Genomic DNA, 111,200 nt, shown 5'->3' on the forward strand with positions numbered 1-111,200 from the left:
ACCCGATCCTGCCCCGCATCCGTCCCACCATCGCCGCTCTCGCTCCGTACCGCCAGGGCAAGCAGGCCGGGCCCGACGCGTACAAGCTGTCGAGCAACGAGAACCCCTTCGAGCCGCTGCCGTCGGTCCTCGACGCGCTCCAGTACACCACGCCGATCAACCGCTACCCCGACGCCACCGCCGGACGCCTGCGCGAGCGCCTCGGCATCCGCTTCAGCGTCGACCCGAACCAGGTCCACGTCGCCGCCGGAAGCGTCTCGATCCTGCACCAGCTCATCCTCGCCACGGCATCCGTCGGCGATGAGGTCATCTACGCGTGGCGCTCCTTCGAGGCCTACCCGAGCCTTCCTCTGGTCGCGGGGGCGACCGGCGTCCAGGTCCCGCTGACCGCCGACTTCCGCCACGACCTCGACGCGATGGCGGATGCCGTCACCGACCGCACCCGCGCGATCATCCTCTGCACGCCGAACAACCCGACGGGGCCGATCATCACGAGCGACGAGTTCGCGAACTTCGTGGCCCGCGTCCCCGGAGACGTCCTCATCGTCCTCGACGAGGCGTACGCGGAGTTCGTCACCGCCCCCGGCGCGGTCGACGGACTCGCCGAGCGCGTCTTCGAGCGGCACCCCAACGTCGTCGTGCTGCGCACCTTCTCCAAGGCGTACGGTCTCGCGGGGCTGCGCATCGGCTACGCGATCGGCAACGAGAAGGTGCTCGACGCCGCGCGCAGCACCGGCATCCCCCTCTCCGTGACCTCCGCGGCCGAGAACGCCGCCATCGCCAGCCTCGACGCCGAGTCCGAGCTCCTCGCCCGCGTCGCCGAGATCGTCGAACGCCGCACGCGCCTCGTCGAGCGTCTCCGCGCCCAGGGGTGGGACGTGCCAGACGCACAGGGCAACTTCGTCTGGCTGCCGACGGGCGAGCGGACGGATGCCGTGGCCGCGCTCTTCCTCCAGAACGATCTCGTCGTCCGGCCCTTCGCCGGCGACGGCATCCGCATCTCCGTGGGCGAGGACGCGTCCGTCGCCCGCGTGCTCGACGTCGCCGCGACAGCCCTCTGACCGGGGATTCTTCGGGTTCCCGACAGATACAAGGGCGTCCTAGGTATGCGTGCCGGGGCATGCGGGCGCGGGTAGCGTAAGAGCCGTGACTACCTCCGAGACCCCCCTCGTGCGCGTCCTCGACGCGACCGGACGGTTCGCCCCGTCGGATGCCGCCGAGCGCTACCTCCCGCTGATCGAGAAGATCAGCGATGCGGAGCTCGAGCAGTTCTACCGTGACATGGTCGTCATCCGGGCCATCGACACCCAGGCGACGAACCTGCAGCGTCAGGGCCAGCTGGCGCTGTGGCCGCCGAGCCGCGGTCAGGAGGCGGCCCAGGTCGGCTCCGGTCGCGCCGCCCGCGCGCAGGACACGATCTTCCCGTCGTACCGCGAGCACGCCGTGACCCGCATCCGCGGCGTCGATCCCGTCGACATCATCAAGCTCATGCGCGGCGTCTCGCACGGCGGCTGGGACCCGAGCGACCCGAAGAACGGCAACACCCGGCTCTACACCCTCGTGCTCGGCTCGCAGGTGCTGCACGCCGCAGGCTACGCGATGGGCCTCTCCTTCGACGGCCGCACCGGCACGGGAGACCCCGAGCGCGACGAAGCGGTCATCGTCTACTACGGCGACGGCGCATCCAGCCAGGGCGATGTGCACGAGGCCATGGTCTTCGCCGCCAGCTACCAGGCCCCGACGGTGTTCTTCCTGCAGAACAACCACTGGGCGATCTCGGTGCCGGTGTCGACCCAGTCGCGGGTGCCGCTCGTCGAGCGCAGCGCCGGCTACGGCATCCCCAGCGTCCGCGTCGACGGCAACGACGTCCTCGCCAGCTACGCCGTCTCGCGCGTGGCCCTCGACGAGGCGCGCGCCGGCGGCGGCCCCCGCGCGATCGAGGCCGTGACCTACCGGCTCGGCGCGCACACCACCAGCGACGACCCCACGAAATACCGCGGCTCCGAAGAGGAGCAGTCGTGGGCCGAGCGCGACCCGATCGTGCGGATGCGCGCGTTCCTGGAGAACCGCGGCGCCTCGGCGGAGTTCTTCGCCGACGTGGACGCCGAGGGCGCCGACGCCGCGGAGGACCTCAGGGCGCGCACCGTGGAGCTGGGCGCGCCCAGCGCCGACAAGATCTTCGACCACGTCTACAGCGAGCCGCATCCGCTGATCGCCGAGCAGAAGGCGTGGCGCGCCAGGTATGAGGCGTCGTTCGACGGGGGCGACGCGTGACCGCGGCGTTCTCGGCATCCGAATCTCGGACGGATGCCGCATTCTCGGACGATCCGTGCCGCAGTATCCGATATTCCTGCAATCGTCCGAATTCCGTGAAGGGGCACCAGGCATGACTCTCGAGACGATGCCGTTCAGCAAGGCCCTGAACGCAGGGCTCCGCGCGGCCATGGAGAACGACGACCGGGTCCTGCTCATGGGCGAGGACATCGGCAAGCTCGGCGGTGTCTTCCGCGTGACGGAGCACCTGCAGCGCGACTTCGGCGACCGCCGCGTGCTCGACACCCCGCTCGCCGAGTCGGGGATCGTCGGCACCGCGATCGGACTCGCCATGACCGGGTTCCGGCCCGTCATCGAGATCCAGTTCGACGGCTTCGTGTTCCCGGCGTTCGATCAGATCACCACGCAGCTCGCGAAGCTCACGAACCGGCACGAGGGCAGGCTCTCGCTCCCGATCGTGATCCGCATCCCCTACGGCGGGCACATCGGCGCGGTCGAGCACCACCAGGAGAGCCCGGAGGCGTACTTCGCGCACACCCCGGGTCTGCGCGTGGTGTCGCCGTCGACGCCGAACGACGCGTACTGGATGATCCAGGAGGCGATCGCCTCGAACGACCCCGTGATCTTCATGGAGCCGAAGAGCCGCTACTGGACCAAGGGCGAGGTGGAGCTCGACGCGTCCGCGGCGCCGCTGCACTCGTCGCGCGTCGTGCGCACCGGCACCGACGTCACGCTCGTCGGCCACGGCGCCATGGTCACGACCCTGTTGCAGGCCGCCGCGCTCGCCGAGGCCGAGGGCACCAGCTGCGAGGTCGTCGACGTGCGCTCGCTGTCGCCCATCGACTACGAGCCGATCCTCGACTCCGTGCGCAAGACCGGCCGCATGGTCTACGCCCAGGAGGCGCAGGGCTTCACGAGTCTCGGCAGCGAGGTCGCCGCGACCGTGATGGAGCGGGCGTTCTACGCGCTGGAGGCTCCCGTGCTGCGGGTTTCGGGCTACGACACCCCGTTCCCCCCGGCGAAGCTCGAGGGTGCGTACCTCCCGGATGCCGACCGCATCCTCGAGGCCGTCGACCGTTCGCTGGCCTACTGACAGTCGTTTCATGTTCACAACTCCTCAGAGAACGCCGCATACCGGCTCCGGACTCGTGATTCCGGCCGCTTCCCGTGCGTTCTTGCGGAGTTGTGAACGCCATGCGCGAGAGGATCAACCATGAGCACGCAGAACTTCACCCTCCCCGACGTCGGCGAAGGCCTCACCGAGGCCGAGATCGTCGCCTGGAAGGTCGCCCCCGGCGACGCCGTCGCGATCAACGACGTCATCTGCGAGATCGAGACGGCCAAGTCGCTCGTCGAGCTCCCGTCCCCGCACGCGGGGGTCGTCGGCGAGCTGCTCGTCGCCGAGGGGACGACGGTCGAGGTCGGCACCCCGATCATCAGCTTCGTGACGGATGCCGCACCCGCTGCGCCCGCGGCCCCTGCCGCTCCGGCAGCTGAGGAGGGCGGCGGCTCCGTGCTCGTCGGCTACGGCTCAGGCGGCGGCGCCACGTCGCGCCGCAAGCGTCCGGCCGAGCGTCCGGTGCGGTCGTCGGTCGGCGTGATCGCGAAGCCGCCGATCCGCAAGCTCGCCCGCGACCTCGGCGTCGACCTCACGACGGTCACCCCGACGGGGGCCGACGGCGAGGTCACCCGCGACGACGTGATGAAGCACGCCTCGCAGGCGAGCGTGTTCCGCAACATCGAGACGCCCGAGTGGGGCGCCGTCCGTGAGGAGACCGTGCCCGCCCCGCAGAGCGCACCGGTGGGCCTCGCCCGAGGTCTCGCTCCGGCTCCGGCATCCGCTCCGCACGTCGACGAGCCGGGTCGCACCGAGTCCATCCCGGTCAAGGGCGTCCGCAAGGCGACCTCCTCGGCCATGGTGCAGAGCGCCTACTCGGCCCCGCACGTGACGGTGTGGAAGGAGATCGACGCGAGCCGCACGATGGAGCTCGTCAAGCGGCTCAAGGCCTCGCCGGACTACGCCGACATCCGCGTCTCGCCGCTGCTCATCATGGCGCGCGCCGTGATCTGGGCGGCCCGCCGCACCCCGATGGTGAACGCGGCGTGGGTCGAGACCGAGAACGGCGCCGAGATCGTCGTGCGCCACTACGTGAACCTCGGCATCGCCGCGGCCACCCCGCGTGGACTCCTCGTGCCGAACATCAAGGATGCGCAGGACCTCGGCATGAAGGACCTCGCCCGTGCCCTGAACCGCCTCACCCTCACCGCGCGCGAGGGCAAGACCAGCCCCGCCGACCAGCAGGGCGGCACCATCACGATCACCAACATCGGCGTGTTCGGGATGGATGCCGGCACCCCGATCATCAACCCCGGCGAAGCCGGCATCGTCGCCATGGGCACGATCAGCCAGAAGCCGTGGGTCGTCGACGGCGAGGTGCGCCCCCGCTGGGTCACCACGGTCGCCGGGTCCTTCGACCACCGCGTGATCGACGGCGACGGCATGAGCCGCTTCATCGCCGACGTGGCGAGCGTGCTGGAGGAGCCCGCGCTGCTTGTCGACTGAGGTCGGCCGCTCAGGTCGGACGCCCCCGTCGCCCGGAGAACGGAGACCGACCTGCCGATCTCCGGCGTGTCGCGGCGTGCAACGCCGGGGCCGATCGAGTTCGTCTCTGTTTTCCCACCGCGCCCCGCGCCCGGGATGCCGGATGCCGGGGCTACCCGCGCGCCAGCCGCCGCTCCGCCAACAGCGGCACGGCGCGCTCCCGCGCCGCACGCCGCGCGGTCGCCACGGCGCCGAGCGAGACCACCTCGGCCCCGAGCGACGAGGCGAGCAGTTCGGGGGCGGGGAGGTGCAACTGTGACGGCAGCACGGCGCGGGCGGCGGCCAGCACGGGCTCGATGCTCTCGGCCACGGCGCCGCAGATGATGACGCGGGCGGGGTCGTACATGCTGCCGAGCACGCCGACGATGCGGGCGACGGTCTCGCCCAGCTGGCCGGCGATGAGCAGGGCATCGGCGTCGCCCGCGGCGGCGAGGGTCAGGACGAGGCGCGGGTCGATCCGCTCGGCGTCGGCGAGCCGGCCGATCGGGGAACCTGCGTCGACCTCTCCGGTGTCCACGGCGGCGAGCAGCTGATGGTGCAGCGCCGGCCCGAGGCCGAACGCCGAGCCGACCCCGATGATGTGATCGAACACGACGCCCTCGCCGACGCCGCCGTGGGCGCCGTGCAGCAGGTGGCCGTCGACCACAACGCCGCCGCCGAAGCGCTCACCGGCGAGCAGGGCGACGTAGTCCCGGCATCCGATCGCCGCGCCCTGCGCGCCCTCGGCGACGGCGGCGAGCAGGGCGTCGTTCTTGATCTCGACGACCGGCGCCCAGTCGCGCAGCGCTGCGGCGAGCCCCGGGTTCGTGCGCTCCCAGAACCCCTCCGGATGCGGGGGTGAGATGCCGTCTCGGGTGACAGGGGCGGCGACGCCCACGCAGATCGCGAGGAGATCGTCGCGGGTGCGACCGGCTTCGGAGAGGGCGTCCTGGAGCCGTTCGAGGATGATCGCCAGACGCTCCTCCGGCGTCTCCTCCGGGTCGACGTCGGTGCGGTGCTGCACGAGCGTCGTCTGCAGCGGGTCGGCGACGGTGACGGCGAGGTGCGTGTCTCCCGCGTCGATGCCCACGACGACGCCCAGGTCGGGCATCAGGGCGAAGCGCCGCGCCGGCCGCCCTGCGCGGTAGGCGCCGGCCGCACGGGCGTTCGGGAGCTCGCGCAGGATCTGCCCGCTGACCAGGGTGTCCACGGCGTCGATCGCGGTGGATCGGGTGAGCGAGGTGGCCGCCATGACCTCGGTCGCGGTGAACTCGCCGGCGGTCCAGGCGAAGTCGAGGACGGCCCCGACGCTCGCGCGTCCGGTGCCCAGATCTGCAGAAACTTCTGTCACGGCTCTTGACCTGCCCTCTTCTCCAATGAGAGAGTACCGTCCGACGAAGTAAATTCGCTCACTAGATTTAGTCTACGGATCTACCAATCGGAAGGACGACGGTGTCTGTGAAACCCCAACGACTCGCGGCCGGTGCGACCGCGCTGATCATGATCGGCGCCGCAGTCACGGGCTGCGCCGCGGGAGACGGTCGCGAGACCATCCGCTTCACCTTCAGCAAACGTGAAGCGATCGAGTTCATGACGAACCTCGTGGCCGAGTACAACGCATCGCAGAGCGACGTGCGCGTCGAGATCGACACCTCGGGCGTCGACGTGGTCTCGGCCAGCTTCGTGCGCGGCAACCCGCCCGACATCATGCTCGCCAACTACAACTTCGAGATCGCCCGGTTCGTGCAGCGCTGCGCGCTCACCGATCTCGGAGACACGGATGCCGCGGCATCCGTCCGCGACGACCTCCAGCCCCTCATGGACCAGTACGGCTCGTGCGCCGGACGCACCAGCGCCCTGCCGTACTCGGTGATGGCGGCATCCGTCATCTACAACAAGGAGATCTTCGCCGCCCAGGGCATCGAGGTCCCGCAGACCTGGGACGAGCTCATCGCGGCATGCGACCAGCTCAAGGCCGCGGGCATCACCCCGTTCTACGCGACCTTCAAGGACGACTGGACCGTCGGGCAGGGCTGGTATGACTACTCCCTCGGCGGCTCGATCGACGTGATCGACTTCTTCGACGGCATGAACGCCGAGGGCGCCGACGTCGGACCCGACTCGACCGTGTCGTTCCAGAACGACTTCGCCGAGCCGATGGACAGGATGCTCCAGCTGACGAAGGACTACGTCAACGAGGACGCACCCAGCCGCGGCTACGGCGACGGCAACCTCGCCTTCTCGAAGGGCGAGGCCGCGATGTACCTGCAGGGTCCGTGGGCGTTCAGCGAGATCGCGAAGACGGCCCCCGACCTGCAGCTGGGCACGTTCCCGCTGCCGATGACCGACGACCCCGACGATCTCGCTGTGCGCGTCAACATGGACCTCGCCGCCATGATCCCCGAGGGGTCGCGGCACCAGGAGGCCGCACGCGACTTCCTGGAGTTCCTGTACGAGCCGCAGAACATCGAGGCCTACAACGAGTCCCAGCTCGGCTTCACGCCGACCGAGGATGCTCCGGCACCGAGCGATCCGCGCATCGCCGGGATGATCGACTACTACGACGACGGCCGGATCTACCAGGGTCCGTCGGTGCTCGTCCCGAAGACGATCCCCGTCTTCAACTACGCCCAGGCGATGGTGCTCGGCGCAGACCCGAACACGACACTCCGCACGATGGATGCCGACTGGGCGCGCGTCGCCTTCCGCGCACCGGTCGTGAAGACCGAGACAGAGGAGTCCGGCGAATGAGCACCACGACCACGATCGTCACCTCGGGCGACCGCACCGTACGGCGCAGCTCGCGCCGCGTCGAGCCGATCTACTACCTGTTCCTGCTGCCGACGCTGCTGCTGTTCACGCTCGCGATCACGCTGCCCGGGGTCATCGGCATCTTCTTCAGCTTCACCGACTCGATCGGCATCGGCGACTGGAGCTTCAACGGGCTCACGAACTACATCGCCGTCTTCAGCGACCCGGCGATCCTGCAGAGCTATCTGTTCACGTTCGGCTTCTCGATCGCGACGGTCATCGTCGTCAACATCGTGGCGTTCCTGCTCGCGGTGGGGCTGACATCCCGCATCCGCTTTAAGACGGGGCTGCGCACGGTGTTCGTGATCCCGATGGTGATCTCGGGCATCATCATCGCCTACGTCTTCAACTTCCTGTTCTCGAACTCGCTCCCTGCGGCCGGTGCGGCCACCGGCATCCCGTGGCTGGAGACGAGCCTGCTCGCCAACCCCGACCTCGCCTGGGTGGCCATCGTGATCGTGACCGCGTGGCAGGCGGTCCCCGGCACCCTGCTGATCTACATCGCCGGTCTCCTGTCGGTGCCGGGCGAGGTCTACGAGGCCGCGTCGATCGACGGCGCCAACAAGACCCAGCAGCTCACCCGCATCACCGTGCCGCTCGTGGCGGGGTACGTGGTGATCAACATCATCCTCGGATTCAAGGGCTTCCTGAACGCCTACGACATCATCGTCGGCCTCACCAACGGCGGCCCAGGCACCTCCACCCGCAGCGTCGCCATGACGATCATCGCGGGCTTCAACGGCGGCGACTACGCCTACCAGATGGCCAACGCGACCATCTTCTTCATCGTCGCCATCCTCATCTCCCTGCTCCAGCTCTCGATGACCCGCGGAAGGAACGCACTCTGATGTCGACGCAGACACTCGCCACCGTCACCGCCTCCGGCCGCAAACCCCGCATCAGGATGGAGAGGGTCAACTGGTCGGGAACGATCATCCTGATCCTGTGCGCGGTCACCGTGCTCCTGCCGCTGTACGTGACCATCTCGATGGCGTTCAAGACGACCTCCCAGGCCGTCGACGGCAACGCCTTCTCCCTGCCGGCGCCCTTCAGCATCGAAGGGTTCGTCGCCGCCTGGAACCTCACGAAGTTCCCCGTCGGCGCCGGCATCTCGCTGCTCGTCACCGCCGGCACCGTCGTCGCGACCATCCTCCTCGCCGCGCTCGCCTCCTACGCGATCGTGCGCAACTGGGATCGGAAGCTCTTCCGGTACTCGTTCTTCTACCTGCTCGCGGCGATGTTCATCCCGTTCCCCGTCGTGGCCCTCCCGCAGATCCAGCTCACCGGACGCGTGGGGCTCGACAACCCGTTCGGCGTGATCATCCTCGCCACGATGTTCCAGCTCAGCTTCAGCGTGCTGCTGTTCACGGCGTTCCTGCGGTCGATCCCCATGGAGCTCGAGGAGAGCGCCCGCATCGACGGCGCGACGACGTGGCAGACGTTCTGGAAGCTGATCTTCCCGCTGCTCGCGCCGATGAGCGCCACGGTCGGCATCTTCGCCTTCCTGTACGCCTGGAACGACTTCATGATGCCGTCGCTGATCATCTCCGATCCCGCACTGCAGACCCTTCCGGTGCGGCAGAACCTGTTCCAGACTCAGTTCAGCAACAACTACAACGTGTCCTTCGCCTCGTACCTGATGGCGATGGCCCCGGCGATCCTCGCCTACCTGTTCACGCAGCGCTTCGTCATGGAGGGCGTGACCCAGGGCGCCGTCAAGGGCTGAGCCGCACACCCGCAGAACCACCCACAAGAAAGAAGGAGCACGACCCCTCATGACCGACGCTCTCCTCGTCGAGACCCGCACCGCCGACACCGCCGCATGGTGGCGTCAGGCCGCCGTCTACCAGATCTACCCGCGGAGCTTCGCCGATGCGAACGGAGACGGCCTGGGCGACATCCCCGGCATCCTCTCTCGCGTCGACTACCTCGAGAAGCTCGGCATCGATGCCGTGTGGCTCAGCCCGTTCTACCCCTCGGCTCTCGCCGACGGCGGCTACGACGTGGCCGACTACCGCGACGTCGACCCCCGTCTCGGCACGCTCGAGGACTTCGACGCCATGGTGGCAGTCCTCCACGCCCGTGGCATCAGGGTCGTCGTCGACATCGTTCCCAACCACACATCCGACCTGCACGAGTGGTTCCAGGAGGCGCTCGCCGCAGGGCGCGGCTCCGCCGCCCGTGAGCGCTTCATCTTCCGCGAGGGGAAGGGCGAGAACGGCGAGCTTCCTCCGACCGACTGGGTGTCGGTGTTCGGCGGCTCCGCCTGGGAGCGGGTCGAGGACGGACAGTGGTACTTCCACAACTTCGCCGTCGAGCAGCCCGACCTCAACTGGGACAACCCCGAGGTGCGCGAGGACTTCCTGACGACGCTGCGCTTCTGGTCGGACCGCGGGGTCGACGGCTTCCGCATCGACGTCGCCCACATGCTCACGAAGGATCTCAGCGAGCCCCTGCCCAGCCGTGCAGAGCTCGACGCGATCCCGCGGGACGGCAACCACCCGCTGATCGACCGTGACGACGTGCACGAGATCTACGCCGAGTGGCGCCGCGTGTTCGACGAGTACGACCCGCCGCGCACGGCCGTCGCCGAGGCGTGGGTGTCGACGCCGGAGCGCCGCGCGAAGTACGCCTCCGCCGAGGGGCTGGGGCAGGCGTTCAACTTCGACCTGCTCGTCGCCGACTTCGACGCGGAAGAGTTCCGCACGATCATCGCCGACAACCTCGCGCAGTCGGACACGACGGGATCCTCGACGACCTGGGTGCTCTCCAACCACGACGTCACCCGTCATGCGACGCGCTACGGCCTGCCGGCGCTGAACGGACGACACGTCAAGCAGGGCACCGAATGGGTCGCCGCCGGGGGTCCGGACGAGGGCATCGACCGCGAGCAGGGACTCCGCCGCGCGCACGCCGCGACCCTGCTGCTGCTGGGCCTGCCCGGCAGCACGTACCTGTACCAGGGCGAGGAGCTCGGCCTCCAGGAGGTCGCCGAGATCACACCGGAGGAGCGTCAGGACCCGACGTTCTTCCGGGGCGGCGAGTTCGACGGACTGGGCCGTGACGGATGCCGCGTGCCGCTGCCGTGGACGGCATCCGGACCCTCCTTCGGATTCGGGGCCGTCGAGGCGCACCTGCCCCAGCCGGCGTGGTTCGCCGCGTTCGCCGCAGACGTCGAGGCTGCGGATCCCTCGTCGACGCTGTCGCTGTACCGCGAGGCGCTGCGCCTGCGTCGGGTGCTGCAGGCCGACGAGAGCCTGCAGTGGATCGAGACCGGCCGTGCCGACGTGCTGCGCTTCGCCCGCCCGAACGGCTGGCAGGTCGTGACGAACTTCGGCACGGAGCCGTTCGACCTCGGGGCGGATGCCACCGACGTCGTGCTGGGCGCCGTCGACGGCGGTGCGGTGCCTGGCGAGTCCACGGTGTGGATCGCCCCTGCGGGCCTCATCGGCTGACGCCCGCCCACTGTACGCCCCACGGGCCCGCCGGTCGTCGAGATCGGCGGGCCCGTGGGGCCCCGCGGGGCCAGGTGGCGCCGGTTCACACCACCGCGGTGTTCGGCAGCGAGCTCACGGTCGGCGTGACGTACGCGCGGCGTCGGGCGGAGATGTCGGTGGGGCGGGCGCTCCGCGGCACCGTGTGGTCGACGGCGATCACCTCGAACTCCTGGATCTGCGCGGGCCGTACGGGCGTGAGGTGGATCATGCAGATCAGCTCGCCCCGGATGCCGGGGAGGGACCAGGTGACGTCGGCCGGTGTGGCGGAGGACAGGATCTCGGGCGCATCGGATCCCTCGCGGAGTCCGCCGACCTGGGCGATGAGCTCGTCGATCGCCGCTCTGCGCTGGGCGAGCGGGCGGTCGAAGTCGATGTTGTCGGCGAAGAGCTCGGCGGCGGCGTCGTCGTCCCACGAGCGGACCAGCCCGTCGGCCGCGGCCATCAGTCGACGCGTCTCCGGCCACAGCCGGACCACCCGCGCCGGGGTGGCGTTGGCGGAGAGCGTGCGGAGCAGCGCATCCTCGGACAGCCCGACCGGGTTGCCGCGGTGGCTGTTGGTGAGCACGATCACCCCGGTGCCGGAGGAGGCGTGCCACACGATGTTCAGGATGAACCCCGGGAGCCCGCCGCTGTGCGACACGATCGACCCGCGGTGCAGGTCGTGGCGCACGAAGAGGCCGAGCGCGTAGCCTCCCGCCACGAACTTCCAGGTCCCCTCGGGGCGTGCCTGCAGCGACGGGATGTCGACCTGATGGATGCGCTGCAGCTCGCGCCGCGTCGCCCTGGCGACGATCGCGTCATCGCCGCCCGGACGGGTCGCCGCCGCGAGGAATCCGACCCAGATGCCGAGGTCGTTGATCGTGGAGTGCATGCCGCCGGCGGCGGCCATCGCATCGGAGACCTGGGGAGGGAAGGCCACCCAGTTCCCCTCGGCATCCAGCGAGTAGCCGACCGCGCGATGGAACCCGCCGTCGGGTGCGCGGTTGTCGAACCAGGTGCGGGTCATTCCGAGCGGGCGCAGGACCTCCTCCGTGACCCAGTCCTCCACGCGCATGCCGACGGCCTTGGCGACCGCGAGACCTGCCATCGTGAAGCCGATGTTCGAGTACTCGAAGACCGTTCCGGGGTGGTTGCTGTAGGCGAGACCCGGTCTGATCCGATCCACGAGCTCGGCCTCGCTCAGGCCGAGGAACGGATCGACCCAGGAGTTGTCCTCGGTGAGGCCGCCGCTCATGCTGAGCAGCTGCCGCAGGGTCGGTGCGGCGGCGGGCTCGTCGCCGACGGTGCCGTGCCACTCGGGGAAGAAGTCCGTGATCGGCGCCTCGATGTCGAGAAGACCGCGGTCCCTGGCCAGCAGCGCCCCCAGGGCGACGAAGCTCTTCGTGATCGACGCGATCGGGAACACGGTGTCGGCATCTGGCGCCCTGTCGTCGGCGTCGACGGCGCCGAATCCTCGGCTGTGCTCGAGTCCGTCCGGGCCGACGAGCCCGTACACGAGCCCCCGGGCCTGACCCGCCGCGGTGTACTGCCCGAAGAAGGCGTCGAGCTGATCGACGAGGGGGACGGCCAAGGTTTCATTGGACATGGGGCTCCTTCGGTCTGTTCGTCCAGGCTCCCGTGCCGCGGCGCGCGAAACAATGTCCCGGACGACCGAGAATCGATGTCGGCGTGTGCACCACGACGAAGATTTGATAATGGTTCTCATTAGTGTTTAGAGTGGGAGCATGCACAAGCCCCTCGCCGCTCTCGCCCTCGTCTCCGTCGCCGCTCTCGCGCTCTCGGGCTGCGCAGGGTCGACCTCGGGGGCTTCGCCCACGGGGGGAGCGGATGCCGGCGGCATCCGCGTCGTCGCATCGACCAACGTGTACGGATCCATCGCCGCGGAGATCGGTGGCGACCGGGTCGACGTCACCTCGATCATCGACAACGCCGCGCAGGACCCGCACTCCTACGAGGCCACGGCCCGTGACCGCCTCGCCGTGCAGAAGGCCGACCTCGTGATCGAGAACGGCGGAGGCTACGACGCGTTCGTCGACACGCTGCTCGAGGACGCCAAGGATCCGGCCGTCGTCACCGCGGTGGAGTACTCGCACGACTACCCCGGCAACGAGGGGCACGACGCGGATGCCGAAGACCACGCCCACGACCACGGCGATGAGGCCGACGGCCACGCCGGACACGACCACATCGAGGGCTTCAACGAGCACGTCTGGTTCGACCCGCACACCATGACCCACGTCGTGGAGGCCATCGCCGAGGAGCTCGCCGAGCTCGACCCCGATGGCAAGAGCGACTTCGAGGCCAACGCCGCGAAGATCACCGCCGAGCTAGAGGGCTTCGAGGGCGACCTGGAGACGCTGAAGACCGAGGCTGCAGGAGCAGAGGTCTTCATGACCGAGCCGCTGCCCGGCTACCTCGTCGAGGCCGCGGGTCTCACGGACGCGACCCCCGACGGGTTCGCCGAGTCGGTCGAGGAGGGCACCGACGTCGCACCGGCCACCCTGCTCAAGGCGCTCGACGTGATCAAGGGCGGCTCGGTGCGCGCCCTGCTCGTGAACGCGCAGACCGGAGGCTCCGAGACGCAGCGCGTCGAAGACGCGGCGAAGGAGGCGGGCGTGCCCGTCGTGTCCTTCTCGGAGCTGCTGCAGGACGGATCGTCGTACGCTGAGTGGATGCGTGACGCGATCAAGAACCTCGCCGCCGCCGTCACCCCGTGAGCGGTGCCGGGGAGGGCGTCGCCGCGCCCGTGCTGGAGATCAGCGGCGCCGCTCTCCACCGCGGAGACCGAGAGCTGTGGTCGGGGCTCGACCTCACGGTGAGCCCCGGCGAGTTCATCGCGGTGCTGGGGCCCTCCGGCTCGGGCAAGACCACGCTGCTGCGCAGCATCCTCGGTCTGCAGCCGCTGTCGGGCGGGACGATCACCGTGGCAGGAGAGCCCGTTCGTCGAGGGAACCCGCGCATCGGGTACATCCCGCAGCAGCGGTCCATCCCCGCGGACACCAGCATGCGGGCCCGCGACCTCGTCGCCCTCGGCGTGCAGGGCAGCCGCTTCGGGCTACCGCTGCCGCACCGCGGAGACCGGGCGAAAGTCGACCGCCTCCTGGAGTCGGTCGGCGCGGCGCACTACGCCGAGCGCCGGGTCGGACTCCTGTCGGGGGGAGAGCAGCAGCGGCTCCGCGTCGGTCAGGCGCTGGCCGACGAGCCCTCGCTGCTGCTGTGCGACGAGCCGCTCTCCGCCCTCGACCTCGCGAACCAGGTCGCGGTGACCGACATCATCGACCGCCAGCGACGCGACCGCGAGGCCGCCGTCCTGTTCGTCACGCACGACATCAACCCGATCCTCGGCAGGGTCGACCGCATCCTCTACATCGCCGGTGGACGCTTCGTGCTCGGCACCCCCGACGAGGTGCTGCAGACGAGGGTCCTCACCGATCTCTACGGCACCCCGGTGTTCGTGCTCAGGGCCGGCGACCGGCTGGTGGTCGTCGGGGTCCCTGACGTCGAGCCGCACCACGCGCACGACGAGGAGGGCGCCGCATGAACTGGGGTGACGTCTTCTCCTTCCAGGACTACGGCGAGCTCGTCGCCCTCCTCGCGAACTCGATCATCGCCGGCGCCGTTCTCGGCATCGTCGGCGGCCTGATCGGCGTGTTCGTGATGCAGCGCGACCTCGCCTTCGCCGTCCACGGAGTGAGCGAGCTCTCGTTCGCCGGCGCCGCCGCGGCCCTGCTGTTCGGCGGGAGCGTGGTGGCCGGATCCCTCGGCGGGGCGCTCGTGGCCGCGATCCTCATCGGGCTGCTCGGCGCCAAGGCGCGGGACCGCAACTCGGTCGTCGGCGTGCTCATGCCGTTCGGGCTCGGACTCGGCATCCTCTTCCTGTCGCTCTACGACGGGCGCAGCGCCAACCGGTTCAGCCTGCTCACCGGGCAGATCGTGTCGGTGTCGAGCCCCGACCTCGGCTGGCTGATCGGCATCAGCCTCGTCGTCCTCCTCGGCCTGCTGCTCATGTGGAACCCGCTGCGGTTCGACTCGCTCGACCCCGAGTCGGCGGCCGCGCGCGGCGTGCCCACGCGCGCGGTGAGCCTGATCTTCATGGTGCTGCTCGGCCTGATCGTGGCCGTGAGCGTGCACATCATCGGTGCCCTGCTCGTCATGGCGCTGCTGGTGACCCCCGCAGCCGCCGCCATGCGCGTCACCGCCGGGCCGCTGGCCGTGCCGCTGCTCGCGGCGCTGTTCGGGTTCACGGCGGCGGTGGGAGGCATCCTGCTCGCGCTCGCCGGAACCCTCCCGGTGAGCCCCTACATCACCACCCTGTCGTTCCTGATCTACGTCGTGTGCTGGCTCGTGCAGCGCGTGCGCGGACGGGTGCGCCGGGCCTGAGCTCTCCGCGTCGACCTCCAGAACTCCGGAGAATCGAGCACTGTCGACGACGCGGTGCCGCGCGCCGCGGGGGTTCGGCGGCAGACGGCGAGCGAATCTCCGGAGTTCTGGAGGGTCGGGCTCACACCCGGGCGAGCGCCTCGATGTCTTCCAGGAACTCGGCCGCGGTCTCGGGGGAGACGGTGGTGCGGGTGCCGGCGATCGCCTCGAGATAGTCCTGCGTGCTCGGTCCATCGGGGGCGGATGCCGTGGCGCCCGACGCGATGGCCACCTCGAACGCGCGCTGCGAGGCGCTCCGCGCCGCGAACTCGATGTCGGCGGGGGAGAAGCCCTCCGTGCGGTCGACGAGGATATCGATGTCGACGGCATCCGACACCTGCGCGGGGATGTAGCGGAGCCAGATCGCCGCCCGCGCCGCCCGGTCGGGCAGGCCGATGGGGATGACGTAGTCGAAGCGTCCGTGGCGGAGGAACGCGCTGTCGAGCGCGCGGATGAAGTTCGTCGCGCACACCAGCAGGCGGCCCGGCTGCTCTCGGAAGGTGGGGATGATCTTCAGCAGCTCGTTCGTGACGCCCTGCAGCGGGGACGGCGGCTCGCCGGACCGCTGGGCGGCGATCTCCTCGACTTCGTCGATGAAGACCACGGCGTGCTCCAGCTCGGAGATCTTGGTGAAGGTCTCCCGCAGCGCGCCGGCGAGGCCCTTCGGATCGGCGGCCAGCCGCGAGGGGAACACCTCGACGAACGACCACTCCAGACGCGAGGCGATGGCCTTCGCGAAGGTCGTCTTGCCGGTACCGGGAGGGCCGAACAGCACCACGGCGCGCGGTGGCACGACGCCGAAGCTCTCCGCGAGGTCGGGCTCGGCGAGGGGCAGCACGAGCCGCTGCTCCAGGATCTCCTTCTCGCGCCGCATGCCCGACACCGACTCCCACAGGTCGCGCGGCATGAGGCGGCCGCCGAGCTCGGCGAGGGAGGTGAGCTCCTGCCGCTGCACCGGGATGCGCCGCTCGAAGTACTTCAGGTGGTGCTTGGACTCGAACCCGCGCGCCGCGAAGGCGGCGAGCCGCGTCTCGACCTCGGGCATCAGCGCCGAGAGCTTCGTCAGTCCGTGGGGCGCCATGCTCTTCTCCAGAGCGGCGAGGAGCGCCGAGCCGATGCCGCGGTCGCGCCAGGCCTCGTCGATCGCGAAGAACACGACCCAGCCCTGGTCGTGAGCCGCGCGTCCGACCACGGCGGCGATCACATCGTCTCCGTGCACCGCGACGATCGCGTGGTCCTTCTGGCAGGAGGCGACGACCTCGCTGAGGTCGTACACCGGCTCGATGCCGGCGCGCTTGAGCTCCTCCCACAGGTGCAGGATGCCGCCCAGATCGTCGTTGTGGAACTCGCGCAGTCGCCAGCCGGTCATCTGGACTCCCTCGTCTCGGATGCCGCAACGATACCGAGTCGCATGCACCCCAGCCGAACCCGCCCGTAACACTCCCCGCTCCCGCGTCTCTCGCCCCCTCCCGCCTCGCGCCCCCCGGCATCCTCTCGCCCGCCGTCGAGTGCACGGGTTCTCGCCGAGCGCACGGCTTGTCGACGTGAGAATCCTGTGCGCTCGTCGACTTCACGAGAAGTCGACGGGGACGACGGGGACGGCGGGGAGAGACGAGAGGGGCGGGTGACGGTTCCCAGGCCGGGGAGAACACCGGCGATTAGACTCTCCTTATGGCTCAGCGGAACACCTGGCAGCGCGAACGCGTGCGCGAAGCGCTCGCCGACGCCCGCGGATTCGTGAGCGCGCAGAGCCTGCACGCGAGCCTCCGCGACGACAACACCGGCATCGGCCTCGCGACGGTGTACCGCGCGCTCGCCGGACTCGCGGCATCCGGCGATGCCGACTCGCTGCAGAGCCCTGAAGGGGAGGCGCTGTACCGCGCCTGCACGACCCAGGGGCACCACCATCACCTGATCTGCCGATCCTGCGGTCTGACCGTGGAGATCGAGGCCAAAGACGTCGAGCAGTGGGCGCATCGCACCGCAGCCCTGCACGGATTCACGGATGCCGCGCACGTCGTCGATATCTTCGGACTCTGCACCCCGTGCTCGAAGAAGGCCGCCGCGGCTCGAACCGACCTCGAGGAAGCGAGCGCGTGAGCAGCTCCGCCACCGCGGCGCCGCCCGCTCCGCACGCGCACCGCTCGGCACGCCCGCCGCGCTCTCCGTGGATCGGCGTGGGTCTGGGCGCCGTGATCGTCGCCGCGCTGTTCCTGGTCGACCGCTTCGTGCCGACGCTGTACACGGCATCCCTGCCGCATCGCGCGCAGGACGGCCTGACCCTCGCGATGAGCGTCCTCATCGAGGCGCTGCCGTTCGTGGTGCTCGGCGTGCTGCTGTCGATCGTCGTGCAGGTGTGGCTGCCCGCCGACGTCATCCACCGCTGGCTGCCGAAGAGGGCGTGGGCTCGACGGGCCGTGCTGTCGCTGCTGGGGATGCTGATCCCGGTGTGCGAGTGCGGCAACGTGCCCTTCGCCCGCGGTCTCATGATGCGCGGTCTCGCCCCCGCCGAGGCGCTCACCTTCCTGATCGCGGCGCCGATCGTGAACCCGATCGTGATCCTCACGACGCACGCGGCCTTCGGCTTCGACGACGGCATCCTCGTCGCCCGCCTCGTCGGCGGCTACCTCATCGCGAACCTGATCGGCTGGATCTACAGTCGGCATCCCTCCCCCGACGCCCTGCTCACCCAGCGCTTCGTCGACACCTGCGAGCGGGTGTCGCACGAGCCCGGCACGCCCGTGCGCCGCAGTCTCACGCAGTTCCTCGTCGAACTGCGCGCCGTGATGCCGGCGCTCGTGATCGGATCCGCGCTCGCCGGGGCCGTGCAGGTGCTGGTGCCGCGCGACGTGCTGCTCGCGATCGGCGCGAATCCGGTGCTGTCGATCGTGGCGATGATGGCCCTGGCCATGACGGTCGCGATCTGCTCCAATGTCGACGCCTTCTTCGCGCTGTCGTTCGCCTCGACGTTCTCGGCCGGCGCCCTCGTGGCGTTCCTGCTGGTCGGTCCGCTGGTCGACGTGAAGATGCTCGCGCTCATGCGCACCACGTTCACCACCCGCACCCTGGCCGGCATCGTCGGCGTCGTGGTGCTCGCCGCCTTCGCGATCGGGATCGGGGTGAACGTCTTTGTCTGAGTCCGCGCACACTCACGCACCTTCTCGTGCCCGTTCGCTGGGTTCCCGGTGGCTGGGCATCGGCCTCGCGACCGTGCTCGCCGTCGTGACCCTCGGGCTCGGCGTCACCGGTCGCCTCACGCTCTACATCAGCCCGGAGTCGGTGTGGTTCGCGTGCGCCGCCGCCGTCGTGACCCTGATCGGCGCGATCTGGTCGTGTACCCTGCCGCTCGGCGAGGAGGAGGGGCACGATCACGGCCATGAGCATGCGAGCCCCGGCGCTCTGGCGGCCACGGCCACGGTGACGGGCGGCGTGATCGCCTCCGGCGTCGTCGTCGCGGCGCTCGTGCTGCCCCCCGCCTCGCTCTCGGTCGAGCTCGCCATGTCGCGCGCGGGTGAGTCCTCCGCGCTGTTCGCCGGGGCCGACGACGTCACGCTCGGCGTCGCCGACACCACGAAGTTCGGGGTCGGCGACTGGGCCAGCGTCTTCGCGACCTCCACCAACACCTCTGCCTTCGACGGCACGACCGTGACCCTCACCGGCTTCATCACCCCGCAGGGCAGCAAGGGCGTGAACCTCACCCGGCTCGTCATCACGCACTGCGTGATCGACGCACAGCCCGCGAACGTCCCTGTCACGATCACGGCCGGCGAGTTCAAGACCGGTCAGTGGGTCAAGGTCACCGGAGCCGTCAAGGCGGATGCCGACGGCGCACTGCACGTCGAGCCCACCTCGGTCGAGGCGATCGACGAGCCGGGGGATCCGTATGAGTACTGACGACGAGCGGCCGGCCGCCCCTGCGGTGCCGCGCACGCGCGCCGAGATGCGCGCGGCGCGAGAGGCGGAGGCGGCTGCTGCCGCTGCCGCTGCCGCTGCCGCTGCCGCTGCCGCTGATACGTCGGCCGCGGATGCCGATGAGCCCGCCCCCGAGAAGCCCGCCCCCGCCGCGTCGACCCGTGAGTCCACCGGGGATGCCGCACCGGATGCTCCGGCATCCCGCTCGCGCTTCGAGCCCGCCGACGAACGCGAGGCAGCGATGCGGGCGGCGATGGTCGAGGCAGCCGCCGCAGCAGCCGCCGCGACCGAGGCCGCGAATCGACCTGCAGACGTTTCGTCTCGCTCCGCTCGCTCGACGACCGGTTCTTCCGCGATCGACCCGTTCGCCCGCTCCTCGACCGAGTTCGCCTCACGGTCCGCGACCGACGCCGTCTCAGGCTCCGACACCGACTCCGCCACCCGGTCGTCGAGCGAGGAGCGCAGCGACGAGACGACACGCCCGTCTCCGGCATCGACGTCGGATGACGCCCCGGCCGAGGCCGCGCGCACGGCTGAGGACGTCTCGCCTCGCTCCGCTCGCACAACGACCGGGGAGTCCTCGTCGGGGACCGGCGCCTCCGCTCGCACAACGACCGGAGAGGCCGCCCCGACGTCCGAGAAGTCCGGCGCCTCGCGGCGCTTCGCCTTGGCACTGGCATCCGTGCTCGGCATCCTCGTGCTGGTCGGGGCCGGGCTCGGCGCCGTGAGCCTGACGCAGGGGCCGCGCATCACCGCGACGCAGATCGATCCGATGCACGCGATCGAGTCGAGCGGCAGCCGCGTGATCCTCACGGCGAACCAGTCCCTCGCTCCGATCGACGACTCCCAGGTCACCGTGAAGCCCGCCGTGCCGTTCACGGTCGATGCCTCCGGCCGCGGCATCGGCGTCCGCTTCACGGTTCCGCTCGACGACTCCACGAAGTACACGATCACGGTCGCCGGGGTCACCGGCGCCGGCGGCGGGCCGACGACCACGCTCACGAAGAGCTTCACGACGCCGACATCCTCGATCTTCCTGCTCAAGCGCGACGCGAAGAAGAAGGACACGATCTTCCGCACGGATCTCACCGGGGAGAAGGCCGTTCCGGTGTTCTCGGATGACAAGATCAACGACTTCCGCGCCACCTCGAACCTCCTCGTCGTCTCCGTCGAGGAGGACGAGGTCTCGAAGCTCTACGTGATGAACCGCGACGGCTCGAACAAGCGCGAGCTGAAGCTCCCCGGCGTCGGGTACATCGGCTCCATCCAGGTGTCGGACCGCGGCGGGCTCGTCGGCTACACCTACTCCGACCAGGAGCTCAGCGACACCGAGGGGCGTGCGAGCGTCCTGGTCACGCAGCCCCTCTCCGGCGGGGATCCGACGATCGTCAAGGTCGGCGACAAGGAGGCGAACATCCTCGTCTGGCAGTTCGTGCCCGACTCCGCCGCGATGCTGTTCATCGACTTCGACGGTGCGCTCTCGCTCATCGACCACTCCGCGGATTCGGGGGTGCAGTCGCTGGGTCTCGCGACCGACATCCAGGGCGTCTCCCGGGGCACGTACACGGCCGTCATCGAGCGCCTCGACGGTTCGGTCGTGGATCTGAACCTCGCCGACGGAACGGAGCAGCCGCTCGCGGCATCCGACCCCGACTACGGCACGGCGAGCACGATCACGCCGTTCCCCGGCGGCACGCTGCGCCACGTGGCATCCCTCGACGAGACGGGGATGCCGAACGGGCAGGCGATCGTCAGGGTCGGCGACGACGGCAAGGCCGTGAAGATCGCCGAGGTCGGGCCGAGCGATTCGATCCTGCAGGCGTGCGCCTCGCCGAGCGGCCAGTACGCCGCCGTCGCGATCGCCCCGAACCTCGCGGACAACCCCTACGATCAGATGCTGCTGCCGCTTCCGCAGACGGTCCAGACCCACCTGTTCGACCTCCGCACGGGCAAGGAGCTGGTCGCGCTGACCGGCTTCGACGCCTCGTGGTGCGCGACCGCCCCGCACTACTGATGCGCCGCGCGACCCGGGATGATCTGAGCGGTCTGCCGCTCGAGGTCGCCCCGCGTCTGCTCGGCGCCGAGCTGCGCACGGTCGTCGGCGAGGACCAGGTGCGGCTGCGTCTCACCGAGGTCGAGGCGTACCACGGGCACGGCACGGGAGAGATCCCCGACCCCGGCTCGCACGCCCGCATGGGCCGCACGGCCCGCAACGCGACGATGTGGGGAGAGCCGGGTCATCTGTACGTGTACCTGAGCCACGGCATCCACTCCTGCGTCAACGTGGTCGCAGGACCGGCGGGGCAGGCGGGCGGGATCCTGCTGCGCGCCGGCGAGGTCACGGGAGGTGCGGATGCCGCGGCCCTCCGTCGCGGCGCGAACCTTCCGCTGACGCCGCTCGCGCTGCGGGACCTGGCGAAGGGGCCTGGGCGGTTCGGGCAGGCGTCGGGTCTGCGGCATCCGCTGCACGACGGCATCGATGCGGTCTCCGGCGACGGATGGCACGGGGCGAGGGCGCAGCTCTGGCTGGCGGAGACGCCGGTGGCCGACATCGCGTCGGGGCCGCGGGTCGGCGTCGCCGGAGCGGCGGGAACGGATGCCTTCCCCTGGCGGTTCTGGATCGCCGGCGACTCGACGGTCTCGGCGTTCCGCTGGGGGAGAGGCGCGAGGGACGCTCAGGCGGAGGTGCGCCAGACCACGGGCGCGTCGAGCAGGATGCCCTCCCGCGGACGCTGATCCTCTCCCAGCTGGGAGAGGACGGATGCCGCGGCTGCCGCCCCCAGCCCCTCGGCCGGCTGGTCCACCGTCGACAGCGGCGGCGTCGTGCGGGTCGCCCACGTGCTGTTGTCGAAGCCGACGACCCCGACGTCCTCCGGCACGCGTCGCCCTGCTTCGCGGAGGGCCCACATGGCGCCGGCGGCCACCGCGTCGGAGGCCGCGAACACCCCGTCGACGTCGGGAGCGCGCTCGAGCAGGCGCGTCATGGCGGATGCCCCGTCGGCGTACGAGTACAGCGGCACCTCTTCGACGAGGCTCTGGTCGAAGGCGTCGCCGAGCGCATCGGTGAAGCCGGCGAGGCGGTCGGTTCCCGAGTCCCTGTCGAGAGCGGCCGCGATCATGCCGACGCGCCTCCTGCCGGTCGCCACGAGCCGGGAGGTGATCGTGCGTGCGGCGCCGCGGTTGTCGATGCCGACCCAGGCGGCGTCGACGTCGGGCGGATGGCCGACGTAGGCCACGGGCAGATCGAGGCGCATCACGGCCTTCGTGATCGGGTCCTGCGTGCGCGCCGACACGATGACGGCGCCGTCGACGAAGCCGCCGTTGAGGTAGCGCGCGACGCGCTCGGTGTCGCGCACGGAGTCGACCACGAGGCACACCATCTGGTAGTCGGCCTCGGAGAGCGTCTCGTTCGCCCCGAGCATGATCGCCCCGATGTTCGGGTCCTCGAGGAAGAGCGCGTGGGGCTCGTGCACGATGAACGCGACGGCCTGCGTGCGCTGCCGCACGAGGTTGCGCGCGGCGGTGTTCGGCACGTAACCGACCTCGCGGATCGCGTCTTCGATGGCGCTGCGCGCGGCGTCGGACACGTAACCGCCGTTGAGTACGCGACTGACCGTTCCGCGCGAGACGCCGGCGACGCGCGCCACGTCGTGCACGGTGCTGCGACGGCGTCCGGACGAGGTCATGTGCACAGCCTATCGATCAGGACTTGACGTGATCCGCCGACACCTGCGACTATGTGTGCACGTTCACAGAAATCTGATTCCTTTTCTCTTCGGTCAAATCTGTGCACGTGCACATATCTCTCGCAAAGGAGCGTCACCGAATGGCCGCCGCCGTGTCCACCCGCATCTCCTCGCTCACCGAGGGGCGCGGACTCGTCTTCGGGTGCGACTACAACCCGGAGCAGTGGGACCGCAGCGTCTGGCCCGAGGACGTGCGTCTGATGCAGGAGGCGGGGATCGGCCTCGTCGCGATCAACATCTTCGGCTGGTCGTCGATCAACCCCGCGAAGGGGGTGTGGGACTTCGCCGCGCTCGATGAGATCATCGGACTCCTGCACGAGGGCGGTATCCGCATCAACCTCGGCACCGGCACGGCATCCCCGGCGCCCTGGCTCACCGCCCGGCATCCCGAGATCCTGCCGGTCGGCGAGGACGGCACTGTCTTCCACCCCGGCGGACGCCAGGCGTACTGCCCCAGCTCCCCGGTGTTCCGCGCGTACGCCGCCGAACTCGTGACCCGCGTCGCAGATCGCTACGGAGACCACCCCGCCGTCGCGCTCTGGCACGTCTCGAACGAGCTCGGATGCCACAACGCCCTCTGCTACTGCGACGCCAGCGCCGAGGCGTTCCGCGGGTGGCTCCGTGCACGCTACGCCGACATCGACGCCCTCAACCGGGCATGGGGCACGACGTTCTGGAGCCAGCGCTACGGCGCCTTCGACGAGGTGCGGCCCCCCGCGCAGGCGCTGTCGCTGCGCAACCCCGGCCAGGTCCTCGACTTCCAGCGGTTCAGCTCCGACGAGCAGCTCGCGCTCTACCGCGCCGAAGCCGAGATCCTGCGTGCCCGGAGCGACCGACCGGTCACGACGAACTTCATGGTCACCGCCCACATCCGCAATCTCGACTACTGGACGTGGGCGTCCGACATGGATCTGATCGCCAACGACCACTACCTCGATCGCCGTCTCGACGACGCCCGCGGCGAGCTGTCCTTCGCCGCCGATCTCACGCGCGGACTCGCGGGCGGCGCGCCCTGGCTCCTCATGGAGACCTCGACGGGCGCCGTGAACTGGCAGCCCTACAACCTCGCGAAGGCCCCGGGAGAGCTGCGACGCAACGTCGTCGCCCACATCGCCCGAGGAGCCGACGGCATCTGCTTCTTCCAGTGGCGGGCGTCGACGCAGGGCGCCGAGAAGTATCACTCGGCGCTCCTCCCGCACGCGGGTGAAGACTCCGCGCAGTGGCGGGAGTCCGTCGAGCTCGGCGGCATCCTCGACCGGCTCGGGGAACTCGCCGGCACCGAGGTCGTCGCGGACGCCGCACTGCTGTTCTCCTGGGAGAGCTGGTGGGCGGCGGAGGGCGAGGGGCGCCCCAGCGAGGGGCTCGAGTATCTGCAGCAGGTGCACGCTGCGCACGCCGCGCTGGCCGATGCGGGGATCACCGCAGACGTCGTGCGCCCCGGCGGCGCTCTCGACCGCTACCGCCTCCTCGTCGTCCCGGCGCTGCACCTGATCAGCGATGCGGATGCCGCGTCCATCGCCCGCGCCGTCGAGAACGGCGCCACGGCCGTGATCACGTTCTTCAGCGGCATCGTCGACGAGGAGGACAGGGTGCGCACGGGCGGTTACCCAGGGGCGTTCCGCGACCTCCTCGGCATCCGCTCCGAGGAGTTCGCGCCGCTGCTCCCCGGACAGACCGTCGCCCTCACCGACGGCACGACGGCATCGACGTGGAGCGAGCGCCTCACGGCGACGGATGCCGAGATCGTCGCGTCCTACGTCGACGGTCCGGCCGCCGGAGGCCCCGCGATCACGCGCCGTCGGCACGGCGGCGGCGAGGCGTGGTACCTCGCGAGCCAGCCGAGCCGCGACGACTATCGACGACTGATCGCCGACATCGCGGCATCGGCCGACGTCGCGCCGCAGCCCGGAGCCGGGCGTGACGTCGAGATCGTCCGCCGCGCGGGGGAGTCCGGCAGCTACCTGTTCATCATCAACCACGGCGTCGGCGACATCGAGGTCACGGCCACAGGCCGTGACCTCGTCACCGGCGCTCCCACCACCGGAACCGTCCCCGCCGGGGCGGTCCGCATCATCAAGGAGGACGCATGACGACGACGCTCGCGTCACCGGTCGGCGCGCAGATGCGCCGACGCCGGATACCGCACAAGCGCGCGATCGCGATGCTGCTGGTGCCCTTCGGCATCCTGTTCACGCTGTTCTACATCGTGCCGATCGTGTACGCGTTCTGGCAGTCGCTGCTGGTCGTGAAGCGCGACGGCACCTTCGGCAAGGCCGAGCAGGTGTTCGGCGGTCTCGCCCAGTACGCGCTGGTCTTCCAGGACGAGGCGTTCTGGGCGTCCATGGGGCGCATGCTGATGTTCGGCGTCGTGCAGGTGCCGGTCATGCTGGGCCTGGCGCTGCTGTTCGCGCTCCTGCTCGACTCCCCGCTGGTCAAGGGGCGCCGGTTCTTCCGCCTCGCCTTCTTCGTGCCGTACGCGGTCCCCGGCGTGATCGCCGCGATCGTGTGGGGATCGCTGTTCTCGCCGAACCTCTCGCCCTTCACTGCCCTGACGAAGAACATCGACTTCCTCGGCGCCGACCTCGTGCTGTGGTCGATCGCCAACATCGTCACCTGGGTGTTCGTCGGCTACAACATGCTGATCATCTACTCGGCGCTGCTGGCGATCCCCCAGGAGCTGTACGAAGCGGCCAGGCTCGACGGTGCCGGCCAGTGGCGCGTCGCCTGGTCGATCAAGATCCCGCTCGTGCGGCCGGCGATCGTGATGACCGCGATCTTCTCGATCATCGGCACGCTGCAACTGCTCGCCGAACCCCAGGTGTTCCGCTCGTTCAGCTCGGCGGTGACCAGCACGTTCACCCCGAACATGACCGTGTACGCCACGGCATCCATCCCCAACACCAACCTCGCCGCGGCCTTCTCGGTCGTGCTCGCGGTGACGACCTTCGTGCTCTCCTTCGGGTTCATGAAGTACATGCAGCGCAAGGAGGACAACGCATGAGCACCGCATCGATCGTCGCTCCGGGCGGAGTGAAGGCCTCATCCGGGAAGTCGCCGATCAGGGAGTCGGGGATCTCGCGCGCCGGGGCCATGCTGATCATGGTCGTCTTCACGCTCTACTTCCTGATGCCGCTGTGGTGGCTGCTGGTCGCGTCGAGCAAGGACACCGGCGACATCCTCACCACGGCTCCGCTGTGGTTCGCGGACTTCCGGCTGTTCGACAACATCGGGGCCGTGTTCGCGTACAACGACGGCATCTACCTGAAGTGGCTGTGGAACTCGATCCTGTACGCGGCTCTGGGCGGCGCCATCGCGACGCTGCTCGCGGCCATGGCGGGGTACGCGCTCGCCAAGTACCGGTTCCCCGGCCGTGACACGCTGTTCAACATCGTGCTCGGCGGAGTGCTCGTGCCCGCCACCGCGCTCGCGCTGCCGCTGTTCCTGCTGTTCAGCCAGGTGCAGCTGACGAACACGTTCTGGGCGGTCTTCCTGCCCTCGATCGTGAGCCCGTTCGGGGTGTACCTCGCCAGGATCTTCGCGGCGCAGTCGGTGCCCGACGAGCTGCTCGAGGCCAGCCGGCTGGACGGCGCGGGCGAGATCCGCACGTTCTTCACCGTCAGCATCCGCCTGATGACCCCCGCGCTGGTGACGATGTTCCTGTTCCAGTTCGTCGGCATCTGGAACAACTTCTTCCTGCCGATGATCATGCTGCGCAGCGAAGAGCTCTTCCCCGTCACCTACGGCCTCTACAACTGGAACACCCAGCTGAGCCAGATCCCCGAGCTGCGCAGCCTCGTGCTCGTCGGAGCGCTGCTCTCGGTCATCCCGCTCATCGTCGCATTCCTCCTGCTCCAGCGCTTCTGGCGCAACGGCCTCGGGGCCGGCGCGCTCAAGTGAGCAGGATGCCGGGCGGACCCGCCGACCGGCATCGCACCACCACCCTCGCATTCACGAAAGGACAAGAAATGCAGCATTCGAAGAAGAAGGCGGCCGCCGTCGTCACGATCGCGGCGTTCGCGCTCACCGGCTGCTCCGCAGGCGGCGGAGACGGAACCTCGAGCGGCGACGGCGCCGCGTCGTGCACGCCCGCAGGCGGAGACGTGACCCTGGAGTTCACGACCTGGGTCCCCGGGATGGAAGACGTCGTCGCCATCTGGAACAAGGAGAACCCTGACATCCAGGTGAAGGTGCAGACCGGCCCCAACGGCAACGGCGGCACGTACCAGAACTTCTTCAACCAGATCAAGGCGGGAGACGCACCCGACCTCGGCCAGATCGAGTACGACGCCCTGCCGAACTTCCTGGTGCAGGACGGCGTCGAGGATCTCAGCGCGTGCAAGGACGTCGTGGCGGCGGAGGGCGACTTCGTCGACTGGGCGTGGGGACAGGTGACGCTCGGCACCGACGGCATCTACGGCGTGCCGCAGGACACCGGCCCCATGGCGCTGTTCTACCGCGCCGACCTGTTCGAGCAGAACGGCATCGCGATCCCGACCACGTGGGACGAGTACCGCACCGCAGCCGAGCAGATCCGTGCTCTGGGCGGGTACATCACCAACTTCTCGCAGTCCGACATCAACCAGTTCGCGGGCTTCGCCTGGCAGGCGGGCGCCCAGTGGTTCTCGAGCGACGACGCGGGCTGGGACGTCACGCTGACCGATGACGCCACCACCACGGTCGCCGACTTCTGGCAGGGCATGATCGACGACGACCTGGTCGCCACGGTTCCGGCTTGGACCGACGAGTGGAACAACGCGTACAACTCGGGTCAGGTGTGGACGTGGAACTCCGCCGTCTGGGGCGCCAACTCCATCTCCAGCGGAGCCCCCGACACCGCGGGCGACTGGGCCGTCGCCCCGCTCCCGCAGTGGAAGGCCGGCGACACGGCCGCCGGCAACTGGGGCGGATCGTCCACCGCAGTGCTCAAGGGCAGCGACCACCTCTACGAGGCGACGAAGTTCGCGCTGTGGCTGAACACCTCGGACGAGGCGATCACCGCGCTCGCCGAGGCGGCCAACCTGTACCCCGCCACCACGGCGGGCCTGAAGCTGCCCGTCTACGCCGACGGCGTGGAGTTCTACGGCGGCCAGAAGATCTACGACATCTTCGCGGATGCCGCCGTGCAGGTCTCGCCCGACTTCGCGTGGGGTCCGACCATGACGCAGACCTACGCCGACGTCTCCGACGGGTTCAAGGCCGCCGTGTCCGGTGATGGCACGCTGGGCGATGCGCTGAAGAAGGGGCAGGAGAAGACCATCGACGCCCTGAAGGCGGCGTCGATCCCCGTCACGGAGTAGCCATGTCCTGAGGCCCGCCCGCGCGCTCGCGGGCGGGCCTCTTGCGTGCCCGCCGCGTGAACTTTCGCGCGCCTCCCGCGTGTCCTTTCGCGTGAGGGGTCGCAGAGTGCGGGGTCGAGCCCTCGGCATCCGGCAGTTGCTGACCTCTCACGTCGTGCGTGGGGCGTGGAGTGTGGAGTGTGGAGTGTGGAGTGTGGAGTGTGGAGTGTGGAGCGTGGAGCGTGGAGCGTGGAGCGTGGAGCGTGGAGCGTGGAGCGTGCTAGACTATCTCTTTGTCTGCGCACACTCCTGTGCGCAGTTCGTGTGCTTCCCCCTTCTGCGGCCGAGGAATCGGCGGGTGGAGGGTTGCGCGCAGACAAGGGATCTTGGGTGAGGCCGTCCGGTCTCACGGTATAGAAGGAGTCACATCATGGCAGCAGTGTGCCAGGTGACTGGAGCTGTTCCCGGCTTCGGTCACAACGTCTCGCACTCGCACCGCCGGACGAAGCGCCGCTTCGACCCGAACGTGCAGAAGAAGACCTATTTCGTTCCGTCGCTCGGTCGTAAGATCACGCTCAACGTGTCCGCCAAGGGCATCAAGGTGATCGACGTCCGCGGCATCGAGAACGTGGTCAAGGACCTCCAGGCGAAGGGTGTGAAGCTCTAATGGCCAAGAAGGCTCAGGACGTACGTCCGATCATCAAGCTGCGTTCGACCGCTGGCACGGGTTACACCTATGTCACCAAGAAGAACCGCCGCAACACCCCCGACCGCCTCGTGCTCAAGAAGTACGACCCGGTCATCCGTCAGCACGTCGAATTCCGAGAGGAGCGTTGATCAATGGCTAAGAAGAGCAAGATCGCTCGCAACGAGCAGCGCAAGGTCATCGTCGAGCGTTACGCAGAGCGTCGCGCAGAGCTGAAGAAGACCCTGGTCGACCCGAACGCCACCGACGAGGCCCGCGAGGCCGCACGCGTCGGCCTGCAGAAGCTGCCGCGCAACGCGTCGCCGGCTCGCGTGCGTTCGCGCGACGTCATCGACGGCCGCCCCCGCGGTGTCCTCACGAAGTTCGGCATCTCGCGTGTCCGCTTCCGTGACATGGCACACCGTGGCGAGCTGCCCGGCGTGACCAAGTCCAGCTGGTAAGTCTCAGCAGACAGCCGAAAGGGGCGGGGATCTTCGGATCCCCGCCCCTTTCGCGTCCCCCCGGCGCCTGCGCCCGGCATCCTGCCCCTGGCCGAACCCTCGCATCCTGGGGAGGAGTTCTCACGCTCGGGCTGAGGAATCCGGCATAATCCTCAGCCCGAACGTGAGATCTCCTCCCGTCGTGCGAATCGCAGCCTTCCTCCACAGAGCCGGAAGTCCCGCATCTGTCCCCAGATCGTGGGTTCGGCGCCCCGCGCGGCCAGGACGGATGCCGTAGATGGGCATGATCGACGAATGGATCCGGTCGCCGCACTCATGAAGCGCGACGGCGTCGCGCGTGTCGAGACTCTCCGCCGCGACGGCGTCGCAGCATATGCCCTGCGTCGCGCTCGTGAGCGCGGCGAGATCGTCTCGGTACGACGCGGCTGGGTGGCCATGACGGATGCCGATCCGCTGCTCGTCGCGGCCGCTCGTCGTGGCGTGGTGCTCAGCTGCGTGACGCTCGCCGCGCGCAAGGGGCTGTGGGTCCTCGACTCCTCCGAGCCGCACGTGGCGGCGCCGCCCACTGCGGGCCACGTGAAGACGATGCGTGGGGTGATCCACTGGAATGTTCCGCTCGTTCCCCGCGACGGCGACACCTGCGAGGACTCGATGGAGAACGCGCTGGTCCTCATCTCCCGCTGTCAACCCTATGAGAGCGCCCTCGCCACGTGGGAGTCGGCTCTGCGCGCGCGAGTGGTCGATCCCGGCATCCTGGAGCGCTCACCGCTCCCGCCGTCAGCGAGGCGCCTGCTCGCCGACGCCCGGCCGTTCGCGGATGCCGGCACCGAGACGATCTTCCGTACGCGACTGCGGTGGCTGAACATCCCGATCACACCGCAGGTGTGGATACTCGGGCATCGAGTCGATTTCCTCCTCGGCGACCGACTCGTCATCCAGATCGACGGAGGTCATCACGTCGGAGCGCAACGCGCCAGCGACATCGCCCACGACGCCCTGCTGAAGCTCCACGGATACCACGTCATCCGCATCGGATACGACCAGCTCATGAACCACTGGGCCGAGGTGCAGCGGATGATTCTCGCCGCGATCGGTCAGCGCCTGCACCTCGCGGCCTGAGCGGGCTCCCGTGCGGCGATGCCCCGCGGTGCTCCCTCGCCAGACCGAACGCACTCACGGGAGGAGATCTCACGCTCGGGCTGAGGAATCCGGCAGAATCCTCAGCCCGAACGTGAGATCTCCTCCCGTCGGGCGATCCACGCAGCGCCCCGGCAACCTGCCCTGCCCTGCCCTGCCCGGCAACTTGTCCTGCCCTTGCCCTGCCCTGCCCGGCCCGGCAACCTTGCTCTTGCCCTGCCCTGCCCGGCCCGGCAACCTTGCCCTTGCCCTTGCCCTTGCCCTTGCCCTTGCCCTTGCCCTTGCCCTTGCCATGCCCGGCAACTTGCCCTGCCCTGCCCTGCCCCGTCACGCGGCGTGCGACACGGCCCAGTCGAGGGCGTCGTCGGCGATCTCCTCCCAGCCGTCCTGGCTGACGAGTCGGTGCGTGCGCCCCGCGTACTCCCGGTACTCGACGACGGCGGGGTTGCCCGATGAGCGGTACTTCTTGACGAGTGCGCGCCCGATGGCCGGCGGCACGACGTGGTCGATCTCGCCGGTGATGACCAGCAGCGGGGCGCGGTCGGCGCGGGCGTAGTCGACGTGGGTGACGCCGCCCCTCTCGTTGAAGACCGAGCCGACTCCCTCGAAGAACACGCGGTTGTACGAGTTCACGGCGAACTCCTCCCACAGGGCGTCGGATGCCGTCCGCGAGAGGTCGTTGCCGAAGGTGAAGTGGAAGTGCCGTTTCGACAGCGGCTTGGCGCCGTTGATGCCGAAGGGGTTGGAGAGGATCGGGGTTCCCGTCCACAGTGTGGAGAGGGGGAGCGCGACGACGCCTGCCGTCTGTCCAGGGGCGACGCCGACGTAGGCGGCCCCGACGCCGCGGTCGGCGAGCATCTGGGTGATGACCCCGCCGAAGGAGTGGCCCATGATGATCGGCTTCACTGGGAGCGCGCGGATGATGCGCTCGTAGTGGTCGACGATCTTCTTCAGACCGATGCCCTTCAGCGCGGAGGGATCGCGTCGGATGTCGGCGACCGTGCGATCGTCGATGCCGGGCCACCCGGGGACGATCACCTCGTGTCCCCGTGCGCGGAACCGCTCCGCCCAGGTGTCCCAGCTCTTCGGCGTCATCCACAGGCCGTGGATCAGGACGATCGGCGTCTTCTCGGTGGTGCTCATGTCTTCTTCTCCTGGTTCGGATCCCTCGCCTGTTGCGGGGGCTATGCTGATAGTAGACCGAACGTTCTATCTACTGCAATCTATTCCCGATGTCGAGAAGTCGCCCGACGGATGCGACGATGAGGGAGGACCATCATGAACACCACTCCGAAGCGCCCGAGCCCCGCCCGCACCCGACTCATCGATGCGGCGACCCATCTCTTCTACGAGGAGGGCATCCATGCGGTCGGCGTCGACCGCATCATCGACGAGGCCCAGGTCACCAGAGCCACGCTCTACAAACAGTTCGGCGGCAAGGAGAACCTCGTGCTCGCCTACCTGCGCAACGAGGACGAGCTGCTCAGGGCGATGTTCGCCGACGCGGGCGCCGCAGTGTCCGACCCAGACGAGCTGCTCGAGGCGGTGATCGCCGGCATCGCCGCCGACATCCGAGACCGCCACACCCGCGGATGCCCGTTCATCAACGCGGCCGCCGAGTACCCGGATGCCGACGGCGCGGTGCGCGCGCTCATCGCCGAGCATCGGGAGTGGTTCCGCTCGACGCTGCAGAGTGTGGCGGAGGGGGCGGCGCTGGAGCGCCCGGCGGATGCCGCGGCATCCCTCGTCCTGCTGCGCGATGCGGCCCTGGTCGGCGGCTACCTCGACGGCGATGAGCGCGTGAATCCGGCGTTCGAGCGCACGGCGCGGTCGGTCATCGCGGCTCACCGAGCCCGCTGAGCGTCGCGGCCATCACCGTTCGGGGTGCGGTTCCACCCCTCGAATCTGTGACTGAAGTGACAAATGTGACGCGACACGCCCTGAAAATGACCAAAACCCGCGAAATGACGCGGAAATGTCGGCTGTCGTTGATACATTCAAGGCGGTCACTCGACCAGGAGCATCCGCTCCGACTCACACAACGATGCGACGGGATCCTCGTCGCTGGAGGATGACATGGCTGACAAGTCCATCACCAAGACCGAGCTCGTCGCGAGCATCGCTTCCGCCACCGGCCAGAGCCAGGCCACCGTCTCGGGTGTCCTCGACGCGCTGTTCTCCTCGGTCTCCGACGCTGTTGCCAAGGGCAGCAAGGTCTCGATCCCGGGCTGGATCTCGTTCGAGCAGGTCGCGACCGCCGCTCGTACGGGCCGCAACCCGCAGACCGGCGCCGAGATCAAGATCCCGGCCGGCAAGCGCGTCAAGGTGACCGCTGGTTCCAAGCTCAAGGCAGCCGTCAAGTAAGACCGCTTCCTCACCGAAGGCCGCCGCCCCGCTCGGGGTGGCGGCCTTCGTGCGTCGGAGCCCCGCGCCGGTCGGGATGCCGCGCCGCGCGGCTTAGGCTGGAGGGGTGACTTCCCGCGCCGTGCAGCCCCCGACACTGTCGGCGTACCGTCTCGGCGGAGTCGGGCTGCTCCTCGCCGCGGGCGTCATCGCGGCGACCATCGCCCTCATGTACGGCGGGGGCGCTGAGCCTCTGCTCATCCGTGACCCGGGTCCGTTCGTGCGGTGGGCGCTCCCGCTGGTCAAGCTCGTCATGAACGTCGCCGCGGCGGCGATGCTCGGCTCCCTCGTCCTCGCGCTCTTCGCGCTGCGCAGCGGTGAGAAGTCCTTCGACACGGCCCTGAACATCTCCTCGATCGGCGCCGCCGTCTTCACGGTCACGGCGGGTATCACCGGCTTCCTCTCATTCATGAACGCCTTCGCACCGAAGCTCAGCGCAGATGCGCAGTTCGGGGCACAGCTCGGGAAGTTCCTCCTCGAGACCTCCCTCGGCCAGTCCTGGCTGATCACGACCATCGTCGGTTCCGTCATCACGGTGCTCGCCTTCGCGTGGCGATCGTGGACGGCCACTCTGATCACGGCTCTGCTGGCCGCGGCATCCTTCCTCCCGCTCGCGACTCAGGGGCACTCGGGCGATCTCGCCGGCCACAACATGGCGGTGAACTCGATCCTGCTGCACACCGTCGGCGCGGCGGTGTGGCTGGGCGGTCTGCTGCTGGTCATCCTGCTCCGCGGCCGGGGCGATGTTCCCGTCGCCGATCTGGTGCGGCGCTATTCGACCCTCGCGATTGCGGCGTTCGCGGTCGTCGCCGTCTCGGGCGTCACCCGGTCGATCGTCGCGCTCGGCGACTGGAGCGCGCTGTGGACGCCGTACGGCGGCATCCTGCTCGCCAAGGTCGTGCTGCTGTGCGCCATGGGCCTGCTCGGCGTCTGGTACCGGGTGCGGCTGATCCCCAAGCTCGAGGGTCCGCGCGCCGCCGGCTGGTTCTGGATGCTCGTGATGTGCGAGATCGCGCTGATGGGGCTCGCCTCAGGAGCGGCGGCCGCACTGGCGCGCACGCCCCCGCCGGTGGGTGACGAGGCGCCCTTCGTGCGTACGCCCGCGCAGAACCTGACCGGCTCCGAGCTTCCGCCCGAGTTCACCATCGACCGCTGGTTCACGCAGTGGGACATCGACATCCTGTGGCTGGTGGCCGCCGGGTTCGGGCTCTTCTTCTACCTCGCGGGCGTGCGTCGTCTGCGCCTGCGCGGCGACCGCTGGCCGATCCACCGGACGGTGTTCTGGGTGCTGGGTCTGCTGATGCTGGTCTGGGTCACCGGCGGCCCGATCAACGCGTATCAGGAGTACCTGTTCAGCGTGCACATGCTCGGACACATGATGCTGTCCATGGCGATCCCCCTGCTGCTCGTCGCCGGTGCTCCGGTCACGCTGGCCCTGCGCGCGATCCACAAGCGCGACGACGGCACCCGCGGCGGTCGGGAGTGGATCATGTGGGCCGTGCACTCGCCGTTCGCCCGCGTCGTGACCCACCCGTTCGTCGCGGCGGCGATCTTCATCCTGTCGCTGTGGGCGTTCTACTTCACCGATCTGGTGCGCTGGTCGATGTACGAGCACCTGGGCCACGAGTGGATGACGATCCACTTCCTGATCTCGGGCTACCTCTTCGTGATGAGCCTGATCGGCGCCGATCCGGTGCCGTACCGCCTGCCGTACCCCGGTCGCCTGATCACCCTGATCGCCGTCATGGCCATGCACGCGTTCTTCGGCATCGCCATGATGATGCAGGAAGGCCTGATCGTCGCCGACTGGTTCGGTTCGATGGGCCGCGCCTGGGGTCCAGACCCGATGCAGGATCAGTACATCGGCGGCGGCATCGCCTGGTCGATCGGCGAGATCCCCACGCTGATCCTCGCGATCACGGTCGCGATCCAGTGGAGCCGCAGCGACACCAAGCTGCAGAAGCGGCGCGATCGGCACGCGGACCGCACGGGGGATGCCGAACTCGAGGAGTACAACGCCAAGCTCGCCGCCCTCGCCGACCGCGACCGGCGTCAGGCCGAGCGCGAGGCCCGCTAGGCCCTGAGCCTTCCTCCCTGCGCCTGGGGGACCGAGCCCTGAGTCCTGAATCCTGTGCCCTGTGCCCTGTGCCCTGTGCCCTGTGCCCTGTGCCCTGTGCCCTGTGCCCTGTGCCCTGTGCCCTGTGCCCTGTGCCCTGAGCCCTGTGCCCTGTGGCCTGAGCCCTGTGCTCTCCGGCTTGCACCCTCACTCTCGTGCGCGTGCCGGCATCGCCTGTTCGGGAGGAGAACTCGCGTTCGGGAGGAGGATTGGGCTGAGATCCTCAGCCCGAACGGGATATCTCCTCCCGAACGGCTGGGCCGCGCTTGGGCATCCGGGCACGAGAACCCGAGCACGGGAACCCAAGTACGAGAACCCGAGCACGGGAAATCGAGTATGAGAACACGAGCCGGGCACCCGGGAACGGGCACCCTCACTCTCGTGCGCGTGCCGGCATCGCCTGTTCGGGAGGAGAACTCGCGTTCGGGAGGAGGTCTGGGCTGAGATCCTCAGCCCGAACGGGATATCTCCTCCCGAACGGCTGGGCCGCGCTTGGGCACCCGAGCACGAGAACCCGGGCACGAGAACTCCGGGCACGAGAACCCCGAGCACGTGAACCCCGAGCACGAGAAACCCGAGCACGAGAAACCCCAACACGGGCCCCGAGCAGGAGCACCGGCCGCGAATCGCGGGAGTGCCGAGCGGATGCGCGGACTCGGAGGTCACTCCTCCGAGGGCGGGATCACTCCTGCGGAACCTCGCCGGGGGAGCCGACGCGGATCGACGCCGACCCGTCGGGGAGGATCGTGATGGTCCCGTTGACCTGGAACGGGACGTCTTCGGAGACCTCCTCCACGCTCCCGTCGAACAGCGACTTGATGCCGACGTCGACGTGGGCGACGGCATCCGTCGGCGGGATCTGCCACTGACCTCCGTCGGGCACCACGGTGATCTTCGGCTGCGTCGCGATCGACCACACCGGCAGGGAGGAGAGGCGGTTGCGCACTTCGAGCCCGAACGGGCAGGCGGTCGGCTGCAGCACCTGCTGTGTGGTGCACTCGGTGAGGAACTCCTCGACGCGCTGCTGCACGACGCCGATGAACTCGTCGGTCGGCGTCGTCTGCACGGAGACGGGGGTCGTGGCCAGCGGGGAGTCGGCGAGCACGCCCACGCCCTTCGAGGTGGAGATGGCCGTGTCGACCGTGATCGAGTAGAGCCCCGGAGTGAAGACGAGCATCGGCAGCGGATCCAGGGGTTGGGCTTCCGCCCCCGCGGTGGAGATCTGCCGACGGTCGACCTCGAACCCGTTGACCGCGTACTGGTCGGCGCCGCTCAGCGTGAGGTCGACGACGGCCAGGGGACTCGTCGCGAACCGCCAGTTCGGGGTGACTCCGGCCCACCCGTCCTGCGTCACCAGGAAGGTCGTCTTGCCCTCGTGCCCACCAGCCCGGTACGACACCGTGACGGCGGTGCCGTCGTCATCCGCCGGCTTCTCCGACACGACCTCGACATCGGTGAGGGTGGCGAGGGCGGCGGGCCGGAGCATCGCCTCCGAGGGCGTGCCGGTGATGCCGGACTTCTCCAGCGTCGCGCGATCGAGGGCGACCCCGGGGACGTGCAGAGCATCGGCCGCCCGACCGCTGGAGAGGAGATCGAGATAGCGCACGACGAAAGCGGACGGACCGTAGTACGACGTGTAGAGCACGGATGCTCCCGCCCCGATGGCGGTGAGCAGCATCGCGCCGACCAGGGCCAGCAGCGCCAGGTCGACGCCGAGACGGGATCGCCGAGGCGTCGTCGTCTCCACCTGATCCATGCCGTCAGTCTAGAAGCGCGTCCTGAGACGACGCCGAGCGTGACGCCGTGAGGCGCACGCGGGCACGTAGCATGGTGAGCGCCAGCATCCGTTCTTCTGCCGTGAGTGAGCCGTGTCCCTACCCGCCCTGTCCGAGGAGCAGCAAGAGCTGTTCCAGCTCATCGAGGACACCGGCGAGCACGTGTTCATCACCGGTCGCGCCGGTACCGGAAAGTCCACGCTGCTGCAGTACTTCGCGTGGAACACGAAGAAGCAGATCGCGATCTGCGCGCCCACCGGAGTCGCGGCGCTCAACGTCGAGGGGCAGACGATCCACTCGCTGTTCCGGCTGCCGATCGGTCTGATCGGCGACTCCGACATCGACCAGAACGACAACACGCGCCGCATCCTCAATGCCATCGAGACGCTCGTGATCGACGAGATCTCGATGGTCAACGCCGATCTGATGGATGCCATCGACCGGTCCCTGCGTCAGGCGCGCGGACGCCGAGGCGAGCCGTTCGGCGGCGTGCAGGTCGTCATGTTCGGCGACCCGTACCAGCTCGCCCCCGTGCCCCCGCGCGGCGACGAGGCCCGCTACGTGCAGGATCACTACCGCTCGTTCTGGTTCTTCGACGCCAAGGTCTGGGCCGGTGGATCCGGCGGCATCGGGTCGTCCGACCAGCAGGGGCTCTTCGAGGTCGACACCCGCGCCGAGCTGCATGTGCGGGAGCTGGTGCAGATCCACCGCCAGTCCGACGACGGCTTCAAGGCGATGCTGAACGCCGTCCGCTACGGACGGGTGACCGCCGAGATCGCCGGAGTGCTCAACGCCCAGGGTGCACGCACACCCCCCGACCCCGAGCCGGGGGAGGTGCCGATGATCACCCTCGCCACGCGCAACGACATCGTGAACAGCATCAACAGCCGGCACCTCGCCGCGCTGCCCGGCAAGGAGCAGACGGCCCGTGCCGAGGTCAGCGGAGACTTCGGACGCGGCGAGGCGGCGCTCCCCGCGGAGTCGGAGCTGAAGCTCAAGGTCGGTGCTCAGGTCATGTTCCTGCGCAACGACACCGCCATGTCGGGAGAGCCGCCGCGATGGGTGAACGGCACGATCGGCACCGTCATCCGCATCCTCGGTGAGAAGGTGCGCGTCGAGATCGACGGCGAGGAGGTCGACGTCGAACCCGCCGTCTGGGAACGGTTCCGGTACTCGTACGAGCCGACGACGAAGAAGCTCACGCGTGACGTCGTGGCCGAGTTCACGCAGTTCCCGCTCCGGCTCGCGTGGGCGGTGACGATCCACAAGTCGCAGGGCAAGACCTACGACCGGGCGATCATCGACCTCGGCTCCGGGGCGTTCGCGCCGGGGCAGACCTACGTCGCGCTGAGCCGGCTCACGTCCCTCGAGGGGCTGTATCTGTCGCGGGACCTGCGTCCGCGCGACATCAGGGTCGATGAGGACGTGCGGCGCTTCATGCGCGAGGCGTGGGAGGCGCGGTCGACGCCGGAGCTGCCGAGAGCCTGAGCGCACCGCCCCGGTCGTCGAGCGAGCGGAGCGAGACGAAACGGTGCGTCAGGCGGCGGCGCGCGCCCTGTCGAGGTCTTCGAAGAGCTCGGTGTTGAAGCGGTAGGCGAGCAGCACCTCGTCGATCACGCGCTCGCGCTCGGCCTCGTCCCACGGGGCGGAGTCGAGCTGCTCGCGGTAGACGTCCTTGAACGCCGACGGGTCTGCGATGTCGTCGAACAGGTAGAAGCCGATGCCGTTGGTCTCGAACCCGAAACGGCGGGCCATCACACGGCCGATGAAGATGCCACCCGACAGGTCGCCGAGGTAGCGCGTGTAGTGGTGGGCGACGAAGCCGCCGGCCCACGTCGCGCCGACCTGGCGGATGCGGTCGACGTAGCGCTGCGTGGTCGGCAGCGGCGTGATCCGCTCGCGCCAGTCGGCGCCGATCAGGAACTCCAGGTCGGCCTCGAGGGCGGGTAGGCGCGTGAGCTTGTCGCTGAGGAAGACGGAGGCGATGGGGTCCTGACGCATCCGCTCACCCGCGCTCTCCAGAGCCTCGTAGATGAAATAGTGCTGCGCGACGAGGGAGATGTAGTCCTCGCGCGACCCTTCGCCCTTCAGCAGGTCGGACATGAAGCCCGCGCCTTCGCTCTGGGAGTGCGATCCGGACGAGCGCTCGCGGAGCGCGGCGGAGAAGGAGAGGATCTCGGACATGCGTCCAGTGTAAGGGTTGCCTTACCCGTCCGCCATGTCGAAGGCGAACGCGGCCTCAGGCGTGCGGGCGGGGCTCGACGCCGAGCCGCTCGCAGGCGAGGTCGTAGAGCGCCACGACCTCGCGGCGGACCGCTGGTCGCTCGGTGATCGGTCCGCCCGGCCAGGGGACGTGGAGCTCGGATGCAGCGCCGTCGCGTGTGACCGACCACAGGCCGCCGTCGCCGTCGAACCCGGTCATGACGGCATCCGTGATCTCGCCCTGACCTTCGGGTGCGAAGGCTCGGGCGATGAGCAGGTTGTCGTCCAGGTGGTCGCCGTTCATGTGGCGGAGAACGGCGGAGACGATGTCGGCGTCGAAGGCGAAGGTCACGAATCCACCCTAGACGCCCGTACAGTGCGGGTTCTCAGCATCCGCGTTCTAGACTCGGGGAACACGTCTTCCGGGGGTCTTTTCCACATGCAGCTTCTCTCGTCGCGCCGGGTGCGCGCAGCCGTCGCGAGCGTCGTGGTGCTCGGACTCTTCCTGACCGGATGCTCTGCGGACAAGACCTTCACGTACACGCCTCCTGAGCAGGTCGACGGCAGCCTCCCCGACGACACGGTCGCGGCGATGCAGGATGCCGTGTCGAACGCGCTCACGGCCTCCGGCGCCTCCGGGGCCGTCGTGGGAGTCTGGGTGCCCTGGAGCGGCACCTGGGTGACCGGCCTCGGCACGCAGGAACCCGGAGCGGGCGCGGAGATCAACACCGACATGTCCTTCCGCGTCGGTGACGTGACGCGACTCATGACGTGCGACGTGCTCTACGCGCTCGCCGACGATGACGTGCTCAAGCTCGATGCGCCGGTGACGGACTACGTCTCCGGTGTCGCGGGTCTCCAGGACATCACCCTCCTCGACCTCTGCAACGGCACGAGCGGACTCGGCTCCTCCGAGCCGACCGCGAAGTCCGCCTGGCTCAACACCCCGGGCCGCGAGTGGGCTCCGCTCGAGCTCGCCTCGTACGGGCTCGGCCAGGCGCGGACCCCCGCGCACACCGCCTACCGCGACTCGGATGCCGGCTACCTTCTTCTCGGCCTCGCGCTCGAGCGCGCATCGAGCCTCAGCGCGTCGGAGCTGATCGCCAAGTACGTGAGCACCCCGCTCGGGCTGAGCGGCACGTCTCTTCCCGCCGCGCCCGCGGCCGCACCGTCGACGGGGCCGGTCATGAACGGCCACTACCTGTCTGCGGTCGAGGGCGGGTACAACTGCGCGGCTCCCGTCGACATCACGAAGCTGTCGTCCAGCGCCGGGTTCACCGACTCGGGCGTCGTGTCGACCATCGAGGACCTCGGGCGCTACGTGCAGGCCGAGGCGGCGCAGAAGCTGCGGACCAAGAAGAAGCCCGAGCGCTTCAGCGCGCCGCTGCCCGCCTACGACGGCGCCCCGTCGTGGCTGCAAGCGACGGGCGGCGGAAACCTCGTGGGCTCCATGATCGGCCAGCAGGGATGGACTCCCGGCTATGCCACCGCCGCGTACTCCGACCCGGCGACCGGCTTCACCGTCGCGGTCGTGCTGAACGACTCGACGGCGAGCGGGACCTTCGCCACGTACCTGGCGTGGGAGCTCGCGGCGATCGCCTCCAAGGCTCCGGCGGCGTCGGGCCAGACGGCCCCCGAGTTCGGTCTGCCGTTCACGGCGGAGCAGTACCACCAGGCGATCACGGATGCCGCGCTCGTCTGCGTCGAGCAGCCGGCCGCCTAGCACCGGAGCGGGGACGCGATGACGATCATCGACAACGCGATCTACGTCGACGGGGTGCGCTCCGAGAACCCGAAGAGCCTCAGCGAGACGTTCGAGCGGATGCGGGAACGCGGCGGCATGGGCTGGATCGGCCTGTACCGGCCCAGCGAGGAGGAGATCCGCGCCGTCGCCGACGAGTTCGGCATCCACGCCCTGGTGGTCGAGGACGCCCTCGCCGGACATCAGCGCTCGAAGCTGGAGCGGTACGGCGACATCCTCTTCATGGTGCTGCGCCCCGCGCGCTACCTCGACGACGTCGAGGAGGTCGAGTTCGGCGAGGTGCACGTCATCCTCGGTCCCGATTTCGTCGTCACGATCCGGCACGCCGAGTCGCCGGACCTCGGGCGGGTGCGCCGCCGGCTCGAAGGCGACCCCGCTCTGCTGAAGCACGGACCCGAGGCGGTGCTCTACGCGATCCTCGACGAGGTGGTCGACGAGTACGCCCCCGTGCTCGCCGGACTCGAGAACGACATCGACGAGATCGAGAGTCAACTGTTCGTCGAGGACTCCGACGCGACCCAGCGCATCTACGAGCTGAGCCGAGAGGTCATCGACTTCCAGCGCGCGACGCAGCCGCTGGCGGGGATGCTGGAGGGGTTGCTGCGCGGCTCTGAGAAATACGCGGTCGACGAGGAGCTGCAGACCTATCTGCGCGATGTGCTCGACCATGCTCTGCGGATCGCCGACAGGGCCACCACCTTCCGCACGCTGCTCGACAACGCGCTCACCGTGGAGTCGACGATCGTGGCCCGTCGTCAGAACGCGGAGATGCAGCGGATGACGGAGCTGAGCATCCGCCAGAACGACGAGGTCAAGAAGATCTCGGGCTGGGCGGCGATCCTGTTCGCGCCCACGCTCGTCGCCGGGGTCTACGGCATGAACTTCCACAACATGCCGGAGTTGAGCTGGGTGTTCGGCTACCCGATGGCGATCGGGTTGATGATCGCGATGGGCTACGGACTGTACTTCGTGTTCAAGAAGAAGGGGTGGCTATAGGCCTCTCCGCTACGCCGTCGGCGTGTTCAGCCTTTTCACAGGATCGCCGCGCGGCATCCTCCGCCTTCGGTATGCGACCCGATATTCTCGGTGACGCTATGGAGGGTGCGTCGGCCGGAGTGCGCGGGCGGTCGAAGTGCTCACCGCATTCGAATCTCAAGAAAAGAGCACTCTCATGACCGGGACAGCACGCAAGGCGCTCGCTGAAGCGATCGCCACATTCCTCTTCGTCCTCAGCATCATCGGCGCGGTGAACAGCGGCAGCCCGCTGACGCCGCTCGCGATCGGCCTCGCCCTCGCGGTCCTCGTCTTCTCGACGGGCCACATCTCGGGCGCGCACCTGAACCCGGCCGTGTCGGTCGGTGTCTTCCTGCGCGGCGGACTCAGCGCCGGCGACCTCGTCGCGTACATCGTGGCGCAGTTCGTCGGTGGCGCCGCCGCCGCTCTCGTCAGCTTCGCCGTGTGGCCGGCCGCCGAGAAGGCGACCGAGATCGAGGTCGGTCCCGCCTTCCTCGTCGAGGCGCTCTTCACGCTCGCCCTCGTCTGGGTCGTCCTGAACGTCGCGACGTCGAAGGACACCGACGGAAACTCCTTCTACGGTCTCGCGATCGGTGGCACCGTCTTCGTCGGCGCCGTCGCGGTCGGCGGCATCTCGGGCGGCGGCTTCAACCCCGCCGTCGCGCTCGGCCTGTCGATCAGCGGCCAGTTCGCATGGAGCAACCTGTGGCTCTACATCGTGGCCCCGATCGTCGGCGCCGCGATCGCCGCGGTCCTGTTCCGCGTGCTCAACAGCGACGACGCCAAGAAGATCGGCGCCTGACTCAGCTGCACCCGAATGCCGCGCCCTCCCGGGCGCGGCATTCCTGCGTTCGGGGTGGGTGTGGGGTGCGGGGTGCGGGGCGCTTGGACGCGGGGTGCTGGGTGCTGGCGCAGGGCGCAGGGCGCAGGGCGCTGGGCATCCGTTCGGGAGGAGTTCGCACGTTCGGGAGGAGCTTTCCGCGGCATCCGTCCTCCCGAACGTGAGTTCTCCTCCCGAACGTGCGTCGGGGTCGTCCTGGAGCGTGATGCGTTCGCAGGCGCGCGGCGCGGCGCGGGGCGTGGGTTCGGGTGCGTTCGGGGCGGGTGCGGGGCACTTGGGCGCTGGGCATCCGTTCGGGAGGAATTCGCGCGTTCGGGAGGAGCTTTCGGCGGCATCCGTCCTCCCGAACGTGAGTTCTCCTCCCGAACGTGAGTCTCCTCCCGAACGTGAGTTCTCCTCCCGAACGTGCGTCGGTCGCCCGGGAGGCCGCGTCGCGGAGTCCTCCTCGAGGGGGATGCCGGAGGCGGCGGGTGGGCTCTAGCCTGAGGCCATGCTGATCGTCGAGGAGCTCCACCTGCTGCTGCTGCGCCCGGACGGGCGGGTCGAGAGTGCGGTGAGCGTGCACCGCCTGTACGGGGAGATCGCCGCCGTCATCGTGGATCTCGCCCTGCACGGACGCGTCAGGATCGCCGAAGGCAAGAACCCGGTGCTGGAGATCGTGTCCGCCGAGCCCACGGGCAACCCGGTGCTGGACGTCGCTCTCGCGAAGCTCGTTCCGCTGCACGGCAAGAAGGTGCAGTCGCTCGTGATGCGCTCCGGCCTGGATCCGCTCGAGTCCCTCGTCGAGTCTCTGGTCGTGCAGGGCGTGCTCGTGCGCGGTGAGCGCGGCTTCTTCGGCTGGGGCTCGGAGCGCACGCCGGAGTCCGATCCGGGGCCCGAGCGCCTGCTCCGCTCGCGCATCGCCGCCGTGCTCGCGGGTCACGTCCCGCCGACCGCCGCCGACCAGGCCCTGCTCTCCATCCTGCAGGGGCTGGGGGCGGCGCATGCTCTCCTGCGCGAGGAGTCCGCCGGGATGTCGGCCGGTGAGCTGAAGAAGAGGATCGGGGCGCTCGCGGAGGATTCGGCCGCCGGAGACGCCGTCGCGAAAGCGGTGAGCACCGCGGTGAGCGCCGCGCTCATGGCGGCGATGACGCCGGTCATCGTGGCGGCGACCATCACCTGAGCGCCACCATCAGCGCCTGAGGTCCTCGGACTCCTTGCGGAGGAACGGGAGCGCGCGGAGAATGGGCCCACGGCTACGGGAGGCGCCGTCGGGGAGGGTGCTGATGGGACGACGAGACAGCCGAGAAGCGCTGTTCAGGAGCAAAGCCGTCCACCGCATGGATTTCCAGTTCGTGGGCGCCGAGACGGCTGCGAGCACGCCGCTGATCTCCGAGTATCTCGAGAGTGCGAATTTCCGCATCACCAGACTCAGCACCGACTCCTCGCTCCGAGGGCGAATCGCCCAGTTCCCCGAGCTGACGTTCGCTCATGTCTCGATCCCGTCCGCAGAGATCGTGTGGCCGCGGGACGCCTTCTCGACCGACAGGGCACTGGTCTTCATCGTGCTCTCGGGGAGCGCATCGATCACCAGTCCGGGGAGGGTCATCGGTCGAGCTTCACCGGACGGTCCGCTCTTCTTCGTTCCTCCCGGTGACAAACGGGTCGACATCGTGCTGGATGCGCCGAGGAACGACCTGTTCTACGTGAGCATCGACGCCAGCCTCATCCCGGATGTGCCGGTGACCCGCGTCACGAATCCGCAGTGGAGCAAACAGGAGTCGGAGGTCCTCGCCCCGCTGCTCTCCTTCAGTGCGCGGCTCTGCGCCCTGTCGGACATGCCTGCGATCGATGTCGGTCCCCTTCAAGGAGCCGCCGAGGAGGTGGCGCGGGCGATGGCCCGTCTGATCGCCGGGCCGGTGTCGGAGTCGAAGACGATCTACGATCTCGCGGTGGCGGTCATCGCCAGGGACTGCGCCGAGGCGCGACTGGATACTGCACTCCTGGCAGAGCGTCTGGGCGTGTCGTCGCGCACGCTCCAAGTGGCGTTCCAGCACAACGGCGTCGCTGTCGCCTCGGAGCTCCGCAGGGCGCGGGTGCGCCTCGCTCTGCAGTTGCGTCGCGCGAATCCGGTGATGACATCCGCGGCGATCGCGAAGGCCGCCGGTTTCGGTTCCACGGATTCCTTTTCCAGGGCGATGAAGCGCTTCGGCGAAGTCCTCACCGACGACTGAACACGCGTTTCGCGCAGGAATCCGGCAACGTGCGCAGGGGGCGTGCGCGGCTCCTCGCTCTCCCGCACCATTGAATCGTCACCTCCATGACTGGCTTGCCCGAAGCGCCAGTGTGAGACGGCGTCGCCCCCACGACCCTCATCCACCGTGCGCGCTTCGGCACGAGCCTCCCCGCCTTCATGGAGGTCCACGGGTTCCTGGCGCACCCGGCGTCGGGAACCCGTCCTCCCCTCGATTGCACGGCCCCGCTCATCGGAGCGGGAGCCGAATGACGGATGCCGACGCATCCGCCTGTCACCACACCTCAAGGAGAACAACAATGACTGTCACGACCTCATCGAGACGGAGACGCATCGGCCGCCTGCTGATGATCGCCGCGATCGCGCTCACGGCGGTCGTCGTCCCCGTCACGGCATCCGCAGACGCACCCGCTCAGGCCGCAGCCGACTTCCGCGCACCGCTGTGCGTGGGAACGACCCTAGACGATCCCACGAACGCCTCCGGCGCCGTGCACGATCTCTCGCAGGTCTTCGGTCAGCGCCTCGCCGATTACAACGAGGGCCGTGTCGTGGCCCTCTACGACACCTTCGGCCTCAACAGCGTCGACGGGTACCCCGCCGTCTGCGGCACGCGGTACGTGGAAGGGGTGGGGCCGGTCTCGGAATGGATGTTCTGCACCGACTACTTCTCGCATGCGTGCAGCGGCGTCGATGAGCAGGGGCGCCTGCTGGGCTACGACGGATCCCCGATCCCCGGGCTCGATTCTCTCGCCGGAGCGAACCCCAAGCTGAACCACGATCAGGAGAAGCTCGTCGCCTATCTCATCCGACACGGCCAGGAGTACAACGGGGTGGGATACTTCGACTTCCGCGTGGACCGCGCAGTCCGCGACGGCGGCTCTTTCGAGCGAGCCGCGCTGCAGGTTCTCATCTGGTGCATCAGCGACCCCGTGGATCCGTCCGACACCGATCCGACCGAGCAGGAACGCGCGCAGACCTGCGAGGGCAGTCTCGATGACGCCCGGCAGCAGCAGCTTCTGTCGCAGATCCCCGATGACCCCACCCTCGAGCTGGACCTGACGAGCCCGTCGACGACCCTGGTTCCCGGCGTCACCGCCACGGTCGAGGTGACGACGAACATCTTCGGCGACCCTCTCGACGTCGCACTCTCCGGCGTCGCTGGCACGCTGTCGGTGCTCTCGGGACCCGCGACTCTCAACGGAGACGAGCTGCTCGTGGAGGGTTCGGGCGCGACGCCCGCGACGGTCACGCTCGGATTCGTGTCCGATCAGAGCGGGGCTGCACAGATCTCCGTTGAGGCGGCGCCGGTGTCACCGTCCCATCTTCGATGGAACCAGAGCCCCGGCGTCGATCCGATGGGGGTCGCCTGCCAGATCTACGCCACGTTCGATCGCGGCTCGCAGACGGTGATGCAGAGTTCCGCCACTGTTCTCTACGCCGTTCAGGCAGATGACAGCGAAGCCGCGGCTGATGGTGGGGCTGCGGATGCCGGTGGGGCTGCGGATGCCGGTGGGGCTGCGGATGCCGGTGGCGGCGCGGCTGACGCCGGGGCCGTAGACCAGGTCGGTTCCGAAGGACGGGTCGGCGCCGTGCAGACGGCGGCGGGGCCCGAGCAGTCCGGACTGCTCGCCTCCACAGGTGCCGACTCCTCGCCGGTTGTCTGGGTGAGTGCGATGCTCCTCCTCGCCGGCATCGTCCTGCTCGTCTTCCGTGGTCGGCGGACGCCGCAAGGCGACGAGCAGCAGAGCTGACGCCGAGTGACACGACCGGGCCGCGCGCAGTGCGTGGCCCGGTCGCTCGTCGCTCGTCGCTCGTCGCTCGTCGCTCGTCGAGCGACGGCCAGAGGCGCCCTGCCGGGCAGCTCTCGGTGGCCGTGCCCTTGTGCGACCAGGCGGAGACGGATCTCTCGGGTCTGCGGAGCGAGTCGTCCTCGTCAGCCCTGGCGCGTGTACGTCCCGCGCATGAGCGGGGCGGGCTCGGCATCCGGTGGCACAGCCGTGTCGAGCTCGATCGCAAGACGCTCGCCGACGCGGCGCAGCCGCATGATCGTGCGCCCGCGCGCGGAGCGTCGGTCGAGCACGAGCTCGTCGCCTTCCCACGCGGCCGTCCCCGGGGCCTCCGGCACGAAACCGTAGGAGTCGAACCACCAGAAGCCGGCGGCGCAGACCACGCCGTGGGCGATGAGGTGACCGTCATCCTGCATCTCCACGTAATCGAGGAGGATGCCGTCGGGTCCCGGCTCGACCGTCAGCGCGCCTCGTGCCGAACCGGCTGCGGTCCACGCGGTGGCGAAGAGCTCTTCGTCGCCCGACCAATCGCCGAGCAGGGACGCGTATCGCGGGTCAGGGGCCATGTGAAGAGCGTACTGACCTGACGTGTGGAAGATGCGAGGTGGAGGGGCTGACGGGAATCGAACCCGCGCTGTCTGCTTGGGAAGCAGAAGTTCTACCATTGAACTACAGCCCCGGATCGCTCGCCGCGAAGTCGCGGGAACGGGGTACGGCCAGACTACCCGGCGCCCCAGGATTGGCAAAACGGCGCGGATACCGTCGCCGACTGCGAGCCGTGGAGCCGCGTGGCGTCGTGGGGCTGTGAGCTGAGGGGTGCGTCACGTCGACGGAGGCGCCAGAACTCCGGAGATTCGCGACCGACGGCGGGCTTTGGAGGCTGGAGAGCCCGGAGGAGGCCGAGACTCCGGAGTTCAGGCGGGGGCGGGGTCGAGAGAACGGCGTCATCGGTCGAGGACGTCCTGGCCCCGCCGAGTAGGCTGGTCGCGTGCTTCTCAGCGATCGCGACATCAGGGCAGAACTCGCATCCGGCCGGATCGGCCTCGAACCGCACGCGCCGGAGATGATCCAGCCGTCGAGCATCGACGTGCGGCTCGACCGCTACTTCCGCCTCTTCGACAACCACAAGTATCCCTTCATCGACCCGTCTGTCGATCAGCCGGAGCTGACGCGTCTGATCGAGGTCGCCCCTGACGAGCCGTTCATCCTGCATCCGGGGGAGTTCGCCCTCGGGGCGACGTTCGAGCAGGTCACGCTCCCCGACGACATCGCCGCGCGCCTCGAAGGAAAGTCGTCCCTCGGTCGGCTGGGCCTCATCACCCACTCGACGGCGGGATTCATCGACCCGGGCTTCACCGGCCACGTGACCCTGGAGCTCGCGAACGTCGCGACCCTTCCGATCAAGCTGTGGCCGGGCATGAAGATCGGCCAGCTCTGCTTCTTCCGTCTGACCTCTCCCGCCGAGAACCCCTACGGTTCGGGCCCCTACGGCAACCGCTACCAGGGGCAGCGCGGGCCGACGGCATCCCGCTCGTTCCAGAACTTCCACCGCACGAACGTCGGGACCACCGACGTCGGGGCGCTCGGGGGATGACGGGGCCCGAGCGGCCGGAGGACGTCTACCGGCCGCCCGCAGCGCCGACGCCGCCGGTGGAGTCCGACGGCGATGAGGCCGAGGAATCGCAGGAGGTCGCCCGCGTCCGGCGGCGCAGCCGTGTGGTGGTGATCACGGTGATCGCCGCGAGCGCGACGCTGCTGCTCGGCCTGACGGTGGCCATCGTGATGCTGACCACCGGCCTGCTCAGTGCGATCGGCGATCGGCGATCGCGGAGGGGATGCCGACACGGAGAAGCCGGCCGTCGTCGAGCAGGAGCCCGACGAGCCGCAGCCCGTGCGCGCCGGAGAATGCGGCGAGCTGTGCGGCGCGCTGGAGTCCGAGATCGGCGTCGATGCGGGTGCATGGACCGCCGAGGCCGGATGGTCGGATGCCGAGCCCGAGGTCGGGGCGACGGCTGCGGCGACCGCGGTCTTCACGTCGGACCTCGGCACCGGAACGCTCACGGTGCTGCAGTTCGACACCGACGAGCAGGCGGCGCAGGCCGTGAAGGACCTCGGGGCGCGCATCGGCGAGCCGGTGTTCCAGACCACGGTGTTCGACGACGGATCCGGCACCCGCTACGACTACGACGGCGCCCTGACCAGCCGGGTGCTGTGGCACCTCGATGCGCAGTCCACTCCGCACGAGGTCGGTCGGCTGTACCTGATCGAGGCTCCGGCCAACGACGCCGCCGACTTCTCCGAGCAGGCCGCGTACCAGCTCTACCTCGCGCTGCCGCTCTGAGTCTCCGCCGCCGCGCGACCCGCTCCCTGAAGCTGCTCGATGACCGCGTCGAGCACGGCATCCGCCCGCAGGATCCGCGTGTGCCCGAATCCCTCGGTGCGCAGCAGCCGCGAACGACCCTGGTGGGCGGCGTGCAGACGAAGCGAATCGGCATCCGGCATCCGGCTGTCTGCGCGATCGTGCACGACGAGCAGGTCGACGGAGTCGGGGAGCGGATGCCGCACGGCGTCGTATGTCTCCTCGAGCTGCCGTTCGTCGACGCCGAGGCGGTCGCGGAACCGCCGCTCCATCCGCGTCACCGCCGCAGTCGGAAGTCGGAACTCGCGCGCGAACTCCTCGACGAACGCCGCGGGGCTCGCGGCGCCGGAGACGGCGACCACCGTATCGGTCGGCACGCTCGTGCGCGCAGCGGTCAGTGCGGCCAGGGCGCCGAAGGAGTGGCCGATGATCGCGCCGAAGCGTCCGTACGCGGTCTGGAGCTGTTCGGCGGCCTCGATCCAATCGCGCATGTCGGTGCGCCGTCCGGCCGATGAGCCGTGCGCCGGAGCGTCGAAGGAGACCACGCGGAACCCTTCGGCCACAAGCTCGCGCACGAGCGGCGCGAACTGCGAGGCGCGGCCCCTCCAGCCGTGCAGCAGCAGGACGGTGCGCTCGCCCGAGCCCCACCCGTAGGCCGTGATGTCGGCGTCGTTCACGCGCAGGGTCGTGGTCTGCGCATCGGCGTGGGTCGCCGCGTCGCGGGGGTGCACGGGCATCTGCGGCGCCGTGCTGAAGAACGCGCGGTAGGCCAGATCGCCGCCCAGTGACGGAGAGACCGTGGATGCGAGGCGGATGCCGCCGGCGATGAGCTCGGACAGGGAGGGCATGGGAATCCTTCCGACGAAGAATACGAACGATCATACGTATAGTACGCGAACGATCGTTCGTATACTAGGAGCATGTCGGAGATCCTTGACGGGCGCAGGGCCCGCGGCGACGCGTCGCGACGCGTGGTGCTCGCGAGCGCGACCGACCTCGCCTCGGTCGACGGACTCGACGGGCTGACGATCGGCCGCCTCGCTGAGGCGTCGGGGTCGAGCAAGAGCAGCATCGCGACCCTGTTCCAGAGCAAGGAAGGGCTGCAACTCGCGACGATCGCCGCCGCCAGGGAGATCTTCACGACGCGGATCGTGGACGCTGCGCGCACGGAGCCCCGGGGTGCACGCCGCCTCGCCCTTCTCCTGCGCAACGCGCTGATCTACTCGCGCGATCGGGTGTTCACGGGCGGGTGCTTCTTCGCGGCCACCGCGGCCGACGTCGATTCGAAGCCGGGGCCGGTGAGCGACGCCGTGCGCACGGCGCTCGTCGACTGGTACGGCTATGTCGAGGCGCAGGTGCGGCATGCGGTCGCAGCGGGCGAGCTCGTGGTCGACGATCCCGAGGTGCTCGCGTTCGAGCTGATCGCGCTCAACGAGGAGGCGAATTCCCGTTCGCTCATGATGCGCGACGAGCGCCCGTACTCGGTCGCCGCCGCGGCGATGCGCGGACGGCTGACGGATGCCGGTGTGGATGCCGCGGTCGTGGGGCTGCTCGACCTCTGAGCCGCGAAACGCGCTGCTGTTCTCTGCATGCGCTGCTGTTTCTCTGGGCGTGCTGCTGTTCTCTGTGTGTGCTGCTGTTCTCTGTGTGTGCTGCTGTTCTCCGCGCGCGCTGCTGTTCTCTGCACGCGCGGTGGAAACTTCTGCCGCGTATGCAGATATGAGCAGCGCGAGTCGGCATCCGGCAGCGTGAGCGCGGCATCCTGAAGCCTGAGCGCGGAACCGGCGCGGTCTCGACCGGGGTCGAGAGGACATGGGGGAGTTTCGGGCTGCGCCGAACCGAGTCGGGCAGCGATGATCACCCCGGCGTCTCGGTCGCTGCGCGTCCTCGCTCAACGACCGGGTAGCCCTACCGCTGCACGAGCGGAGTGAGTCGGAAAGGGGTGAGGGTCCCCGTGGACATGGCGACGCCCCCCGCTCGACGACCGCGGGTCGCGGTGCGTGAGCGAGGGGCGCCGGTATGCGGGGTCAGGCGTCGCGACCGCGGGAGTAGCCGGCGTCGAAGCCGCGCTCGTACGCGTGTTGCGCGGCGCGGGCCGCGCGGTGGTCGCCGTGCCCGTGGTGAGGGCGGCCGTGGCCGAACTCGGGGGCGAAGCGGTGTCCGCGCCCTCCGTCGAAGCCGCGGCGGTGCTCCGCGGGGGAGCCGTGGCCATGCTCGGCGTCGGCGCCGTGGCGGTGCGCGTGGTCGTGGCCGCAGTCGTCGCCGTGCTCGGCGCCAGGACCGAAGCCGGGGCCGAACCCTGCCCGGAAGCCGGGGCCGAAACCGGGACCGAATCCTCCGCGGAACGGGCCGAATCCGCGACCGCGTCCGAACGGGTGTCCGTGGCGGCGACCGAAACCGCGGCCTCCGCGGCGACGGGGAAGGGGGGTGTTCTCGTCCCAGCCGAAGGCGCGGGCGATCTGCTCGAGAGTCGCGAGGGTGGTCGCGAGGTCCTCGGGGCTGACGGCATCCGTCACCGTGGCGCGGATGTTGTCGACCAGTGCTGCGAGACGCTCCTTGGCGGCACGGCCGTCGTCGGTGAGCGTCCAGCCGTCGGTGGTCTGCTCGACCCAGCCGCGCTCGACCAGTGCACGGACCTTGCCGGGGTGCAGAGGGCGTGACGCGGGGACCGTGCCGTCGATCACGTTGAGCAGGCGCCAGTCGCGGCGGCTCGCTCCTTCGCTCTCGAAGGCGGTGGCGAACTCGGCCGCCATCAGGCGATCGGTCGCGGTGATCCAGTAGCCGAAGGGGCGTGGGTTCTGTGTGTTGTCAGAGGTGTTCATGGTGAAGTCCTTAGATGTCAGTGTGCATGTGCTTGTCACAGTGCATGTATATGTATGGTGACATGAGTTCTGATGCATGTCAAGTCGCATGTAAAATCGAATCGTGAGCGCAGCAGAGAACGATCCGACAGAGACCATCGCCCAGGCCCTGTCGCGGCTGCGCGGCCGGCGACCCGGCGGGCGAGGTCCCGGCGGCTGGCACGGCGGACCCCACCCCGAGCACTTCGGCCACGACGACCACGAGGGCAGAGGTGGTCGCGGCGGACATCCCGGCCGCGGCGGCTTCCCCGGCCCCCCGTGGATGACCGACCCCAGCGGGCGCTTCGGCGGTCCTGCCCGGATGCGGATGCTGGAGGCGCTGGCCGCGGCATCCGCTCCGCTCAGCGTGAGCGACCTCGGCGCCGCGATCGGCGTCGATCAGCCGCGTGCCTCCCGCCTCGTGCAGCAGGGCGTCGCTCACGACCTCGTGCGCCGTGAGGCCGACCCCGACGACGCCCGGCGCACGCGCATCGCCCTGACCGATGAGGGCCGTCGCCTCGCACGGGGCATGAGGGGAGAGCGGCGCGAGGTCCTCGGCAAGGCGCTCGCCGCCTTCACCGATGATGAGCGCGCAGAGCTCGCGCGCCTGCTGAACAAGCTCGCCGACAACTGGGGGCAGTGAGTCGGACTCGCAAGGTCGGGGCTCCGGTCAGCGGCCGGAGCCCCGACGGGATCAGGCGCTGGGAGGCCGGGCGTCCGGGTCATAGGCGGCGAACTCGCCGCGCACCCGATAGGACGGGCCCAGCTCGTCCTGGATGTCATGGACCAGCGCTTCACCTTCGGCGATCCACCGTCGGCCCACGTCTGGATCAGGCCATCGGATCTCGGTGACGGGATCCAAGACCTCCTCCCAGGTCTGGTTCCAGGCCTTGAGGCGGCGCCGGACGCCGATCGACAGCGGCAGCCAGCTCAACATCATCCCGCCGCCGAACCATTCGGGGACGACTACGACGTCCCGCGAGGGGCCTTCCGGGACAGGCATGCGCCGAGCCTACGACCGGCTGGACTTGACCGGAAGCAGGAGCAGGAAGCCGGCGATCAGCACGACGACGATGCCGAGGATGCCGAACGCGGTCTGCGAGGTGAGGACGATCAGCAGCGTCCACGCGCCGGACGCCATCCAGCTCGCCGCCCTCCCGGTCGTGGCGTAGAGGCCGAAGATCTCGCCCTCGCGCCCCGCGGGGGTGACCCTGGCGAGGAAGGAGCGCGCCGCGGCCTGCGCCGGTCCGACGAACGCGCACAGGACGAGCCCGCCGATCCAGAACACCATCGTGCCGCCGTCGCGCAGGAAGAACACCACGAGGCCGGCGATCGTCATGGACGCCAGCGAGAGCAGGATGATGCGCTTGGGGCCGAACCGGTCGTCGAAGAGTCCGGCGATGATCGTGGAGACGCCCGCGATGAGGTTCGCGGCGATGCCGAAGATCACGAGCTCTTGGAACTCGAAGCCGAAGATCGTCGAGGCGATCACGGCGCCGAACGTGAACACGCCGCTGAGTCCGTCGCGGAACACCGCGCTCGCGAGCAGGAACCAGAAGGTGTTGCGGGTCTCGGGGGAGCGGTAGAGGCCGACGACGTCCTTCACGAGGAGGCCGTACGAGGCGAAGAAGCCGACCTTGCGCTCCGGGCGCCCCAGCGAGGGCTCCGGCACGTTGAGGAAGATCGGGATGCTGAACACGATCGCCCACACCGCGCAGCCGACGGCGATCAGCCGGAACGGCAGGCCGTTGTCGGTGGACATGCCGAACCAGTCGAACGCGTCGAGCACGACGACGATCACGAGGGCGATGATGCCGCCGATGTAGCCGAAGCCCCAGCCGAGCCCGGAGATGCGGCCGATCGTCTTCTGGTTGGCGATGCCGATCAGCATCGCGTTGGAGTTCACCGCCGCGATCTCCTGGAACACGGTGCCCGCCGAGATCAGCGCCACACCCACCCAGAACATGCTCACCTGCGGGGTCACGAACCAGAGCCCGAACATGCTGACGATGAGCGCGCCGGTGCCGATGCCGAGCCACAGCTTCTGCTTGCCCGCGGCATCCGCCCGCTGGCCGAGCACGGGGGCGAGCAGCAGGATCGCGAGCGCCGCGATGGTGCTGCCGAGTCCGAGACCCGAGGCGAGGTCGGCCTCGGCAGCCACGCGCACCGGGTCCTTCTCGCCGAGGGCCGCGATGTCGGCGGGCAGGAAGTCGGGGCCCACCAGGTACAGCGCCGTGAAGATGAACGTGAGGATCACCGAGTTGAACGGCTGCGTCGCCCAGTCCCACAGCGCCCACGAGTAGACCTGCTTCTTCGGTGCAGGGGTGTCGCCGCGGAGGTCGAGGCCGATCACGCCGACGGCGCCGCTCTTCGCGGTCGCCAGCGGTTCGGCGCGCTCTTCGGGTTCGCTCATGAGGGAAGTCTGGCGGCGGCCGGTGAACGGGCGGTGACGGCGCGCCGTGCGGCAGGGCGCACTCGACCGGCGGGGTAGGGTCGACGCATGTCGAGGCGGATGCGATGACGCGAACGGTCGTGCTGTTCGAAGGGGCCAGCGACAGGCTCGCGTTCGAGGCCGCCTCGCGCCGACTCGACGTCGGACTCGACGCGCTCGACCTCGTCGACCTCGACGGGATCACCAATCTGCGCGCCGTGCTCCGCGACCTGCTCGCGCAGGCGGACGACGTGCGGGTCCTCGGCCTCTACGACGCCGCGGAGGGCGCCTACGTGCGGCGGGTGCTGTCGGACCTCGGGGTGCTCGACTCCGCCGCAGACCCCGAGCACGCCGGATTCTTCGGCTGCGAACGCGATCTGGAAGACGAGGCGATCGCCGCCGCCGGCCCCGAGCTCGTCGTCGAGACGCTGGACGCACGGGGAGAGCTCGCCCGCTTCCGCGTGTTCCAGGGGCAACCAGCGCAGCGCGAGCGCGCCGTCGAGGATCAGCTCCACCGGTTCGCGGGAACGGCGGCCGGACGCAAGGCGCGGTTCGCGGCCGACGTGATCGACGCCATCCCCCTGGATCGGATGCCGCGTCCCCTCGTCGCGCTGCTCGATGCCGCGCTCGCCGGATAGCAGCGGCCCTCTCCAGCGGTCTAGCGGCCCTCGACGCTGATGCGGGGGTCGCGCAGCGTGCGGGCGTAGTCCTCCTTGAGCACGGCGAGGTGCAGCCACGCCTCGATGCGGGTGACGCCGGGCAGGGCGCGCAGCCGTTCGAGGCTCGCGTAGAGGGCTCCGGCCGACGGCTCGACCAGCGTCGCGACGATGTCGAAGCGGCCGAGGGTGCGCGCGGCGAAGTCGACGCCGCGTCCGGTGCGCAGCTCCTGCACGATCGCGGTGTCGTCATCGAGGTTCACCCCGACGCCCATCGACAGCTGCCGGTGCGCGAGGCCTCTCGCCTCCACGGCGCTGATCTTGATGACGCCGCCGTCGATCAGGCGCTGCACGCGGGTGGCGACGGCAGACGGGGAGAGCCGCACGGCCTGGCCGAGGGCGCGGAAGCTCTTGCGTCCGTCGCTCTGGAGCTGCTCGATGAGGGCCTCGTCGATCGCGTCGAGGGTGATGTCGCCGTGGTACTCCGAGACGAAGAAGCCCTTGACGACGGTCGAGTAGATGATCGTGTTGATGTCGAGCACGCCGTCGAGGGCCCTGATACGCGCGAGGAGGTCGTGCAGCTCCGCCATCGAGCCGAGGCGCACCTCGGTGACGAGGTCGTGCGCCCCGCCGACCGAGGAGACGAACACGGTCTCCGTCATGTCGCGTAGCGGCGCGGCGACGACGCCCGCCGCGCCCTCGGTGCGGATCGACACGTGCGCGAGCACGTGCTGTCCGAGGAAAACCGGGTCGACGGCGGCGACGACGCGCACGGTGCGGTCGTCGAGCAGCACGCGCAGGCGCGCGGCCACGGCGGCGCGCGTCTGCGAGAGGCGGTCGGCGAGAGAGCGGATGCTGGCGCGTCCGTCCTCCTGCAGTGCGCGGATGAGATCGGCGTCGAAATCCATGGTCGTCCCGAAAGTGCTCGATTACCGGCGAACGCACGCGAGTGCGTACATGAATACAGTGCAGGATGGGCCACGCGTGTCGCAAGAGACACTTCTGCCTGTGAGGGCTGACAGAACTCCAGTGAATGAGTCTTCTCGCTGGAGTTCTGCCCTTGTCGAGGGGGCTCGGACGCCCGTAGCATCCTTCGCTATCCGACATCTTCCGCAAAGGAGCGGGCTCCATGAACTCCACCACCACCAGGGCGCGACGCGCAGGCATCGCCGCCTTCGTCGGCACCACCATCGAGTGGTACGACTTCTACGTCTACGCGACGGCTGCGGCTCTCGTGTTCGGCCCGCTGTTCTTCCCGAGCGGCGATCCGCTCGTCGAGACCTCCCGGGCCTTCGCCACCTTCGCCGTCGCGTTCCTCGTGCGTCCGCTCGGCGGCATCATCTTCGGCCACATCGGCGACAAGTTCGGCCGTCGCGTCTCCCTCGTGATCACCCTGCTCATGATGGGCGTCGCCACGGTGCTCGTCGGCTGCCTGCCGACCTTCGCCGACATCGGCATCGCCGCCCCCATCCTGCTCATCATCCTCCGCGCCCTGCAGGGTCTCGCGGTCGGCGGCGAGTGGGGAGGCGCGGTGCTCATGAGCGTCGAGCACGCCCCCGCGGGCAAGAAGACCTTCTACGGCGGCTTCACGCAGCTCGGCAACCCGGCCGGCGCCCTGCTCGCCTCCGGCATCTTCGCGATCATGTCCCGCGGCGGCGACGACTTCATCCTCAACGGCGGCTGGCGCATCCCGTTCCTGCTGTCGATCGTGCTCGTGGGCGTCGGCTTCTGGGTGCGCTACCGCGTCGAGGAGTCCCCTGTGTTCGAGCAGAAGGTCGAGGGCCGCAAGCAGTCCATGCCCCTCGGGTTCGCGCTCCGCGCCAACTGGCTGCCGATCCTCCTCGGCATCGGCATCCTGCCCATCTCCACCGGCGGCTACTACCTCGCCACGACCTTCGCGACCGCCTACGCGACCGGCGAGCCCATCGCCATCAGCGAGCAGGTCATCCTCGACGCCATGACCATCGCCTCCTTCGTGGAGTTCGTCGTCACGCTCCCCGTGGCCTGGCTCGGCGACAAGTGGGGCCGCAAGAACATCATGTACATCGGCCTCGTGACCTCGGTGCTGACGTTCATCCCGTTCCTGCTCGTGATGCCGGGCAGGGTCGAGCCGCTGATCTTCCTGTTCGCCTCGCTGGTGCGCATCGCGATGAGCGCGACGTACGCCCCGATCGCCGCGATCCTCGCGCAGATGTTCCGTCCGCAGGCCCGCTACACCTCGATCGCGCTGTCCTACGGTGTGGGCGCGGCGATCTGGGCCGGGTTCTCGCCCTGGTTCGCCACCCAGCTCGTCGCCTGGACGGGCAGCATCTGGTCGGTCATCGCGATGTTCATCGGCATGGCCGTCATCGCCGGAGTCTGCACCAGGCTCGCGCCGCAGCACTCCGACGAGGCGCCCGTCACGGCATCCTTCACCGCCCGCACCGACACGACTGCGAACCCGCTCCCATGAGAAAGCTCTCCCCCTTCGACCGCTCGGCCCAGACCGAGCCCCTCCTGATCACGGCCAGGGCGATCCACACGGCGGATGCCGTCGCCACGACAGCGTCCGCCATGCTGACCGACCGGGGACGGATCGTCGCGATCGGCACCGCCACCGAGTGCGAGGCCGCCGCCGAACGCGCCGGCCTCGCCCCGGAGCGGATCGACCTCGGCGATGCCGTGATCGTCCCCGGGTTCGTCGACGCGCACGCCCACCCGCTCATGTTCGGCCAGATGATGACCTGGGTGGACTGCGGACCCGGCAAGGCCGGCAGCATCCCCGAGATCGTGGCGCTGCTGCGCGCGGCGGCGGCCGACGCCCCCGAGGGACGGCCGGTGCGCGGCTACGGGTACGAGCAGCGCAACCTCGTCGAGCAACGGCATCCGACCCGCTTCGAGCTCGACGAGGTGGCCTCCGACCGCGAGGTGTACCTCATGAACGCGTCGGGGCACGGCGGCGTCGTGAACTCGTACACGCTCGCGGCCGGCGGCATCGACCGCGACACCCCGAACCCCGCTGGCGGCGAGTTCTTCCGCGACGCGGACGGCGAGCTGACGGGAGAGCTCTCGGATGCCGCGTGCAACATCCTCACGGGCGTGCACGGAGTGAAGATCGGCCACCACGGACCGAACTTCCACCTCGCCGACGAGCCGGAGGAGCACCTGCGCCAGCTGGATGCCGCCACCCAGCGGTTCCTCGCCGGCGGCGTCACCTCGATCGGCGACTGCCAGGTCACCCGCCGCGAGTTCGACATGTACCTGCGTCTCGCCGAGGCCGGACGCCTGGAGCTGCGCGTCTCGATGTACCTGCTGTCGCACCTGCTCGACGAGGCCCTGGAGATGGGGCTCGTCGGCCAGTTCGGCAACGCCCACCTCAGCTTCGCCGGCATCAAGTTCTACGCCGACGGCACGCTCGGCGGCTGGACCGCGTACTTCCCCGACGGCTACGTCGGAGACCCGTGCCGCACCGGACAGCTGTACCACGAGCCCGCCGCGTACGCCGACCTCATCCGCAAGGCGCACGCCGCCGGCCTGCAGACGGCGACGCACGCGCAGTCCCCGACGGCGATCGAGATGGTCGTCTCGGCGATCGAGGCCGCTATCGCCGAGCGCCCCGACGCCGACGCCCGGCACCGCATCGAGCACTGCGGTCTGCCCACCCCTGAGCAGATCGAGCGCATGGCCGCCTCCGGCATCCGCCCCGTCAACCAGACGCAGCACTACTTCAACTGGGGCGAGGGCGTGGAGCAGGCGATCGGCACCCCCGGCGAACGGTTCAACCCGCTCGGCGAGTTCGAGCGCGCGGGGGTCGGCTTCACCATCTCCTCTGACGCGCCCGTGGCCGAGCCCATCCCGCTCGAGGCGATCCAGACCGCCGTCACCCGCGTGACGCGCCGCGGCCACACCCTCGGCCCCGACGACCTCCGCATCTCGGCGCTGTCGGCGCTGCGGGCGCACACCATCGAGGGCGCCATCTCGATCGGCCGCGAAGACGACCTCGGCTCGCTCGAGGTCGGCAAGTACGCCGACTTCGCCGTGCTGTCCGACGACCCGCTCGCCGTGGCCCCCGAGACGATCTCCGCGATCGTCGTCCGCGAGACCTGGGTCGACGGCACGCGCCGCCACTCGGCGGCGTGAGGGAGGATGCCATCATGACCGATCAGTACGCAGACACGGCGGGGCGGGCGGTCCTGGAGACCATCCGCGGCTACGGGGTGACGGCGGTGTTCGGCATCCCCGGCACCCACAACCTGGAGCTGTACCGACCGCTCGCCGACCTCGGCATCCGCGCGGTGACGAACCGCCACGAGCAGGGCTCCGGCTACGGCGCCGACGGGTGGGCGCAGCAGACCGGACTCCCCGGAGTGGTCATCACGACCTCCGGACCGGGACTGCAGAACGCCATGAGCGCGATCGGCACGGCCTTCTGCGAGTCGCGTCCGCTGCTCGTGCTCTCGCCCGGTGTGCCGCTCGGCTCCGAGTTCGCCGATGTGGGCACCCTGCACGAGACGAAGGACGCGACGGCGATGGTCGGCGCGATCGCCGAGTGGTCGCGCCGCGTCACCACGGCGGCGGAGGCGGTGGATGCCGTGCACGACGCCTTCGCGCTGTTCCGCACCGGGCGTCCCCGCCCCGTGCACATCGAGATCCCCCTCGACGTGCTGGAGGCGCCGGCCGGGGTCCCCGAGGCGCACCGGCTCCCCAGGCCGGCGCCGTCCCCTCACTCGGGAGACCCGGCCGGCGTCGCCGAGGCGGCGCGCCTGCTCGCGGACGCCCGCACCCCGGTCATCATCGCCGGCGGCGGATCGACGGATGCCGCGGCCGGCGTCACCGCGCTCGCCGAGCGTCTCGGCGCCCCGGTGCTGACGACCCTGAACGGCAAGGGCGTCGTCGACGAGCGGCATCCGCTGTCCCTCGGATCGAACCTGCGTCTCGCCGCGGCCCGTGCGGTCGCCGAAGACGCCGACGTGCTGCTCGTCGTCGGCTCGAAGCTGGGGGAGGCCGAGCTGTGGGCTCCCCGGCTGGAGGCACGGGGCGCCGTGGTGCGCATCGACATCTCCGCCGCGCAGCTCGACAAGAACCTCGCGGCCACGGTCGGGATCGCGGGCGACGCCGCGGCGGTGGTCGACGCCCTGCTCGCGCACCTGCCATCCGGCGACCGCCCTCCGCGCGACCTCGCGGCCGAGCGCGCCGCGATCGACACGGAGATGCGCGACACGGCCCCCGAGACCGTCGCGCTCGCCGAGATCATCGCCGAGGCGCTGCCCGACGACGCGATCGTCGCCGGGGACTCCTCGCAGATCGTCTACATGGCGCTGGGGAGCGTGCTGCGGTCGCAGCATCCGCACTCCCTGCTCTACACGCCCACCTATGCGACCCTCGGCTACGGACTGCCCGCCGCGATCGGCGCCCGCGTGGCCGACGACTCCCGCCCGGCCGTCACCGTGATCGGCGACGGAGCCCTCATGTTCTGCGTCAACGAGCTCGTGACGGCGGTCGAGCAGCGCCTCGACGTGACGGTCGTGTGCGTCGACAACGGCGGATACGCCGAGATCCGTCAGAACGAGGTCGATCGAGGGATGACCCCGATCGGCGTCGACCTCGTGCAGCCCGATTGGGCGGCCCTCGCGACCGCGTTCGGCGCGACCGGGCGCCGCGTCGAGCGCCGGGAGGACATCGCGGCGAGCATCCGCGACGCCATCGCCGACGGCGGCGTGCAGCTCGTGCACATCCCGCAGAACGCCCTCTGAACAGCATCCGACAGACAGGACCCACCATGACCGAGAACGTCGGACCCATCGACGCCTCCCAGAATCCGCGGTACTCCGGGATCGCCACCTTCGCGCGGCTTCCCCGCATCGAGGACGTGCCGCGCGCCGACATCGCCGTCGTCGGCATCCCCTTCGACTCCGGGGTGAGCTACCGCCCAGGCACCCGGTTCGGGCCGTCGCACGTGCGCGAGTCGTCCCGCCTGCTGCGGCCGTACAACCCCGCGCAGGACGTCTCGCCGTTCGCGATCGCCCAGGTGGTGGATGCCGGAGACATCCCGGTGAACCCGTTCGACATCACCGCGGCCGTGAACGAGGTGGAGCGCGCGGCGTTGGCCCTCGGCGAGCAGGTCTCGCGCATCGTCACGATCGGCGGCGACCACACGGTGGCCCTGCCGCTGCTGCGCGCCGTCGCGGCGAAGCACGGTCCGGTCGCCGTGCTGCACTTCGACGCCCACCTCGACACCTGGGACACCTACTTCGGCGCCCCGATCACGCACGGGACGCCCTTCCGCCGCGCGAGCGAGGAGGGCCTGATCGACCTCACCGCGAGCTGCCACGTCGGCACCCGCGGTCCGCTCTACTCCAAGCAGGACCTCGAGGACGACGAGCGCCTGGGCTTCTCCATCGTGTCGAGCGAATACATCGAGGAGCACGGCGTCGAAGCCGGCATCCAGCGCATCCTGCAGCGCATCGGCGACCGTCCCCTCTACGTCTCGATCGACATCGACGTGCTCGACCCCGCGCACGCTCCCGGCACCGGCACTCCGGAGGCCGGCGGCCTCACGAGCCGCGAGCTGCTGCGCATCCTCCGCGCCCTGTCGGCGACGACCATCGTGGGAGCGGACGTGGTCGAGGTGTCGCCCGCCTACGACCACGCGCAGATGACCGGCATCGCCGCGAGCCACGTCCTGTACGAGCTGGTGACGCTGCTCGCGGCGCAACTCGCGCGCGACTGACGCGGGGCGGCGCCGGCCGCGTACTCACACGAAGGATGCCGCGAGCAGCTCGGCGAAGAGCTCCTCGGCGTCGCAGTCCACGCGGCGCCGGGCGAACCAGTCGCAGATGTTGACGCAGTCGCGGTGCAGCAGGTCGAGGCCCTGCGGATTGGCGATGATGTCGACGATCTGCGGCAGGTCGATCACCCGCACACGTCCCTCGTGCACGAGGAGGTTGTACGCCGACAGGTCCCCGTGCGCGAAGCCCGCCGCGGCGAACACCCGCATGATCTCCACGATCTGCGCGTAGAAGCCGGTGAGATCCTCGCGTGAGGAGCGCACCTGCGCCAGCCGCGGCGCGGCCGTGCCCGACTCGTCGCCGATGAACTCCATCAGGATCTCGGTGCCGTTCACCTGCACCGGGTACGGCACGGGCGCCCCGAGCTCGTGCATCCGGCACAGGGCGTCGAACTCGGCGATCGACCAGGCGGATGCCGCGACCTCACGGCCGTGGGAGGACTTCTTGGCGAGCGCGCGGGCGTCGCGCGTGTTCTGCACGCCGCGACCCTCCGTGTACATCGCCGAGCGGTGGAAGCTGCGGGTCTCCTCGCCGCGGTACCGTTTCGCCGCGAGCAGCGTGCGCTGATCGGGGTCGTCGGGCACGGCACGCTCCAGCAGGAACACGTCGGCCTCTTTGCCGGTCTTGAGGATGCCGAGCTCGGTGTCGAGCGCGCCGGCATCCGTCACGATCCAGGAGGGCCACGGCAGCGGTCCGCGCTGCGTGGGGATGGTGGTCGGCCAGGTGGTCCAGCGCTGCCCGTCGCCGGGCTCGACGTCGGCGAAGGTGAGGGAGAGTTCGAGTGCGTCGAAGGACGCGAGAGGATCGGTCACAGTATGTGGCTCCAGAAAGGGGAGGCCACACAGGCGGCGGCCTCAGGGAAGGATGTCGGCGAGGGGCGCGACAAAGACGTTCGTCATCTTCTCGGCTCCTCTCGCTCGTTCTTCCCGGGCTCTTCCCGGTGCGCCGTCGAGCTTACCCTCGGCGGCGGCGGTTGTCACGACCGGGATGGCGGAACGAGACGGACCAGCACCCCGTCGCCTTCGCCCCCGATCGCGACGACCCAGGAATCGCCGACCCGCGCGGCGGCGTTCGCCCCGCACAGGAACGGCAGCGGACGCTCGTCGCCGCCGGCGTCGGTCAGGAGCAGTGCATCCGCGCACCCCGAGCGCGCCTCGATGCTCGCGCGGGCCTCGGATGAGCCGCCGACGACCACACCCTGCTCGGCGGAGTCGCGGGCGCCTCCGCCCCACCAGAGGGCCGTCCCGTCGGCGGAGACAGCGACGTGAGGGCGCTCCGCGTTCTGCGCAGCCCGGGACCTCTCGGCGCCGTCGGGTTCGAGGACGACCCTGGCAGTGCGGGTGGCGAGATGGACGGCGCCCGTCGCGTCGACGTCGACGTCGACGGGGGGAAGGTCGGGCGATGATCCGGGCGCATCGCTCCAGTCCAGCGGCTCGGAATGCAGCAGGGTCCGTGCGCCGTCGTCGAGAGAGACCCGCAGCACCTCGTAGCCGAGTGCGCCGTCGTCGCCCACCCGGTAGCGGATGACGATCGCCGCACCGGACTGGACGGCGACGTCGCCGAACTCGAAGTCGCCGAAGTCCGTGGGCCCGCCGGATCCGCTCGGCGCCTCGCCGGGCAGATCGCGCATGCTCAGGGTCGAGGTGTCGAGAACCGCGAGCACGGGGGCGCCCTCGTCGCGCACCACGACGAGCTCGGTCGGGGAGAGCGTCGCCATCGCGGTGATCCGCGAGAGGGGGGAGTCGAGCGGAGCGTTGAACCTCGCGACCGTCTCCTCCTCGGCGTCGACGTGCAGCCAGGACCCGGAGGACACGGCCCAGAAGCCGCCGTCGCCGTCGGGCGTCAGATGGGACATGCCGTAGGCGATGTCGGCGCGTTCGGCGCCGAACGGGATCGGTTCGAGCGTCCAGTCGGAGGGCCCCGGCTGCGGCGCGCACCCCGTCAGCGCCGTCGCCAGCACGGCGGCCACCGCGGCTCCTGTCAGCATCCATCCGCCGTTCTGCCGTCTCCTGTGCATGCGACCACCCTGCAGGGCCGACCTGGGAGGCTCCCGATCCCGACAGGCCCCGGACGGCCCCGGACGAATGGTCGGATGCCGTGGACGCGACGTCGGGCGACGGCATCCGGAGCCTGCGAGGGTGGAACCATGACGACGACCGCCCCTGTTCCCACCATCGGCTCCGCCCCCGTCGAGCGCATGCGCTACGGCGGGCTCATCGTGCTGATGCTGATGGGGTTCCTGCTGGTGACGGCGGAGTTCCTGCCCAACGGCGTCCTCACCGAGATGGCCGACGCGCTGGGGGTCACCCCGGGGCAGGCCGGGCAGACCGTGACGGTGACCGCGCTCGTCGGTCTCGTGGTGGCGCCGACCATCGGCCTCATCTTCCCTCGTCTCGACCGACGATCGCTGCTCGTGTGGATGGCGCTCGCCGCGGCCGTGTCGAACCTCATCGTGGCGTTCGCGCCGAACCTCGTCATCGTGCTGGCGGCGCGGTTCCTGCTGGGCGCCGCCATCAGCGCGTTCTGGTCGATGTCGATCACGGTCGCCGCGACCCTCGCCGGCCCCGACCGGCTCGGACGCGGAGTCATGTTCACGTCGGCCGGCGTCTCGCTCGCCACGGTCGCCGGGGTTCCGCTCGGCGTCATGCTCTCCGAGCTCGTCGACTGGCGCATGGTGTTCGGCATCGCCAGCGCGCTGATGGTGGTGCTCGCGGTCGCGCTGCGGTTCACGCTCCCCTCGGTGCCCGCGGCTCAGGCCTCCAGCATCCGCCTCCTCGTCGACACGCTGCGTCGCCCCGGCATCGGCCTCGGCATGGCCGGTCACATCTTCGTCGTGCTCGGGCACTTCCTCGCCTACACGTACGTGCGTCTCGCGCTCGAGCGCATCCCCGAGGTCGACGCCTCCACGATCGTCGTGCTCCTCGCGCTGTTCGGCCTCGGCGGCCTGGCGGGCAACATCGCCATCGGACTCGTGATCGACCGCACCTTCGCGTTCTTCGCGGTCTTCGCGCCCGTGGTGATCGCGGTCGCCGTGATCTCGATGATCGTCTTCTCGGGGTCGATCGTCGGCGTCGCGATCGTCGTGCTCGTGTGGGGCTTCTTCTTCTCGTCCTGGCTGATCGTCGCGAACACCTGGGTCGGACACCGGATGCCGGATCGCCTCGAAGCAGGCGGCAGCCTCGTCGTCGTGGGCTTCCAGGCGGCGATCACGATCGCGGCCGGTGTGGGCGGACTCCTCGTCGACACGCTGAGCATCGAGCTCGTCTACGTGGTCGGCGCGGTGTCGTTGCTGCTCGGCGCGGCGCTCTTCGGCGCATCGAACCGGGCCCGGGCTCCACGCATCGCCGTCGCGTAGCCGCGGCTCCCTGGCACGGCGTCGGAGTCTGTGACACCCTCCGTCTGCAGTCCCCCGTGAGCACAGCTTCGGAGCAGGTACGCCGGGCACAGCTTCGGAGCGGGGCTGCGGGCACAACTTCGGAGCAGGGATGCCGGCGGCGGCGTGTCGCGTCGTCCTGGCGGCGTGTCGCCTGATCGGGTCCGAAGTTGTGCCCGGGGGAGGTCCGAAGTTGTGCCCGGAAGAAGCGGCTGCAGGGGCGAGGTGCGGGGCTAAGCCGAGACGGGGAGGCGGGATGCCGTGCGCCAGGCGCTCGGGGTCAGGCCGGTGCGGCGGCGGAAGGCGCGGCTGAACCCCTCATCGGAGGCGTAGCCCAGCTCGCGGGAGGTCTCCGAGACGGAACGCCCCGCCTCCAGCATCCGCTTCGCCGCGTCGACGCGCACCTCGGTGACGTAGTCGGCGGGGGAGCGGCCGATCGCGCTGCGGAACCGCTCCGCGAACGCGGAGCGCGACATGGCGCCGACGCCGGCGAGGCGTTCGACGGTCCACTCGCGACCGGGCTCCTCGTGGATCGCCTCGACGACGCGGTCGAGGAACGGATCCTTCGAGACCGACGGCCACCCCTCGGGGGCGCAGCCGTTCGCCGCCCAGGCGCGGATGACCGACAGCAGCACCGTCGTCGCCATCATGCGGCAGATCAGCGGATCACCCTGGCGCACCGCGCAGGCGGCCGGGTCGGTCGGGCCCATGCTGGCGGCCAGCGCCGCAGCCGCAGGTTCGAGCACGTCGAATCCGGTGACGGTGATGTAGTCGGGCAGCACGGCGTCGAGCGTCGACGCCGAGTCGGCCCATTCGAGATCGACGACCACCAGCGTGGTCTCGGCGTCAGCCTCGAGAGCGAGCGCGGTGCGCCCCACCGTGAGGAAGGCGTCGCCGGCTGTCAGCACGGCGCGCGGGCCGGGGATGTCGACGGCGATGAGGTGCGAGGAGCGGTCGACGTCCAGTCGGCACCCGGAGTCCAGCGGAGGGATGCCGTGCACGGCGCCGTGGGCGATGTAGACGAGCGTCGCCGCACCCGGCGCGAGCGGAAGCAGCGCACCGGCATCCAGGATCCGGCGTCGACCGACGCCCACGCGGAGGTCGACGGCGCCGAGAACCTGCGAGAGGGCTTCGGAGTCGACGGTCACCATGCCTTCGGCAACGTCGGGGAGCGCCGGGGTATTCCGCGGAGACGCGAATGTGACGGGCAGCACCTCCTGGGGGCGTTCCCCTCCGCGGGCTCTAACGTTGATCTCGTGAAGAGGAAGCGTGGCCGTCGTGTCCTGAAAGTGATCGTCTGGGGTGTCGTCGCCGTCGTCGTGCTCGGGATCGTCGGCGTCGTCGGCTGGAGCCAGATCGGGGTGATGCCCGCCGAGAAGGCCCCGCTGGCGAGCGTTCGCGAGAACCCGGCGATCCACGTCGAGGACGCCGAGCAGGGCATCGTTCTCACGCCCGCAGACGGCGATTCCGAGCTGGGCCTGGTCTTCATCCCCGGGGCGAAGGTGGATCCGTGGGCGTACGCCCCGATCCTGCAGAGCCTCGCCGAGGAGGGCGTCACCGTGGTGATCACCCGCCCGTGGCTGAACCTCGCCTTCTTCGACCTGCGTGGACTCGACTCCTTCACCTCTGCCGCCCCCGACATCGACGACTGGGCCGTCGGCGGGCACTCGCTGGGCGGCGTGCGCGCGTGCCAGCTGGCCGCCGATGCGGAGGCCCTCGTGCTGTTCGGCTCGTACTGCTCGAACGACCTCTCCGACACCGATCTCGCCGTGCTGAGCATCTCGGGGAGCGAGGACGGACTGTCGACGCCGGAGAAGATCGAGGCGGCCAGGGCCCTGCTCCCCGGTGATGCCGAGATGGTCCAGATCGAGGGTGCGTCCCACGCGTCGTTCGGCGACTACGGTCCCCAGGACGGCGACGGGCAGCCGACGATCACGGACGAGGAGATGCACGCGCGCGTCGCCGAGATCCTGAACGCCTTCATGGCCGACCTCCCCCAGTCCTGAGCGGTCGAACCGCGCATCCGAGCGAGCACGACTCAACCATTCGATGGATCACGGATGCCGCGGAGCCGCCTAGCGTGGGGAGTACCCGATTCCTAGGAGCACTGTGTTCACCGAGCCCTCCCGCCTGTACCGCGTCCTGGCCATCGCCGAGGCGATCACCTGGACGCTCCTCATCTCGGCCCTCATCGCGCGGGCGGCCGGCGCTCCGGGGATCGTCGTCACGATCGGCGGCGGCATCCACGGGTTCGTGTTCCTCGCCTACGGAGCGACCGCGATCCTCGTGGCGCTGAACAACCGCTGGCACGCGGGCGTCGCCGTGCTCGCCGTCGCCAGCGCGATCGTGCCCTACGCGACGATCCCGATGGAGATCTGGCTGCACCGCACGGGGCGCCTCGCCGGCGCCTGGCGGCTGGAGGAGGGCGAGGACCCGCGCGACCGGCACTGGATCGACCGGCTGATGCGCTGGTTCCTGCGGCGTCCGTGGGTGCTGGGCGGGCTGATCGCGATCGCGGTCGTGGCGCTCTACGTCATCCTGCTGCTCGTGGGTCCGCCCGGAGGCAAGTGACCTCGCCCGTCACGGGGTGATGATGATCGCGTTCTTCTCGACGATCTCGTCGAAGACCGCGCCCACGTCGCCGCCCACGCAGTCGACGATCACGAAGACGCCGGCCCCCGTTGCCGTGAACGCGCGCGCCGTGACCGACCAGTCGTGCCCGTCGCGCGTCCCGGTCAGCTGACGCGCATCGACCAGCGGCGTGCCGCCGGTCTGGTACCCGAGCTGCACGGTCGTCGCGAGCAGCGTCACGGATGCCGAGGTCGTGCCGCCGACGACCTGCGCGAGCACCGCGTCCGAACTGACCTCGTCGTCGCCCGGCGTCATGTCCACATCGGATGCGAGCCCCTGCCAGAACCGCGCCGTGCAGGTGTCGTCGACCGTGCCGTCCGTCCATCCGCCGTTGCCGTCGTCGGGGGCGACCGACTTCCAGCCGTCGTCGAACATGAGTCCGTCGCCCCACTGGATGTACGCGGTCGACGGCAGATCGGCGCCGTCGGCGAACGACATCGTCGCGGGGATGCCGTCTTCTGCGGGCTCGTCGGAGGGAACCGGGGTGCTCGTCGGCCCCTCGACCACCGGCGGATCCGCGGGGATCTGCGCGTAGAGGCAGCCGCTCAGCGGCAGCGCGACGACTCCGACGATGATCGCCGCGGCGAGACGGCCCCCCGATGTACGCGTCATGCCGGTCAGCCTAGCCCCGAGGCGAGAGGCGCGGGAGGTCAGTGCGCTGTGGCGACGCCCACGGCGTCGTGCACGATCACGGCCGCGACGCGGGCTCCGGCGCCGGCCGCGACGATGAGCTGCTGGGGTCCGGGGGCGGCGGCATCCCCCGCGGCGTAGAGGCCGGGCACATCGGTGCGCCCTGAGCGGTCGGTGACGAGGTGCCCGTGCCCGTCGACCGCCGCGGTGAAGCCGTCGAGGAACGAGAGGTCGGTCTCCCACGCCGGCCGCACGAACCCGCCGCCGACCCTGATCACCTGACCGCCGTCGAGACGGATCGCCTCGAGCCTGCCCCGTTCACCCACGAGCTCGGTGATCGGATGCCGCAGCACGGCGATCCCTGCAGCAGCGAGCTCGGCCTCCTCCGTCGTCGTGACGGCGTCGGAGCCGTTCGTGAAGACCGTGAGGCTCTCGGTCCAGCGGGCGATCAGCCGTGCGCGATCGGCGAGGTCGGCGGACTCCCCGATGAGCGCGAGACGTCGACCGCGCAGCTCCCACGCGTCGCAGGCCGCGCAGCTGAACAGGCTCATGCCGTAGAAACCCCGCAGGTTCGGCACCTCCGGCAGCGTCTCGCGCAGGCCGGTGGCGAGCAGCACGGCGCGCGTGCGGACCGTCTCCGTGGCCGCCGTGCGGCCGATCCCCGCGGCGAACCCGTCGTCCGTCTGCGTCAGCGAGGCGACGCGCACGCGGGAGCGGATCTCGACATTCGGGTAGGCGGCGAGCTCCGCCCGGGCGAGCTTGCGCAGCTCGTGCGGGGGCACGCCGTCGCGGGTCAGGAAGCCGTGCGAGTTCAACGTCGCCGCGTTCCGCGGGCGATCGGCATCCACGACGAGCACCCGCACCAGGGATCGGCCCAGGTTGAGGGCGGCGGAGAGGCCCGCAGGGCCCCCGCCGATGATCAGCACGTCGTACGGAGCCGTCTCAGCCATGCGCACCCTCCTGTGGGGGAAGGGCGGCGACCACCGGGTGGTCGAACGCGGAGACGCCGACCTTGGCGGCGCCGCCGGGCGAGCCGAGCTCATCGAAGAACTCCACATTCGCCTTGTAGTAATCCTGCCACTCCTCGGGCAGGTCGTCCTCGTAGTAGATCGCCTCCACGGGGCACACCGGCTCGCAGGCGCCGCAGTCGACGCACTCGTCGGGGTGGATGTAGAGGGAGCGCTCTCCCTCGTAGATGCAGTCGACGGGGCACTCGTCGATGCAGGCGCGATCCTTCACATCGACGCAGGGGAGCGCGATGACGTAGGTCATCGGACGAGAGCGCCGTCGCGGGACACCGCGACCTGCTCGTCGCGGGGCACGACCTTCACCCGCTCGCGGGCGTGCCGGTGCGTCTCGCCGAGGCGACGCTCGTGGGCGTCGAGGGCCAGCCAGCCGTCCCAGGTCGTGTACTCGGCGCCGTCCGCGTCGAGCACGTCGAGCACGTCCTCGTCGGAGGCGGGGTCTGCGAGCAGCCCGGCCTCCGCGTCCGCCACGAGGTGCGTGATCGTCTCCAGCGCGTCGGACTTCGTGTGCCCGATGAGGCCGACGGGGCCGCGCTTGATCCAGCCGGTCGCGTACAGGCCGGGCTCGTCGGCCACACGGCCGCCGTCGTTCGGCACCACGCCGCGCGCCTCGTCGAACGGCGCATCGACCACACGGGTGCCGTAGTACCCGACCGCGCGGTACACGGCCTGCACGGCGTAGTCGCGGAACTCCCCGGTGCGCACGAGGGCGCCATCGGCATCCGCGCGCGTCCGCTCGAAGCGGATGCTCTCGACCCGCCCGTCGCCCTCGATCGCGACGGGGGCGTGCCAGAAGTGCAGGTGCAGTCGGCGGGATGCCGTGCCCGCCGGGCGGTCACGCCAGCCGTTCAGCGTGCGCAGCATGACCTTGAGCTGGTTGTTCGTCGCGGCTGCCGGGTCGACGCCGTCGAAGTCCTCGTCGTGCAGCACGATGTCGACGTCGCGCACCTCGCCGAGCTCCCGCAGTTCGATGGGCGTGAACTTGATGTCGGCGGGGCCGCGGCGTCCGAACACGTGCACGTCGGTGACCGCGGAGGACTCCAGACCCGCCAGGACGTTGTCGGGCACCTCGGTCGTGCGGAGGTCCACGGCGTGCTTCGCGAGAACCCGGGCGACGTCGAGTGCGACGTTGCCGTTGCCGATCACCGCCACAGACGACGCGTCGAGAGGCCAGGTGCGCGCGACATCGGGGTGGCCGTCGAACCACGCCACGAAGTCGGCGGCGCCGTAGGAGCCGGGGAGCTCGACGCCGGGGATGTCGAGGGCCGCATCACGGATCGCCCCGGTCGCGAGGATGACCGCGTGGTAGCGCTCGCGGAGATCGTCGAGGGAGACGTCGCGGCCGACCTCCACGTTGCCGATGAAGCGGATCGTGCGCCGGGTGGGCGCGGGGTCCCCGTCGGCGACGACGGGGAACGCGTCGAGCATCTCGTGCAGCGAGTTCACGATGCCCTTGATGCGCGGGTGGTCGGGGGCGACGCCGTAGCGGATGAGGCCGTAGGGCGCGGGGAGCGACTCGAACAGGTCGATCTCCACGCGGCCGGAGCGCTCGGCGACGGCGTTCGCGAGGAGGTTGCCCGCGTAGATGCCCGCGGGGCCGGCGCCGACGATCGCGACGCGCAGGGCCAGCGGACGCGGCGAAGACGAGGAGACGGGGGTCGATGACATGGCGGATCTTTCGGTGCGGGTGCGGGTGCGGGTGCGGGTGCGGGCGCGGTCAGCGGTTGAGGGAGGTCTCGACGGCCTGGACGAGTCCGGTGTCGACGGCGAGCCCCGCGATGAGGGCATCGCTCCAGTGGGTCCTGGGGGGCTGCGAGGAGATGGTCACGGATGCCGCGGCGTGCGGGCTCAGCCGCACGACGTCTCCCACCACGATCACGGCGGGGGAGCGCACCTGGCGGGAGGCCGCGAGCGAGGCGATCGTCCCGAGTGTGCCGATCGTGATGCGTTGGCTCTCACCGAAGCCGTCTTCGATGATCGCGACGGGGCAGTCGTCGCCGCGGGCGCCGGCGGCGAGGACGTGGGCGGAGTGCCCCAGCGTGTTCACCCCCATCAGCAGCACGACCGTGTGGTCGGAGCCGCCGGGGATGCGCTCGATCTGGTCGTGCGCGCTGACCACGGTGAACGAGGCCGCCAGGCCGCGGTGGGTGAGCGGGATGCCGGCGACGGCGGGCACCGAGACGGCGCTGGTGACGCCGGGCACGACCTCGACCGTGACGCCGGCCTCCTCGCAGAAAAGCTGCTCCTCACGGCCTCGGCCGAAGACGAACGGATCGCCGCCCTTCAGGCGCACGACGTCCCGACCCTCGCGGGCCAGGGAGACGAGGAGCTCGTTGATGCCGTCCTGGGGCACCGGGTGGTGGCCGGGGAGCTTGCCGACGTCGACGACCTCCGCCGTCAGCACGACGCCCTCCTCCGCGAGCTGCTGCAGCACCTGCCGCGCGCCGAGGCGGTCGGCGACGATGACGTCGGCATCCTGCAGCGCCCGCAGTCCGCGGAGCGTGAGCAGACCGGCGTCTCCCGGTCCCGCCCCGACGAGGGTCACTCTTCCGGTCATCGTGCACCTCCGAGGAGCAGTCCGCGATTGCGCAGCATCCGGCGCTCGAGCGGGGCGAACAGGACCAGCTCGATGACGATGCCGATCGCGAGGATGAGGAGGATCGTGCCGAGCACGCTCGCGAGGTCGGCGAGCTCGCGCGACTGGTTGAGCATCGTGCCCAGCCCGAATCCCATCGACCCGCCCATCGTGATGATCTCGGCCGCCATCAGGGAGCGCCACGAGAACGCCCACCCCTGCTTGAGGCCCGCGAAGTACCCGGGCAGGGCGGCGGGGAGCGTCACCGCGGTCGCCAGCTGCCAGCGGCTCGCACCGAGCACGATGCCGACGCGACGCAGCTGCGGCGGCACCTGGTCGATGCCGGAGAGCAGCCCGTTCACGATCGAGGGGATCGCCCCCATCAGGATCACGAAGTACGCGGTGCCGTCGGTCAGGCCGAACCAGATGATCGCGGCGGGCACCCAGGCTACGGAGGGCAGCACGGTGAGTCCCGAGATGAGCGGGCCGGCGGCGCGACGCAGCAGCTTCCACTCGGCGAGCAGCATCCCGAGAGCGGTGCCGCCCACGATCGCGATGAGGAAGCCGATGACGCCGCGTTCGAGGCTCGTGAGCACCGCCTCCTGCAGGCGACCCGACTCCCACGCGTCGCCGAGCGCCGAGGCGACGGCGAGCGGGCTCGGAGCCTTGTCGGGGCGGGGGTTCGCGATGACGACGTAGAGCTGCCAGACGGCGAGCAGCACGACGAGCAGCGTGACCGGAGGCAGCGTCTTGGCGAGCACGTCGCGCCACCGCGGTGTGCGCTGCACCTCGTCGGACTGCAGGCGGTCGAGGCCGGTCGACAGTGTGCGCAGGTCGCCGTACGCATCGCCGCTCGCGGTGTCGTCCGCCGGGCGGAAGACGGTGGTCTCATGAGGCATTGCGGGCGATCTCCTTCCGCAGCTCGGCGGTGATCTCGGTGGCGAGGGCGGCGACCTCGGGCGACTCGATGCGGCGCCCCGAGGTGTTCGCGATGCGCCACTCGCCGGCGATGCGACCTGGGCGGCTGGAGAGCAGGATGACCCGCTGGCCCAGTCGAGCGGCCTCTCGCACGTTGTGCGTGACGAACACGATCGTGCGGCCGGTGGCCCGCCACACGCGCTCGAGCTCCTCGTGCAGCAGGTCGCGGGTGATGGCGTCGAGGGCGGCGAAGGGCTCGTCCATGAGCAGCACGGCGCGATCCTGCGCGAGGGCGCGGGCGAGGGCGACGCGCTGGCGCATGCCGCCGGAGAGCTCGTGCGGCCGCTTGTCGGCGGCCTCGGCGAGGTTGACGGTGCCGAGCAGACGCTCGGCCTCCGCGCGTCGGTCGCCTCGGGGCACGCCGCGCAGTCGCAGCGCGAGCTCGACGTTCTGACGGGCGGTGAGCCACGGCATCAGCGCGGACTCCTGGAACATCACGGCCGCGCCCCCGTCGGGGGTCTCGATCCCGCCGCTGGTGACGGGCTCGAGCCCCGCGACGAGGTTGAGCAGCGTCGACTTGCCGCAGCCGGAGGCTCCGAGCAGGCAGATGAACTCTCCGGGGGCGATGTCGAGGGAGACGTCATCGAGGACGACCGGCCCCGAGCCGTAGCGCTTGGTGACGTGCGAGAGGCGCACCGCGGGGTCGACGGAGGGCGCAGGCGCGGCCAGGGGGGTGACGCCGTCGAAGCTGGGCGTCAGCCTGGTCGCGGATGCTGGCAGGGGAAGGTCCCTGAGCCCGCCGAAGGGCCCCGCGGGCGCGCTCATCAGTCCTCCCCGAGTCCTGCGGCCGAGACGGTGTCCTCGCCGGCCTTCTTCAGGAGCGCGTTCAGCGGCGTCAGATCGAACAGCCCGTCGATCGAGCCCTTCTTCTGCGTGCCGGCGGCCAGCCCGTTCTCCACGAGCTTCGTGAAGGTCTCGGCGTGCGGGTCGACCGTGAACGTGACGTTCTCGAGTGCGCGGGCCAGCACCTCATCGGAGAGCTTCTTGCCCGTCGCCTTCTCCAGGGCGTCGTTGATGACGGCCGGGGCCTCGTCGGCGTGCTCGTCGAGCCACTGCACCGCGGCGATGTGCCCCTCCAGCAGCTCCTCGACGATCTTCGGGTGCTCCTCGGCGAAGTCCTTGCGCACGAGCAGCACCGTGGTCGGGAACGCGCCGTCGGGCCAGAGGTCGGCCTCGTCGACGAGCACGTGCGCTCCGGCCTCGACGACCAGTCGCGACACCCACGGCTCGGGGAGCCAGGCGCCGTCGAGCTGCCCGTCCTGGAACAGCGTCAGCGTCTGCGCGTTCTCGGTGGGCGTGATGGCGACGTCGCCCCCGCCGGAGGTCGAGGTCTCGAAGCCCTCCTCGGCGAGCCAGCTGCGCAGCGCCACGTCCTGCGTGTTGCCGAGCTGGGGCGTCGCGATGTTCGCGCCCTTGAGGTCCTCCGGCTTGTCGATGCCGTCGCGCACGACCAGCGCCGCACCGCCGGAGGTCGCTCCGGCGATGATGTTCGCCGACTCGCCGCCCGACTGGATGAAGGTGTTGATCGCCGGGTTGGGCCCGATGTAGGTGGCGTCGATCGCCCCGGCCGAGAGGGCCTCGATCGCGGCCGGTCCGGCGTTGAAGACCTCCGTCTTCACGTCGACGTCGCCGAGAGCATCCTGGAACAGCCCTTCGGAGAGCCCGACCAGCGCCGGCGCGTGCGTGACGTTGGCGAAGTAGCCCAGACGCACCTCGGAGAGGTCGTCCTTCGCGGCGTCTGACGCGCTCGGCGCGGCGGATGCCGAGGCGCAGCCGGCCAGCATCATGGCAGCGAGTCCAAGGGCTGTGAGTGCGGTGGTCCTGCGGGTGATCTTCACGGTGTCGCCTCCTTAGCGAGTGGTGGGGTGGTGCGGGTCAGTCCCCGACGACGGTCGCTGCGGCCAGCGTCGCGCCGTCGGCGGGGTGGATGAGCACGAGGGAGCCGCCGGAGCGGCTCTGCTCGTACGGTTCGAGGGGGAGGTCGGCGGCGAAGCGCAGACGCACGCGGCCGATCTCGTTGACCGCGAGCGCGTCGGCGTCGAGGTGGCCAAGCGTGTCGAGGTCGCGGCGGTCGATGACCTCGGACACGAGCGCCTGCACGGTCAGGGTGCCGTGCTTGACCAGCACCCTGGTGCCCGCGGTGATCGTGCGCGGATCGAGCTGGAAGAGCTCGACGACCGCCTCGCGGCGCCCGGCGGGAACGGTGCCGGATGCCGCGATCACGGCGCCCCGCGCGGCGTCCAGCTCATCGGCGAGCGTCAGCGTGACCGACTGCGGAGCCGTCGCGGCATCCGCCTCCGCCCCCGCGACGTGGATGCCGGTGACCGTGGTGGCGTGCCCGCCGGGGAACACCTCCACGACGTCGCCCACGCGCACGGAGCCCGCGGAGATGCGGCCGGCGAATCCGCGGAAGTCCCGGAAGTGCTCGGCGTCATCGGCGCTCACGGTCGGCGAGAGGCCGCCCTGGGGGCGCAGCACCAGCTGCACGGGAAGGCGGAAGTCCGAAGCCGCGGCCTCCGACTCGTCGATGGTCGGGAGGGTCTCCAGCAGCTCGATCAGCGTCGGCCCCTGATACCAGGGCGTGCGCTCCGACCTGTCGACGATGTTGTCGCCTTCGAGCGCCGACACCGGCAGCACGTGGATGCCGGTGAGGCCCAGCTGCTCGGCGACCCTGGCCGCCTCGATCTCGATCTCCACGAAGACGTTCTCGTCGAAGCCGGTGAGGTCGATCTTGTTCACCGCGATGACGACGTGGGCCACGCGCAGCAGCGAGACGACGGCGAGGTGACGGCGGGTCTGCTCCACGATGCCCTTGCGGGCGTCGACCAGCACGATCACGGCATCCGCGGTGGCGGAGCCCGTGACCATGTTGCGCGTGTACTGCACGTGGCCGGGGCAGTCGGCGAGGATGAAACTGCGCCGATCGGTCGCGAAGTAGCGGTAGGCGACGTCGATCGTGATGCCCTGCTCGCGCTCGGCGCGCAGCCCGTCGGTGAGGAGCGCGAAGTCGAAGTCGCCGTGCGCGAAGCCGCGCTGACGACTGGTGGCGGCGACCTGCTCCAGCTGGTCGGCGAGGATCGCCTTCGCGTCGTGCAGCAGTCGGCCGACGAGCGTGGACTTGCCGTCGTCGACGGAGCCGGCCGTCGCGAAGCGGAAGAGGGTCTGCTCTGCGGTCACAGCGGTCATCAGAAGTACCCGTCCTTCTTGCGATCCTCCATGGCGGCCTCGCTGATCCGGTCGTCGGCACGGGTCGCTCCGCGCTCGGTGAGGGTGGAGCGCTGCACCTCGGCGACGACGGATGCCGTGTCGGCGGCATCCGACTCCACCGCACCCGTGCAGCTCATGTCGCCGACCGTGCGGTAGCGCACCGTGCGGCGCACGACGTCTTCGCCGGTGCGCGGCTGCGAGAACTCGCCCACGGCCCACCACATGCCGTCGCGACGGAAGACCTCGCGCTCGTGCGCGTAGTACAGGGGAGGGAGGGCGATGCCCTCGCGCTCGATGTAGTTCCAGATGTCGGTCTCGGTCCAGTTCGAGATCGGGAAGGCGCGCACGTGCTGGCCGGGGAGGTGGCGTCCGTTGTACAGGCTCCACAGCTCGGGGCGCTGGTTGCGCGGGTCCCACTGGCCGAACTCGTCGCGGAGCGAGATGATGCGCTCCTTCGCCCGCGCCTTGTCCTCGTCGCGGCGGGCGCCGCCGAACACGGCATCGTGCTTTCCCGCGGCGATCGCGTCGAGCAGCGGCTGCGTCTGCAGCGGGTTGCGGGTGCCGTCGGGGCGCTCGGCCAGGCGGCCGTCGTCGATGTAGTCCTGCACGCGCGCGACCTCGAGGTCGATGCCGAGGCGTGCGACCGTCTCATCGCGGAAGGCGATCACCTCGGGGAAGTTGTGACCGGTGTCGACGTGCAGCACGGGGAACGGCACCTTGCCCGGTGCGAAGGCCTTCGCCGCGAGGTGCAGCACCACGACGGAGTCCTTGCCGCCCGAGAACAGCAGCACGGGGCGCTCGAACTCGGCGACGACCTCGCGGATGATGTGGATGCCCTCCGCCTCGAGCAGGTCGAGGGCCGACAGTGATGTCGGGACCTCCTGGTCGTTGAGCGAGGAGCGCAGCGACGAGACGAAACGCGTCGGGCTTGGCGTTTCGTCTCGCTGCGCTCGCTCAACGAACGAGGTCTGACGAGGTGTCTCGCTCATAGGTGGAGTCCGCATTCTGTCTTGGAGAGCCCGGCCCAGCGGCCGGAGCGCGGGTCCTCGCCGGCGGCGACGGGTTTCGTGCACGGCGCGCAGCCGATCGACGGGTAGCCGTTCGCGATCAGGGGGTTCACCGGCACCGCGTTCACGGTGGCGTAGTCGATGAGGTCGTCGAAGCTCCACGCGGCGACCGGGTTGACCTTCACGAGTCCGTTGCGCTCGTCCCACACGATCAGCGGGGTCTCGGCGCGCGTCGGCGCCTCCTCGCGGCGCACACCGGTGAACCACACCTCGTACTCGCCGAGCGAGCGCTGCAGCGGCTCGACCTTGCGCCGCGCGCAGCACAGGCCAGGGTCGCGCTCGAACAGGTTCGCGCCGAACTCGGCATCCTGCTCGCGCACGTTCTGCTCCGGCTTCACGTCGACGATGCGCACGTCGAGCTCGCGCTCCACCTCGTTGCGCGTGAACGTGGTCTCGGCGAAGTGGTAGCCCGTGTCGAGGAACAGCACGTCGACACCGGGGAGGCCCTGCGCGACGAGGTGCGGCAGCGCGGCATCCGCCATCGAGCAGGCGACGGCCGCCTGCGAGACGTCGAAGTTCTCGGCGATCCAGGCGACGACATCCGCCGGCGTCGCCTCGTCGGGCTGCCGACTGCGCAGCTCGGCCGCCCCGCGCTCGGCGAGGGCGCGCAGCTCGTCGACCGAACGCCGGGGAGGTCGCGCGGAGCGGATGACGACCGGAGTGCTCACTGCAGCGCCTCCTCGTCGGCCCTGTGCGCCCACTGCGCGAAGCTCTCGGCCCCCTCGCGGTCGGCGAGGTAGCGGCGGATCACCCGCTCGGCGTAGTCGGCGATGCCGTCAGCGGCGACCTTGAGGCCGCGCACGGTGCGGCCGAGACCGGCCTCCTCGCGGTCGACGCCCGCGAGTCCGCCGCCCAGGTGCACCTGGTAGCCGGGGACCTGCTCTCCGTCGATCGACACCAGCTGGCCCTTGAGCCCGATGTCGGCGATCTGGATGCGGGCGCACGAGTTCGGGCAGCCGTTCACGTGCAGCGTGATCGGGCGGCCGATCTCCGGCTCGAGCGCACCGAGGCGCTCCTCCAGCTGACGGATCGCGTCGGCCGCGTTCGCCTTGGTCTCCACGATCGCGAGCTTGCAGTACTCGATGCCCGTGCACGCGATGGTGCCGCGGCGGAACAGGCTGGGCCTGGCCGAGAGCCCGAGGGCGTCGAGGCCGGCGACGAGGCTCTCGACCCCGTCCTCCGGCACGTCGAGCACCAGCAGCTTCTGATGCGGGGTGGTGCGGATGCGCTGCGATCCGTGCTGCTCCGCGAGGTCGGCGAGGGCCGTCAGCGTGCTGCCGGAGACGCGGCCGACGAGGGGAGCGGCGCCGACGTAGAAGCGTCCGTCCTTCTGACGGTGGATGCCGACGTGGTCGCCGATCGTCGTGGGCTTGGGGGCGGCCGGCCCGTCGGGGAGGGGAGCGTCGAGGTACTCGGTCTCCAGCACCTCGCGGAACCTCTCGACTCCCCAGTCGGCGAGCAGGAACTTCAGGCGGGCCTTGTTGCGCAGGCGGCGGTAGCCGTAGTCGCGGAAGATCTGCGTGACCCCGTGCCACACCTCGGCGACCCGCTCGGGGGCCACGAACGCGCCGAGGCGCTCGCCGAGCCGCGGCACCACCGAGAGCGCGCCGCCGACCCAGATGTCGTAGCCGATGCCGAGTTCAGGATGCTCGACCGCGACGAACGCGCAGTCGTTGATCTCGTGCACCACGTCCTGGCTCGGGTGGCCGGTGATGGCGGTCTTGTACTTGCGGGGGAGGTTGGCGAGCGACTGGTCGCCCACGAAGCGCTCCGCGATCTCCAGGATCTGCGGGGTGGGGTCGATGATCTCGTCCGCGGCGATGCCGGCGACGGGAGAGCCCAGGATCACGCGCGGCACATCGCCGCACGCCTCGGTCGTGCTGAGCCCGACCTCTTCGAGACGGCGCCAGATCTCGGGCACGTCCTCGACCTGGACCCAGTGCAGCTGCACGTTCTGACGGTCGGTGAGGTCGGCGCTGTCGCGGGCGAACTCGGTGGAGATCTCGCCGATCACGCGCAGCTGATGGGTGGTGAGCTGCCCGCCGTCGATGCGGACGCGCAGCATGAAGTACTCGTCCTCGAGCTCATGCGGCTCGAGCTGGGCCGTGCGGCCGCCGTCGATGCCGGGCTTGCGCTGCGTGTACAGGCCCCACCAGCGGAAGCGCCCGTGCAGGTCGGTCGGGTCGATGCTCGCGAACCCGCCCTGCGCGTAGACGTTCTCGATGCGCTCGCGGACGTTCAGGCCGTCGTCGGCGAGCTTCCACTCCTCGTTCGCGTTCAGCGGCTCCGTGCCGTCGACCGCCCACTGACCGTGGGGTTTGGTCGGAGTCCTCGTGGTGCGCGTGCGGGCACCACGGATCGGCGTCGGCTGCTGGATGGTCATGAACGGCTCCCTGGGATGGCTTCGCATCACGGTAGGGAGTTGGACGGTGTTCAAGAACCTTGGACGACATGTGACGTCAAGGATCGTCACACAGCGTCATGCAGCACGGAATATGCCCGCAGGGTCTGGTGCGGGGCGACGTTCTGTGCTGTGCGGTCGGCGGATGACGGCGGCGGTGCTCAGAGGCGGGCGGCGGCGTCCTCGTAGCGCGCGACCACCAGATCGACGAGCGGCTGCGGCACGGGCCCGCCGTCGAGCAGAGGGAGGCTGAGGGCGCGGCCGTCGCCCTGCTGCACGGCCAGATCGTAGAAGTAGCCGCGGGCGAGGAGGAAGGTCGCCACGGGGGAGTCCGGATGCTCGCGCAGCGCGGTCGGCAGATCGGGTTCACGCGCGGCGAGGTAGGCGAGCGCGACGTCGCGACCCAGCCGTTCGGCGAGCAGGGATGCCATGCCCTCGGCATCCGTGAGCGAACGGGGGTCGCGGGATCCGGCGACGGCCAGGACCACGGGGCCGTCCGCGGCCGCGTCGGCGGTCGCCGCGAGATGCTCCGCGAGCACGTCGGCGAGCCGAGCGTCTGGTCCTAGGGGGTCGGCGACGACGGCATCCTCCCGCTTCGCCGCGATGCCGTGCAGATCATGGTGCACGTGGAAGCCGCTCGACAGCAGCAGCGGCACGATGACGAGCTGACCGCCGATCGCGGGGGCGAGGTCGGCCGCATCGGGTTCCTGCACGTCGACGAACGCCTCCCGCACCTCGACGTCGGGCAGCGCCGCGCGCACCTCGGCGACGAGGGCGGCGATCGCGGCCGAGCCGTCGGCATCCGCGGTCCCGTGCGAGACGGCGAGCAGTGTCGGTCGGGGCATGCCTGAGACTCTAGCTCCCGCTCTCCTTGGCGATGCGCGCGATCCATTCGGCGCGCGCGATGTCGCCATCGTCGAGGCCGTGTCGGCGTTCGAGGTCGGCGTCGTGGTCGAAGTGGCGCACGACCCCGTCGAGGTCGAAGAGCACGGCGCGGATCATGGACCCATCCTGCCCTGCCCCGTCTTCGTTCAATCCCGCCGGGATCGGTCAGAAACGCAGCTTCGTGAGCCTCGGGAGCAGCATTTCTGCCCGATCATCGCGGTTCGGGTGTCAGAGGACGTCGGCGGACGAGAGCCAGGAGCGCATCACGGTGCGGAACGCGGCGGGCTGCTCGACCCAGGGGTAGTGACCACAGTCCGGGATGAAGGCGACCTCCGCGCCCAGCGCCGCGGCGTAGTCGCGGACGGGCTGCACTCCGGTCAGATAGTCGCGGTCGCCGCCGATCACGAGCGTCGGCGGAATCCGCGCGGCACGCACCTGCTCGACCGCGTCGGCGGGGATGCCGGTGAACCATGCGCTGGCCGCCGCGAGGCTGACCGAGCCGATCGTCGCGTGAGCCTGTTCCACCGGGGACCAGTGAGCGTAGGTCGCGGGGGCCTGGCGGAGGAAGGCGGCGGTGAACTCCGGCTCCGTGGCGGGGTCGCCTTCCTGCAGCGCATGGATGGCCGCCGCGACCGCGGGGTTCGTGCGATCGAGCGGAATCGAGTCGCCGTCGTGCGGCGTCCCGGTGATCCAGGTCGCAGGCGGCGTGATGAGGGCCATGGATCGGATCCGCCCAGGGAAGTGCGTCGCCGCTGCGAGGGCGAGCCTGGTGCCGGCCGAATGGGCCATCACCTGCGCGTGCTCCAGCCCCAGGGCGTCGATGACGGCGATCACGTCGTCGGCATCCGTCCACCATCCTCGGGACAGGTCGGTGCTGCCGGGGACGCCCCGCGGGTGCAGCACGACGATCGGGCAGGTGTCTCCGAGGCCGGCGAGGTCGCCGAGGTAGGCGGGATCGCGACAGGGCCCGCCGGGTAGGACGACGACCGGATCCCCGGTCGCCCGTCCGATCCGCGAGAGGGCGACGGGCAGGTGGGCGAGGTCAGCGCTCATGCGTCCAGCGTGGCAGAGGAGCGTGGGCGATCAGCATCCGAGGTTCAGGGCAAAAGTTGAGCCGATTCATATCAAGTTTGTTTGACAGCATCCGAGCGTCGGAGTACAGTTGAGTCATCGCGACTCAGGTTTCCCTGATCGCCGCAGGTTTTTCAGATCACCACACACTTCGAACACAAGGAGAGAACACATGGCACGTGCTGTTGGAATCGACCTCGGAACCACGAACTCCGTCGTCAGCGTCCTCGAGGGCGGCGAGCCGAAGGTCATCGCCAACGCCGAGGGCTTCCGCACGACCCCGTCGGTCGTCGCGTTCACCAAGGACGGCGAGGTGCTCGTCGGCGAGACCGCCAAGCGCCAGGCCGTCACCAACGTCGACCGCACCATCTCGTCCGTCAAGCGCCACATGGGCACCACCTGGGGCTTCGACGTCGACGGCAAGAAGTGGACGCCGCAGGAGATCTCCGCGCGCATCCTCATGAAGCTCAAGCGCGACGCCGAGGCCTACCTGGGCGACACGGTGACGGATGCCGTCATCACCGTCCCCGCGTACTTCAACGACGCCGAGCGTCAGGCCACCAAGGAGGCCGGCGAGATCTCGGGCCTCAACGTCCTGCGCATCATCAACGAGCCCACCGCTGCAGCCCTGGCCTACGGCCTCGACAAGGGCAAGGAAGACGAGCTCATCCTCGTCTTCGACCTCGGCGGCGGAACCTTCGACGTCTCCCTCCTCGAGGTGGGCAAGGACGACGACTTCTCCACCATCCAGGTGCGCTCGACCGCCGGCGACAACCGCCTCGGCGGCGACGACTGGGACCAGCGTCTCGTCGACTACCTGATCAAGCAGTTCAAGGAGACCACGGGCGTCGACGTCTCGGGCGACAAGATCGCCCTGCAGCGTCTCAAGGAGGCTGCGGAGCAGGCCAAGAAGGAGCTCTCCTCCTCGACCTCGACGAGCATCAACCTGCCCTACCTGTCGCTGACCGAGTCGGGCCCCGTCTCGCTGAGCGAGACCATCACCCGCGCGAAGTTCGAGGACCTCACGAAGGACCTGCTCGACCGCACCAAGAAGCCCTTCGAAGACGTCATCCGCGAGGCGAACATCAAGGTCGCCGACATCGACCACATCGTGCTCGTCGGCGGATCGACCCGTATGCCCGCCGTGGCCGAGCTCGTCAAGCGCGAGACCGGCAAGGACGCGAACAAGGGCGTCAACCCCGATGAGGTCGTCGCCGTGGGCGCTGCCCTCCAGGCCGGTGTCCTCCGGGGCGAGCGCAAGGACGTCCTCCTCATCGACGTCACCCCGCTGAGCCTCGGCATCGAGACCAAGGGTGGCATGATGACCAAGCTCATCGAGCGCAACACGGCCATCCCGACCAAGCGCAGCGAGACCTTCACCACGGCAGACGACAACCAGCCGTCCGTCGCGATCCAGGTCTTCCAGGGCGAGCGCGACTTCACCCGCGACAACAAGCCGCTCGGCACGTTCGAGCTCACGGGCATCGCTCCGGCTCCCCGCGGCATCCCGCAGATCGAGGTCACGTTCGACATCGACGCCAACGGCATCGTGCACGTGTCCGCGAAGGACAAGGGCACCGGCACCGAGAAGTCGATCGTCATCTCCGGCGGCTCGTCGCTGTCGAAGGAGGACATCGAGCGCATGGTGCGCGAGGCCGAGGAGCACGCCGCAGAAGACAAGGCGCGCCGCGAGGCCGCCGAGGTGCGCAACCAGGCCGAGACGCTCTCGTACTCGATCGACAAGCTGATCTCCGAGAACGAGGACAAGCTGCCCGAAGACGTGAAGACCGAGGTCAAGGCCGACGTCGACGCGCTCAAGGCGGCACTGGCCGGCGACGACGACGAGGCCGTGAAGACCGCGTTCGAGAAGCTGAACCAGTCGCAGTCCAAGCTGGGCGAGGCCATCTACGCGCAGTCCCAGGCGGAGCCCGCACCGGGCGCCGCCGAGGGCGAGGCCCCCGCGGGCGATGCATCCTCCGACGAGGACGTCATCGACGCCGAGGTCGTCGACGACGAGGACGAGAAGAAGTAACCATGACCGACAAGAACTTCGACAACAACGAGGTTCCTGGGAGCGAGGGGTCGGATGCTGCGGCATCCGGCCCCGCGCCGCAGAACCCGGACTCCACCGAGGCCAGGGCCGCGGAGGGCTCCGACGAGGAGCTCACGGTCGACGACATCCTGGGCACCGAGCAGACCGGTGAGGCCGCGGCGGAGGACGCCGTGCTCGCCGACCTCGAGTCCACGCTGCTGAACGACCTCAAGCGCCTCCAGGCCGAGTACGCCAACTACCGTCGCCGCACCGAGGAGCAGCGCCAGGTCGAGATCGAGCGGGCGAAGGGCGAGGCCGCCAAGGGCCTCATCCCGGTGCTCGACGACCTCGGCCGCGCCGCCCAGCACGGCGATCTGGTCGAGGGCACGCCCTTCGCCGCGATCGCCGACAAGGTGCGCGGAGTCGCCGAGCGGCTCGGAGTCGTCTCCTACGGCGAGGCGGGCGAGGAGTTCGACCCGCAGCGCCACGAGGCGATCTTCCAGCAGCCCACCCCGGGTGCCGAGAAGACCACGATCCTCGAGGTCGTCGAGGTGGGATACCGCCTCGGAGACGTCGAGCTGCGTCCTGCGAAGGTCGTCGTCGCTGTACCGGCTGAGTAGGCAGGTGATCGATGGCTAGCCAGGACTGGTTCGACAAGGACTTCTACAAGACCCTCGGGGTCTCGAAGGACGTCAGCGACGCCGATCTCAAGAAGACGTACCGCAAGCTCGCCCGCAAGTACCACCCCGACTCCAATCAGGGGGATGCCGCGGCCGAGGCGAAGTTCAAGGAGATCAGCGAGGCGTACTCGGTGCTCTCCGATGCCGAACAGCGCAAGGAGTACGACGAGATCCGCGCCATGGGCTCTGGCGCCCGCTTCACGGCGAGCGGCCAGGGCGCAGGCGGCTTCGAAGACGTGTTCAGCCGGTTCGGGCAGCAGGGTCGAGGCCAGACCGCCGACTTCGAGGACATCTTCTCGATGTTCAACCAGGGCGGCGGCGGGAGCTTCGGGAACGGGCGCTTCGGCCAGACGTCGGGCGGTTTCCGCGGCTACGGAGGCCCGCAGCGCGGCGCCGACGTGACGGCGCGCACCACGCTCGACTTCGCCACGGCCGTGCAGGGTGAGACCATCACGCTGCAGGGCGAAGACGGCAAGCCGTTCAAGGTGAAGATCCCCGCGGGCGTCGCCGACGGGCAGAAGATCAAGCTGCGCGGCCGCGGTCGCCCCTCGCCGGACGGCGGGGAGAACGGCGACATCGTCGTGCAGATCGCGGTGCGCCCGCATCCGGTCTTCACGCGCGAGGGCCTCAACCTCCGTGTCGTGGTGCCGGTGACGTTCACCGAGGCCGCGCTCGGCGCGACCATCGAGGTGCCGACGCTCGGCGGCGACACGGTCAAGCTCCGTGTGGCCCCCGGCACCCCGTCCGGACGCGTGCTGCGCGTCAAGGGACGCGGCGTCACCACCACCAAGGGCACCGGTGACCTGCTCGCCGAGCTGCAGATCGCGGTGCCGTCGCACCTCGACGAGGCGGCCCGCGAGGCGCTCGAGAAGTTCCAGTCGCTGGAGCCGAACGAGAACCCGCGCGCCGACCTCATGGCGAAGGCGCGGCGATGAGCACCCTCCGATCGTCGAGCGGGCGAGGCGAGACGGGACGTCCCACAGCGGAGCGTTCCGTCTCGTCGCCGCGCTCGCTCGACGACCTGGGGCGCGCCCCGTCGCTGTGCGCCTTGCTCGACGTCCGGGAGCTGGTGACGCGTCATGGCTGAACAGCGCATGGATGCCGACACCCCGGTGTTCGCGATCGCCGTCGCGGCCGAGCTCGCCGGCATGCACCCGCAGACCCTGCGGCAGTACGACCGCATCGGCCTCGTCGTACCAGGGCGCACCTCCGGCGGCTCCCGCCGCTACTCGACCCGCAACATCGAGCAGCTCCGCGAAGTCGCGCAGCTCTCCTCCGAAGGGGTGAGCCTGCCCGCCATCGCACGGCTGCTCGACCTGGAAGACGAGAACCGGATGCTGCGTCGCCGCGTCGCCGAGCTCGACACGGCGCTGCGAGCCGAACGGGAGAATCGCCCCGGCGTCCGCGTCTTCGCCGCGGGCTCGGCCGGTGTCGTCCCGATGCCCGGCGGCCGCCGCATCCGCCGCTCCACCGAGGTCGTGCTGTGGCACCCCGGGGTCGGGCGCGACTGATCCGTCAGCGTCATCACCGGGGCAGGTGCAGGAAGCGCCTCTTCTCCTGCGTACCGGACTAGGGCGAGCGCCAGAGCTTCGTTGCCAGGTTCGCGACTTCCTTGTCGAGGTCGTCGACACGTCGGTCGAGCGTATCGAGCCGTCCGGTGACTTTGGCCTCGAGCATGTCCATCCTGCCGATCATCCGATCTTCGAGTCCGGTCATCCGATCCTCGAGTCCCGTCATGCGCGCTTCGACGCCGGTGATCTTGCCTTCGACGCCGGTGATCTTGCCTTCGACGCCGATGATCTTGCCTTCGACGGCGACGATTTTGCCGTCGACGGCGACGATCTTGCCGTCGACTCCGGCGATCAAGCCCTCGAGTCGTCCGGCCTCCGCGCGGATCACGCGGCTGAACTGCATGGTCATGAGCGTCATGCCGCCGAGCATCATCGTCGTGATCACGCCGATGATGGTCCAGATCTGCGGATCGTTCACGGTGGTCATCTCCCCATGGTGCGTCGGTCGCAACAGCCTGTCATCCGATCCGGGGTGGATCAGTCAGTATCGCCGGGGATCGCAGGGACGGTGGAGAACGCGTAGAGCTCGCCCCTGTGTGGACGACGGATGCGCGCGCGGTATCGTTGCGTCACGATGAGGATGACGCGTCGCACTCTGCTGATCGGCGCCGGAGCCGGCGTCCTGGGAGTGCTGCTCGCCTCCTGCACCCCGGAACCGGCGCCGTCTCCCACGCCCGATCGCTCCCCGTCGCCGCGCCCGACCGGCAGCACGATCGCTCCGCTCGCCTTCGCGCGCAGCAGATGGGCCTCCGATCCGTTCGCCCTGGGGTCGGCCAGCTTCACTCCCGCCGGCGTGCAGGCGAGCGCGCGCGACGCCCTCGCCGCGCCCGTCGACGGGCGGCTGTTCTTCGCCGGGGAGGCGACGGATGCCGATGCTCCGGGAACGATGTCGGGTGCGCTGCGCTCCGGCAGGCGAGCAGCGGAGGAGCTGCTGGCCGCGGCCGAGTACGGAGAGCGCATCGCCATCGTCGGTGCGGGCCTCGCCGGGGCGGCAGCGGCCGCACGGCTCTCGGGAACGGGTTTCGAGCTCACGGTCTTCGACGCCAGGGACCGTGTCGGAGGACGCGTGCAGTCCGTCGTCGATGAGAAGGCCTGGCCGGTGCCTGCTCAGCTTGGCGGCTGGCTCCTCGGCGCGCAGGACGTCGACGTCAGCGCGCAGCTGAACGCGCTCGACATCCGCACGGGATCGCTGTCGGCATCCCTCTGGAAGTCGACGGAGGGCGACGTCGAACCCGTCGCCGACCAGGTGCTCTCCGACGCGATCGCGTCGGCGCAGGCACTCCCCGCCGACATCTCGCTGGCGCAGGCCCTGACCGACGCGGGCGCCGACCCCGCCGAGCCCGGCCTCGCCGCCCTGCTCGCCTCCCTCTCGGCCTCCTCCGGCTCCGACGCCGACCAGGCCTCGTCGTGGTTCCCTCCCGTGATCCCTCCCGCAGAGCGCACGGCGGTGCTCGGTGATCTCGGTGCGCTCGCCGCCCACCTGCTCGACGACGTCAAGACGAGCCTGTCATCGCCCGTCAGCCGCGTCGCGTACGACGACGCGGGGGTGAGTCTCGGCATCGCGACGGGCGAGTCGCTGTCGTTCGATCGCGTCGTGATCACCGTGCCGCTCGGGGTGCTGCAGAGCGACGGCATCGAGTTCGCGCCGAAGCTGCCCTTCGGTCAGCGCGGCGCGATCGCGGATCTGAGCATGGGCTTCATCGAGACGGTCTGGCTGCGTTTCGAGGAGCCGCTGCTCGTCACCGATGCTGCCATCTGGCATGTCGTCGGAGGCGACGCGACCATCCGCACCTGGTTCAACCTCGCACCGCTCACGGGCGAGAACATCCTGGTCGGACTCGTCGGCGGTGCGGATGCGGCCGACTTCGCCGACCTCGACGACGACGCCGTGCTCGCCGCGGCCGCGGCATCCCTGGCGCCGTTCCTCGCACCAGCAAGCTGAGCTCTGCTCACGCGGCGTCGGTGCGCCCCCGACGTGTCCGGCTGATGAGCACGATCGCCGTCGCGACCAGCGCGAAGATCGCGAGGGCGACGGCGCTGGTGAGCAGGAACTCCGGCGGCCCGGAGACCTGCCGCGGGTCGAGGAAGTAGTACGGATACCAGCCGACGAGCGGACCGCGCCACAGCGTCACGGCGCCCCACGCGAGAGGGAACGCGAGCGACGCGGGCACGACCCACCACGGCACCTCGCGGTGCCCCGGGGTCAGCGCCCAGGCGAGCGCCGTGCACGCGGGGAGCCAGAAGTGCAGCAGCTGGTCGGACCACGGCACGTCCACGCGGATGCCGCGGATGCCGGCCTGCCACACGATCAGCGCGAACGCGAGGCCCGCGGTGATCGTCCAGGTGAGGACGAGCGCCAGGCAGACGGAGAACCAGCGGGGGTCCGTCGCGCGGAGGAACGCCAGCGCTCCGCCGATCACGAGAACCACGACGAGTGCGCAGTTCGACTGCACGGTGAGGTAGGCGAAGAAGTTCTCTCCGGCGATCGTGCGCGAGCTGAGGCCCCAGAACAGCCGGTGCACGAGGGCGACGACGCAGGCGGCCGCCGCGGCGAGACGCAGCACGCCGAAGACCGCTCGTGCCCTCACCTTCGCCTCTGCCCCTTCCCCGCGCTGGTTCGCGCCATCCGGCGAGTCTACGGAGTCGGGCTGAGGGCGCGGGTCAGCGTGACCGCTCTCCTCTGCTCACGCGTCCCACCGGACGCCGAGCACGGTCCGCACGCGGGGTCTCCGCTCGTGGTGCCGCGTCCGCAGATTCTCGAATTCATCGACATGCAATAGATTCTTCATAGCGGGGGGCGCGAGAAGCCTTCTGCGTGACTGGAGGAGGACATTATGCGTACAGCACGCAAGGGCGCGCTTTTCATCACCGCGATCGCGATCGCCGTGGGACTGACCGGATGCGCCGGAGGCCAGTCCGTGGCCGACGCCTGCAAGCTGATCAACGACAAGGGTCAGGAGATCAGCACCGAGGCCCAGACCGCCATGACCGAGGCGGCGAGTGACCCGAAGGCCGCTGCCGAGGCGCTGGCCGGGGTCAACGAGGAGTTCCAGAAGCTCGCCGAGAAGGTCACCAACACGGAGGTCAAGCCCGTGTTCGACAAGTTCACCGACGCCTACAGCGACCTCGCAACCCTCATGAAGGACGTCGCAGAAGACCCGTCCAGCGCCGCCAAGGCGACCGAGAAGCTCACGGCCTCGTCGACCGCGATCCAGGAGTCGGGACTGAAGCTGCAGGAACTCTGCTCCTGAGTCACCCATGACTGCGGCGGCCTGTCCTCGATCTCGAGGGCAGGCCGCCTTTCTCTGCACCCCAGGTCGGGGCTGAAGGGGCCCGGCACGGCTTCGGATGTCTCGGATGGGCCCGGCTTCGGATGTCCCGGGTGCGCCCGGCTTCGGATGTCCCGGGCGGGCCCGGCTTCGGACGCCCCGGTGGGCCCAGCTTCGGACGCCCCCGGTGGGCACAGCTTCGGATGCCGCGGCCGCCGCGCCGCGGCATCCGAAGCGTCTCGCGGCGTGTCGGGCGTCGGCTCCGCAGCCGTGCCCGGGATGGTGGGGCGACTCGGCGTCGTGATCAGTCCACGGGTTCGACCGAGAACCGGAGCGCGGCGCCCTGCCGGAACGGCTCCACGACCTCGACGTTCTCGTAGGCGGGACCGCCGGGGATGGGCGAGGCGCTCGCCCAGTACGACCACCGTGCGTTGACCAGCGCCTCGAGAGCCGGATGGGGGTCGTCGACGCGCCAGGACTGCACCGCCTTCCGTCCGAGGAAGCGCCAGTGGTCGGCCGTGTCGGCGGAGTACTCGACCGACCACGGGTCGTCTTCATCTCCGGTGGCGCTCACGATCGCGGCATCCCCGTCGCGTGTGAGGGCGTCGAGAGGGAAGCGCGCGTGCTCCGCGAACCCGGTGCCGGAGAACCCGGGCCACAGCTCGGCGGGCTGCACCACGCGCTCGGCGAGGTGCAGGCGGCGCAGGCGCGCCCAGTTGCCCATGGTCGCGGTGAGGATCAGGTGCGACAGCGGAGCGGATGCCGCGTTCGCGAACCCCGCGAGCTCGACCTCGTGCGGCCGGTCGGCCCGGAACCGCACCCGAACTCTGACGTCGGCGCCGCTGTCGAAGCGCTCGACGCCGATCCACATGGTCAGCGTCTCGACGCCGTCGGTGGCATCGATCACGCCGCGGGCCGGCGAGGCGTCTGGCTCCTGCCCGGCGAGGTCGGATGAGTCAGCCGACCAGAACCTCTTGCCGCGCTGGCCGGGGTCGAGGGCGCTCGGCTCCAGCTCGGAGAATCCGCGCTCCGGGCCGCCCTGCACGATCGGCTCGACGGCGATGAAGTTCACCAGCCGTTCGCGCGGGTGGTCGAGGTACGGGGTGAACACGCGGAGGAGGCCGCGCGGGCCGGGGATCGGCGCGATGCCGATCTGGAGGCCGTCCGGGTGCCCCCACCGGGGCTCGGAGGAGGCGCTGCCGGATGGGCGCAACCACGGTGTCGAGATGGAATCGGACATGCCGAAGACCCTAGTGTCTTGAAATCGATTTCGCTAGATTCGGGTCCATGGCCGTCGCCGATCGAGGAGGATCATGTCCGTCACCGCAGCACCCCGCAGGACCGCCGTCGCCGCATCCGTCGTCCTCGCTCTGGCGCTCGCCGGATGCGCAGGGGGATCGGGCGTGAGCGTCGACCCGAACCCCGACAAGCCCTTCGTGCTCGACGGCGTCTCCGGCCTCACCGAGATCGCGCAGCTCACCGGTCCCGACGCCATGAACGACACGGCATCCGTGTCCGTCGCCGGCACCGATCTCGGATCCATGGTCGACGTCGGCGACCGCACGCTCTTCCTGTTCGGCGACACGTTCGGGGAGCGCGACCCCGAGTCGATCGGCGGGCAGGGCGGCTTCTGGCGGTCGAACGTCGCGGCCTGGAGCACCGACGACGACCCCTCCGACGGCATCTCGTTCGACGGCTGGGTCACGGATGACGTCGGCTTGGCCGCCGCGCTGATCGAGGGCGATCACGACGCCAACGGGGCGGGCGGAGAGGTGACGAAGATCCCGACATACGGCTTCACGGTCGGCGATGCGATCTACGTGTCGTACATGTCCGTGCGGTTCTGGGGAGAGCCGGGCGCCTGGGATGCGAACCGCTCGGCGCTGATCGTGTCGCGCGACGACGGCACGACCTGGCAGCCCGTCGAGGGCGTCGAATGGCCGGGGGACTCGAACTTCGTGCAGGTCGCCACGGCGCGCGTGAGCGAAGGGGGCGAGGACTGGATCTACTTCTGGTCGATCCCCTCGGGGCGCTTCGGCGGCGTGCAGCTGATGCGCGTCCGGGCGACGGAGGAGGCGGTCGAGGATCAGTCCGCCTACTCCTACTTCGCCGGCGCCGATGGGGCGACCCCGCGCTGGAGCAGTGATCTCGCGGACGCGGAGACCATCGTCGAGGGCACGATCGGCGAGCTCTCCGTGATGTGGTCGACGTACCTGGAGCGCTGGATCATGACCTACTCGGATGCCGGGAACGCCTACATCCGCGAAGGGATCACGCCGTGGGGGCCGTGGGGCGACCCGATCGAACTCGTGCCGGGCGCGGACTATCCAGGGCTGTACTCGCCCTACCTGAATCCGCGCTACGTGAGCGACGACGGCAGGACGATCTACTTCACGCTCTCCCTCTGGGGACCGTACAACGTGTTCTGGTTCTCGGCGGATCTCGAACGGAAGGGCTGAGAAGCACGTCTGAGACCTTGCGCATGAAATCGATTTCGCATAATCTGACGCATACCCGGTCACCGAAGATCGACGGCGCGGCCGGAACCCTTCGGCGGCAGCCGAGCACACAGCAGCGACTCGACGAGGAGTCCGTTCCTGAGGAGGAACCCATGAGAATCACCACACGCACGCGCCGCACGGCGATCGCCGCTCTCGGCGCGCTGACGGTCGGATCGATGCTCGCCGCCTGCGGCTCGGGCACGCCGGGGGAGTCGGCGGGAGGCGGCGGCGAGAACGGCGTCACCACCGTGCAGTTCTGGCATCGCACGTTCACCCCCGTGGAGAACGAGTGGTACGCCGACATCGTCAAGAAGTTCAACGCCTCGCAGGACAAGATCAAGGTCGTCGACACCGAGGTGCCGGCGGACGCCTGGGACCAGAAGATGAAGGCCGCGCAGGCCGCAGGCAAGGCGCCCGACGTCTACACCAGCTCCGCCAACCTCCACGACCTCGTGAACGCGGGCTCCGTGCACGAGCTCGACTCCATCGTCTCGAAGGACGCGATCGGCGAGATCCTCGACATCGCCTCCTCCATCTCGGAGATCGACGGCAAGCACTACGCGTATCCTCTGCTCCTCGAGCCCCAGACCGTGCTCTTCTGGAACACCGACATGCTCGACGCCGCGGGCGTCGACTCCAGCAAGGCCCCCGAGACCTGGGACGACCTCCTCGCCGCCTGCGCGAAGATCCAGCCCACGCTCGGCGACGGCCAGTACTGCATCTCCCCGGCGCAGGATGCCGTGACGATGGCCTGGTCGACCGTCGGCCAGCAGTACAACTTCGCCGGACACCTGGCGCTCACCGACGACTGGTCGGCCCCCGACATCGACAACAAGGGCTACCGCGCCCTCATGGAGCAGTACAAGGTGCTGTGGGACAAGGGCTACATGCCCAAGCAGCCGCTCGCGGCCTACGTCGCCGGCGAGGACTTCGGACAGCAGAAGGTCGCGTTCAAGGTCTCCGGCTCGTGGATGATGTCGGAGATCGGCTCCGACTACGCCGACCTGCTCGGCAAGACCGGCGTCGGCCGCTTCCCGAGCTCGTCCGACGCCGACGGCCGCACCGCCACCACCATGGGCAACTTCACCTGGGTCGTCGACGCGAAGACCAAGAACGCGGATGCCGCCGGGAAGTTCCTCGAATGGGCCATCGCCGGTGACCCCGACAACCTCGTGCCGTTCTTCGTGAACACGCAGTTCACCAAGGTGCCCGTGCGGCAGTCGGTGCAGGATGCCGTCGCCGCGAGCGAGGAGGCCGCGAAGGCCCCCTGGTCGAAGGTCATCGTCGACGAGATCGCCCCTGACGCCATCGCCGGCTCCACCTACCCGTGGGATGTGAACCTGGCCGTCGGCACCGCGATGGAGTCGGTCATGAAGGGCTCCGCCTCCGTGGACGACGCGATCAAGACCGCGAACGCCGCGATCCAGACCGTGATCGACCGCGACGGGCTGCCGGACAAGGCCCCGAAGAACTGACCCTGCCCGCGTGACCGCCCGGGGCCCCAGCGGCCCCGGGCGGGACGACGCCCCGAGAGCACGACGAGGTGGATATGGCCAGCCAGGCTGTGGAGGAGCGCCGGGAGACCCGGCGCAGGAAGAACCGCTATCGATACCGCGACAACAGGACCGCCTACTGGTTCCTACTGCCGGTCGTGGTGCTGCTGGGGATCTTCGTCATCTGGCCGGCGGTGTACGCCGGATACCTGTCCTTCCAGGACTGGAGCTTCTACAAGGATCCCGAGTTCGTCGGCATCCGCAACTACGCCAACGTCCTGAAGGATCCGCTGTTCCTCGCCACGATCGGACGCGGCTTCGCGTTCGTGCTCCTCACGGTGCCGGTGATGCTCGTGCTGGCCTTCTTCTTCGCGAGCCTCGTGGTCGCCGTGTCGCGTCGGGCGGCGAGCATCCTGAAGGTCAGCATCTACATCCCGACGATCATCTCCGCCGTGATCGCCTCGATCATCTTCGTGCTCATCTACAACTACTCCGGCGGACTCCTGAACGCGTTCCTCGGGAACTTTGGCATCGAGCCGATCGCCTGGATCGGCGACCCGAAGTGGGCGCTGATCGCCGTGGCCGTGCCCGCGATCTGGCTGGGCATGGGCCTCACCTCCCTCATCATGGTCGCCGCGATGGTCGACATCCCCGCCGAGTACTACGAGGCGGCCGCGATGGAGGGCGCCAACTGGTGGCAGAAGACCTCGTACATCACGATCCCGCAGATGAAGAACGTCGTGCTGTACCTGCTCATCACCGGCTTCGTCGCGGCGATCCAGCAGTTCGAGCTGCCCCTCGTCATGACCCAGGGCGGGCCGCTCGACTCCACGACGCTGCCGAACCTCTTCATCTTCAACCACTTCCGCAACGACGTGAACGTCGGCTACTCGATCGCGGCGGCGCTGCTGCTGTTCGTCGTGCTGGGGACGATCTCCGCCCTCGTGTTCAAGTTCGTCAACTCCGAGAGGCTGGTGGACTGATGGCCGTCATGCAGGAGACCACCCGCATCGTCCTCGCCGGCAAGGAGCCGCGCTCGACGAGGACGCCGCGCAGCGCCGGAGGATGGCTCGTCCTCCTCGGCAAGGTGATCGTCGGCGCGCTGTTCGTGGTCGCGTCACTGTTCCCGCTCGCCTGGATGGTGATCGCCGGCTTCAAGTCGAAGACCGAGGTCGTCGAGACGCCCTTCCAGTTCTTCCCCGAGGTGTGGCTGTGGCAGAACTACGCGCAGATCCTCGCCGACCCGACCTTCCTCCGGACGATGATCTGGACGTTCTTCGGGGCCGTGCTGTTCACGGTCGGCAGCCTCGCGGTGAACTCCCTCGCGGCGTACGCCTTCGCGCGGCTGGACTTCCGCTTCAAGGGACTGATCTGGGCGATCATCATCACGACCATGTTCATCCCCGGCATGACGATCCTGCTCACGAGCTTCATCGTCGTCACCCGGCTGGCGATGCTCGACACGCTCGCCGTGCTCGTGATCCCCGGGCTCGCGAGCGCGGGCATGGTGTTCTTCATCCGGCAGTTCTACCTGAACATCCCGAAGAGCCTCGAAGAGGCGGCGATGCTCGACGGCTGCGGCAGGTTCGGCATCTTCTGGCGGATCTTCCTGCCGCTCTCCAAGCCGCCTTTCGTCGTGATGGGGATCACCGCCTTCCTGGCCTATTGGAACTCGTATGTCTGGCCGATCCTCACGATCACCTCGCCGGAGAAGTTCGTGCTGCAGCAGTACCTCGCGACGTTCCGCTCCGAGCGCAGCACCGAGCTGGGACTGCTCATGGCCGGCTCCGTGCTGGCCGCGGCCCCGGTCATCATCCTCTTCCTGATCTTCCAGCGGCAGATCATCGGCAACATCAAGATGGCAGGTCTCAAGTAGCAGTACCCATGCGGTGACGAGAGGAGCGGTCGATGGAGACCGAGAGCACGAACGAGCGCGGCATCAGCCGCCGAGGACTCATCCAGGGAGCAGCGGTGATCGGCGCGGCCTTCATCGCCGCGACGGCCCCTGCGCCACCGGCATCCGCCGCCGGTCTCACCGTGACGAGGGTCAAGGTGCTGGCCGGAACACAGGCGCCCCTGCAGTACGGGGTGGGGGCGACGGATCTCGGCATCCCCGCGCGCACGCCGGACGGACGGATGCTGTTCATGTTCGGCGACACCTGGGCCGACCACGTCGGCGGCGCGAACTGGCGCTCGCCGGTGGCGCTGTACTCGTCGACCACGAACCTCGTCTCCGGCGTCACGTTCAACGGCTGCGCGGGTGCCGGCGCGAACACGCAGGGCACGGCCCCGCAGCTCTGGTACTACCCGCACGACAACTACTTCACGACCGTCATCCCGTCGGACGTCATCACGATCGGCTCGCGGATGTACCTGCACGCGATCGTCAACGGCCCGCAGTTCGGCACGGTGCGCTGGACGGAGCTGTGGAAGTCCGACGACAACGGCGCGACCTGGCAGCACACCGGACTGCAGTTCCCCGCGGACATGGCCGGCGGCAAGTTCCAGTGCATCACGTGGGGCGAGGGCAACGACGGCTACGTGTACATCTACGGCACCGGCTTCCAGCGCGACAAGGGCATCGTGCTCTACCGGGTCCCGTCGAACAACATGACCACACTGTCGGCCTACCAGCCCTGGGGATACGCGAACGGCTCGTGGGGATGGGGCAAGCCGGTCACCGAGGTGCTCGGCGGCAAGTTCGGTGAGATGTGCCTGCGGCCCCTCGGCGGCAAATGGATCCTCACGTGGTTCAACTCCGGCGCGTACCGGATCGACGCGATGGTGCTGAGCACCCCGACCGACAACCTCTACACGGCCACGAAGACCACCCTGCTCACGGGGTCGGAGTGGAACCAGGAGGACGCCTCGCACGTGGCGCAGCTCTACGGCGGATACATCATCCCCGGGTCGACGCTGTCCGACCTCCACCTCAGCGTCAGCCAGTGGCGCACCGACAACAACAGCGTCTACCACTCCGAGCAGTTCCGGGTGCAGGGGCTCGTCTGAGCGATGAGATCGATTTCCTTTCCGGACGGGGCGGGGTAGCATGCCGTCCATGCGCGTGTGACACAGGACTCCGCGACCCGCCTCCGACGCGCCAGGTCGCTTCGCCGCCCGCTCGACGACGAGCCGGCGGCATCCTCCGTGATCGCAGGCGAAAGGAGAGCGCGATGCGCTCGATCCCCGAACCGTATTCCGTCCCGCCGACGAGGGCGACACCGTGGCGCTTCCTGTGGTGGCTCATCCGGATGCAGTGGACGACAGTGCTGCAGGGCACGGTGTGCGACGTGGTGTGGCTGCTCGGACTCGCCCTCACCCCGTGGGCGATCGGCCGCGCCATCGACGAGGGGCTGGTCGCCGGAGACCCCGGCGCCTTCCTCCGGTGGCTCGGCGTCGTCGTCTGGCTGCAGCTGCAGCACTCGCTCGTTCAAGGTCTGCGCGACCGCGCCGGGTCGGTGAACTTCGAGCGCACGTCGAGCAGGGTGAACCAGGTGATCGTGCGCGCGTCGACCAGGTCCACGGTCGCCGCCGACCGTGACCTGCCGGCGGGCGCGCTGGTGACCATGGCGAGCTCGGACTCCTGGGCGATCAGCTTCGTGCCCCTCAACGTGGGGTCCCTGGTGTCGGCGGTGGTCTCCTTCCTCACCGTGTCGGCGTTGCTGCTGCGCGACTCCGTGCTGCTGGGACTGCTCGTCATCGTCGGGGTGCCGGCCTTCGCGCTGCTGCAGTTCGCGCTGGTGCGATCCCTGCACGCGCGGCAGTCGGTCGTGCGGCAGGAGTCGCAGGCGATGAACGCGGTCGCCGCCGACAGCGTGAAAGGCATGCGGGTGTTGCGCGGCATCGGCGGCGAGAGCAGATTCCTGGCGCGCTTCCGCACGCACTCCGCCGAGCTCGGCGAGGCCGCGAAGAGGGCGGCCTGGCCGCTCGCCGCCGCCGAGGGGGTCAACGTGCTCATCGCCGGCGTGCTCGTAGCGGCGCTCACCTGGATCGGTGCGGTGCTGGTGGCGCAGGGAGACCTGAAGGTAGGGGAGCTGGTGTCGTTCTACGGGTACGCCGGGTTCATGATGCTGCCGGTGACCCTGCTGAACCAGGTGATGCGCGTCGCGGTGGCGGCCGTCATCGGCGCCCGCAAGATCGGCGAGCTCCTGGAGGTCGAGCCGCTGTGGTCGGACGGTCCGGCGGATGCCGTGCCGGAGCCTGTCTCAGGGGCGGTGAGGTCGGTTCCGGGCTCGGTGCCGGCTCTCGTGGACGAACGGACCGGGGCGACGGTGCGCAACGGAGAACTGCTCGCCGTGGTCGTGTCGGATGCCGGACACGCGCGAGAACTGGTCGATCGGCTCGGGCGGCTCGAGATGACGGACCGGCCGTCGACGCCGACCCTGCTGCACGGCGCGTCGACGCGTGCGTTGCCGATCGGCGTCGTGCGGGAGACGGTGGTGGTCGCCGATCCGGTGCCCTTCCTGTTCAGCGGCACGCTGCGCGAGGTGCTCGATCCGCGCGGGACGCACGACGACGAGGAGATCCGTCGCGCGGTGGCGGCCGTCGACGCGATCGACATCGTCGACGCCGCAGCAGGAGGGCTCGACGTGCTGGTCGGCGAGCGCGGCATCGAGTTCTCGGGCGGGCAGCGGCAGCGACTCGGCGCCGCCCGGGCCCTGCTCACGGATCCGGAGATCCTCGTGCTGCACGACCCCACGTCCTCGGTCGACGCCCCCACGGAGGAACGCATGGCCGACGGCATTCGGGCGCATCGCCGCGGGCGGACGACGGTCGTCGTTTCGGCGAGTCCGCCGATCCTGACCGTCGCCGACCGGGTGGTGCTCGTCGTCGGAGGGTCGGTGGTCGCCGAGGGCGTGCACGGCGACCTCCTCGCGGAGGAGGGCTATCGTGCCGCTGTGCTCCGCGCCAGGACGGATGCGGACATGCACGCGCAAGCGGATGCGGAGGAACGATGAGCGAGACGACCGACACCCCGGCGTCCCTCCCCACCGCGCCCAGCAGCGAGGTGTGGACCGCGCTGCTCGGTCTCTGGCGCGGTCGTCGGGGCCGCATCGCCGTGATCGTCGCGCTGTACGGGGTGGCGGCGCTCGCCGCGCTCGCGCCACCGCGGCTGTTCGGGGTGCTCGTCGACCGGCTCGGCGCAGGAGCGTCGGCCGACACCATCGCTCTTCTCTGCGGGGCGATGATCGGGAGCGTGGTGCTGCAGGCCGGGCTGCTGCTCGCTGCGACCCGCACGGCGCTCGTTCTCGGCGAAGACGTCTTCCGCGAGGTGCGCGACGGCTTCATGGCCAACGCGCTCCGGCTGCCGATCGGCGTGATCGAGCGCGGCGGCACCGGCGAACTGGTCACCCGCACGACGCAAGACGTGCGGGCGCTCGGCGGCACCGTGCGCGATGCTCTGCCGCAGTCACTGATCGCCGCGGTGACGGTCGTGCTCACGGTCACGGCCGCTGTGCTCGTCTCGCCGCTCATCGCCCCGGTCTATCTGCTGGCGATCCCGTTGCTGGTCGTGGTGATGCGGTGGTACGTGCGCAGGGCCCCCGGCGTCTACCGGCGGCTCGGCGAGAGCTACGGTCCGATGTACTTCTCGGTGCATGAGACGGCCTCAGGGGCGAGGACCGTGGAGTCGCTGAGCCTGAGGGCAGCACGGGACGCCTCGATGGACGACGCGATCTCCGGGCACTGGGCGGCCGCGGTCGGCAGGATCCGGCTGAGGCAGGTGATGCTGCCGTGGTCGAACCTCGCCTTCGCGATCCCCGTGTTCGCCTCGCTGGCCTGGGGCGGATGGCTCGCGCTCGACGGGCGGGTGTCGATCGGCGCCGTGGTGACGGTGACGCTGTACGCCTCTGCGCTGGTCGCGCCGATGGAGCAGCTCATCGACTGCACCGACGAGCTGCAGCGGGGGTTCGTGTCGTTCGCCAGGGTGCTCGGGGTGGGAGCGGATGCCGTGAACGAGGCCGAGACCGAGGTCGGACAGAGGCGCGCGCCGTCGGGTGAGCTCGCGCTGACCGACGTGCGCTTCTCCTACCGAGCGGGAAGGGAGGTGCTGCACGGGGTGGACCTGCGGGTCACGCGCGGTGAGCGCCTCGCAGTGGTCGGGCCATCCGGTGCCGGCAAGTCCACGATCGGCCGTCTGATCGCCGGACTCGACGCGCCCGGTTCGGGTCGTGCGACGATCGGCGAGGAGGACATCGCGCTGATCGGTGTGGAACGGCGGCGGCGGGCGGTGCTGCTGGTGTCGCAGGAGAGCCACATCTTCTCGACCACCATCCGCGACAACGTGCTGCTGGCGCATCCGGCCGCCGACGACGCGCTGCTGCGCGCGGCGCTCACGACCGTGGGCGCCGCCGCGTGGGTGGACGCGCTCGACGACGGCTGGGACACCGCGGTCGGCACGGGCGGGCTGGCGCTCAGCGGTGCCCAGGAGCAGCAGCTCGCACTCGCGCGGGTGGTGCTGGCCGACCCTGACACGGTCGTGCTCGACGAGGCGACCTCGGCGATGGATCCGCGTGCGGCGCGCGAACTGGAGTCCGCGCTCGCTGCCGCGCTGGAGGGCCGCACCGTGATCGCGATCGCGCACCGGCTCTCGACGGCGCACGACGCCGACCGCATCGCCGTGGTCGAGGACGGACGGGTGGTCGAGATCGGGTCGCACGACCGGCTGATCGCCGAGGGAGGGAGCTACGCGGCGCTGTGGCGGGCATGGAGCGACGAGGGCACAGGGTCTGCTGAGCAGCCACGCGGCCCGTCGATGCCCGGCGGGGTGCAGGGTGAGTGAACACGCGTGGACGCGCCCCCGCAGGTAACGGGGCGTCACACGCACAGGAGACGGATAGAACCGCTTCCTAGCGTGGTCGGCAGGGAACGACCCTGCTCCGCGCCTGGCGCGCGGGTGTCCTGCCACGAAGGAAGAACTCCTCATGACGAACACCACCGCCCCCTCCGCCTCCGCCTCGCTGGGACTCCTCGTCCTGCGCGTCGTGGTCGGCCTGATCTTCGCCGCCCATGGTGCGCAGAAGATCTTCGAATACACCCTTCCTGGGACCATCGGCAGCTTCGCCGACATGGGAGTCCCGCTCCCCGAGATCGCGGCGCCCGTCGTCGCGTTCGTCGAGCTCATCGGCGGCATCCTGCTCGCCCTCGGGCTGTTCACGCGTCCCGTCGGCATCCTGCTGGCGATCGACATGCTCGTCGCGATCGTCGCCGTGCACCTCCCGGCCGGCCTCTGGGTCGGCGAAGGCGGCTACGAGTTCGTCGCCGTCCTCGGCGTCGCGGCCCTCGCGCTGGCGTTCACCGGCGCAGGACGCTTCTCGCTCGACGGCGCCTTCCTGCGCGGCCGCGCGCCCGCCTGGCTGGCCTGAGCAGGATCGCCCGTCTCACCGGGCACGGTTTCGGATGCCGCGGCGGACACGCCGCGGCATCCGTCGTCTTGTCGGGGTGTCGGGTCCGAGATCCGAAGCTGTGCCCGGGCCGGATTCGCACCGAGACCCGGGTGATAGCATTTGCTATATGACAGACGGCGCCGTAGAGGAGATCCGGCTCGAAGCGAGACGAGCGGATGCTCTGCAGCGCGAAGCCCGAGATCTTCTCGTCGATGCCACTCATCGTGCGGCCGCGGCCGGTCTCACGCAAAGAGAGATCGCAGCGGTGGTCGGGCGCAGCCAGCCCGAAGTGTCTCGACTGCTCAAGCAGGCGCAGCCGGGACCGCTCGCATTGAAGGTCTCCAGGGAGCGGGAGCGGCTGCTCGCCGTTCTCTCCAGATACGGCGTGACCGAGGTGCATCTCTTCGGCAGTGTCGCCACTCGTACTGAGGGCCCTCAGTCCGACGTCGATCTGCTGGTGGAGACCCCCGAAGCGCTCGGGCTCGGAATGCTGTCGCGTCTGGAGTCCGAACTCGCTGCCATCCTCGAGGCACCTGTGGATGCCGTGCCTCTGCGCGGCCTTCCGCCGCACGTCAAGGAACGGGCGCTCGCCGAAGCGGTGCCGCTGTGAGCCGGTCCACAGGGGATCTGGTCGTGGAGGCGCTCGCTCATCTGGACGCGGTGCACCGGCACCTCGAAAAGGGATCGCTCGCCGACGAGACGGTGGCGGATGCCGTCTCGCTGAGGCTCGCTGCCATGATCGAGTCTCTTCACCGCGGTGCGCCGTCACTGACCACCGACCTGTTCGGCGACGAGTGGACCGTGATCTGGGGGATGCGCAATCGCATTGCCCACGGCTACGCGTGGATCGACATCGACACAGTGCGGGCCACAGTCGAACAGGACGTGCCTCAGGTGGAGGCAGCGCTTCGCGCGCTGCACGCGCACACACTCGGCGAGGACGACGCCACGTCGCCCTGACGCCTCGTCTCACCGGGCACGGTTTCGGATGCCGCGGCGGACACGCCGCGGCATCCGTCGTCTTGTCGGGGTGTCGCGTCCGAGATCCGAAACTGTGCCCGGAGGCGGAGGCGGAGGCGGAGGCGGAGGGGGCTCGGGGCGGGAGAGGGGTGGGGATGGGCGGGTGATCCTCAGAGTGCGGCGAGCTCGCGGCGCACCCAGGATTCGACGGATGCCGCGACCTCCTGCGGGGTCAGTGCGTCGGTGTCGATGATCTCGGCCGACCAGCGTGGGTCTCCCGGTTCCAGGTCGGCCCAGCGCTCCCACCGCATCGGCAGGGGGCTCGCGACGCGGATCACCTCCGGGGCGTGCCGGGGGTCGAGGGTGTGCGCGCGGAACCACTCGCCGAAGCGGTTGTGGTGCACGATCGCCTCCAGATGCTCGCCGCGGTGCACCAGCCGCTCCGTGCGCACGTCGGCGGAGCAGTCGAGCAGGCACACGCGGATGCCGTCGAGCTGATCGGCGGAGGGCGCGGCGAGGAGCTCGCCCATCGGCACCTGGCCGCACAACAGCACGTGGGCGCCGTCGGCCTGGGCGATCAGCAACTGCTGAACCCAGTGCTCGACGGCGCCGTGCCGCCACGCGGTGTCCGCCCCGTCGGGAACCCCGATCGAGTCGAACTCCACGCAGCGGACCGGGACTCCCCAGTCCACGGTCTCGAGGTGCGCCAGCACGGTCGACTTGCCCGCGCCGCTCGCACCGGTCAGAGAGAACAGCATCCGTCCTCCGTCAGCCCCGCGGCTCGCGCGGCGGGGTCGCCCCGATGTCGGGCACCGGGGCCGTGCCTAGGTGCACCTCCAGGTCGTCTGCGGTCGGCGTCTTCGGTCGACGAGCCGTGGGGCGGTCGAGGTAGAACATCGCCGTGGAGGCGATGTCGTCGCGGAGCGGCAGGTAGCGCCAGCCGCTGCGCCATCCGAGGGCCTGGATGTCGACCTTCGGGATGCCGGTGGCGAAGTGGATCGGGTCGAGCAGGTGCCAGCGGTACATGCCGAACCGCTGCTGACTCACGTACAGCCCATCGGGCTTGATGACCTGCGGCATCCCGAGGTAGGGCGTGGAGAACTCGGTGTATCCCCTGCCCGGGATGTCGAAGTTCCACGCGCCGCCGAAGTAGTCCTCGGTGCCGGTTCCGCAGATCGTGGGGTACTCGGCGTCGTCGTCGAGGTAGAACTTGATCTCGCCCTCGCCCCACCAGCCGTTGGAGTTCACGCCCCAGGCGATGTAGGTGCCGACGTACTGACCCTGGCCTTCGATGCCCTCCAGGATGACGTGGGGCGTGAGGTCCTCGAGCGGGTTCGAGCGCCGCCACTGCGCGTGGAAGTACGCGTCGTTCGAGTGGTCGCCGCCGATCTCGTACGTCACCTGGTAGTAGATGCGCACGTCGATGTCCGAGGTGTTCTCGATCGTGAGGCGCGCGCCGTCGCGGAACGGCATGGGCCAGTACGAGTTGAAGCCGCCGTGCGGGTTCGCGGCGATGGCCTGCGAGTTCACCTGCGCGAAGACGCCCCAGCCGTTGCAGAAGAAGTCGCCGTAGGGGACCTCGACGGCCGGCTCGTCGGCGCCGTCCCAGTAGGCGCGCAGCAGGAGCGTGCGCCAGTTGTCGGTGTGTGTGGTGATCCAGATGTGCGTGATCTTGCCCGATCCCTGGATGCGGGCGAGGTCGAAGGTCTCTCCCGCCTTCACGTCGACGCTCGGCGAGATCTTCCAGCCGGGGCCGAGGTCGCGGGCGCACGAGGCCCCCGTTCCCTCGGTCGCCCGGCCCCCGCCCCCAGCGGATCCATCGAAGTTCTCCGGCGAGATCGACCGCGTCTGCACGGGGCGCAGCGCTGCGAGGGATGCCAGATCGGAGGGTGTGAAAGTCATGAGCGCCAATGTAATCGATTTCACTCCTGAACGCCATAGATCGCCCTCCTGCGCGCTACTGTTGCTTTCATCTCCGACGGGGTCGGGGCAGCAGTGAGGGTGGGCATGGCTACGATCTACGACGTCGCGGCGCTCGCGGGCGTCTCTCCCGCGACGGTCTCGCGCGTGTTCAACGGCACGAGCGTCTCCGACGAGAAGGTGGCCGCCGTGCGGGATGCCGCGGCGAAGCTGAACTTCACGCCGAACCGCACCGCGCGCACGCTCCGTCGTCAGAGCTCCGAGGTCATCGCCCTCGTCATCCCCGACATCGAGAACCCCTACTTCACCGAGATGGCCCGCGGCGTCGAGGACGTCGCCTCCGAGGCCGGCTACTCCGTCGTGCTGTGCAACTCCGATTCGCAGACCGTGAAGGAGGCGACCTACCTGCGCATCGCGGTCGCCGAGCACATGTCGGGCGTCATCATCGCGACCGCCGACGAGGGCACCAGCCTCGATGAGATCCTCGCGACGGGGCGGCCGGTGGTGGCCGTCGACCGCAGCACGAGCTACGACATCGACGGGGTCGTCATGGCCAACCGTGCAGCCGGCACCTCGGCGACACAGGACCTGATCAACGCGGGATACCGCCGTATCGCCTACATCGGCGGCCCCGAGCACATCGACACCGCCGCCGAGCGCGCGGCCGGGTGGCGCTCCGCCCTGTCGGCCGCGCAGCCGGATGCCGACATCGAGTCCCTGGCGCGCTTCGCGACCTTCCGCGTGGACGGCGGTCGCGCGGCGATGGAGGAGCTGCTGGCCCTGCCCGAGCCTCCCGACGCCGTCGTCGCCGGAAACAACCTCATCGGGGTGGGGGCGATCCAGGTGCTCACCGAGCGGGGGCTCACCCCGCCCAAGGTCGGCGTCGCCGTCATCGGCTCCCTGCCCTTCACCACCCTGTCGCCGACCGCGGTGACGGTCGTGCGGCTGCCCGCGCGCCACATGGGCGTCACGGCGGCCCGGATGCTGCTCGAGCGCATCGGCGGCGACACCCAGCCGGCGCGCACGATCGTGCTCCGCAACGAGGTGCAGCCCGCCTCAGCCCTGCGCGTCTGAGCCGATCCGGACGGATGCTCCCTCAGGCGCTTGCGCCTTGAAATCGATTTCGCGTACAGTGGCGCACAGGTTTCATGATTCGCGGCATCGGTTTCAAGGAGGACGCCATGCGCTGCACCCTCGGGGTGGACATCGGCACATCCAGCAGCAAGGGCGTGCTCGTGGATGCCGACGGCGCGATCCTCGCCACGGTGAGCAGGGCGCACGACGTGAGCCGCCCGCACAGCGGCTGGGTCGAGATGGACGGACGCGTCTGGTGGGAGGAGTTCGTCTCCCTCGCCGGTGAGCTGATCGCCGCCGTCCCCGGAGCCGAGATCGTCGGCGTCGGCGTGAGCGGCATGGGGCCGTGCGTCCTGCTCGCAGACGAGGAGGACGAGCCCGTGCGGCCCGCCATCCTCTACGGCGTGGACACCCGGGCCGGTGAGCAGATCGAGCGGATGACGGACGAGCTCGGCGCCGAGGAGATCGCCAGGGTGGGCGGCTCGCTCCTCACCTCGCAGGCGGGTGGCCCGAAGATCGCGTGGATCGCCGAACGCGAGCCTGAGGCCTGGGCGCGGGCGCGTCGCCTGTTCATGCCCGCCTCGTGGCTCGCCAGACGGCTCACCGGAGAGTACGTGCTCGACCACCAGTCGGCGAGCCAGGTGTCGCCCCTCTACGACATCGAGGCGGAGCGCTGGCACGACGAGTGGTGGGAGCGGTACGCGGGCCCGATCGAGGCCCCTGAGCTGCGCTGGGCGGGCGACATCGCCGGCGCGGTCACCGCCGACGCGGCATCCCTCACCGGCATCCCGGAGGGCGTCCCCGTCATCGTCGGCACCATCGACGCGTGGACCGAGGCCGTGAGCGTCGGAGCGCACGAGGTCGGCGACCTCATGCTCATGTACGGCACGACGATGTTCATGGTCTTCACGAACTCCGTGGCGACGGGGGAGCAGACCCTCCGCACCCCCTCGATGTGGACAACCGCTGGGGCGTTCCCCGGCACGCGCAACCTCGCGGGCGGACTCTCGACCTCCGGGGCGCTCACCGCCTGGCTGAAGGACCTCACCGGCGCCGACTATCCGGAGCTGCTCGCCGAGGCCGAGGCCTCCGGCCCCGGTGCGCGCGGGCTGCTCATGCTGCCCTACTTCGCCGGGGAGCGGACGCCGATCCAGGACCCCGACGCCCGCGGTGTCATCGCAGGACTCGCGCTGGAGCACACCCGCGGGGATCTGTACCGCGCGGCCCTCGAGGCCACGGCCCTCGGGGTGCGGCACAACGTCGAGACCATGCGCGCCGCCGGCGCCGACATCCGCCGCATCGTCGCGGTGGGCGGAGGCACGCAGGGGCGGCTGTGGCTGCAGATCGTGTCCGACGTCACCGGTCTCGTGCAGGAGGTACCGGACAAGACCATCGGCGCCAGCTTCGGAGCCGCGTTCCTCGCCGCGGTCGCGACCGCCGAGGGAGAGCCGGCGGAGATCCGCGATTGGAACCCGATCGTCGAGAGCATCAACCCGGACCCTGAGACACGAGCGCTCTACGACGAGCTCTTCGACCGCTACCGGTGGCTGTACGAGTCCTCCAAGGACCTCGTGCACGAGCTCGCCGCAGACCAGAGAGAGGCATCCGCATGACCCGCAGGGCCCGCGGCATCCCGCACACCTCACAGGCCACGGCCTTCCCCCTCGGAGGCATCGGCACGGGCAACGTCTCGATCGGCGCCCGCGGAGAGCTGCGCGACTGGGAGTTCGAGAACCTTCCGGACAAGGGGCGCGACAACCCGTACTCCTTCTTCGCGATCCACGCGGCTCCCGAGGGCGGCCCTGCGGTCACCCGCGTGCTGGAGGCGCGGCTCACAGGACGCCACGACGCCGACGCGGGCTACGCCTTCGACCGGCTCTCGGGCCTTCCCCGCCTGGATGCGGCCACGCTGCACGGCGAGTACCCGGTGGTCGACGTCGACTTCGAAGACGCGACGCTGCCGGTCGACGTCTCCCTGCATGCCTTCACTCCGCTCGTTCCTCTCGACGCCGACGCCTCCGGCATCCCCGCCGCGATCCTCCGCTACCGCGTGAGCAACCCCGGCTTCGCGCCCGTCGCCGTGACCGTGGTGGGCAGCGTCTCGCACACCGCCGGCCGCGGTACGCCCGGTCCCGATGCGCCCTGGGGCATGCGCGCGACGCAGACCGTGCGCTGGCGCGAGGAGGGCGGAGTGCGCGGCCTCGACTTCGGCATCGACCTCCCCGCAGACGACCCCGGGTACGGCACGCTGAGCCTGACCACGACGGATGCCGCCACCACGGTGAAGCCGCAGTGGGTGACCAGCTACTGGCCCGACGGCGCACGGCTGTTCTGGAACGACCTCACCGACGACGGGCTGCTCGCCCCCGAACCGCGGCTGACCCTGGAGGACCGCCCGCGGGGGCTGTTCGCCGAGCTCGACGCCGACCCCGACGCTCCGCCGCTGACCGAAGAGGAGATGCTCGCCAAGCTGCCCCGCATCCGCACCGGCTCCCTCGGCATCGTGCACACCCTCGCCCCGGGGGAGAGCCGCGACTTCGAGTTCGCCCTGTCGTGGAGCTTCCCCCACCGGCGGCGCGGGTGGCACGGGCACATCGTGATGGCGGATCCGCCCGGCGACGAGATCATCCGCAACCGCTATGCGACGCTCTGGCCCGACGCGTGGGCCGCGGCCTCGCACCTGCACGAGAACCTCGGTGCGCTGGAGTCCGCGACGGATGCCTTCGTCGACGCTCTCTACGGCGGCACCCTCGACCCGGTCCTCGTCGATGCGATCGGCGCGAACATCGCCGCGGCGCGATCGACGACCGGGTTCGTGCTGGAGTCCCCGAACCCCGAGCTGGGGGAGGGGCCCGTCTTCGCGGCGTGGGAGGGGTCCTTCGACCACGGCGGCTCGTGCGAGGGCACCTGCACGCACGTCTGGTCGTACGCCCAGACCCTCGCGTGGCTGTTCCCCTCACTGGAGCGCAGCGCCCGCCGGGTCGAGTATCTGCTCGAGACCGACGACGCCGGTGCGCAGAAGTTCCGCGGCAACCGCATCTTCGGAGGCCCCTCCTGGTTCATGGGTCCTGCCGTCGACGGGCAGCTCGGCACCCTGCTGCGCCTGCACCGGGAGTGGCGGTTCAGCGGCGACGAGGGGTTCCTCCGCGAGCTGTGGCCCGCGGCATCCCGCACCCTCGACTACGCGATCCGCGAGTGGGACAGAGACGGCGACGGCCTGCTCGACGGCGAGATGCACAACACCTACGACATCGAGTTCCACGGGGCGGAGCCGCTCGCGAACGGCGTGTACCTCGCCGCGCTGCGGGCGGGGGCGCGGATGGCCTCCCACCTCGGCGAGGCCGAGCGCGCCGCCGCATGGACCGCGCGCGCCGACCACGTCGCCGCCGCGATGGACGAGACGCTGTGGAACGGCGAGTACTACCGGCAGGTCATCGACGATGCCGACGCCCACCGCTACCAGTACGGCGACGGCGTGCTGTCCGACCAGCTGCTCGGACAGTTCCACGCGTTCGTGAACGGGCTCGGGCTCCTCCTCCCGGCGGAGCGCGTCGACTCCGCGCTCGCCGCGATCGCCCGCCACAACCTGCGCGACGACCTCTCCGTCCACGAGAGCACGCAGCGCGTGTACGCCCTGAACGACGAGGGCGGACTGCTCCTCGCGTCCTGGCCGCGCGGCGGACGGCCGGCGATCCCGTTTGTCTACTCCGACGAGGTGTGGACGGGCGTGGAGCACCAGGTCGCGGCATCCCTCCTCTTCGCCGGCCGCTACGACGACGCCCTCCGCATCGAACGGGCGCTGCGCTCGCGCTACGACGGAGCCCACCGCAGCCCGTGGAACGAGATCGAGTGCGGCAACCACTACGCCCGCTCCCTCGCGTCCTGGGCGCTGCTGCTCGGCGCGAGCGGAGCGCAGTGGGACGCCCCGCTCGGCGTGCTCTCCTTCGCTCCGGCGACCGACGGTCCCTTCCGCAGCCTCTTCACGACCGGCGACGGCTGGGGCCGCGTCGAGATCGACGGAGACGCCCTCACCCTCCGCCTCGACGGCGGATCCCTCGACATCGACGATCTGCGGCTGCACGGCCGCAGCGTCGACCGCGGCATCCGACTCCGAGCCGGGGAGTCGCACACCACCCCCATCCAGACACCGGAGGCATCATGACCACCTACACCCTGCCGACGCCGGTCACCCGGCCGGCATCCGCCCCGAAGACCGCCTACCTCATCACCTCCGGCGATCTCCGCGAGTCGGCGAACGTCGCCGGCTGGCCCACCCAGGTCGAGCTCGAAGAGGGCGTCACAGGGGTGCTCGACGGCCTCGGCTGGACCGTCATCCGCCCCTTCGGCGTCGACCCGGCGACCGGGCACGGGTTCATCTCCAGCCAGCGCATGGGGCTGGAGGTCTTCAGGGACATCCCCGTCGACGCGCCGCTCGTGGTGGCCATCGCCAACTGGCAGTACTCCCACCACGTGCTCGCGGGCCTCCGCACGCACGAGGGGCCGATCCTCACCGTGGCGAACTTCGCGGGCGACTGGCCGGGGCTCGTCGGCCTGCTCGGTCTCAACGCGGGACTCACCAAGATGGGCAAGCCCTACGCCACCACGTGGTCGGTCGACTACACGGACGCCTGGTTCACCGACGCGATCAGGGAGTGGACCGAGACCGGCTCCATCACGCACGACGACTCGCACGTGCGCCCCCTGCCCGAGCTCCCCGAGAGCCCGGAGAAGCGGCTCGGCGAGGCGCTCGCCGCACAGCTGCGCGCGGAGAAGGCCATCATCGGCGTCTTCGACGAGGGCTGCATGGGCATGTACAACGCCATCTTCGACGACGAGCTGCTCAACGGCACGGGCATCTACAAGGAGCGCCTGTCGCAGTCCGCGCTCTACGCCGAGATGCTCGACGTCACGGAGCAGGAGGCGGATGCCGCCTACGACTGGCTCGTCGCGCACGGCATGACCTTCAGGTACGGAGAGGATGCCGCGACCGAGCTCACCCGCGAGCAGGTGCAGTGGCAGATGAAGATGTACATCGCCGCGCTCCGCATCGCCGACGACTTCGGACTCGACGCCGTCGGCATCCAGTACCAGCAGGGGCTCAAGGACCTCGTGCCCGCGTCGGATCTCGCCGAGGGCATCCTGAACTCCACCGAGCGCCCTCCCGTGACCTCGCGCGACGGGTCGCGCGTGCTGCACGAGGGGCGGGCCTTCCCGCACTTCAACGAGGCTGACGAGGGCGTTGCGGTCGACGCGCTGGTCACCGATCGCGTGTGGCGAGCGATGGGACTGGTGCCGGACAACACCCTGCACGACGTACGCTGGGGCGAGGACTACGACGGCGAGTTCGTGTGGGTGTACGAGATCTCGGGCTCGGTGCCGGCCTCGCACCTGGGCGGGTGGCAGAACGCCGAGGGCTGGCGCCAGGGTCACGTGTTCTTCCCGGCGGGAGGGGCGACGATCAACGGCGTCTCGAAGCCGGGCGAGATCGTGCTGTCGCGGGTGTTCATCGCCGACGGGGTGCTGCAGGCCGACATCTTCCGCGCATCCGTCGTGGAGCTGCCGGAGGAGGAGACCCGGCGCCGCAAGGAGGCCACCAACCCCGAGTGGCCGATCGCGCACGTCGTGCTGCACGGGCAGACGCGCGATCAGTTCATGGCGCGTCACAAGGCCAACCACGCGCAGCTCGTCTACGCCCCCGACGCCGAGACCGCCGATCGGGCGCTGGTCGCGAAGGCCGCGATGTTCGCGGGCATGGGTATCCGCGTCAACCTCGTGGGGGACGTGACGTCGCTCTGACGCAGCAGTGAGGGGCCGGTGAGTGCGGCATACGGGTCTCTCGACCCCGCACTCACCGGCCCCTCACGTGATCGTCAGCGACGGAAGAGCACCGTCACGGGGTCGGATGCCGTGCCCTTCACGCTCTGCGTCACGGCGACGGACTGCGGCCGCGTCAACTTGCGGTCGAGGACCAGCGCCCAGGTGCCGTCGGCGGCGACCGACGCGGTCGCGGGTGATGCCGTGCGTCCCGGGCCGCTCGTGAGCGCCGTGACCTCGGCGCCGGCGACGCCGGTGCCGCGGATCGTGATGCGGTCGCGGTCGAGCGCGGCGGTCGGCGCGGCCGGCGGCTGCGGGGTGACCCCCGCGGCCTCGTCCTGCACGGCGGAGAGGTTCGTCATCCACGTGAAGTCGGTCTTCGTGATGCTGTTGTCGCCGAACACCTTGCCGTCACGATCGACGGCGTAGGCGAAGAAGCCGCCCTTCGCGCCCTCCTCCGGCTGCCAGATGGCGTACTGGTACGCGGTCGACGACGGCGCCGTGGCCGGGTCGTAGATGCCCTCGGCGTCGCCCCAGTGGGTGCGGTCCTGCTCCTCGTAGAAGGAGAAGCCGGGGAGGAAGCGGCACGGCGCGATGTCGTCGGCGAACGTCTCCCACGTCGCCTGCATGCCGCCGGTGCCGCGCCCGTACGCCTGCAGCAGCACGTAGGAGA

At 69.9% G+C, this 111,200-nt stretch carries 105 protein-coding genes and 1 tRNA gene (2 of these 106 running past the window's edge); 66 read left to right on the forward strand and 40 right to left on the reverse strand.

Annotated features, from left to right (window positions below):
• From ACFVRO_RS04835 to ACFVRO_RS04850, 4 genes are all read left to right on the forward strand, one after another.
• Nucleotides 1-1,061: the 3' portion of a histidinol-phosphate transaminase gene (locus ACFVRO_RS04835; RefSeq protein WP_386949844.1), read on the forward strand. 13 nt of this gene lie to the left of the window's left edge; the window shows 1,061 of its 1,074 coding nt (coding positions 14-1,074); its start codon lies beyond the left edge, outside the window; the stop codon is at nt 1,059-1,061.
• 85 nt (nt 1,062-1,146) lie between these two features.
• Nucleotides 1,147-2,274: a pyruvate dehydrogenase (acetyl-transferring) E1 component subunit alpha gene (gene pdhA / locus ACFVRO_RS04840; RefSeq protein WP_386949846.1), complete on the forward strand. Its 1,128-nt coding sequence runs from the start codon at nt 1,147-1,149 to the stop codon at nt 2,272-2,274.
• 112 nt (nt 2,275-2,386) lie between these two features.
• Nucleotides 2,387-3,367 (forward strand): alpha-ketoacid dehydrogenase subunit beta, encoded by a 981-nt coding sequence (locus ACFVRO_RS04845; protein WP_105677269.1) that lies wholly within the window; start codon nt 2,387-2,389, stop codon nt 3,365-3,367.
• Between the two features lie 120 nt (nt 3,368-3,487).
• Nucleotides 3,488-4,837, forward strand: a complete 1,350-nt coding sequence (locus tag ACFVRO_RS04850) for a dihydrolipoamide acetyltransferase family protein (protein ID WP_223585582.1) — start codon at nt 3,488-3,490, stop codon at nt 4,835-4,837.
• 151 nt (nt 4,838-4,988) lie between these two features.
• On the opposite strand, the gene ACFVRO_RS04855 is transcribed toward ACFVRO_RS04850, so the two are convergent.
• The gene (locus tag ACFVRO_RS04855) at nt 4,989-6,206 is read right to left on the reverse strand and encodes an ROK family protein (RefSeq protein ID WP_386949849.1); all 1,218 of its coding nucleotides are present in this window, start codon (nt 6,204-6,206) and stop codon (nt 4,989-4,991) included.
• Between the two features lie 149 nt (nt 6,207-6,355).
• Between ACFVRO_RS04855 and ACFVRO_RS04860 the strand changes: the two genes are divergently transcribed.
• Genes ACFVRO_RS04860 through ACFVRO_RS04875 form a run of 4 tightly spaced genes read left to right on the forward strand, consistent with a single transcriptional unit; the run spans nt 6,356 to nt 11,121 of the window.
• Complete coding sequence (locus ACFVRO_RS04860) at nt 6,356-7,606, forward strand: ABC transporter substrate-binding protein (protein ID WP_386951602.1); 1,251 nt, start codon at nt 6,356-6,358, stop codon at nt 7,604-7,606.
• Entirely contained in the window at nt 7,603-8,514 is a 912-nt protein-coding gene (locus ACFVRO_RS04865) for a carbohydrate ABC transporter permease (RefSeq protein WP_105677273.1), read from the forward strand. Before ACFVRO_RS04860 ends, ACFVRO_RS04865 begins: the two co-directional genes overlap by 4 nt.
• Nucleotides 8,514-9,392: a carbohydrate ABC transporter permease gene (locus ACFVRO_RS04870; RefSeq protein ID WP_386949851.1), complete on the forward strand. Its 879-nt coding sequence runs from the start codon at nt 8,514-8,516 to the stop codon at nt 9,390-9,392. The genes ACFVRO_RS04865 and ACFVRO_RS04870 overlap by 1 nt, the downstream gene beginning before the upstream one ends.
• 49 nt (nt 9,393-9,441) lie before the next feature.
• Nucleotides 9,442-11,121: a glycoside hydrolase family 13 protein gene (locus tag ACFVRO_RS04875; RefSeq protein ID WP_386949854.1), complete on the forward strand. Its 1,680-nt coding sequence runs from the start codon at nt 9,442-9,444 to the stop codon at nt 11,119-11,121.
• An 85-nt stretch (nt 11,122-11,206) separates the two neighbouring features.
• Here ACFVRO_RS04875 and ACFVRO_RS04880 read toward each other — a convergent pair whose 3' ends face one another.
• Nucleotides 11,207-12,748 (reverse strand): serine hydrolase domain-containing protein, encoded by a 1,542-nt coding sequence (locus tag ACFVRO_RS04880; RefSeq protein WP_386949857.1) that lies wholly within the window; start codon nt 12,746-12,748, stop codon nt 11,207-11,209.
• A 139-nt stretch (nt 12,749-12,887) separates the two neighbouring features.
• Between ACFVRO_RS04880 and ACFVRO_RS04885 the strand changes: the two genes are divergently transcribed.
• Genes ACFVRO_RS04885 through ACFVRO_RS04895 form a run of 3 tightly spaced genes read left to right on the forward strand, consistent with a single transcriptional unit; the run spans nt 12,888 to nt 15,543 of the window.
• Nucleotides 12,888-13,880, forward strand: a complete 993-nt coding sequence (locus ACFVRO_RS04885; RefSeq protein WP_386949859.1) for a metal ABC transporter solute-binding protein, Zn/Mn family — start codon at nt 12,888-12,890, stop codon at nt 13,878-13,880.
• Nucleotides 13,877-14,704, forward strand: a complete 828-nt coding sequence (locus ACFVRO_RS04890; protein WP_386949862.1) for a metal ABC transporter ATP-binding protein — start codon at nt 13,877-13,879, stop codon at nt 14,702-14,704. Before ACFVRO_RS04885 ends, ACFVRO_RS04890 begins: the two co-directional genes overlap by 4 nt.
• Nucleotides 14,701-15,543 carry a metal ABC transporter permease gene (locus tag ACFVRO_RS04895; RefSeq protein ID WP_105677282.1) on the forward strand — a complete coding sequence of 281 codons (843 nt, stop codon included), beginning with the start codon at nt 14,701-14,703 and terminating at the stop codon, nt 15,541-15,543. Before ACFVRO_RS04890 ends, ACFVRO_RS04895 begins: the two co-directional genes overlap by 4 nt.
• Nucleotides 15,544-15,664: 121 nt before the next feature.
• Here the strand turns inward: ACFVRO_RS04895 and ACFVRO_RS04900 are convergent, their stop codons facing one another.
• Nucleotides 15,665-16,951, reverse strand: coding sequence for an ATP-binding protein (locus ACFVRO_RS04900; protein WP_386949865.1), 1,287 nt, complete (start codon nt 16,949-16,951; stop codon nt 15,665-15,667).
• A 302-nt stretch (nt 16,952-17,253) separates the two neighbouring features.
• On the opposite strand from ACFVRO_RS04900, the gene ACFVRO_RS04905 reads away from it, so the two are divergent.
• Genes ACFVRO_RS04905 through ACFVRO_RS04925 form a run of 5 tightly spaced genes read left to right on the forward strand, consistent with a single transcriptional unit; the run spans nt 17,254 to nt 22,230 of the window.
• Complete coding sequence (locus tag ACFVRO_RS04905; RefSeq protein ID WP_105677287.1) at nt 17,254-17,682, forward strand: Fur family transcriptional regulator; 429 nt, start codon at nt 17,254-17,256, stop codon at nt 17,680-17,682.
• Complete coding sequence (locus ACFVRO_RS04910; RefSeq protein WP_386949868.1) at nt 17,679-18,719, forward strand: permease; 1,041 nt, start codon at nt 17,679-17,681, stop codon at nt 18,717-18,719. Before ACFVRO_RS04905 ends, ACFVRO_RS04910 begins: the two co-directional genes overlap by 4 nt.
• Nucleotides 18,712-19,476 carry a TIGR03943 family putative permease subunit gene (locus ACFVRO_RS04915; RefSeq protein ID WP_223585588.1) on the forward strand — a complete coding sequence of 255 codons (765 nt, stop codon included), beginning with the start codon at nt 18,712-18,714 and terminating at the stop codon, nt 19,474-19,476. Before ACFVRO_RS04910 ends, ACFVRO_RS04915 begins: the two co-directional genes overlap by 8 nt.
• Nucleotides 19,466-21,508, forward strand: a complete 2,043-nt coding sequence (locus tag ACFVRO_RS04920; RefSeq protein WP_386949870.1) for a hypothetical protein — start codon at nt 19,466-19,468, stop codon at nt 21,506-21,508. Before ACFVRO_RS04915 ends, ACFVRO_RS04920 begins: the two co-directional genes overlap by 11 nt.
• Entirely contained in the window at nt 21,508-22,230 is a 723-nt protein-coding gene (locus ACFVRO_RS04925; protein ID WP_386949873.1) for a DNA-3-methyladenine glycosylase, read from the forward strand. The genes ACFVRO_RS04920 and ACFVRO_RS04925 overlap by 1 nt, the downstream gene beginning before the upstream one ends.
• Here ACFVRO_RS04925 and ACFVRO_RS04930 read toward each other — a convergent pair.
• Nucleotides 22,170-23,180 carry a LacI family DNA-binding transcriptional regulator gene (locus ACFVRO_RS04930; protein ID WP_386949876.1) on the reverse strand — a complete coding sequence of 337 codons (1,011 nt, stop codon included), beginning with the start codon at nt 23,178-23,180 and terminating at the stop codon, nt 22,170-22,172. The two genes, ACFVRO_RS04925 and ACFVRO_RS04930, sit on opposite strands and share 61 nt — an antisense overlap.
• A gap of 140 nt (nt 23,181-23,320) precedes the next feature.
• Here ACFVRO_RS04930 and ACFVRO_RS04935 point away from each other — a divergent pair, with 140 nt between their 5' ends.
• The 8 genes from ACFVRO_RS04935 to ACFVRO_RS04970 all read left to right on the forward strand — a co-directional run bounded on the left by ACFVRO_RS04935 (nt 23,321) and on the right by ACFVRO_RS04970 (nt 30,781).
• Nucleotides 23,321-25,330 (forward strand): beta-galactosidase, encoded by a 2,010-nt coding sequence (locus ACFVRO_RS04935; protein ID WP_386949879.1) that lies wholly within the window; start codon nt 23,321-23,323, stop codon nt 25,328-25,330.
• The gene (locus ACFVRO_RS04940) at nt 25,327-26,241 is read left to right on the forward strand and encodes a carbohydrate ABC transporter permease (protein WP_105677432.1); all 915 of its coding nucleotides are present in this window, start codon (nt 25,327-25,329) and stop codon (nt 26,239-26,241) included. The genes ACFVRO_RS04935 and ACFVRO_RS04940 overlap by 4 nt, the downstream gene beginning before the upstream one ends.
• The gene (locus tag ACFVRO_RS04945; protein ID WP_105677433.1) at nt 26,238-27,137 is read left to right on the forward strand and encodes a carbohydrate ABC transporter permease; all 900 of its coding nucleotides are present in this window, start codon (nt 26,238-26,240) and stop codon (nt 27,135-27,137) included. Before ACFVRO_RS04940 ends, ACFVRO_RS04945 begins: the two co-directional genes overlap by 4 nt.
• A gap of 68 nt (nt 27,138-27,205) precedes the next feature.
• The gene (locus ACFVRO_RS04950) at nt 27,206-28,537 is read left to right on the forward strand and encodes an ABC transporter substrate-binding protein (RefSeq protein WP_386949881.1); all 1,332 of its coding nucleotides are present in this window, start codon (nt 27,206-27,208) and stop codon (nt 28,535-28,537) included.
• A 409-nt stretch (nt 28,538-28,946) separates the two neighbouring features.
• On the forward strand, nt 28,947-29,183 hold the full coding sequence (gene rpmB, locus ACFVRO_RS04955; protein ID WP_017203559.1) for a 50S ribosomal protein L28: 237 nt from the start codon (nt 28,947-28,949) through the stop codon (nt 29,181-29,183).
• On the forward strand, nt 29,183-29,353 hold the full coding sequence (gene rpmG, locus ACFVRO_RS04960; protein WP_017203558.1) for a 50S ribosomal protein L33: 171 nt from the start codon (nt 29,183-29,185) through the stop codon (nt 29,351-29,353). Before rpmB ends, rpmG begins: the two co-directional genes overlap by 1 nt.
• Nucleotides 29,354-29,356: 3 nt before the next feature.
• Nucleotides 29,357-29,662, forward strand: a complete 306-nt coding sequence (gene rpsN / locus ACFVRO_RS04965) for a 30S ribosomal protein S14 (protein ID WP_017829734.1) — start codon at nt 29,357-29,359, stop codon at nt 29,660-29,662.
• A 294-nt stretch (nt 29,663-29,956) separates the two neighbouring features.
• Nucleotides 29,957-30,781, forward strand: a complete 825-nt coding sequence (locus ACFVRO_RS04970) for a DUF559 domain-containing protein (protein ID WP_386949883.1) — start codon at nt 29,957-29,959, stop codon at nt 30,779-30,781.
• A gap of 345 nt (nt 30,782-31,126) precedes the next feature.
• Here the strand turns inward: ACFVRO_RS04970 and ACFVRO_RS04975 are convergent, their stop codons facing one another.
• Nucleotides 31,127-31,942, reverse strand: a complete 816-nt coding sequence (locus ACFVRO_RS04975) for an alpha/beta hydrolase (RefSeq protein ID WP_386949886.1) — start codon at nt 31,940-31,942, stop codon at nt 31,127-31,129.
• 135 nt (nt 31,943-32,077) lie between these two features.
• On the opposite strand from ACFVRO_RS04975, the gene ACFVRO_RS04980 reads away from it, so the two are divergent.
• The 3 genes from ACFVRO_RS04980 to ACFVRO_RS04990 all read left to right on the forward strand — a co-directional run bounded on the left by ACFVRO_RS04980 (nt 32,078) and on the right by ACFVRO_RS04990 (nt 35,279).
• Complete coding sequence (locus tag ACFVRO_RS04980) at nt 32,078-32,659, forward strand: TetR/AcrR family transcriptional regulator (RefSeq protein ID WP_386949887.1); 582 nt, start codon at nt 32,078-32,080, stop codon at nt 32,657-32,659.
• A gap of 216 nt (nt 32,660-32,875) precedes the next feature.
• Nucleotides 32,876-33,163: an HU family DNA-binding protein gene (locus ACFVRO_RS04985; protein ID WP_050724056.1), complete on the forward strand. Its 288-nt coding sequence runs from the start codon at nt 32,876-32,878 to the stop codon at nt 33,161-33,163.
• A gap of 208 nt (nt 33,164-33,371) precedes the next feature.
• The gene (locus ACFVRO_RS04990; RefSeq protein WP_386951605.1) at nt 33,372-35,279 is read left to right on the forward strand and encodes a cytochrome c oxidase assembly protein; all 1,908 of its coding nucleotides are present in this window, start codon (nt 33,372-33,374) and stop codon (nt 35,277-35,279) included.
• 721 nt (nt 35,280-36,000) lie between these two features.
• Here ACFVRO_RS04990 and ACFVRO_RS04995 read toward each other — a convergent pair.
• Nucleotides 36,001-37,074, reverse strand: a complete 1,074-nt coding sequence (locus tag ACFVRO_RS04995; protein WP_386949889.1) for a hypothetical protein — start codon at nt 37,072-37,074, stop codon at nt 36,001-36,003.
• 112 nt (nt 37,075-37,186) lie between these two features.
• On the opposite strand from ACFVRO_RS04995, the gene ACFVRO_RS05000 reads away from it, so the two are divergent.
• Nucleotides 37,187-38,581: an ATP-dependent RecD-like DNA helicase gene (locus tag ACFVRO_RS05000; protein ID WP_105677497.1), complete on the forward strand. Its 1,395-nt coding sequence runs from the start codon at nt 37,187-37,189 to the stop codon at nt 38,579-38,581.
• 48 nt (nt 38,582-38,629) lie between these two features.
• Here ACFVRO_RS05000 and ACFVRO_RS05005 read toward each other — a convergent pair whose 3' ends face one another.
• Both ACFVRO_RS05005 and ACFVRO_RS05010 read right to left on the reverse strand, forming a co-directional pair.
• A complete protein-coding gene (locus tag ACFVRO_RS05005) occupies nt 38,630-39,277 on the reverse strand; it encodes a heme oxygenase (biliverdin-producing) (protein ID WP_223585597.1) in 648 nt (215 codons plus the stop codon).
• Between the two features lie 55 nt (nt 39,278-39,332).
• Nucleotides 39,333-39,647 carry a DUF2470 domain-containing protein gene (locus tag ACFVRO_RS05010; protein ID WP_386949892.1) on the reverse strand — a complete coding sequence of 105 codons (315 nt, stop codon included), beginning with the start codon at nt 39,645-39,647 and terminating at the stop codon, nt 39,333-39,335.
• 87 nt (nt 39,648-39,734) lie between these two features.
• Between ACFVRO_RS05010 and ACFVRO_RS05015 the strand changes: the two genes are divergently transcribed.
• The 6 genes from ACFVRO_RS05015 to ACFVRO_RS05040 all read left to right on the forward strand — a co-directional run bounded on the left by ACFVRO_RS05015 (nt 39,735) and on the right by ACFVRO_RS05040 (nt 46,896).
• Nucleotides 39,735-41,018, forward strand: coding sequence for a serine hydrolase domain-containing protein (locus ACFVRO_RS05015; RefSeq protein ID WP_386949894.1), 1,284 nt, complete (start codon nt 39,735-39,737; stop codon nt 41,016-41,018).
• An 18-nt stretch (nt 41,019-41,036) separates the two neighbouring features.
• Nucleotides 41,037-42,053: a magnesium/cobalt transporter CorA gene (gene corA, locus ACFVRO_RS05020; RefSeq protein WP_105677037.1), complete on the forward strand. Its 1,017-nt coding sequence runs from the start codon at nt 41,037-41,039 to the stop codon at nt 42,051-42,053.
• Nucleotides 42,054-42,228: 175 nt separating this feature from the next.
• Nucleotides 42,229-42,873 (forward strand): MIP/aquaporin family protein, encoded by a 645-nt coding sequence (locus ACFVRO_RS05025; RefSeq protein ID WP_386949897.1) that lies wholly within the window; start codon nt 42,229-42,231, stop codon nt 42,871-42,873.
• Nucleotides 42,874-43,402: 529 nt separating this feature from the next.
• The gene (locus ACFVRO_RS05030) at nt 43,403-44,074 is read left to right on the forward strand and encodes a GPP34 family phosphoprotein (RefSeq protein WP_386949900.1); all 672 of its coding nucleotides are present in this window, start codon (nt 43,403-43,405) and stop codon (nt 44,072-44,074) included.
• A 157-nt stretch (nt 44,075-44,231) separates the two neighbouring features.
• Entirely contained in the window at nt 44,232-45,125 is an 894-nt protein-coding gene (locus ACFVRO_RS05035) for a helix-turn-helix domain-containing protein (protein ID WP_386949902.1), read from the forward strand.
• 319 nt (nt 45,126-45,444) lie between these two features.
• Complete coding sequence (locus tag ACFVRO_RS05040) at nt 45,445-46,896, forward strand: hypothetical protein (protein WP_386949905.1); 1,452 nt, start codon at nt 45,445-45,447, stop codon at nt 46,894-46,896.
• 182 nt (nt 46,897-47,078) lie between these two features.
• Here the strand turns inward: ACFVRO_RS05040 and ACFVRO_RS05045 are convergent, their stop codons facing one another.
• A complete protein-coding gene (locus tag ACFVRO_RS05045) occupies nt 47,079-47,498 on the reverse strand; it encodes a hypothetical protein (RefSeq protein ID WP_386949908.1) in 420 nt (139 codons plus the stop codon).
• Between the two features lie 39 nt (nt 47,499-47,537).
• Nucleotides 47,538-47,611, reverse strand: a tRNA-Gly gene (locus ACFVRO_RS05050).
• Nucleotides 47,612-47,920: 309 nt separating this feature from the next.
• On the opposite strand from ACFVRO_RS05050, the gene dcd reads away from it, so the two are divergent.
• Complete coding sequence (dcd, locus tag ACFVRO_RS05055) at nt 47,921-48,526, forward strand: dCTP deaminase (protein ID WP_341940969.1); 606 nt, start codon at nt 47,921-47,923, stop codon at nt 48,524-48,526.
• 25 nt (nt 48,527-48,551) lie between these two features.
• Here the strand turns inward: dcd and ACFVRO_RS05060 are convergent, their stop codons facing one another.
• Nucleotides 48,552-48,710, reverse strand: a complete 159-nt coding sequence (locus ACFVRO_RS05060; RefSeq protein WP_386949911.1) for a hypothetical protein — start codon at nt 48,708-48,710, stop codon at nt 48,552-48,554.
• A gap of 26 nt (nt 48,711-48,736) precedes the next feature.
• Here ACFVRO_RS05060 and ACFVRO_RS05065 point away from each other — a divergent pair, with 26 nt between their 5' ends.
• Nucleotides 48,737-49,273 carry a hypothetical protein gene (locus tag ACFVRO_RS05065; protein WP_386949914.1) on the forward strand — a complete coding sequence of 179 codons (537 nt, stop codon included), beginning with the start codon at nt 48,737-48,739 and terminating at the stop codon, nt 49,271-49,273.
• Here the strand turns inward: ACFVRO_RS05065 and ACFVRO_RS05070 are convergent.
• Nucleotides 49,252-50,139, reverse strand: coding sequence for an alpha/beta fold hydrolase (locus tag ACFVRO_RS05070; RefSeq protein ID WP_386949916.1), 888 nt, complete (start codon nt 50,137-50,139; stop codon nt 49,252-49,254). The two genes, ACFVRO_RS05065 and ACFVRO_RS05070, sit on opposite strands and share 22 nt — an antisense overlap.
• Before the next feature lie 72 nt (nt 50,140-50,211).
• Here ACFVRO_RS05070 and ACFVRO_RS05075 point away from each other — a divergent pair, with 72 nt between their 5' ends.
• Nucleotides 50,212-50,853 (forward strand): TetR/AcrR family transcriptional regulator, encoded by a 642-nt coding sequence (locus tag ACFVRO_RS05075; RefSeq protein WP_386949920.1) that lies wholly within the window; start codon nt 50,212-50,214, stop codon nt 50,851-50,853.
• Between the two features lie 465 nt (nt 50,854-51,318).
• Here ACFVRO_RS05075 and ACFVRO_RS05080 read toward each other — a convergent pair whose 3' ends face one another.
• Nucleotides 51,319-52,113, reverse strand: coding sequence for a MarR family winged helix-turn-helix transcriptional regulator (locus ACFVRO_RS05080; RefSeq protein WP_386949922.1), 795 nt, complete (start codon nt 52,111-52,113; stop codon nt 51,319-51,321).
• A gap of 103 nt (nt 52,114-52,216) precedes the next feature.
• On the opposite strand from ACFVRO_RS05080, the gene ACFVRO_RS05085 reads away from it, so the two are divergent.
• Nucleotides 52,217-52,774, forward strand: a complete 558-nt coding sequence (locus ACFVRO_RS05085; RefSeq protein WP_386949925.1) for a MarR family winged helix-turn-helix transcriptional regulator — start codon at nt 52,217-52,219, stop codon at nt 52,772-52,774.
• Between the two features lie 51 nt (nt 52,775-52,825).
• Here the strand turns inward: ACFVRO_RS05085 and ACFVRO_RS05090 are convergent, their stop codons facing one another.
• Both ACFVRO_RS05090 and ACFVRO_RS05095 read right to left on the reverse strand, forming a co-directional pair.
• Complete coding sequence (locus tag ACFVRO_RS05090; protein ID WP_386949928.1) at nt 52,826-53,134, reverse strand: hypothetical protein; 309 nt, start codon at nt 53,132-53,134, stop codon at nt 52,826-52,828.
• A 9-nt stretch (nt 53,135-53,143) separates the two neighbouring features.
• The gene (locus ACFVRO_RS05095) at nt 53,144-54,544 is read right to left on the reverse strand and encodes an MFS transporter (RefSeq protein ID WP_386949931.1); all 1,401 of its coding nucleotides are present in this window, start codon (nt 54,542-54,544) and stop codon (nt 53,144-53,146) included.
• A gap of 104 nt (nt 54,545-54,648) precedes the next feature.
• Between ACFVRO_RS05095 and ACFVRO_RS05100 the strand changes: the two genes are divergently transcribed.
• Nucleotides 54,649-55,200, forward strand: a complete 552-nt coding sequence (locus tag ACFVRO_RS05100; protein WP_386949934.1) for an ATP-dependent endonuclease — start codon at nt 54,649-54,651, stop codon at nt 55,198-55,200.
• Between the two features lie 20 nt (nt 55,201-55,220).
• Here ACFVRO_RS05100 and ACFVRO_RS05105 read toward each other — a convergent pair whose 3' ends face one another.
• Nucleotides 55,221-56,126 carry an Lrp/AsnC family transcriptional regulator gene (locus ACFVRO_RS05105; protein WP_386949936.1) on the reverse strand — a complete coding sequence of 302 codons (906 nt, stop codon included), beginning with the start codon at nt 56,124-56,126 and terminating at the stop codon, nt 55,221-55,223.
• Between the two features lie 221 nt (nt 56,127-56,347).
• On the opposite strand from ACFVRO_RS05105, the gene ACFVRO_RS05110 reads away from it, so the two are divergent.
• The 4 genes from ACFVRO_RS05110 to speB are packed head-to-tail and all read left to right on the forward strand — an operon-like array spanning nt 56,348 to nt 61,927.
• Complete coding sequence (locus ACFVRO_RS05110; protein WP_105677056.1) at nt 56,348-57,670, forward strand: MFS transporter; 1,323 nt, start codon at nt 56,348-56,350, stop codon at nt 57,668-57,670.
• Complete coding sequence (locus ACFVRO_RS05115; protein WP_386949939.1) at nt 57,667-59,337, forward strand: amidohydrolase; 1,671 nt, start codon at nt 57,667-57,669, stop codon at nt 59,335-59,337. Before ACFVRO_RS05110 ends, ACFVRO_RS05115 begins: the two co-directional genes overlap by 4 nt.
• Nucleotides 59,338-59,351: 14 nt before the next feature.
• Complete coding sequence (locus ACFVRO_RS05120; RefSeq protein ID WP_386949941.1) at nt 59,352-60,950, forward strand: thiamine pyrophosphate-binding protein; 1,599 nt, start codon at nt 59,352-59,354, stop codon at nt 60,948-60,950.
• Nucleotides 60,951-60,976: 26 nt separating this feature from the next.
• Nucleotides 60,977-61,927 (forward strand): agmatinase, encoded by a 951-nt coding sequence (gene speB / locus ACFVRO_RS05125; RefSeq protein WP_386949943.1) that lies wholly within the window; start codon nt 60,977-60,979, stop codon nt 61,925-61,927.
• Between the two features lie 24 nt (nt 61,928-61,951).
• On the opposite strand, the gene ACFVRO_RS05130 is transcribed toward speB, so the two are convergent.
• Both ACFVRO_RS05130 and ACFVRO_RS05135 read right to left on the reverse strand, forming a co-directional pair.
• Nucleotides 61,952-62,797: a serine protein kinase RIO gene (locus tag ACFVRO_RS05130; protein ID WP_386949945.1), complete on the reverse strand. Its 846-nt coding sequence runs from the start codon at nt 62,795-62,797 to the stop codon at nt 61,952-61,954.
• A 164-nt stretch (nt 62,798-62,961) separates the two neighbouring features.
• The gene (locus ACFVRO_RS05135; protein WP_386949948.1) at nt 62,962-64,002 is read right to left on the reverse strand and encodes a hypothetical protein; all 1,041 of its coding nucleotides are present in this window, start codon (nt 64,000-64,002) and stop codon (nt 62,962-62,964) included.
• Between the two features lie 129 nt (nt 64,003-64,131).
• Here ACFVRO_RS05135 and ACFVRO_RS05140 point away from each other — a divergent pair, with 129 nt between their 5' ends.
• Nucleotides 64,132-65,340 (forward strand): MFS transporter, encoded by a 1,209-nt coding sequence (locus tag ACFVRO_RS05140; RefSeq protein ID WP_386949951.1) that lies wholly within the window; start codon nt 64,132-64,134, stop codon nt 65,338-65,340.
• Between the two features lie 251 nt (nt 65,341-65,591).
• On the opposite strand, the gene ACFVRO_RS05145 is transcribed toward ACFVRO_RS05140, so the two are convergent.
• On the reverse strand, nt 65,592-66,509 hold the full coding sequence (locus ACFVRO_RS05145; protein ID WP_386949954.1) for a helix-turn-helix domain-containing protein: 918 nt from the start codon (nt 66,507-66,509) through the stop codon (nt 65,592-65,594).
• 105 nt (nt 66,510-66,614) lie between these two features.
• Here ACFVRO_RS05145 and ACFVRO_RS05150 point away from each other — a divergent pair, with 105 nt between their 5' ends.
• Together ACFVRO_RS05150 and ACFVRO_RS05155 are read left to right on the forward strand one after the other, a co-directional pair.
• Nucleotides 66,615-67,364: an alpha/beta hydrolase gene (locus tag ACFVRO_RS05150; protein WP_386949956.1), complete on the forward strand. Its 750-nt coding sequence runs from the start codon at nt 66,615-66,617 to the stop codon at nt 67,362-67,364.
• A 103-nt stretch (nt 67,365-67,467) separates the two neighbouring features.
• The gene (locus ACFVRO_RS05155) at nt 67,468-67,929 is read left to right on the forward strand and encodes a DUF3817 domain-containing protein (protein ID WP_386949959.1); all 462 of its coding nucleotides are present in this window, start codon (nt 67,468-67,470) and stop codon (nt 67,927-67,929) included.
• A gap of 9 nt (nt 67,930-67,938) precedes the next feature.
• On the opposite strand, the gene ACFVRO_RS05160 is transcribed toward ACFVRO_RS05155, so the two are convergent.
• The 15 genes from ACFVRO_RS05160 to ACFVRO_RS05230 form a co-directional block, all read right to left on the reverse strand.
• The gene (locus ACFVRO_RS05160) at nt 67,939-68,601 is read right to left on the reverse strand and encodes a hypothetical protein (RefSeq protein ID WP_386949961.1); all 663 of its coding nucleotides are present in this window, start codon (nt 68,599-68,601) and stop codon (nt 67,939-67,941) included.
• Between the two features lie 38 nt (nt 68,602-68,639).
• A complete protein-coding gene (locus ACFVRO_RS05165; RefSeq protein ID WP_386949964.1) occupies nt 68,640-69,569 on the reverse strand; it encodes an NAD(P)/FAD-dependent oxidoreductase in 930 nt (309 codons plus the stop codon).
• Nucleotides 69,562-69,891 carry a ferredoxin gene (gene fdxA / locus ACFVRO_RS05170; RefSeq protein WP_105677072.1) on the reverse strand — a complete coding sequence of 110 codons (330 nt, stop codon included), beginning with the start codon at nt 69,889-69,891 and terminating at the stop codon, nt 69,562-69,564. Before fdxA ends, ACFVRO_RS05165 begins: the two co-directional genes overlap by 8 nt.
• Complete coding sequence (locus ACFVRO_RS05175) at nt 69,888-71,312, reverse strand: FAD-dependent oxidoreductase (RefSeq protein ID WP_386949966.1); 1,425 nt, start codon at nt 71,310-71,312, stop codon at nt 69,888-69,890. Before ACFVRO_RS05175 ends, fdxA begins: the two co-directional genes overlap by 4 nt.
• A gap of 49 nt (nt 71,313-71,361) precedes the next feature.
• On the reverse strand, nt 71,362-72,201 hold the full coding sequence (gene cobA, locus ACFVRO_RS05180; RefSeq protein ID WP_386949969.1) for a uroporphyrinogen-III C-methyltransferase: 840 nt from the start codon (nt 72,199-72,201) through the stop codon (nt 71,362-71,364).
• Nucleotides 72,198-73,118, reverse strand: a complete 921-nt coding sequence (locus tag ACFVRO_RS05185) for an ABC transporter permease (protein ID WP_105676416.1) — start codon at nt 73,116-73,118, stop codon at nt 72,198-72,200. The genes cobA and ACFVRO_RS05185 overlap by 4 nt, the downstream gene beginning before the upstream one ends.
• Entirely contained in the window at nt 73,108-73,962 is an 855-nt protein-coding gene (locus ACFVRO_RS05190; protein ID WP_105676415.1) for an ABC transporter ATP-binding protein, read from the reverse strand. Before ACFVRO_RS05190 ends, ACFVRO_RS05185 begins: the two co-directional genes overlap by 11 nt.
• The gene (locus tag ACFVRO_RS05195; protein WP_386949970.1) at nt 73,962-75,035 is read right to left on the reverse strand and encodes an ABC transporter substrate-binding protein; all 1,074 of its coding nucleotides are present in this window, start codon (nt 75,033-75,035) and stop codon (nt 73,962-73,964) included. Before ACFVRO_RS05195 ends, ACFVRO_RS05190 begins: the two co-directional genes overlap by 1 nt.
• Before the next feature lie 37 nt (nt 75,036-75,072).
• Entirely contained in the window at nt 75,073-76,383 is a 1,311-nt protein-coding gene (locus ACFVRO_RS05200) for a sulfate adenylyltransferase subunit 1 (protein WP_386949973.1), read from the reverse strand.
• Nucleotides 76,383-77,393 (reverse strand): sulfate adenylyltransferase subunit CysD, encoded by a 1,011-nt coding sequence (gene cysD / locus ACFVRO_RS05205; protein WP_386949975.1) that lies wholly within the window; start codon nt 77,391-77,393, stop codon nt 76,383-76,385. Before cysD ends, ACFVRO_RS05200 begins: the two co-directional genes overlap by 1 nt.
• Nucleotides 77,390-78,139 carry a phosphoadenylyl-sulfate reductase gene (locus tag ACFVRO_RS05210; protein WP_386949978.1) on the reverse strand — a complete coding sequence of 250 codons (750 nt, stop codon included), beginning with the start codon at nt 78,137-78,139 and terminating at the stop codon, nt 77,390-77,392. Before ACFVRO_RS05210 ends, cysD begins: the two co-directional genes overlap by 4 nt.
• On the reverse strand, nt 78,136-79,854 hold the full coding sequence (locus tag ACFVRO_RS05215; protein WP_386949979.1) for a nitrite/sulfite reductase: 1,719 nt from the start codon (nt 79,852-79,854) through the stop codon (nt 78,136-78,138). Before ACFVRO_RS05215 ends, ACFVRO_RS05210 begins: the two co-directional genes overlap by 4 nt.
• A 179-nt stretch (nt 79,855-80,033) precedes the next feature.
• Nucleotides 80,034-80,717, reverse strand: a complete 684-nt coding sequence (locus tag ACFVRO_RS05220; RefSeq protein WP_386949982.1) for a sirohydrochlorin chelatase — start codon at nt 80,715-80,717, stop codon at nt 80,034-80,036.
• 10 nt (nt 80,718-80,727) lie between these two features.
• The gene (locus ACFVRO_RS05225; RefSeq protein WP_386949983.1) at nt 80,728-80,874 is read right to left on the reverse strand and encodes a hypothetical protein; all 147 of its coding nucleotides are present in this window, start codon (nt 80,872-80,874) and stop codon (nt 80,728-80,730) included.
• A 111-nt stretch (nt 80,875-80,985) separates the two neighbouring features.
• Complete coding sequence (locus tag ACFVRO_RS05230) at nt 80,986-81,810, reverse strand: alpha/beta fold hydrolase (RefSeq protein WP_386949986.1); 825 nt, start codon at nt 81,808-81,810, stop codon at nt 80,986-80,988.
• 190 nt (nt 81,811-82,000) lie between these two features.
• Here ACFVRO_RS05230 and dnaK point away from each other — a divergent pair, with 190 nt between their 5' ends.
• The 4 genes from dnaK to ACFVRO_RS05250 all read left to right on the forward strand — a co-directional run bounded on the left by dnaK (nt 82,001) and on the right by ACFVRO_RS05250 (nt 86,051).
• The gene (dnaK, locus tag ACFVRO_RS05235; protein WP_386949989.1) at nt 82,001-83,860 is read left to right on the forward strand and encodes a molecular chaperone DnaK; all 1,860 of its coding nucleotides are present in this window, start codon (nt 82,001-82,003) and stop codon (nt 83,858-83,860) included.
• 2 nt (nt 83,861-83,862) lie between these two features.
• Nucleotides 83,863-84,480, forward strand: coding sequence for a nucleotide exchange factor GrpE (locus ACFVRO_RS05240; RefSeq protein WP_341941000.1), 618 nt, complete (start codon nt 83,863-83,865; stop codon nt 84,478-84,480).
• Between the two features lie 11 nt (nt 84,481-84,491).
• Nucleotides 84,492-85,475 carry a DnaJ C-terminal domain-containing protein gene (locus tag ACFVRO_RS05245; RefSeq protein ID WP_386949992.1) on the forward strand — a complete coding sequence of 328 codons (984 nt, stop codon included), beginning with the start codon at nt 84,492-84,494 and terminating at the stop codon, nt 85,473-85,475.
• Between the two features lie 144 nt (nt 85,476-85,619).
• Entirely contained in the window at nt 85,620-86,051 is a 432-nt protein-coding gene (locus ACFVRO_RS05250) for a heat shock protein transcriptional repressor HspR (RefSeq protein ID WP_386949995.1), read from the forward strand.
• A gap of 58 nt (nt 86,052-86,109) precedes the next feature.
• On the opposite strand, the gene ACFVRO_RS05255 is transcribed toward ACFVRO_RS05250, so the two are convergent.
• Nucleotides 86,110-86,496: a hypothetical protein gene (locus tag ACFVRO_RS05255; RefSeq protein ID WP_386949998.1), complete on the reverse strand. Its 387-nt coding sequence runs from the start codon at nt 86,494-86,496 to the stop codon at nt 86,110-86,112.
• Between the two features lie 195 nt (nt 86,497-86,691).
• On the opposite strand from ACFVRO_RS05255, the gene ACFVRO_RS05260 reads away from it, so the two are divergent.
• A complete protein-coding gene (locus ACFVRO_RS05260) occupies nt 86,692-88,053 on the forward strand; it encodes an FAD-dependent oxidoreductase (RefSeq protein ID WP_386950001.1) in 1,362 nt (453 codons plus the stop codon).
• Nucleotides 88,054-88,060: 7 nt separating this feature from the next.
• Here the strand turns inward: ACFVRO_RS05260 and ACFVRO_RS05265 are convergent, their stop codons facing one another.
• Nucleotides 88,061-88,699 (reverse strand): Pr6Pr family membrane protein, encoded by a 639-nt coding sequence (locus ACFVRO_RS05265; protein ID WP_386950004.1) that lies wholly within the window; start codon nt 88,697-88,699, stop codon nt 88,061-88,063.
• 246 nt (nt 88,700-88,945) lie between these two features.
• Between ACFVRO_RS05265 and ACFVRO_RS05270 the strand changes: the two genes are divergently transcribed.
• Nucleotides 88,946-89,362, forward strand: a complete 417-nt coding sequence (locus ACFVRO_RS05270; RefSeq protein ID WP_386950006.1) for a hypothetical protein — start codon at nt 88,946-88,948, stop codon at nt 89,360-89,362.
• Between the two features lie 322 nt (nt 89,363-89,684).
• Here the strand turns inward: ACFVRO_RS05270 and ACFVRO_RS05275 are convergent, their stop codons facing one another.
• On the reverse strand, nt 89,685-90,620 hold the full coding sequence (locus tag ACFVRO_RS05275) for a hypothetical protein (protein WP_386950008.1): 936 nt from the start codon (nt 90,618-90,620) through the stop codon (nt 89,685-89,687).
• A 73-nt stretch (nt 90,621-90,693) separates the two neighbouring features.
• Between ACFVRO_RS05275 and ACFVRO_RS05280 the strand changes: the two genes are divergently transcribed.
• The 10 genes from ACFVRO_RS05280 (at nt 90,694) to ACFVRO_RS05325 (ending at nt 101,719) form a co-directional block, all read left to right on the forward strand.
• On the forward strand, nt 90,694-91,839 hold the full coding sequence (locus ACFVRO_RS05280) for a DUF4185 domain-containing protein (RefSeq protein ID WP_386950010.1): 1,146 nt from the start codon (nt 90,694-90,696) through the stop codon (nt 91,837-91,839).
• Between the two features lie 152 nt (nt 91,840-91,991).
• Nucleotides 91,992-93,356: an extracellular solute-binding protein gene (locus tag ACFVRO_RS05285; protein WP_341941007.1), complete on the forward strand. Its 1,365-nt coding sequence runs from the start codon at nt 91,992-91,994 to the stop codon at nt 93,354-93,356.
• Between the two features lie 74 nt (nt 93,357-93,430).
• A complete protein-coding gene (locus tag ACFVRO_RS05290) occupies nt 93,431-94,357 on the forward strand; it encodes a carbohydrate ABC transporter permease (protein ID WP_223585646.1) in 927 nt (308 codons plus the stop codon).
• Complete coding sequence (locus ACFVRO_RS05295) at nt 94,357-95,250, forward strand: carbohydrate ABC transporter permease (protein ID WP_105676393.1); 894 nt, start codon at nt 94,357-94,359, stop codon at nt 95,248-95,250. The genes ACFVRO_RS05290 and ACFVRO_RS05295 overlap by 1 nt, the downstream gene beginning before the upstream one ends.
• A gap of 32 nt (nt 95,251-95,282) precedes the next feature.
• Nucleotides 95,283-96,383 (forward strand): DUF4185 domain-containing protein, encoded by a 1,101-nt coding sequence (locus ACFVRO_RS05300; RefSeq protein ID WP_386950013.1) that lies wholly within the window; start codon nt 95,283-95,285, stop codon nt 96,381-96,383.
• A 164-nt stretch (nt 96,384-96,547) separates the two neighbouring features.
• Nucleotides 96,548-98,332: an ABC transporter ATP-binding protein gene (locus ACFVRO_RS05305; RefSeq protein WP_386950016.1), complete on the forward strand. Its 1,785-nt coding sequence runs from the start codon at nt 96,548-96,550 to the stop codon at nt 98,330-98,332.
• The gene (locus tag ACFVRO_RS05310) at nt 98,329-100,155 is read left to right on the forward strand and encodes an ABC transporter ATP-binding protein (RefSeq protein WP_386950018.1); all 1,827 of its coding nucleotides are present in this window, start codon (nt 98,329-98,331) and stop codon (nt 100,153-100,155) included. Before ACFVRO_RS05305 ends, ACFVRO_RS05310 begins: the two co-directional genes overlap by 4 nt.
• A 142-nt stretch (nt 100,156-100,297) precedes the next feature.
• A complete protein-coding gene (locus ACFVRO_RS05315; RefSeq protein ID WP_105676389.1) occupies nt 100,298-100,738 on the forward strand; it encodes a DoxX family protein in 441 nt (146 codons plus the stop codon).
• A 148-nt stretch (nt 100,739-100,886) separates the two neighbouring features.
• Complete coding sequence (locus ACFVRO_RS05320) at nt 100,887-101,369, forward strand: nucleotidyltransferase domain-containing protein (RefSeq protein WP_386950021.1); 483 nt, start codon at nt 100,887-100,889, stop codon at nt 101,367-101,369.
• 23 nt (nt 101,370-101,392) lie between these two features.
• The gene (locus ACFVRO_RS05325; RefSeq protein WP_386950024.1) at nt 101,393-101,719 is read left to right on the forward strand and encodes a DUF86 domain-containing protein; all 327 of its coding nucleotides are present in this window, start codon (nt 101,393-101,395) and stop codon (nt 101,717-101,719) included.
• A 170-nt stretch (nt 101,720-101,889) separates the two neighbouring features.
• Here ACFVRO_RS05325 and ACFVRO_RS05330 read toward each other — a convergent pair whose 3' ends face one another.
• Nucleotides 101,890-102,477 carry a hypothetical protein gene (locus ACFVRO_RS05330; protein WP_386950026.1) on the reverse strand — a complete coding sequence of 196 codons (588 nt, stop codon included), beginning with the start codon at nt 102,475-102,477 and terminating at the stop codon, nt 101,890-101,892.
• Between the two features lie 10 nt (nt 102,478-102,487).
• Nucleotides 102,488-103,621 (reverse strand): glycoside hydrolase family 172 protein, encoded by a 1,134-nt coding sequence (locus ACFVRO_RS05335; protein WP_386950029.1) that lies wholly within the window; start codon nt 103,619-103,621, stop codon nt 102,488-102,490.
• A gap of 105 nt (nt 103,622-103,726) precedes the next feature.
• Between ACFVRO_RS05335 and ACFVRO_RS05340 the strand changes: the two genes are divergently transcribed.
• The 4 genes from ACFVRO_RS05340 (at nt 103,727) to ACFVRO_RS05355 (ending at nt 110,509) form a co-directional block, all read left to right on the forward strand.
• A complete protein-coding gene (locus ACFVRO_RS05340) occupies nt 103,727-104,713 on the forward strand; it encodes a LacI family DNA-binding transcriptional regulator (protein ID WP_105676385.1) in 987 nt (328 codons plus the stop codon).
• A 107-nt stretch (nt 104,714-104,820) separates the two neighbouring features.
• Nucleotides 104,821-106,326, forward strand: coding sequence for an FGGY-family carbohydrate kinase (locus ACFVRO_RS05345; RefSeq protein ID WP_386950032.1), 1,506 nt, complete (start codon nt 104,821-104,823; stop codon nt 106,324-106,326).
• Nucleotides 106,323-108,875: a GH116 family glycosyl-hydrolase gene (locus ACFVRO_RS05350; RefSeq protein WP_386950034.1), complete on the forward strand. Its 2,553-nt coding sequence runs from the start codon at nt 106,323-106,325 to the stop codon at nt 108,873-108,875. The genes ACFVRO_RS05345 and ACFVRO_RS05350 overlap by 4 nt, the downstream gene beginning before the upstream one ends.
• Nucleotides 108,872-110,509 (forward strand): fucose isomerase, encoded by a 1,638-nt coding sequence (locus ACFVRO_RS05355; RefSeq protein ID WP_386950037.1) that lies wholly within the window; start codon nt 108,872-108,874, stop codon nt 110,507-110,509. Before ACFVRO_RS05350 ends, ACFVRO_RS05355 begins: the two co-directional genes overlap by 4 nt.
• Before the next feature lie 74 nt (nt 110,510-110,583).
• Here ACFVRO_RS05355 and ACFVRO_RS05360 read toward each other — a convergent pair whose 3' ends face one another.
• Nucleotides 110,584-111,200 carry the final stretch of an endo-beta-N-acetylglucosaminidase family protein gene (locus tag ACFVRO_RS05360; protein WP_386950040.1) on the reverse strand. It continues 649 nt past the right edge of the window, so the window shows 617 of its 1,266 coding nt (coding positions 650-1,266); the start codon falls outside the window, past its right edge; its stop codon occupies nt 110,584-110,586.

Source organism: Microbacterium sp. NPDC057944, from assembly GCF_042887445.1.
In the GTDB taxonomy this organism is placed as follows: domain Bacteria; phylum Actinomycetota; class Actinomycetes; order Actinomycetales; family Microbacteriaceae; genus Microbacterium; species Microbacterium natoriense.

What these genes read in the sequence shown, in the direction of transcription:
- ACFVRO_RS04845 (WP_105677269.1), top strand. Translation starts at nt 2,387, where the DNA reads ATGACTCTCGAGACGATGCCGTTCAGCAAGGCCCTGAACGCAGGGCTC.
- ACFVRO_RS04850 (WP_223585582.1), top strand. Translation starts at nt 3,488, where the DNA reads ATGAGCACGCAGAACTTCACCCTCCCCGACGTCGGCGAAGGCCTCACC.
- ACFVRO_RS04860 (WP_386951602.1), top strand. Translation starts at nt 6,356, where the DNA reads ATGATCGGCGCCGCAGTCACGGGCTGCGCCGCGGGAGACGGTCGCGAG.
- ACFVRO_RS04865 (WP_105677273.1), top strand. Translation starts at nt 7,603, where the DNA reads ATGAGCACCACGACCACGATCGTCACCTCGGGCGACCGCACCGTACGG.
- ACFVRO_RS04870 (WP_386949851.1), top strand. Translation starts at nt 8,514, where the DNA reads ATGTCGACGCAGACACTCGCCACCGTCACCGCCTCCGGCCGCAAACCC.
- ACFVRO_RS04875 (WP_386949854.1), top strand. Translation starts at nt 9,442, where the DNA reads ATGACCGACGCTCTCCTCGTCGAGACCCGCACCGCCGACACCGCCGCA.
- ACFVRO_RS04880 (WP_386949857.1), bottom strand. Translation starts at nt 12,748, where the DNA reads ATGTCCAATGAAACCTTGGCCGTCCCCCTCGTCGATCAGCTCGACGCC.
- ACFVRO_RS04885 (WP_386949859.1), top strand. Translation starts at nt 12,888, where the DNA reads ATGCACAAGCCCCTCGCCGCTCTCGCCCTCGTCTCCGTCGCCGCTCTC.
- ACFVRO_RS04895 (WP_105677282.1), top strand. Translation starts at nt 14,701, where the DNA reads ATGAACTGGGGTGACGTCTTCTCCTTCCAGGACTACGGCGAGCTCGTC.
- ACFVRO_RS04900 (WP_386949865.1), bottom strand. Translation starts at nt 16,951, where the DNA reads ATGACCGGCTGGCGACTGCGCGAGTTCCACAACGACGATCTGGGCGGC.
- ACFVRO_RS04905 (WP_105677287.1), top strand. Translation starts at nt 17,254, where the DNA reads ATGGCTCAGCGGAACACCTGGCAGCGCGAACGCGTGCGCGAAGCGCTC.
- ACFVRO_RS04920 (WP_386949870.1), top strand. Translation starts at nt 19,466, where the DNA reads ATGAGTACTGACGACGAGCGGCCGGCCGCCCCTGCGGTGCCGCGCACG.
- ACFVRO_RS04925 (WP_386949873.1), top strand. Translation starts at nt 21,508, where the DNA reads ATGCGCCGCGCGACCCGGGATGATCTGAGCGGTCTGCCGCTCGAGGTC.
- ACFVRO_RS04930 (WP_386949876.1), bottom strand. Translation starts at nt 23,180, where the DNA reads ATGACCTCGTCCGGACGCCGTCGCAGCACCGTGCACGACGTGGCGCGC.
- ACFVRO_RS04935 (WP_386949879.1), top strand. Translation starts at nt 23,321, where the DNA reads ATGGCCGCCGCCGTGTCCACCCGCATCTCCTCGCTCACCGAGGGGCGC.
- ACFVRO_RS04940 (WP_105677432.1), top strand. Translation starts at nt 25,327, where the DNA reads ATGACGACGACGCTCGCGTCACCGGTCGGCGCGCAGATGCGCCGACGC.
- ACFVRO_RS04945 (WP_105677433.1), top strand. Translation starts at nt 26,238, where the DNA reads ATGAGCACCGCATCGATCGTCGCTCCGGGCGGAGTGAAGGCCTCATCC.
- ACFVRO_RS04950 (WP_386949881.1), top strand. Translation starts at nt 27,206, where the DNA reads ATGCAGCATTCGAAGAAGAAGGCGGCCGCCGTCGTCACGATCGCGGCG.
- rpmB (WP_017203559.1), top strand. Translation starts at nt 28,947, where the DNA reads ATGGCAGCAGTGTGCCAGGTGACTGGAGCTGTTCCCGGCTTCGGTCAC.
- rpmG (WP_017203558.1), top strand. Translation starts at nt 29,183, where the DNA reads ATGGCCAAGAAGGCTCAGGACGTACGTCCGATCATCAAGCTGCGTTCG.
- rpsN (WP_017829734.1), top strand. Translation starts at nt 29,357, where the DNA reads ATGGCTAAGAAGAGCAAGATCGCTCGCAACGAGCAGCGCAAGGTCATC.
- ACFVRO_RS04970 (WP_386949883.1), top strand. Translation starts at nt 29,957, where the DNA reads ATGGATCCGGTCGCCGCACTCATGAAGCGCGACGGCGTCGCGCGTGTC.
- ACFVRO_RS04975 (WP_386949886.1), bottom strand. Translation starts at nt 31,942, where the DNA reads ATGAGCACCACCGAGAAGACGCCGATCGTCCTGATCCACGGCCTGTGG.
- ACFVRO_RS04980 (WP_386949887.1), top strand. Translation starts at nt 32,078, where the DNA reads ATGAACACCACTCCGAAGCGCCCGAGCCCCGCCCGCACCCGACTCATC.
- ACFVRO_RS04985 (WP_050724056.1), top strand. Translation starts at nt 32,876, where the DNA reads ATGGCTGACAAGTCCATCACCAAGACCGAGCTCGTCGCGAGCATCGCT.
- ACFVRO_RS04990 (WP_386951605.1), top strand. Translation starts at nt 33,372, where the DNA reads ATGTACGGCGGGGGCGCTGAGCCTCTGCTCATCCGTGACCCGGGTCCG.
- ACFVRO_RS04995 (WP_386949889.1), bottom strand. Translation starts at nt 37,074, where the DNA reads ATGGATCAGGTGGAGACGACGACGCCTCGGCGATCCCGTCTCGGCGTC.
- ACFVRO_RS05005 (WP_223585597.1), bottom strand. Translation starts at nt 39,277, where the DNA reads ATGTCCGAGATCCTCTCCTTCTCCGCCGCGCTCCGCGAGCGCTCGTCC.
- ACFVRO_RS05015 (WP_386949894.1), top strand. Translation starts at nt 39,735, where the DNA reads ATGCAGCTTCTCTCGTCGCGCCGGGTGCGCGCAGCCGTCGCGAGCGTC.
- corA (WP_105677037.1), top strand. Translation starts at nt 41,037, where the DNA reads ATGACGATCATCGACAACGCGATCTACGTCGACGGGGTGCGCTCCGAG.
- ACFVRO_RS05025 (WP_386949897.1), top strand. Translation starts at nt 42,229, where the DNA reads ATGACCGGGACAGCACGCAAGGCGCTCGCTGAAGCGATCGCCACATTC.
- ACFVRO_RS05030 (WP_386949900.1), top strand. Translation starts at nt 43,403, where the DNA reads ATGCTGATCGTCGAGGAGCTCCACCTGCTGCTGCTGCGCCCGGACGGG.
- ACFVRO_RS05035 (WP_386949902.1), top strand. Translation starts at nt 44,232, where the DNA reads ATGGATTTCCAGTTCGTGGGCGCCGAGACGGCTGCGAGCACGCCGCTG.
- ACFVRO_RS05040 (WP_386949905.1), top strand. Translation starts at nt 45,445, where the DNA reads ATGACTGTCACGACCTCATCGAGACGGAGACGCATCGGCCGCCTGCTG.
- ACFVRO_RS05045 (WP_386949908.1), bottom strand. Translation starts at nt 47,498, where the DNA reads ATGGCCCCTGACCCGCGATACGCGTCCCTGCTCGGCGATTGGTCGGGC.
- ACFVRO_RS05060 (WP_386949911.1), bottom strand. Translation starts at nt 48,710, where the DNA reads ATGGCCACCGTCAGGCCGAGCAGCAGCGTCGCGCTCGCGGCGATCACC.
- ACFVRO_RS05070 (WP_386949916.1), bottom strand. Translation starts at nt 50,139, where the DNA reads ATGCCCTCCCTGTCCGAGCTCATCGCCGGCGGCATCCGCCTCGCATCC.
- ACFVRO_RS05075 (WP_386949920.1), top strand. Translation starts at nt 50,212, where the DNA reads ATGTCGGAGATCCTTGACGGGCGCAGGGCCCGCGGCGACGCGTCGCGA.
- ACFVRO_RS05080 (WP_386949922.1), bottom strand. Translation starts at nt 52,113, where the DNA reads ATGAACACCTCTGACAACACACAGAACCCACGCCCCTTCGGCTACTGG.
- ACFVRO_RS05090 (WP_386949928.1), bottom strand. Translation starts at nt 53,134, where the DNA reads ATGCCTGTCCCGGAAGGCCCCTCGCGGGACGTCGTAGTCGTCCCCGAA.
- ACFVRO_RS05095 (WP_386949931.1), bottom strand. Translation starts at nt 54,544, where the DNA reads ATGAGCGAACCCGAAGAGCGCGCCGAACCGCTGGCGACCGCGAAGAGC.
- ACFVRO_RS05100 (WP_386949934.1), top strand. Translation starts at nt 54,649, where the DNA reads ATGACGCGAACGGTCGTGCTGTTCGAAGGGGCCAGCGACAGGCTCGCG.
- ACFVRO_RS05105 (WP_386949936.1), bottom strand. Translation starts at nt 56,126, where the DNA reads ATGGATTTCGACGCCGATCTCATCCGCGCACTGCAGGAGGACGGACGC.
- ACFVRO_RS05110 (WP_105677056.1), top strand. Translation starts at nt 56,348, where the DNA reads ATGAACTCCACCACCACCAGGGCGCGACGCGCAGGCATCGCCGCCTTC.
- ACFVRO_RS05115 (WP_386949939.1), top strand. Translation starts at nt 57,667, where the DNA reads ATGAGAAAGCTCTCCCCCTTCGACCGCTCGGCCCAGACCGAGCCCCTC.
- ACFVRO_RS05120 (WP_386949941.1), top strand. Translation starts at nt 59,352, where the DNA reads ATGACCGATCAGTACGCAGACACGGCGGGGCGGGCGGTCCTGGAGACC.
- speB (WP_386949943.1), top strand. Translation starts at nt 60,977, where the DNA reads ATGACCGAGAACGTCGGACCCATCGACGCCTCCCAGAATCCGCGGTAC.
- ACFVRO_RS05135 (WP_386949948.1), bottom strand. Translation starts at nt 64,002, where the DNA reads ATGCACAGGAGACGGCAGAACGGCGGATGGATGCTGACAGGAGCCGCG.
- ACFVRO_RS05140 (WP_386949951.1), top strand. Translation starts at nt 64,132, where the DNA reads ATGACGACGACCGCCCCTGTTCCCACCATCGGCTCCGCCCCCGTCGAG.
- ACFVRO_RS05145 (WP_386949954.1), bottom strand. Translation starts at nt 66,509, where the DNA reads ATGGTGACCGTCGACTCCGAAGCCCTCTCGCAGGTTCTCGGCGCCGTC.
- ACFVRO_RS05160 (WP_386949961.1), bottom strand. Translation starts at nt 68,601, where the DNA reads ATGACGCGTACATCGGGGGGCCGTCTCGCCGCGGCGATCATCGTCGGA.
- ACFVRO_RS05165 (WP_386949964.1), bottom strand. Translation starts at nt 69,569, where the DNA reads ATGGCTGAGACGGCTCCGTACGACGTGCTGATCATCGGCGGGGGCCCT.
- fdxA (WP_105677072.1), bottom strand. Translation starts at nt 69,891, where the DNA reads ATGACCTACGTCATCGCGCTCCCCTGCGTCGATGTGAAGGATCGCGCC.
- ACFVRO_RS05175 (WP_386949966.1), bottom strand. Translation starts at nt 71,312, where the DNA reads ATGTCATCGACCCCCGTCTCCTCGTCTTCGCCGCGTCCGCTGGCCCTG.
- cobA (WP_386949969.1), bottom strand. Translation starts at nt 72,201, where the DNA reads ATGACCGGAAGAGTGACCCTCGTCGGGGCGGGACCGGGAGACGCCGGT.
- ACFVRO_RS05185 (WP_105676416.1), bottom strand. Translation starts at nt 73,118, where the DNA reads ATGCCTCATGAGACCACCGTCTTCCGCCCGGCGGACGACACCGCGAGC.
- ACFVRO_RS05190 (WP_105676415.1), bottom strand. Translation starts at nt 73,962, where the DNA reads ATGAGCGCGCCCGCGGGGCCCTTCGGCGGGCTCAGGGACCTTCCCCTG.
- ACFVRO_RS05200 (WP_386949973.1), bottom strand. Translation starts at nt 76,383, where the DNA reads ATGACCGCTGTGACCGCAGAGCAGACCCTCTTCCGCTTCGCGACGGCC.
- cysD (WP_386949975.1), bottom strand. Translation starts at nt 77,393, where the DNA reads ATGAGCGAGACACCTCGTCAGACCTCGTTCGTTGAGCGAGCGCAGCGA.
- ACFVRO_RS05215 (WP_386949979.1), bottom strand. Translation starts at nt 79,854, where the DNA reads ATGACCATCCAGCAGCCGACGCCGATCCGTGGTGCCCGCACGCGCACC.
- ACFVRO_RS05220 (WP_386949982.1), bottom strand. Translation starts at nt 80,717, where the DNA reads ATGCCCCGACCGACACTGCTCGCCGTCTCGCACGGGACCGCGGATGCC.
- ACFVRO_RS05225 (WP_386949983.1), bottom strand. Translation starts at nt 80,874, where the DNA reads ATGATCCGCGCCGTGCTCTTCGACCTCGACGGGGTCGTGCGCCACTTC.
- ACFVRO_RS05230 (WP_386949986.1), bottom strand. Translation starts at nt 81,810, where the DNA reads ATGAGCGCTGACCTCGCCCACCTGCCCGTCGCCCTCTCGCGGATCGGA.
- dnaK (WP_386949989.1), top strand. Translation starts at nt 82,001, where the DNA reads ATGGCACGTGCTGTTGGAATCGACCTCGGAACCACGAACTCCGTCGTC.
- ACFVRO_RS05240 (WP_341941000.1), top strand. Translation starts at nt 83,863, where the DNA reads ATGACCGACAAGAACTTCGACAACAACGAGGTTCCTGGGAGCGAGGGG.
- ACFVRO_RS05245 (WP_386949992.1), top strand. Translation starts at nt 84,492, where the DNA reads ATGGCTAGCCAGGACTGGTTCGACAAGGACTTCTACAAGACCCTCGGG.
- ACFVRO_RS05250 (WP_386949995.1), top strand. Translation starts at nt 85,620, where the DNA reads ATGGCTGAACAGCGCATGGATGCCGACACCCCGGTGTTCGCGATCGCC.
- ACFVRO_RS05260 (WP_386950001.1), top strand. Translation starts at nt 86,692, where the DNA reads ATGACGCGTCGCACTCTGCTGATCGGCGCCGGAGCCGGCGTCCTGGGA.
- ACFVRO_RS05270 (WP_386950006.1), top strand. Translation starts at nt 88,946, where the DNA reads ATGCGTACAGCACGCAAGGGCGCGCTTTTCATCACCGCGATCGCGATC.
- ACFVRO_RS05275 (WP_386950008.1), bottom strand. Translation starts at nt 90,620, where the DNA reads ATGTCCGATTCCATCTCGACACCGTGGTTGCGCCCATCCGGCAGCGCC.
- ACFVRO_RS05280 (WP_386950010.1), top strand. Translation starts at nt 90,694, where the DNA reads ATGTCCGTCACCGCAGCACCCCGCAGGACCGCCGTCGCCGCATCCGTC.
- ACFVRO_RS05285 (WP_341941007.1), top strand. Translation starts at nt 91,992, where the DNA reads ATGAGAATCACCACACGCACGCGCCGCACGGCGATCGCCGCTCTCGGC.
- ACFVRO_RS05290 (WP_223585646.1), top strand. Translation starts at nt 93,431, where the DNA reads ATGGCCAGCCAGGCTGTGGAGGAGCGCCGGGAGACCCGGCGCAGGAAG.
- ACFVRO_RS05295 (WP_105676393.1), top strand. Translation starts at nt 94,357, where the DNA reads ATGGCCGTCATGCAGGAGACCACCCGCATCGTCCTCGCCGGCAAGGAG.
- ACFVRO_RS05300 (WP_386950013.1), top strand. Translation starts at nt 95,283, where the DNA reads ATGGAGACCGAGAGCACGAACGAGCGCGGCATCAGCCGCCGAGGACTC.
- ACFVRO_RS05305 (WP_386950016.1), top strand. Translation starts at nt 96,548, where the DNA reads ATGCGCTCGATCCCCGAACCGTATTCCGTCCCGCCGACGAGGGCGACA.
- ACFVRO_RS05310 (WP_386950018.1), top strand. Translation starts at nt 98,329, where the DNA reads ATGAGCGAGACGACCGACACCCCGGCGTCCCTCCCCACCGCGCCCAGC.
- ACFVRO_RS05315 (WP_105676389.1), top strand. Translation starts at nt 100,298, where the DNA reads ATGACGAACACCACCGCCCCCTCCGCCTCCGCCTCGCTGGGACTCCTC.
- ACFVRO_RS05320 (WP_386950021.1), top strand. Translation starts at nt 100,887, where the DNA reads ATGACAGACGGCGCCGTAGAGGAGATCCGGCTCGAAGCGAGACGAGCG.
- ACFVRO_RS05330 (WP_386950026.1), bottom strand. Translation starts at nt 102,477, where the DNA reads ATGCTGTTCTCTCTGACCGGTGCGAGCGGCGCGGGCAAGTCGACCGTG.
- ACFVRO_RS05335 (WP_386950029.1), bottom strand. Translation starts at nt 103,621, where the DNA reads ATGACTTTCACACCCTCCGATCTGGCATCCCTCGCAGCGCTGCGCCCC.
- ACFVRO_RS05340 (WP_105676385.1), top strand. Translation starts at nt 103,727, where the DNA reads ATGGCTACGATCTACGACGTCGCGGCGCTCGCGGGCGTCTCTCCCGCG.
- ACFVRO_RS05345 (WP_386950032.1), top strand. Translation starts at nt 104,821, where the DNA reads ATGCGCTGCACCCTCGGGGTGGACATCGGCACATCCAGCAGCAAGGGC.
- ACFVRO_RS05350 (WP_386950034.1), top strand. Translation starts at nt 106,323, where the DNA reads ATGACCCGCAGGGCCCGCGGCATCCCGCACACCTCACAGGCCACGGCC.
- ACFVRO_RS05355 (WP_386950037.1), top strand. Translation starts at nt 108,872, where the DNA reads ATGACCACCTACACCCTGCCGACGCCGGTCACCCGGCCGGCATCCGCC.